Raw genomic sequence first — 115,343 nt, 5'->3', positions numbered from 1 at the left:
CAGTTTCCCCGGCTTTGTCGCTGATGTGCATGGGCTGCAACATGAAGATGACGGCAGTGGTCGTTGTTACACCGTCGACTGCATCAAAGGTTAAGGAACGTTATGCAAGCTGTCATGAACCCGAAGTATCCAGGGCTCAGTGTGCGCGTCGCCGATGAAGGCTTCGACGCTTATGTATGGGGCAATGACTTCAGTTTCGAGGTCAGTGCCTATGGTGTGCCGCAGATGGACAAGCGCGTCGATCAGTGGCCGCTGGAGCGCATCCTGCCGTACCGCAAGTGCTACGGCATCGACCCGGAAGAATTCGCCAGCTTTCGCAACGCGCCCGACAGCGCGATCTTCATGGCCTATCTGGATGATCGCGCCGTCGGGCACGTCGTGGTCAGTACCAACTGGAACGGCTTCGCCCACGTTGACGAGCTGGCGGTGGCGCTGCCTGCACGGCGTCACGGCGTCGCCAGGGCGCTGTTGGATGTGGCGCAGTTCTGGGCACGCAAGAAAAACCTGCCGGGCATGATGCTTGAAACCCAGAACAACAACCTTGGTGCCTGTCGCCTGTATGAGCGTAGCGGGTATGTCATGGGGGGCATCGATCAACTGCGCTATCGCGGGATCGACCCGCAAACCCGTGAAGTGGCGATTTTCTGGTATCGGCTGTTCAAGACTGAAGTCAGCTCGATCTGAGGCGGCGTCTACGCGGGTTTCATGTCGTTGGACAGCAGGTTTTCGGCCTTCTCGGTTACGATCTCCAGCAATGCGCTCAGGGCCGGTGACGGGGCTGCGCCGTGCAGGGTCAGTGCATACAGGTTGACACTGATCGGTGGTGAAATCGGGCACACATCCAGCCCCGCGTCCCGTGCACCGAAGGCGGTGAACGGATCGACCACCGCCAGGCCTTCGCCTGCCTCGACCATGCTGCGCATCATCTGGTACGTCTGCACCCGCGTTTGCACCACCGGCAGCGGGCGCAGGGCTTGCAGTTTGGCGTCCAGCAGGCGGCTCAACGGGTCCTGGCCCTCCAGGCCAATCATCGACTGCCCCGCCAGATCCTGCAGCGCGATGTACTTCTGCCTGGGTTTGAGCCAGCCATGGGGGGCGAGCAATTGCAGTTTGCCCTGGGCCAGTACGCTGCCTTGAATGTGCGGGTGCTCCGGATCGTGCAGGCTCAGGCCCACATCGGTTTCATGCAGCAACAGGCTGCGCACGATTTCCCGGGTCGGCTGGCTCGACAGGTTGCACGGCGTGTCCTGGAAGCGTCGGCGCAGCAGGGCGATGCTCTGTGGCAACAACTGGTTTGCCAGCGGCGGGGTGCACAGCACACGCAAGGTCGGCGCGTGATGGTGTTTCAAGCGGCTGGCCAGGCGCTGCAGCGGCTCAAGCGCGTCGTAGAGGGGCGCGATCTGCGTCTGCAACTCCAGGGTTTCACGGGTGGCTTGCAGGCGCCCGCGGACACTGGCAAACAGCATGAAGCCCAGTTGCAGCTCGGCATCCCTGAGGGTGGCGTCTACCTCGCCCACGGGCAGTTGCAGCCACTCGGCGGCCGTGCCGAGGTGCCCGGTCTGCAAGATGGCCTGAATCACTTCGATATGACGTAAACGCATGGCCGGAGTCTATGTGCAGCGCGTTGGGGATTCAATGGCGCAGGCCTTTGTGCGCAAAAAAGACTGCGAGCGTCGCCCCGGTCTATGGCGTTGCGCCACGACCCTACTAGAATGCGGTGTCTGATCAGCAACGACCAATGCCGGTGACCCGGTACTTACAACAAAAACAGGTCTGGTCTCAAATGCCTCTACCCTCGACGCTCTTCGGGGTAACGGCCAAGCAACTCCTGGTCCTGGTGACCGTGGGGTGCATGGCGGCTTACTTCTTCAATAATCACGCCGAATACGCACCGGAGGACCTCGCACTTGAAGCGTTTATTCGCTCCCAGGAACAGGTCGGCGAGCAGGTGGGCGCCGTGCTGGGTATCACGTTGATCAGGCAGGTGCAGGCCTATCCCGCTTACGACCGGCCGGGCTACACGCGCTCGATGTATGCGGTTGAGGGGGAGAGGGGGCAGGTGGTGGTAACGCTCAAGCAAGGTGAGCAGGGCATTGAGGTGACGCAAATCCATAGCCCGTAGCTTCCCCGGCCCAGTCGCCTGGACCGGGCAGGAGGTCAGGGCCTAGTCTTATGAGGCGAGGGTGGTCTTCGATTCGCGTACGAGGATGGTGCCCGACTGAACCAATCGGAACTCATCACCCTCCAGCTTCTCCATCCGGTCGCCAATGGCCAGCTTGTAGGTGGTGGTAGGCGCCGAGCCAGCCAGGTCGCCGTGCGCCGGGTTGGATTCCTGGAACTCATGCACCGAATACACGCGGCCTTCCGCGTCTCTGGCATGAAACTGTCCGACTAGTACTGCTGCCATCTGTTTAGAACCTCTGGAGATAAACACTCGATTTGCGGTTCTGTAGACCGTCAGGGAGCGGGGTAGTTTACCTATAAGAAAAAAATACTATTCGTTTAACGTTTCAGATATTTCCCACACATGGGATTGCGCATCAACGTGTGCGGCATTCTCAAAACCCGCTGGTGCACGCGCGATGAAATCTTTATAACTACAGGCTCCTTTAGTCAGACGTCGGGAAACCTCAATGAGCAAGGTCTACACGATTGCCGTCCTGGTTGGCAGCTTGAGAAAAGACTCGATCAACCGCAAAGTCGCCTTGGCACTGGCCGAGCTGGCGCCGGCCAACCTGAAGCTGAACATTGTTGAAATTGGCGATTTGCCGCTCTACAACGAGGACATAGACGGGCCAGGCGCGCCGCAAGCCTACAGCACTTTCCGTCAACAGGTGAGTTCATCCGACGCGGTGTTGTTCGTGACGCCCGAATACAACCGTTCCGTGCCGGCGCCGTTGAAGAATGCCATCGATGTCGGGTCCCGTCCGTATGGGCAGAGTGCCTGGAGCGGCAAGCCCGGCGCGATCATCAGCGTATCGCCAGGCGCCATTGGTGGCTTTGGTGCCAACCATCACCTGCGCCAGTCCCTGGTGTTTCTTGATGTGTGGTGCATGCAACAGCCTGAAGCCTACCTGGGCGGAGCGGGCAGCGTGTTCGATGAGGCCGGCAAGCTGTCGGAAAAAACCCGGCCGTTCCTGCAGGCGTTTATCGATGCCTTCGGCAAATGGGTCGAAAAACAACAGGGCTGAATCGGACCATGAGTCCGGGTGCGGGAGGGGTTTGCCCCTCCCGCCGTTGGATCAGCGCAGCCAGTTGGTGCGCGCCAGCTCGATCACTTCATCGCCACGCCCGCTCATTACCGCCTTGAGCATATACAGGCTGAACCCCTTGGCCTGTTCGAGTTTGATCGTCGGCGGCATCACCAACTCCTGGGTGGCCGTCACTACATCCACCAGCACCGGGCCGTTGTGGGCCAGCGCTTGGCGCAGGGCCGGCTCCAGGTCTTCGGATTGCTCCACGCGAATCCCCAGGATTCCCATGGCATTGGACATGGCCGCGAAATCCGGGTTTTTCAGCTCGGTGCCCGTGTCCAGGTAGCCTGCGGCCTTCATCTCCATGGCGACGAAACCCAGTGATGCGTTATTGAACACGATCACTTTGACGGGCAGGTTCAATTGCGCCAGCGAAATGAAGTCCCCCATCAACATGGTGAAACCGCCGTCACCCGACATCGAGATGACCTGCCGACCCGGGAACGCCGCCTGCGCGCCGATGGCCTGGGGCATGGCGTTGGCCATGGAGCCGTGGTTGAACGAGCCGATCAGGCGGCGCTTGCCGTTCATCTTCAGGTAGCGCGCGGCCCATACGGTCGGTGAACCGACATCGGCGGTGAAAATCGCATCATCATCGGCCAGCTCGCTGAGCAGGCGTGCTACGTATTGAGGGTGGATCGGTCGATCCGCCTTGGACGGTTGCGCCAGGTCATCCAGGCCCTGGCGCGCTTTCTCGTAATGCTTGAGGGAGGTTTCGAGGAAGCTGCGATCGGTCTTGCGGGTCAGGCGCGGCAACAGCGCGCCGATGGTTTCACTGACATCGGCGGCGATGCCCAGGTCCAGGGTCGCGCGTCGGCCCAGGGCCTGGGGGTCACGGTCAACCTGGATAATTCTGGCGTCGGTCGGATAGAACTGACGGTAAGGAAAGTCGGTGCCGAGCATGATCAGCGTGTCGCAGTCGAGCATCGCGTGGTAGCCGGAGCTGAAACCGATCAGGCCGGTCATGCCCACATCGAATGGGTTATCCCATTCCACATGCTCCTTGCCGCGAAGCGCATGCACCACCGGCGCGCCGAGGGCGTCGGCCAACGCCACTACCTGGTCATGGGCACCGGCGCAACCGCTGCCGCACAGCAGTGTGACTTTCTCGCTGCTCTGGAGCATATCGCTCAAGCGCTGCAAGTCGGCCTCGGCCGGCAATGTGCGCGGTGCATGCAGCGCCGGCCATGGCTTGAGCTTGTCTTCTACCTCCAGCAACGACACGTCTCCCGGAATCACCACCACCGCCACGCCTCGATTGAGAATCGCCGAACGCATGGCGCGATGCAGCACCTGGGGCATCTGCTCGGGGTTGCTCACCAGCTCGATAAAATGGCTGCATTCCTTGAACAGTTCCTGGGGATGGGTTTCCTGAAAATAATTCAGGCCGATCTCCGAGGACGGAATCTGCGCAGCAATCGCCAGTACCGGCACATGGTTGCGATGGCAGTCGAACAGACCATTGATCAAATGCAGGTTGCCCGGCCCGCAACTGCCGGCACACACGGTCAGCTCACCGGTGGCGGCGGCCTCGGCGCCGGCGGCGAACGCGGCCACTTCTTCGTGGCGCACATGCATCCACTCGATGCTGTCCATGCTGCGCAGGGCGTCGGTGAGCCCATTGAGACTATCGCCGGTCAGGCCCCAGATGCGCTTGATGCCCGCCTGTTCAAGGGTGGTCGCCAGCTGCTGGGCCAGGTTGATTTTCGCCATGAAGCACTCCAATCGTCAGTGAGGTTGAAAAACTGCTGATCAGTAGGGGACAGTTCAATCACGGCGAATGCTCCGCGTTTAATGTGAAGATTGCGTCATGCTGGCGCGGTACTGCCGCGTACGCCGCGCGGTAAACCACTGATCACACACCAGCGCCAGCCACGGAGCGGCCTTGGCGTTGGGCAGGCGCCCGCGGCTCAGGCGGCGCATCTGGTCGCGCACCAGGGCGAGGGTGGCGAGGGCGGCCAAGGGTTTGCGTTTCCAGTCGATGGGTTTGAGCTGCGGGTTGAGGTCGCGGCCCTCGCGCCAGTGTTTGATCAGTTGCGGCTCCAGGGTCAGGGCGGTGGCGATGCCGGCCATGGCAATGCCGCTGTCGAGCACGTGTTGCACGACGGGCAGGCGGCGGATACCGCCGGTCACCATCAACGGCATCCTGGCGATCGTGGCCAGTTCCTTGGCGAACTCCAGGAAGTACGCCTCACGGGCCAGGGTACGGCCGTCCCGTGCTTCGCCCTGCATGGCCGGCGCTTCGTAGCTGCCGCCGGACAATTCCAGCAGGTCGATGGGCAGTGGGTTGAGCAGTTCGACCACGGCACGTGCGTCGGCGGCATCGAAACCGCCGCGTTGGAAGTCGGCGGAGTTGAGTTTTACCGCCACGCAAAAGGATGGGCTGACGCTGGCGCGCACGGCGTGGATCACCTCGAGCAGCAGGCGTGCGCGGTTTTCCAGTGAACCGCCCCAGCGGTCGGTGCGATGGTTGCTCAAGGGTGAGAGAAACTGGCTCAACAAATAGCCGTGGGCACCGTGGATCTGTACCCCGGTGAACCCGGCTTTCTCGGCCAGGCGGGCGCTGGTGGCGAAGCGTTGGATCACGTCCTGGATGTCGTCTTCGGTCATGGCCCTGGGCTTGGCGAACATTCTGGAAAAGCTGCCCAGGTCCAGCGCGATGGCAGACGGCGCCAGTGCCTGTTGGCCCAGGTTGGCCATGGTCTGGCGCCCCGGATGGCTGAGCTGCACCCAGAAGTGCACGCCCTTGGCCCGCACTACATCGGCCCATTCGCGGAAGCTGTCCAGGTGTTGCTCGTTTTCCAGCGCAACGCCACCGGGGCCGGTCATGGCACGGCGGTCGATCATAACGTTGCCGGTGAGCAGCAGGCCGGGTTCACCCTCGGCCCAGGTCTTGTACAACTGCTTCAATTCGCGGGAGGGTGCCTGATTCAGATCAGCCATGTTTTCTTCCATCGCCGCCTTGGCGATGCGGTTGGAAATAACCTGGCCGTTGGGCAGTTGCAAAGCTTCAAAAGGTGACATGCGTTGACTCCTGAGCGGGGGAGGCCTCAGGCTAAGCTTAAAGTTAACTTTAATGTCAAGCGGACGTTTCGATGAATATCGGTGAACTGGCAAAACAGAGCGGGTTGGCGGCGTCACGCATCCGCTTTTATGAGGCTGAGGGGTTGATCAGTCAGGTCGGACGCCAGGCCAATGGTTATCGGCGCTATGCCCCTGAGGCGCTGCAGACGCTGCAATTGATCCAGAGCGCGCAGCAGGCCGGCTTTACCTTGCAGGAACTCAAAGCGTTGATGCCCGCGCCGGGGGAGCACAAGCGTGATGAGTTGATCGAGGCATTGGAGCGCAAGGTGGCTCAGATCGAGGTGATGCAGGCGCAGTTGGCTCACAACAAGGCGCAATTATTGGGCGTGATCGAGGCGGTACGGGCGCAGCCGGAAGGCGTGCCTTGCTCCATGGGGCAGAAGCAGGTGCTGGCCTCGATCAAGCTGCCATCCTTGTAGGAGCGAGCTTGCTCGCGAAAAACTCACAGGCACCGCGTTCATTCAGGACGCACGCGTTATCGTTGAGGTTTTTCGCGAGCAAGCTCGCTCCTACAGTTGAGACTCAGCGGCGGCGGAACAGCGGTAGTGGCTCGTCCGTTGCCGCTTGGTACGTCACCGAAAAGTCCTTGAGGCTTTCCAGCGCTTCGTACGGGTCTTTGTCGGCGCGCAAGGCGAAGGCATCGAACCCGCAACGGCGCAGGTAGAACAACTGGTCGCGCAGCACATCGCCAATCGCGCGCAATTCGCCTTTGTACCCATAACGTTCACGCAACAGGCGTGCGTTTGAGTAGTTGCGCCCGTCGGTGAAGGCCGGGAAGTTCAGGGCGATGACCTGGAAATGCTCGACGTCTTCACCGATTTCTTCGGCTTCTTCATCGGCATCCAGCCACACGCCCAGGCCGCCGTCGCGGGCCTTGAGGGCGTGGCCGTGTTCGCGCCACAGCGCCAACGGTACGATCAGGTCGTCGCAGTTGGAGATGCCGTCGAAGCTCGCGTCCTTGGGCAGCAGGTGCCAGGTTTCGTCGAGGACTTCGTTGTTCTTAATGATTCGCTGCATAGACGCGCTCCTTGAACAGGTCAATGCCGATGCGCTGGTAGGTGTCGATGAAACGCTCATCTTCGGTGCGCTGTTCGATGTAGACGTCGATCAGCTTGCCGATCACCTCGGGCATGGCTTCCTGGGCGAAGGATGGGCCGAGGATCTTGCCCAGGCTCGCATCGCGGCTGGCGCTGCCACCCAGGGACACTTGGTAGAATTCTTCGCCTTTCTTGTCCACGCCCAGGATGCCGATGTGTCCGACGTGGTGGTGACCACAGGCGTTCATGCAACCGGAAATGTTCAGGTCCAGCTCGCCGATGTCGAACAAGTAGTCCAGGTCGTCGAAACGGCGCTGGATCGATTCGGCAATCGGGATCGACTTGGCGTTGGCCAGGGAGCAGAAGTCGCCGCCCGGGCAGCAGATGATATCGGTCAGCAGGCCGATGTTCGGCGTGGCAAAACCGCCTTCGCGCAGCTCGCCCCACAGGGTGAACAATTGGCTCTGCTCGACGTCGGCAAGAATGATGTTCTGCTCGTGAGAGGTGCGCAGTTGGCCGAAGCTGTAGCGCTCGGCCAGGTCGGCGACGGCGTCCAGTTGCTTGTCGGTGATGTCACCTGGCGCAACCCCGGTGGGCTTGAGCGACAGGGTAACCGCCACATAGCCCGGCTTCTTGTGCGCCAGGGTGTTGCGCGTACGCCAGCGGGCAAAGCCCGGATGCTGTTGGTCGAGTGCGGCCAGCTCGGCGTCCTGGTTGGCCAAAGCCTTATACTCAGGGTCGACGAAATGCTTGGCGACGCGGTGTACTTCGGCTTCGGTCAGGGTGGTCTGGCCGCCGCGCAGGTGTTCCATCTCGGCATCGACCTTTTGCGCGAAAACCTCAGGGGTCAGCGCCTTGACCAGGATCTTAATCCGGGCCTTGTATTTGTTGTCACGACGACCATAGCGGTTGTAGACCCGCAGGATGGCATCGAGGTAGCTCAACAGGTCCTGCCACGGCAGGAACTCGTTGATGAACGCACCGACCACCGGCGTACGGCCCAGGCCACCGCCGACCAGTACTCGGAAACCCAGCTCGCCGGCAGCGTTGTGCACCGGCTCCAGGCCGATATCGTGCACTTCGATGGCGGCGCGGTCCGAGGTCGAGCCATTGATGGCGATCTTGAACTTGCGCGGCAGGTAGGCGAACTCAGGGTGGAAGGTAGTCCACTGGCGCACGATTTCGCACCACGGCCGTGGATCGATCAACTCGTCGGCAGCGACGCCGGCAAATTGGTCGGTGGTCACGTTGCGCAGGCAGTTACCGCTGGTCTGAATGGCGTGCATTTGCACAGTGGCCAGTTCAGCCAGGATGTCCGGCACGTCTTCCAGGGCCGGCCAGTTGAACTGCACGTTCTGCCGGGTGCTGATGTGGGCATAGCCTTTGTCGAAGTCGCGGGCGATCTTGGCCATCATTCGCGTCTGGCGCGAGGTCAGCTGGCCATAAGGCACGGCCACCCGCAGCATCGGCGCAAAGCGCTGAACATAAAGGCCATTTTGCAGGCGCAGAGGGCGGAACTCTTCTTCGCTCAGTTCACCTGCTAAGTAGCGTCGGGTCTGATCACGGAACTGCTTGACGCGGTCCTCGATGATGCGCTGATCGTATTCGTCGTATACGTACATATAGGTCCTGTTCTCGGCAAATCTGCGCGCACGGCCGCGCACTCCCAACGGAGCCGGCGCACGATACCAGTTTGCGTATATGCGCAAAAGTGATGTTTGGGTATATGTAAATAACCAAACTGACTAATGAGAACCGTTATCACGATACCCACATTTGTCATGCGGGCAATCATGATCTTTACTGTCGTTGAGCCGTGATGCAATCACCTATAAAACCCACAAGAGGCGATGCGATGAGCAATTCCACCAAAGTGCGTAAACCTGACAGTACCGTGGATGCGTGGGCGATTTTGTTCCTGATCATCCTGGTGGTCGGAACCGCCGTGTTCTGGGTCAGCCACCAGTGAACAGGGGGCGTTGACCGCGCTGCACGTGGCCGCTGCATCACACCCCGGCGAAGTGCAGCACCAGCTTGACGATACCGAACAAGGTCAAGGCAAATACCAGCGTGAACAGAATGCCCAGCCCTACAAAATGGCTGGGCTTGCCGTGGGTGAAATCGCGGGCGCGGTTCTTGCCGCTCTGCACACCGAACGCCGCCGCGACCACGCTGTGCAGCATCTGCCAGAAGGTGGGTGGTTTGTTATCGATGGGATCGTCCATATCGCCCTCGTCAGTCAGGTTGTCCTACAGAGCATAGACAATCCCTTGGCTATCTCACGCCAGGACCTCCAGTCCGAGGAACAACTCTCGGTCCAACGGGGCTTTGATCTCGGCTTTATCCAGATTGACCACTGCGCGGTTGTCGGCACGCGCCTGTTCGATCAGTTCGCGGCGCGTAAACCGGCGCTCTGCCTTGGTTTTCAGATGGCCGAAAGTGGGTTCCAGAGGCGATGTGTCGATGGCCGGGTAATGGAAGTGGGCGTACCACAGGTCGGCGTCTTCGAGCGGCATTGCGGCGCGGATTTTGTCCGTGTCGCGGATCGCGTACTCAGTGAGATAGTCACCGGCCAGCAGTCGAAAGCGCTCGCGTCGCAGGTTGATATCGACAAAACCGTGTTTCCACAAATAGGCGACATTGGCAGCTTTCGGGCGCTGCAATTTATACCCTGCGGCGCACGCCTCGCGGGCTTGTAGCATGGCGGCATTGGCTTGCGCCAGATAAGCATCGCGCAGGGTGACAGCCTCTGCGTTGGCGGCGTGGTCACGCAGGAGTTCCTCTGCAAGCGTTTCAAACTTCGCGGCATGCTGGCTCAGCATCACATCCCAGTCGTAGGGGTCGAGGCTCTCGCGTCGGCCGGGCTCCTGAAGCTTGCGTTGTTGGAAGCGAATGCTTGAATCGATACCTGCCCGCTCGTCCCTGACGATTTTTGCCTGCGCTTTGATCGCCTTTAACGTGCGGCTCGCAGGTGCGGCGGGCCTGGGGGCCGGCAGCGCTTGCTCGACGACGTTCCAGACGCCTTCATTGACGTGTTCATGGTAAGTGGCGACGGTTTGCCCGGTGAGCGGGTCCTTGATGTCGATGAAGTTGCCCTCTACACCGGGCTCACTCGGGCGCAAGTCACCCACCAGTGTCTCCCTGTTACGGGTCTTGATAACCCTTCGACTGGTGGGTCTCTGCCGCACCGCCCGGTTGGGGGGTTGCCTGGGGGCAAAGCCTTCTTCAGACAGGATCAACTGGGCCAGTTGCGCTTCCACTGCCGTGCGGGCCACGCCGAACTGTTCCAGAAAGGGGGCCCGATACGGCTCTCGCACAAGCCGGGAACTCATTTCAGCTAACGAGTTGACGGCATTTTCCAGTCGACCGTACTGCTGGAGTGCACCCTTGAGTACGTCAATTTGTTCGGTCGGTGAGTAACCACTTGTGGCTTGTATTTCGGTGTGAGTGAGGATGGCGGTAGTCGCTTGGCGATCGGTGAGTACTGTGAGGAAAGGCCGCTCCTGCGGGTTGCCGGTGTCAAGAGAGCGATCGACTATCAACTCGACAAACGCTAACAGGATATGCTGTTCAATGATGGCCGAAGAAATCGTGTTGCCGGACGTGATTTTGCCCGTGAGTTGATCTCTCAATACCGGACTGGCCTGTTGCAGTATGGCTTCAACTTTTTCGGCGATTGTGAACATTTCCTTGAGCGCTTCCAGTCGCTGCGTCGCACCGCTGATGAACGCCTCGTAGGCGCCTGTGATGTGGTCGGGCAGTTCTCTGTCGACCCGCAGCAGTAGTTCAGCGAGGCTTTCGCCGCGAGCGGTTTCCAGCGTGTTTTTGATTTTTTGGTGCAGGCACGAATAAGAAAACAACAAGTGACTGTGAATGTTCTCGGTCGCGATATCTCGTAGCGACTTGTATTGAGTCTGCGTTCTGTCCAGTTCCAGCAGCTCTTTGGCCATGCTCAAGGACTTTTCCTGCGTGGAAATATACGCTTGCGTGTTTTCCTGGTAGTTGTCGAATGCGATGCGCCAAGCGGTGGTGGCGCTTGCCGTCGAATTCTGCCTTTGCTGATGACGGTCGGCGATTCTTGGGCGCAGTGCGGGAAGTAATGTGGGGCTGCCAAGCCTTTGCCAGTCTTCTCTCAAGGCTTGCTTGTGGATTGTCAGTTGATCCTGGGCTTTTTTCACGGCGTCGTTGAACTGTTGCGCGTGTGGCGCCAATGCATTCGCTTCAATATTGAGGGCTGCCAATCCTGAGTTCAGCGCCTCCAATTGTTCGTTGCGTTTTCTTTGCCATTGACTCAACCGCTCTCTGGGCATACCGCCTTCCAGCCTGGCGTGTCGATCCAGCCGCCAATGCCCTCGGCCGTCGCTGATCAGTTTGAAGCCGGGGTGTTGCGGATGCTGTGGGTGCACCAGGTACACCTCGCCGAAACCGGGCACCACGCTGACCTGGAACAACAGGCCGCCGACGCTGGCGTGCCAGAGATTGCCGATACGGTAGAGCCCCATGAGCGGGCCGCTTGCCTGAGCCGTTGGCAGTGACTCGGGCCAGGGCACCTGTATGTCGAGCAACGCCTTGAGCAACTTCGCGCTTGCCTGGGGGCTGGCCAGCGAACGGGTGAAGTCCAGGGTGGTGTGGCCCGTTGCCGGCGGTTCGCCTGGCATCGCCACTGCGCCATGGCGAACCACCGCAGCGCCTGACGGCAGGGGCAGGCCGGCAGGCCGACGCCAGCGCGCCAGGTGCCGGGCGCGGTCTTCTGCGATGGGTTCCGGCAGCGCCTGTCGAGGCCTGCCGGCGGGTGTGGCGGCATGCAGCAGCACCATTGCGGTATTGAGCAACAGGTCGATCAACGCCAGTTCGCGGGTCGTTGGGTCGTCGCTGTCCAAACCTGCCAGGTCCTGCTCCAGGCTGGCGACCAGCACCATGAACCAACCCACCAACATGGCGGGGCCCTGCACCAGCGGCAACAGCAATGTATTGAACAGCAGCCACGCGCCTTCCATCACGATGGCCCAGCGGCTCTCGCCGTTGGAAACCGACTCGCGATCAGCCAGGTCGACCAGTGCGCGTGCGGTGCTGCCGTACAGGTGGTTCAACAACTGGCCGTTGACCTGTGATTGAAGCCACTCTCCAGCGCCTTCATCGACCGCCAGGCTTGCGGGCACAGGTTGCCGGGGAGGGCTGAACTCATCCCCGGGCAGGAAGCGAATGATGTGCGGTTCTCTGAAACCGCCGTTGGCGTAGATGGGGCGAGCCCTGTCGCTCAGCCAGGTCAGCACGCTGTCTTGCAGCTCGCCCGGTGCGGCCAGTGCGTCCAGCAGCGCCGGACGTGTCGGGTATTCATGCAGGCAGTCGATATACAGCGGCCGATACAGCAGGTGCGGGCCCGCACTGGCGCCTTTGGTTTCGATAATAAAGACGTTGTTGACTTCATCGGGCTGGGCACCGCTCTTGCGGCATAAGGCCAAGGGGCGCAGGACGATCTCCTGTCCATCGACGAGCCGGTCCGAGGGCATCTCGCCCATCAATGCCTTCACATAGCGATAACCCGTCACGGTGACGCCGTGCTGCTGTCGGATCTTGTATTCCAGCGCCTGCATCGGCAGCTTGACCTTGAGTTCGCGGGTAAACAGCGTTTCCCGGCGCCGCGCGTCGGCGCTGTCGGACAGCAGCAGGTCTTTGATGGTGTGTGGATAGGTACTGCCTATGTCGACACGCTGGATCAACCCGGTACTGCCCAACAGGTAATCTTCGTCGAGCCAGGTCGGCAGCGCCTCGGCGCCTTTGGCTGAGATCTTCAGGGTGCCCTTGGGTTTGCCGGCCAGGTTCTTCAGCGCCAGTTGCGTCAGCGACATTTGCACATGGTCGATAATGCCGGCGCCTCCTGGATAGCCGGCCGCCACGGCGAAGTCCAGTACCACCTCGTCGGGGTCGAAGTCGCCATGATCGGTTTGCATCTGCTTGCGCAATGCAGCGCGGCTGAAGCTGTGGATGTTTTCAATGCCCTCGTTGAACGAGCGCCCCTGGTTTTGTCGCAGCACCCTTGCCATGTCCTGTTGGTGCCGATGGTAGGCAAAACGGTCGTCGGCGCTGGCTTGCGTGAGCCATTCGGGCAATTGGTCGATTATCTTCTGCAGCAACGGGGCGGCAGGTGTCTTGACCTGGGTAAAGAGAACCGCCGGGTCCGTGAGCGTGTCCAGGCGCCGCTCAAGGGTTTTTTCGTCCTGGCCCTGGAACGTCAGGGTGGCGAGGTCTTCCAACTGCTGATTGAGGATCAGGCCGGCCTGTTGTTCGAACACGTTGCCATCAGGTTCGTTGCGTTTCCAGGTGAGCTGGTCGAACTGGAACTGGCGCTGCATCCTGGCGCCCCAGGCGTCACTGAAGTCATCGATTGAGGCAAACGCCTCGATCACGCCGTCCACGCTTTGCAGCAGAACGTTTTGATCACGTATCAACAGCAGGTCCGGGCTCAGCAGGCGGGTTTCTTCTGCGCCTTTGGACAGTGTGCTTTCAATGAAATAGACATGGGTGGTGGGTGTGGCGTGGGGCAGGCGTTCAACGCGCACCGGCCAGGTGGCGACGGCGGTCAGCATGTCCTGTTGGTCTTTGTTCAGGCTTGATTGACCGGCCGCTGCGGCAGTCATCTGGCCGTTGAGAAACTCGCTCAGCCATTGCCAGCGACTGCGGCCGTGGCTGTCGATGGCGCTCCAGTAATCAGCCAGGTCATGCTGAAAATGCAGGTAGAGCGAAGCTCGCACTTGGTCGATGATGCCTGCGATGACCTGCATGTCGATGAGGGGCAGCGCTGCCGGCTTGAGGATTGCCGGTGGCAGTTGCGTCAAGTAGTACGGCAGCTCGCGTTTTGAGCGCCAGTCAAGCAGCTGCGGGTCCAGTACCTGCGCGATAGCGACCTCCATCAGCGGTCGGTAGGTATAAGTGCCGGAGGGGGTTGGACTGGCCAGCTTGACCCTGAGCAAGTCCAGCTCCAGGGAGGGGTAGCGCTCCAGAATGCGGCTGCGCAGCGCATTGAAGACCACTGAGTACAAGGCCGGGCGTGTGGCGAAACGTTGATGGACTGCCTGGGCAGGTAATTGGCTCAGAGGCGTGGGGGTGTTTGGAGGGGGCATGGCAAAGTCCTTTCCTGTCCTGAGGTCGATGATGGAGACACCATTAGGAAATCGACTTTCGCCATTGCCGGTGCGGTATTCGGATACCGCGAGCAGGGCCGATGTTGCGACCGCTCGCGTGCGGTGCCGACCATATATGCACCACCTGGCACCTTGAGCCCCGTGATGTTCTGTCATTCCATTTCAAAGGAGTGACACCATGCCGGATTCATCCCCTGGTTCCGCCGTTGCCAAGCCGCTCGCAGCGACGCAGAGCATTCACGGCGACTTTCTCGAAAAGGCCGTGCCCCAATGGCTGGTCGAGGCAACACCTGCGCGCCGGTCGGCGCTTAAAGACACCTTCGCGGCAGTGCCGCAGTGGTACACGGACGCCACGCCCGCACAGCGCAACAGCGTCAACGCCAGCGTCATAGCCAGCGCTATCGCCCAGGTCCAATTGGACACCACCATGGCGACGTTCAAGGACGTCGACGCATTCGCCAGGCCTTTGCTGCTCAAGGCGTTGAAAGACCAGTACCAGGTGCAGGCCGATGTCGACAAGACCTTCCTGTGCCTGCGCAAGCCACTGGAGATCAGTGTCGCTGAAGTGGAGCTCACCTCGTTCGAGGTCCTGAAACTGTCGATGCTGCAGGCGGCTCAACACAATTTCGAGGCCTGGGAATGCAAACCTGGCGCTTACCACAAGAACTCAACGTTTGTGCTGGAGACCGCCACGCCTGGCACCTTTGAGCCGGCCACCGTGAGCCTGACGGTCAGCCAATTCATGACCCTGTGCCGCAGCCTTGATATCGGCGCGCAGTATCAGACTTACCTGAAGTCGTTCTTCGCACCGGTCGACACGCGCCCTCAACCGCCTCTTGAGCAACACTTCATCGCCAGCCAGAAAGCGGCCATGAAGGCCGCCGCTGAAAGCGCCGTGGTCAATGGAGATATCGAGCCTGCGGATTACACCATGATCCTGTCGGTGATCAACGGTAACGTTTACCCCACGCTCGGCAATAAGCGGGTCTGGCTTCTCGACATGAGCCTGATGAAAAAAAGGCTGACGGGCTGCGTCTATTTTTCAATCGGTGACCGCTACAGCGACGAGTTGATCCTCTACGTCCCCAATCACCCGGATCACCCACTCAAACGCTATACCTCCCGACAACAAATGCGCGACGAGTGCAAACGCCAGTTCACTGACCGTGCGGGCATGGCGGCCGATGACCCCGCGCCAACGGCATACCAGAAGTTCTTCAGCCAGTTCCTGCCCTATGATCAGAGGCCCTACTATTTCAGCCAGTTCACGCAAAAGTCTGCCGATTCTCCCAGTGGCCCGTTGACCTCGCCTTGGCGATCGGTCGTGGAGTTCGTGTTCGGGCTATCGCCGATCACCCGTATCAGAGAGCTGCCCCCTGAAAAGCCGGCGAAGATGGAGTCGGTAAGCGACCCTTACCTGGCGCCCGGTAACTTGATGCCTTACCGCGGTACAGGCACCTTTTCCGGGCTGCTCGACCTTTGGCCCTTCCTGTACGAAAAGCACCGTGACAAGGTCCTGGCCGACGCCCGTGCCCATGCAGTGCCCACCGCTGACGTGGATGCAAAGGCGCGCGAGGCCAAGCTGGCGCACCTGTTCGAAATCGGCATGCTGGCGCTCAACGCAGTCTCCATGTTCGTGCCCGTGTTGGGTGAAGTCATGCTGGCAGTGATGGCTGAGCAATTGCTCTCGGAGACCATCGAAGGTGTGGCCGACTGGGCCGAGGGTGATAAACGGGCGGCCAAGGCGCATCTGGTGGATGTGGCGGAAAATCTCGCCCAGATCGCCGTCATGGCCGGTGTGGGAGTGGCGGTGAGCAAATTCCGGGCTGTCAAGGCTGAACCGGTCATCGAAAACCTCAGTCCCGTGACCCTGCCCAATGGTGAGATGCGCCTGTGGAAGCCGGATTTGACCGGCTATGAAAGCCCCGTGACGCTGGAGGCGGCGTCAGGGCCCAACGCGATGGGCCAATACACGCTCAATGGCAAGACCTATGTTCGCCAGGACGGTCAGGCTTATGAGCAGGTTTTCGATGAGTCGATCAAGCAGTGGCGGATCAAGCACCCAACCAACTCCGAGGTGTACCAGCCGGTTCTGCAAAGCAACGCCCGGGGCGCTTGGCGTCATACCCTTGAGCGACCTGCCGAGTGGGATCGCCTGACGCTGTTGCGGCGCATGGGCCATGAAACCGAAGCGTTTTCCGATGCTGAGTTGCTCAAGGTCGCGGATGTCAGCGGGGTGAGCGACAGTGCTCTGCGTAAGATGCACACGGACCTCGCGGCTCCGCCGCCGGAACTGCTGGACGCCATGCGTCTGTTCAAGGCCGACGCAGGCAGTTCGCAGGTGATCGCGCAGTTGCGGGGCAGCCAACCGATCGACGACCATTATTTATTTGCACTGCCTCTGGTCACCGAGATGCCACGTTGGCTGAGGACTCAGGTACTGGAGGTATTCGAAGGGCCTGAACTCGTTGGCAACTCGGTGAAATACGGTTCTGGTCGCTTGGCGCGTGGAGCGGTTGCGCAGGCGCCGATCCAGATCACCCGCGCCGATGTACTGGGCGGGAAACTGCCCTCGGTGATTCTGGCCGCGCTGGATGAGGCTCAGGTGACCCGTCTGCTGGGCGGCGAAGGTGCTCGCGTACGTGATCTGCGGCCACAGGAGTTCAGCAAGCAAATCGCCGAGTATGCCCAGGCACGCAAACCGGATATTTTTGACAGTATTTACGCGGGAACCGAGCCGCCGGGCAGCCAGGTCAAACTGCTGCAACGTATCTGTCCCGGGCTCAGCGAAGCTGCCGCCGAGGACACCCTGGCTCACGCTTCCGCGCTTGACCTCAAACGTCTGGAAGCGACGCGCCGGGCGCCTTTGGCCATGCTCGAAGAGGCGCGCTGGTACGCGCTTCAAGGGCGACAGACGCGGGCGTATGCCGGTTTACGCAGCGAAACCATGGCCTCGGCGGACAGCCGTCGGCTGGCATTGCACACCCTCGAGAAACTGCCCGGTTGGCCGGACACCTTGCGCCTGGAAGTACGCGAAGACACTGACAGTGGCGTGTTACTGGACAGCATCGGCAGTGATACGGCCCGAAACAAGAAGTACCTGGTGAAAAAAGGCCCGCGCTTCCAGGCGCTCAATGAGCGTGGGGAAGAACTCAACAGCCTGCCCACCCAGGGCGATAACTTTTATGCCTCGCTCATGCATGCCATGCCCGATGAGGTGCGTCAGGGGCTGGGCGTGCCGGATGTGAGTCAAAACGCGCTGCTGCGCGACAAGATCATCGAGTCCGCAGACCTTTATCGTAACCAGACAGTACGGCTGCTCGAGCCGCAGCGCAAAGGGTTCAAACCACCCGTACGGGTCAAGGACAAGTTGCTGGGCTATTACGCCAGCGGACGAGGTGCGGGCCTGGGCCCGAGCCTTGAGTCACGCGTGCAAGCGCTGTATGGCTTGAGCGATGAGCCGGCCGCGGACTATATCCGCCGCCTGCGAGCGCAGGGCAAGGACAACAGGACAATCTTCAACTATCTGCAAACCCGTGAGCGTGAATACACCACGCTGGTGTCGACACTCGACGGGTGGGTCGGTACCCAGGGCGGCACGGCTGCCGGCACTGCCCTCTTCAATGAAAAAGCCCGCTTGGCACATCAGTTGAAGGAGGCCTGGCGGATGGAGCCGTTGGCAGGAAAGGTGGCTGGCGCCGATCGCTTGCAGCTCTATATCGAAGAGCATCTGCCGCCCTTGACGACCGATTTTTCCCATATTCGTGATTTGACGGTACTCGGAAGGACGATGAACGATGCTGCGATTGACGCTTTCCTGGTGCGTTTTCCTGAAGTGCAGACGCTGTCGATTGGCGATACGTCCCAATTTTGGGGGGCGTTCTCCCAGACGCCCCGATTGTCGCTGACGACACTGCCCCCGGCGGTCTCCAGGATGACCGGTCTCAAAAGCTTGACGTTCGGCTCGGGAGCGGAGCACCTGGCGCCGGAGTTTCTCTCGAGGCTCAATACCCTGACTTCGCTGGAGGCGTTGCATATCGATTATCGCGGCTTCTCCATGGATGCACTCAAACCCCTTGACGTGTCCGCGTTGACGCAGTTGCGCCGGCTGAAAATTGACGCACCTATAGGCCTTTCCCACTGGCCGACCAATGTCGAGAACCTGCCTCATCTGGAGCGTCTCGATTTGAGCCGTACCGCAATTAGCGCGCTGCCTGACACGCTGTATAGCGGGCATGAGCGACTGTGGGCGGGGCTGTCGATGGACTGGTCGAAGTTCACCCGCGAAACCTTCCGACCGGCCTTTGAGTATGCCAGCGCTTATCGCGAGCTCGGGCACCTGGTCGATTTGCACCAGATGGTCAGTGGCTATGCCAAGGGAGAGTTGGCCTCCCTGAGTGGCAATAGGGTTTTGGCTGACGCACTGAATGAAAAAATAATGGCCGCCGCGCAGACCCCAGAGGCACGGGTGGCCCTGATTGACGGCATAAGCGATCAGTACGCCAGCCTTTTTGAGTCGTTCTACTACCCGCCTGTCAACACTGTGCGGCAGTTGAGGTTACGGTCCAGGCCATGGCAGGTGGGACCCAGTGCTCATGTGGTGACCGAGCTTGAAGCCAATTGGTGGGAGGCGGTGGGTGAGCGATATGGCATAGCGGGCAAGGCGTCAGTACTCGAATTACCAGGACCGGTGTATCCAGTGATGAGCTCTGGGGGGCAAGTGAGCAGCGTTGAGCTGCCCCAGTTACCGGCAGCCAGTTTTGCTCATGTACGCACGTTACGCATGGGCTGGGTGGGGGAAACGCCCGAGCAGACGCGCGCGTTCATCGGTACATTCAGCGGTGTGCAATCCCTCGAACTCAACGGGGTTGGCTTGACTGAAATACCCATTGGTGCTGGCGATCTTCCCGGCTTGACCCGGCTCGACCTGGCTAATAACAGCCTCGCGATGCCTGCACTGCAGGCACAACTCAGTGATCTGGGCAGCCTGGAACTGCTGGATTTGAGCCGTAGCAACACGCCGCTCGAAGGGATCGATGTGAGCGCGTTGAGGCAGCTCAAGGCGCTGAATATGCGCGGTTCAAGCTTGCAGACCTGGCCGATTGGCGCAGAGAGTCTGCCGCAATTGGCTTGGCTGGACCTGCGGGACAATGGGCTGGTGACCTTGCCGCCTCAGGTGTTGGCCAACGAAACGATTCTGATGAAAACCAACCTGTCGGGTAACCCCTTCAGTACCTCGGGTGAGGCTGCGCTGGCGGCTGCGCGCCAGCGGGTCGAGAGCGCCCAGGGTTTACCGGCGGGCGCACTGGCAGGTTTTGAAGCGCAAAATATACCGCAGGTATTTCCCCCGCGGGAAACGGCCATGACGATGGCCCGTTATCTGTTGCCATTGCCCGAGCCGATTGCAGTGGCCGAAGGGGCTGAAGGGTTTGTCCCACGACTGCAGCAGATCAGCCCATCGGTAAGTGAACAAAGCGCGCAGCAATGGATCGAGAAACTGCGCGAGGGAGGCATGAGTGACTCACAGATCGATAGCCTGTTGACTGCCTGGCACGAGGAATACACGTCTGTGACGCGCCAGTTGAACGGCTGGCTGTATAAATGCGAATTGCCCGATACCGATCTCGCAGACTTCAGCCAGGTGGCTGACCAGCGTCGACGGATCGCGCTCAATATTGTTGAGTGCTGGCAAACCGGTGTTTCAGCCGAGGACGGTTATGCGCTGAGCCTGCACGGCCTGCAAGCCCGTGACCTGCCCGAACTCACGGTGCAGTTCAATAATGTGCATACGCTGAATTTAACCGGTGTGCAGTGCACCGTGTCGGGCGCCGAAGGTTTTCTGCATAGTTTTCCCGCGTTGCGCAAACTGATGCTCAGTGGTAATAGCCTTGGCGCCGTTCCTGAAGCGGTGGCGCGCATGACTCAGCTCGAGGAGCTGGAACTGGCTTCCAATGCCATCAGCGATCCTCAGCCTTTGTATCGCCAATTGGGGGGCGATCACTTGCGCCGGTTGGACCTGTCCAGAAATGACCTGCGTGAGTTCAGCACCCAGGCCTTCACTCGGCTTGAGCACCTGGACCTTAGCTACAATAGCCTTGCAAACTGGCCAGGCGGCGCATTGAACACGCCGAGTCTGCGCACGCTGAACCTGTGCGGCAACGACCTGGAAACATTTCCCGAGGAATTGCTCGATGGCAGCCACGACGTACTGGTACAGGGCACCGACCTGTCCGAAAACGAGTCCCTTTCACGTGAAAGTTTCGAACTGCTAAGGGGGTATGGCACAGGGGCTGTGATGGGGTGGAGCAGGAGCGAGATCGACGGATCGATTGCAGGGTTCGATGAGGACGGCCTGGGTTCTCGCAGTGAGGATGACGAAGGCGATGCTTACGAACCGCTGGAAGTCATTCTTGATCCAGTCGGGGATACGGGGGAGACGGTATTGGCGTCGTGGCTGGAGCACTCGCCGCAGGACCTGGCCGTCTCCAGGCGGCAGTTGTGGCAGCAATTGGTCGATGAACCGGGGCATGAGCGGTTTTTCCATCTGCTCGAACGACTGCGCGATACCGATGAGTACCGGTATGTGGCGGCTGACCTGACCCGGCGGGTATGGACTGTGATTGACGCGGCTGCCGGCGATGCGCAGATGCGAGAGCTGTTGTTCGTGGCCTCTGAAACCCACGGCACCTGTATCGACGGACGCATTCTCACGTTCAGCTCAATGGAAGTGCTGGTGTTCGAATCGGATGTGCTGAGCGGGGTTGCGACGCTCGATTTGCAGACAAGGGGCCAACGTCTGCTGCAACTGTCCCGGCAATTGTTCCGGCTGGACCAGGTCGATGGATTGGCCGAGACCAATGCCGTAGGGCGGGACCGAGCCGAAGTGAGGCTGCAATACCGGATCGGCATGACGCGTGGCTGGCCCGACGGGCTTGAGCTGCCGGGTCAACCCAAGCATATGGCATTTGGTCGACCGATCAGCGGGCAGTTGGTGATCGATACCCGTGCCCGGGTGCTTGCGGCCGAAGCGTCGGATGCGTTCTATGAAAGCCTGGTTGCCCGCGACTATTGGGCCAAATACCTGGAGGAACGCTACCCCGATGAGTTTCAGACCCTGAGCAACGAAGCTGCCGCACGCCATGAGGGTGTGGAGGACGAATATGTTGGCAGGCTGCCGGGTACCGACCTCCAGGCGCGCTACGACGCGGCAATCACCCAGCTGGAGGTTGAGCGAAGTAGCGCACGGGTGCAGCGGCTGCTGGATTTGTCGCGCAGGGAGGTCGAGGCGTTGCAGGCGGCAGGCCCGGCGTTACCACAGTCAGGCCCGGCGTCGCCACAGCCGGGTCCGTCGTCACGGCAGTGACGAGCCGGGCAGGCCGTCAGTTGTCATAGCCCAGGTTCGGCGCCAGCCAGCGCTCCGTCACGCTGAGGTCCTGGCCTTTGCGTGCGGTGTAGCTGGCAACCTGATCCTTGTCGACCTTGCCCACCGCAAAGTACTGCGCCTGCGGGTGGGCAAAGTACCAGCCGCTGACCGCCGCCGCCGGGAACATCGCGTAGTGCTCGGTGAGGAATACGCCGCTGCGGCCGGCCTGCATTTCACGGGCCTCAGGGTCGAGCAGTTGGAACAACTGGGCTTTTTCAGTGTGATCCGGGCACGCCGGGTAGCCGGGGGCAGGGCGGATGCCGCTGTACTGCTCCTTGATCAGCGCGTCGTTGTCCAGTTGCTCGTCCCTGGCGTAGCCCCAATAATGCTTGCGCACTTGCTGGTGCAGCCATTCGGCGCAGGCTTCGGCGAGGCGGTCGGCGAGGGCCTTGACCATGATCGAGTTGTAGTCGTCGCCGGCGTCCTGGTAGGCCTTGGCCACTTCCTCGGCGCCGATGCCGGCGGTGGTGATAAAGCCACCGATGTAGTCGGTCACGCCACTGTCTTTAGGCGCGACGAAGTCGGCCAGGGAGAAGTTCGGCTTGCCGTCGGTCTTGATGATCTGCTGGCGCAGGTGATGCAATTTGGCAATCGGCTGGCCGTCGTCACCGTAGACTTCCAGATCATCGTCCTGCACCTGGTTGGTCGGCCAGAAGCCGAACACCGCGCGGGCGCTGATGAGTTTTTCATCGATCAGCTTCCTGAGCATTTCCCGGGCGTCGGCGTACAGCGCGGTGGCGGCTTCACCCACCACTTCGTCGTCAAGAATGCGCGGGAATTTGCCGGCCAGGTCCCAGGAGATGAAGAACGGTGTCCAGTCGATGTACTCGGCCAGGACATTGAGGTCGATATTGTCCAGCACTTTGGCGCCGGTAAAGGTCGGCACCACCGGGGTGTAGCTGCTCCAGTCGAACTGCGGCTTCTTGGCGATGGCCGCCGGGTAGCTCAGGCGCTCGGTGCGGGCGCTGCGGTTGGAGGTGCGCTCGCGCACGTCGATGTATTCCAGGCGGGTCTTCTCGACGAAACCGGCCTTCAGTTCCTTGGACAGCAACTGGGTGGCCACGCCCACGGCACGGGAGGCATCGGTGACGTAGATCACCGCGTCATTGCTGTACTTGGGCTCGATCTTCACCGCCGTATGCGCCTTGGAGGTGGTGGCGCCACCGATCATCAGCGGCAGGTGGAAGTCCTGGCGCTGCATCTCACGGGCCACGTGCACCATCTCATCCAGGGACGGCGTGATCAGGCCGGACAGGCCGATAATGTCGCACTTCTGCTCTTTGGCAACCTGCAGGATCTTCTCCGCCGGCACCATCACGCCGAGGTCGACGATGTCATAGCCGTTGCACCCGAGTACCACGCCGACGATGTTCTTGCCGATGTCATGCACGTCGCCCTTGACCGTGGCCATCAGGATCTTGCCCTTGGCTTCCGGCTTGTCGCCTTTCTCCAGCTCGATGAACGGGATCAGGTGCGCCACGGCCTGTTTCATCACCCGGGCCGATTTCACCACTTGTGGCAGGAACATCTTGCCGGCGCCGAACAGGTCGCCAACGATGTTCATGCCCGACATCAGCGGGCCTTCGATCACTTCGATCGGGCGCGCGAACGACAGGCGCGACTCTTCGGTGTCTTCGACGATATGGGTGGTGATGCCCTTGACCAGCGCATGTTCCAGGCGCTTGTTGACGTCCCAGCCGCGCCACTCTTCGGTCTCGGCTTCCTTGACACTGCCGTCGCCCTTGTACTTGTCGGCAATCGCCAACAGGGCGTCGGTGCCGTCCGGGGTGCGGTTGAGCACCACGTCTTCCACCGCGTCGCGCAACTCGGCCGGGATCTGGTCGTAGATCTCCAACTGGCCGGCGTTGACGATGCCCATGGTCAGGCCGTTGCGGATCGCATACAGCAGGAACACCGAGTGGATCGCCTCGCGCACCGGGTTGTTGCCCCGGAACGAGAACGACACGTTGGACACGCCACCGGAGGTCAGCGCATACGGCAGCTCGTCACGGATATAGGCACAGGCGTTGATGAAATCGACGGCATAGTTGTTGTGCTCCTCGATGCCGGTGGCGACGGCGAAGATATTCGGGTCGAAGATGATGTCTTCCGGCGGGAAGCCGACTTCATTGACCAGGATGTCGTAGGAGCGCTTGCAGATTTCTTTCTTGCGCGCCTCGGTGTCGGCCTGGCCGGCTTCGTCGAACGCCATCACCACCACGGCGGCGCCATAGCGCTTGCACAGTTTGGCGTGGTGAATGAACTGCTCGACGCCTTCCTTCATGCTGATGGAGTTGACGATGCCCTTGCCCTGGATGCACTTGAGGCCGGCTTCGATCACTTCCCACTTGGAGGAGTCGATCATGATCGGCACGCGGGAGATGTCCGGCTCGCCGGCAATCAGATTGAGGAAGGTCACCATGGCCTTCTTCGAATCGAGCATGCCCTCGTCCATGTTGATGTCGATCACCTGGGCGCCGGCTTCCACCTGCTGCAGGGCGACTTCGAGGGCTTCGGTGTAGTTGTCTTCACGGATCAGGCGCGCGAACTTGGCTGAGCCGGTGATGTTGGTGCGCTCGCCGACGTTGACGAACAGCGAACTGCGATCAATGGTGAAAGGCTCCAGGCCGGACAGGCGGCAGGCCTTGGGAATGTCCGGGATCGGCCGTGGTGCGTAACCGGCCACGGCCTTGGCGATGGCTTCGATATGGCCCGGCGTGGTGCCGCAGCAGCCGCCGACGATGTTGAGGAAGCCGCTCTGGGCGAATTCTTCGATGACCTTGGCGGTTTCCGAGGGCAGTTCGTCGTACTCGCCGAATTCATTGGGCAGGCCGGCGTTCGGGTGGGCGGACACGTGGGTGTTGGCTTTGTTCGACAGCTCTTCCAGGTAGGGGCGCAGTTCGCTGGCACCGAGGGCGCAGTTCAAGCCGACCGAGATCGGCTTGGCGTGGGCCACGGAGTTCCAGAACGCTTCGGTGGTCTGGCCCGACAGGGTACGGCCGGAGGCATCGGTGATGGTGCCGGAAATCATGATCGGCAGTTCGACGCCCAGTTCCTCGAACACGCCTTGCACGGCGAAGATCGCGGCCTTGGCGTTAAGCGTATCGAAGATGGTTTCGATCAGGATCAGGTCCGCGCCGCCTTCGATCAGGCCCTTGGTGGCTTCGGTGTAGTTTTCCACCAGTTCATCGAAGGTCACGTTGCGATAGCCAGGGTTGTTCACGTCGGGTGACAGTGAGCAGGTGCGGCTGGTGGGGCCGAGTACGCCAGCGACGAAGCGCGGCTTGGCCGGGTTCTCGGCGGTCTTGGCGTCGGCGATCTTGCGGGCCAGGCGTGCGCCTTCAACGTTCAGTTCGTAGGCCAGTTCTTCCATGCCGTAGTCGGCCATGGAAATGCGGGTGGCGTTGAAGGTGTTGGTTTCGAGGATGTCCGCACCGGCATCCAGGTAGGCCTTTTCGATCCCGCCGATCACATCCGGGCGGGTGAGCACCAGCAGGTCGTTATTACCCTTGACGTCGCTCGGCCAGTCGGCGAAGCGTTTGCCACGGTAGTCCTGTTCCTCGAGCTTATAGCTCTGGATCATCGTGCCCATGCCACCGTCCAGGATCAGGATACGTTCCTTGAGGGCGTGGTGAAGGGCTTGCAGACGAACGCTACGATCGGACATGGGACTACTCTGGTCAGGCATTTCGGGGGGCGTGAATGATAACAAACCTGTGCCGGATTTAAGCAAGATGGGTTCTGCATGAATATCGCTCATGTTGCAGGCAGTCATGGCTAGGTAGAATCATCGCCACTTTCACTGCACGCCTTGAATCGGGACCGGATACATGTCACTTCGTTTAATTGTCAGCGCCGTTCTGGCTTTGATGGCCAGTACCGTGCAGGCAGAGGCTGTGCCGGTAAATCACCCCGCTTCGACGATTTCCTATACCCGCGACATCCAACCGATCTTCACCGAGAAGTGCGTGGCGTGCCATGCCTGCTACGACTCCGCCTGCCAGCTCAACCTGGGCAGTGCCGAGGGTGCGACGCGGGGCGCGAGCAAGATGCCGGTGTATGACGGCGAGCGCAGCACCGCCACGCCGACCACGCGCTTGTTTTATGACGCGTTCGGCAAACAGGCCTGGCAGCAGAAGGGCTTCTATTCAGTGCTGGATGCCCAGGGCAGCCAGGCCGCCTTGATGGCGCGCCTGCTGGAGCTGGGCCATAACGCGCCGCTGCAACCCAATGCCAAGCTTCCCGACGAGATTGTGCTGGGCTTGAACCGCGCCAATATGTGCGCGACCCCGGGTGAGTTCAGTGCCTACGCCGGTAGTCACCCCAGGGAAGGCATGCCGCTGGCGGTCACCGGCCTGACCGACCAGCAATACCAGACGCTGCAACGCTGGCTGGCCTCCGGTGCGCCGATCGACGAGCAAGGCCTGGCCCCCAGTGCCAGGGAAGCCCTGCAGGTACAGCAGTGGGAAAACCTGTTCAACCAGCCGGGCGCTCGTGAGAGCCTGGTGGCACGCTGGTTGTTCGAGCATTTGTTCCTCGCCCACCTCTATTTCGAAAACGGTGAACCGGGGCATTATTTCCAGTGGGTTCGCTCACGCACGCCGAGCGGCCAGCCCATCGACCTGATCGCCACGCGGCGCCCCAACGACGACCCCGGCACCCAGGTGTACTACCGACTGTGGCCGGTGCAGGGCGTGATCGTGCATAAAACTCATATTACTTACCCGTTCAGCGCCGCGAAAATGGCGCGTATCAAGGCGCTGTTCTACGCCGGTGACTGGCAAGTGACAGCCCTTCCGGGCTATGGCCCCGGCAGCCGTGCCAACCCGTTCGCCACCTTCGAAGCGATCCCGGCCAAGGCCCGCTACCAGTTCATGCTGGATAATGCCGAGTACTTCGTGCGCACGTTCATCCGCGGGCCGGTGTGTCGTGGGCAGATCGCGACCGACGTAATTCGCGACAACTTCTGGACCCTGTTCCAGGACCCGGACCACGACCTGTACATCACCGACGCCCGCTATCGCGGCCAGGCCACGCCGCTGTTGGCCATGCCCGGGCAGAACGATGACGTGGGCAGCGTGCTGAACCTGTGGTTGGCTTATCGCGACAAGCGCAATCAATACGAAGCCCTGCGCCGTGACAACTATGCGGACCTGCCGGCGCCAGGCTGGTCGACCCTATGGGCGGGCAATGACAACGCCTTGCTGAGCATCTTTCGCCATTTCGACAGCGCCTCGGTGAACAAGGGCCTGATCGGCGCAGTGCCGCAGACAATGTGGCTGTTCGACTATCCGCTGCTGGAGCGCACCTATTACCAGTTGGCGGTGAATTTCGACGTGTTCGGCAATGTGTCGCACCAGGCCCAGACACGCTTGTACTTTGACCTGATCCGCAACGGCGCCGAGCAGAACTTCTTGCGCCTGATGCCGGCCGATACCCGCGAGGATTTCCTCGATGACTGGTACCAGAACAGCGGCAAGCTCAAGCTGTGGCTGGACTACGAAGCCATCGATGACGACAAGCCAAGCGGCTTGCACCTCAACGAAACCGATCCGAAACGCGACTTCGCCAACCAATTGTTGGCCCGCTACGGCAACCTCAATGCCAGCCCGGACCCGATCAACCGCTGCGCCGGCGCCTTTTGCTCGCGTGACGGTATCGCATCGGCCCTGCAGGACGCGGAGCAGGCGCTGAGCCGCCTGACATCGCGCCCGGCGGCGGGTCTCAAGGTTATCGAGCAACTGCCTGAAGCCACCATGCTGCGCATTGAAACGCCCAGCGGCGAACGGGTGTTCTACAGCATGCTGCGCAACCGGGCTCACAGTAACGTAGCGTTTCTGTTGGGCGAGGCCTACCGCTATCAACCGGGGCTGGACACTGTGACTATCTACCCGGGCGTATTGAGCAGTTACCCGAACTTCATGTTCAACATTCCCACCCAGCAAGTGCCGGAGTTTGTGGCGCAGATGGAGCAGGCCAAGAGCGCCAAACGCTTCGAGAAAATTGTCGATCGCTGGGGCGTGCGCCGCAGCCATCCGCAGTTCTGGAACTACTTCCACGACCTGTCACGGTACATCCACGAAACCACGCCCGAGGAAGAGGGCGTATTGGACATGAACCGGTATGAGAACCTGTAGCTACGTTTATTGATACGGTCGGCTAATCGGTTGTGGCTGGCGCGGCGCTGGATCACTGGCCGATGTATTTCCAGTAGTGTTTGCCGTAGTCCATCAGCAACTCTGTCCCGGCAGGAATTTTCTTCGAGGCGACGAGAAAAATCATATAGTTGCCGACCCTCACGGACCTTACGTTTTCGATCCCCTGGCTTACAGCATTAGGCACGCGGGTCGCGTTGATCAGGCTCAGCACATTGCTGTTGCCGTGGCCGCTGAGGGTCGCACCCTGGGTGGCCGTCTCGAATAAAAAAGTGCTGACGGCTGTCGCTCCCTCTTTACCTTTCGCCACTATTTCTTCATTCAGCGAGTGCCGGTTGACATGCAGTTTGCCGGTATAGGGCCCAATGACCTCAAAGGGTTCAATGTCCACCCTGGCGACTACCGAGAGGCCTCGTTCCGGGCCGTAGGGTAACTTCGCCACCTGCAGGGTACGGTCGAGCCTGTCATGATGCCGGCCTTCTTCGGTGACCCATTGCTGGATACTCTTGGTCACCGCATTGCGCACTTTCATACGGCGCGGGGCAGGCAAGCTGTTGAACAGGTTGTGGTCGGCAACGATTTCGATGTTTTCAACCGGCCCTTCCAGACGACTCGTCAAGCTGAGTTCGACGTTGTTGGGGTCCTGGAGAATCGCAGCATTGTTGTTGATCTGATGACCGTAGGACGGGGCAACTGATGTCGAGGGGAGTTGGCCGGCTATTTCCGGGTCTTCGGTACGCGGGCGCTTCGGACTGCCTGGCCCGTCGATAAGTAGCGAACCTTTGCGCGCGATCAACGGCCCTGACGGCGTGTTGGGCCAGAGCTGCAGTAGGTTTTTACCAGCCCTGGTCAGGCTGCCGTTCTCTTTGACATAGATACTCCATTGCACTGGGTTGAGGTCATGCTGTTCGACAAACGTCGTCATCAAAGGCTTCAGGTCCCTGGAGTTTCGAAGGTTGTTCCAGTCGTTCAAGTGTTTGTAGGTCAGCAGGTTGAACGACTCGTTTTTGGCGTTTTTGGCGAAGACTTTTCCATGAGCGCTATAGACACCCTGCAGGTTTATGTACTCGCCAAAGAGTCTGGGGTCCAGGTTGCGTTGGGCACAGAACCCTGAAAGGGTCAGTGCATTACGTTCTGTTTGCGACAGCGCGCGCCAGCTTTCTGTGTCGGTGTAGCTCACCTCCGTGCGAGCATGGGTTGCACGGTCGAGGACCTTGCGCCCAAGGGGTGTCAAGTGGTCTGAAGCGTGAACGAATTGTCGAAATACAGAGGGGTCCAGCTTGTGTTTTCTTTCGAATGCACGCATCGCGCGATTCAGCGTGTTTTCACTTTCTTCGGACCATTTGGTCAGCACTGATGGTGGGATGATGCTGTCCTTGTCTGGCGCCCCGCCTTGCAATCTGACCGAGTACCAGTGCCCAGATTTCACCGACGTCAGATTGACAGGCAGGGTCAGGTTGTTGCGCCGGTTTACCAGGGCCACCGAAAAACTGTTCTGCGTGCCTTCTGCAATCTCCTCCAGGTAACCGTAGCCCTGCTCTCTGATCTGGTATACCGCAATGCGGCCTTTGTGATCGACGTTGCAGATGAACTTCTGGTTGTATTCTGGTCGGAAAAACACACCGCGGATGTCTGGCTTGAGGCCACTGATCAAGTGTGGCTTGACCGCGTATTGTTTGATCAGCGGGTTATTGTTGCTGATGACTGTCACAGGCTCGCGAAAGCGTGGGCCGAATACGCTATTGGAGTCAGCGTTGATCAGCCGGTAGTCGGGGGCGTCAACGGTGCCGACGTTGCGCATGGGGATGTTCGCAAAACCATCCACTGTAAACAATTGATCACCGACCTGACGCGGCGTCCATACCGCCGGGTCGACTGAAACCATATGGCGGGCCGCAACCGCTCCGTCACGCAACTGCGCAATGCCCAGGCGAGCATGCCGCAGCGCAATGCTGCCCAGGCTGATGAGGCCGAAGCGTCCCAGTTTGAGTATCGCGGATACTGCCGCCAGAGGGTTGAGTTCCTGAAAAATGGAAATGACCAGCTTTTTGGTCAAACTGGACAGATGAGGTAAAGCGAGACGGATACCCGACTGGCCGGCGTGGACCACCCACCGCGTGCACCCTGCAATGTATTTGCCGACAGGCACACCAAAGGACACGATGTCGGTGAAAAGACCAAGGCTTCCAGACTCGATTCGCTGTGGATCGCCGGAGCTCAGCTCATCAATTGATCCCCAGAACGGCACAAACATTTTTCCCCAAAACGAAATGTCTTCCACAAAGTCGCGGCTGATATCCATCTCTCTGGTGGCTTTGCGGGTTTGCTCGAGCAATGTTTGTTCATCGCAGAAGAACAGTTCGCGCGCGATCATGCTCGCCAGCGCCTCGGCACGCGTCGAGTGCAGCGTGTTGGGGGCAAACGACTGCACCTGTGCCGGCTGGCCGGATGCGCTCGGCGGCTGTGTGGGTGGGGCGGTGATGACGCCGGGCAGAGGCTGGCCGAGTTGCTCGATGATCAAGGTAGCGGTCTGGTCGAGGGCAGGTCTTGCGGCGTGGCGATAAGCATTCCAGTCAAAGGGTACTTCGGTGCCTTTCCTGAAGCTGCCTCGGCCCGGTCGGGTGCTGGAACCCACCCGTTCAACTTTGATTTCTCCGCCTGTCAGCAGGTTTTTGATGTCATCACGCAGGCGAACGGCGCCGATGCCGGGGAACATTTCGATGTACTTGGGAGGGCCGGGAAGCTGCGGGCATTCCATGCGGATGATAAACCCGGCGCGCCCGCGTACGGCATCGGTGTTGCGTTTGTTTTCGTGTTCAAGCTGCGTGTCATGCAAGGGCTCTCTCAGGGTATAGATCGTTACTTCATCGCAGTCGATGTTGCCTTGCCACAAGGGTAAATACTGCGCAAGCAACCCCTTGATCAGGGTTTTGTAAGCTGCACGGGGGGTTTCCAGGTACTCACCAAATGCCCGATCAAACTCGACATCCGAGGCGAAACGAAAGCGGCTGGGCGGCTTGAGTACAAGGTTCTGCACGGCGGTCTTCATTTCGCTTTCGTGTTGCTCCAGCGCGTGCAGTGCCTTTTCGATGTCGCCGCGCGAATAGCCTGAGCGGCTCACGGGAAGTACGCCGTTTTCCACTGCCCAGGTCAGCGTCGGTGTGACTTTGGCGGCCGCCACCAGCGCCTGCTGCCTCGGGCTGTCAGCATGCACGCGTAAAAGCTCGGCCGGCAGGTTGAGCAATTGCTCGAACGTCAGGTGCCGAGACGATCCGGGAGCAATGGCCTCGGCCAGGATAAAACCGCTTTTGAAGTTGACCCACGCACTGGAGGTGCCATAGGGCAAATCGTCAGGAACGTCCTCAACCCACACTTCGCTGGCAACGTTTGCCTTGGCCACACACATGGCGAGACGCGCGGCGTGCGGGCTCAGCGCCAGTGTGCGTTGGTAGTCCTTGATTAATGATTGACGAATCCGCCGGTAGTCGACCGCAGGAGGTATGAACGCTTTGAGTTCATTATCGTTGTAGGAGTGGGGATCGGGCGTGATCGTCAACCAGAGCGCCCGCAATAGAAGCTTTACCTTGACCTCGCTCGGGCACTCTTCGCCGTCTTCGGCGCCATACCAGTCCAGCGCCGTGGCGATACGTTGGCCCAGCGCCAAATTCCTTGGCCGACTGAGAATCCACTCCAGCAGCACAGTGGGCCGGCTGTCGAGGTCGGTTTGCTGTGCAGGCGTGAGCAGTTTGGGCATTACCCGGGCGAACAGCGCCTGTTGCGCCTCACTCTCTATTTGCCGTATGACGCTCAGGATGCTCTTGTCATCTTCGGGGTCCAGCAAGTGCTCCAGGTCACTGACATGCCCATCATGCCCCAGGGCATACAGCGCCCGATGTTCTCGCAGGTTATTTTCAACGGCCTTCCAGTGCGCCTCGGTGGTGGGTGTGAAGGGGGTGATCGAGTAATACGCAAGGACCAGATCCACCCGTACGGTGCCATCGCTTTTGATCCCGTTCCCGACGGTTTGGTGGATCGCCAGCAACACATCAATCTGGTTGGCGAAATACAGCGGGGCGTGACGTAGCACCACCGGCTTGCCGCCGATGTCGAACACTTCGGGCAGCGAGGGAATGGGCGACCTGCTCGAACTCAGCAGTTGGGATAGAAAGTCGTAAGGGAAGTCACCGAGTGGAGAGTTGTTGGTTTTCGGTGTTTGATTCACAAACGCCAGGAAATCTTCATCGGCCTCAAGGAGGCCGAGAACGCGAAAGGCGTCTTTGCATTCGCGGCCTAATTCGGAGTCCACCGGGGGCCGATAATAGGCGGTGGACGCCGTTGCGCCGGGAACGTCGAACATCAGTTTTGTTACGAAATCGAGTAGATGATCAATGTCCGATGGCCGCCTCGGTGCGGTTCTGGACAGAAGTTGGGAGAGGGTACGGTTCATTAAAACCTCGTGAGGTGTTCAGGAACGCTGATGTAGGGGACAGGGAGAGCGTCGCGCGCCATGAATCCCTTCAAAGCGCTGGATGTGAGAGTTGACGCGCCCCCGGAATCAACGGTTTCCCAGGGAAAAAGGAGTGATGCGGTGAACAATCCCGCTGGGCCTGCCGGAGTGACCTGCTGTACGGGCAAGGGGGGGACGGTCTCAGGGCTTTATGTACTTCCAGTAATCTTTCCCATAGTCCATCAGCAACTCCGTCCCGGCAGGAATATCCCTCCACGCGAGCAGGAACACCATGTACTTTCCTACATGCAAGGAACCCACGTTCTCGATACCGACGTTGGGGATGCCCGGTACATTGACCGCGTTAACCAGGCTAAGGATATTGCTGTTGCCGTGACCGCTGATAAACGCGCCGTTGGTGTTTGTCCTGAATAGATAAGTACCGACGGCCTCTTTACTTTTTTCCATTATCTCGGCATCCATCGACACCTTATTCAAGTGCAACTTGCCGGTGTAGGGGCCGAGGACGTCGAAGCGTTTGATATCGGTCCTGGCGACCACCGACAGACCCCGTTCCGGGCCCTCACCGAGCTTCTTGACCTCAAGCAATCGATCCAGCGTGCGATGGTGACTGCCTTCCCTGGCGATCCAGTCGCGAATGCTTTTGGTTGCAGCGCTCTTGACCTCCATATGTTGGTGGCCCATGAACTCATCAAAAAAATGATTGGCATCGGTGATCTTGATTTTCTCAGGTGCGCCTTCGAGCTCCCGGGTCAGGCTGTGCCGGACATCGTTCGGGTCCTGAAGGATCGGCGCGTTATTGTTGATTCTGTGATCGTAGGAAGCGGTGATAGACGTGGATCGGCGCCGTAAGGGGGGCGTATCGTTTTCCAGGCGCGGCCGCTTCGAACCGCCCGGCCGGGGCTCGGGCGGGGCTGGGCGTTTCCTGGCGATCTGCTCGTCGACGATGTCTCCTGAGCCGAAAACCCGCATTTCTCTTCCCGCACGGGTCAGGCTGCCGTTGTCGTTGACATAGGTGCGCCAGATCAACGGGTTGAGATCGTTTGCTTCAACAAAGGTGGCCATGGAAGAGCTTGAATTATTGGAGTTGTAGAGGGTGTGCCACGCTTGCAGATGGGTGTGGTTCACCGGGGTGAACTGCCCGCCGCTGGCATGCCGGGCGAGTACCTTTCCGGCTGCCCGATAGCTGCCATCCAGGTTTACATACTCTGCAAAGGCCCTCGGGTCCAGGTTGTGGTCGGCGGCGAATCCCTCCAGGGTGAGCGTGTTGCGGTTTTTCTGGGAGGTCGTGCGCCAACTCTCCAGATGATCAAAGGTGACATCCGTGCGCGCGGTGCCTGCTCGGTCCAGCATCGTGCGCCCACGACTCGTCAGGTTGTCGCCGGTATGTACAAACTGCCTGAATGCGTCGGGGTGCAGGTTGTAGGTCCTCACAAAGTCATCCATGGTTTTTTTCAGGGCATTTTCACTGGTTTGCGTCCATTTCGTCAGGATCAGGGGCGTGACGAAGTCGGGCTTTTCCGGAGCGCCACCCCTGACTTTGATCTGGCTCGAATACCAGTGTCCCGGCTCCACGGACGATAGCGTGATCGACAAGTCCCGGTTTTTCCTGGGGTTGACCAGCACCACGGAAAAACTGTTGTCGGCGCCAGCGGCGGTCTCCTGGATAAAACCGTAGGAGTTGTCCCGCACCTGATACACCGAGATCGTGCCTCTGTCATCGATATTGCAGATGAACCGTTGGTTGTACTCCGCACGGAAAAAGATCCCGCGGGAATCGGGCTTGAGCCCGGCAATCCAGTGAGGGTCCACGGCGTACTTGCGGATCAGCGGGCTTGTGTTGCTGATAACCGTGACCGGCTCGCGAAAGCGTGGCCCGAAAACACGGTTGGAGCCGGCGTCAATCAGCCGATAGTCCGGTGCTTCCAGGCTGCCGACATTGCGCATGGGGATGTTGGGGAAACCGTCCACCGTAAACAAGCGGTCGCCGGCCTGGCCCGGTGACCAGATGCGCGGGTCGACGGAGATCATGTGGCGGGCTGCGACACTCCCGTCGCGCAACTGCGCGAGCCCCTTGCTGGCCTGGCGCAGGGCTGCCGTGCCGAGTTTGATCAGGGCGAATCGCCCCAGCTTCAATACCGCGGCCACGGCAGCCAGGGGGTTGAGTTCCTGCAACGTGGCGGTGATCAGCTTTCTGGTCAGTGCGGTGAAGTGCGGCAACGCAAGGCGGATGCCGGCCTTGCCTGCCTGGACCACTACGCGCGTGCAGCCGGCAATGTACTTGCCGATGGGCACACCGAACGACACGATATCGGTAAAAAGGCCGAGCCCACCTGACTCGATACGTTGAGGATCGCCTGAGGCCAGGTCGTCGATGGAGCCCCAGAACGGCACGAACATTTTTCCCCAGTAAGAAATGTCTTCAAGAAAGTCACGGCCGATATCCATGGTCCGTGAGGCTTTACGTGTTTTCTCCAGCAGGGTCTTTTCATCGCAAAAGAACAACTCACGCGCGATCATCTCAGCCAGTGCCTCAATCCTGGGGGATTGGCGGAAATTGGCGGCCCGTGACAGGGGTTGTGCAGGGGGCAGCGGCGGTGGGGCTTGTGACACTTGCTCATCCTGGGATGCGATGAGCGCCGGCATCACCTGCCCGACTTGCTCGACGATCAGGGTGGCTGTCTGGTCGGGCTCAGGCTTCACGGCGTCTTTATAAGCTTTCCAGTCGAATGGCAGTTCGGTACCTTTTCTGAAGCTGCCTCGACTTGAGCGGGTGGCCCTGCCAACACGTTCGACTTTTACCTCGCCGCCCACCAACAGCGTTTTGAGGTCTTCGCGCACGCGAACAATGCCGGCGTTCGGAAATACCTCGATGTAGCGCAGGGTGTACGGATGGTCAGCCCTCGCCAGACGCAGGATAAACCCCGAGCGCCCGCGAACGGCGTCAGTGTTGTGCTTGTTTTCATGCTCGACCTGGACGTCATGCAGCGGTTGGCGTAACGAATACACCGTGATCTCGTCACGGTCGCTATTGCCCGGCCATAACGGCGCAAACTGCGCCAGCAAGCCTGTTATCAGGGTTTTGTAGGCCGCTCTTGGGGTTCGCAGGTAGTCATTGAAAGCCTGGTCATACTCAGTGTCCGAGTTGAAACGAAAACGACTGGGTGGTTGCAGTACGAGGTTTTGCGTCGCCGTCACCGTCTCGCTTTCATGCTGCTCCAGGGCAGCCAATGCATGTTCGATATATTTGCTGGAGTGGCCGTTCCGGCTTACGGGCAGCAGGCCAGTGTTTACTGCCCAACTGAGCGTCGGTTGGATTTTTGCCGCAACCACCAGCGTTTGTTGTGCTGGTTCGTCGGCATACACACGAAGGAACTCACCTGGCAGATTGAGCAGTTGCTCGAACGTCATATGCCTTGATGAGCCCGGGGCGACCGACTCGGCCAGGATAAATCCGCTTTTGAAGTTGACCCATGCGCTGGAGGTGCCGTAAGGCAATTCATCTGGAATGCCCTCGACCCATACTTCACTGGGAATATTGGCCTTGAGCACGCAGACGGCCAGGCGCGCCGTCGAGGCATTGAGGCGTAATGAGCGCTCATACTCCTTGTTCAGCGACTGACGAATGAACCCATAGTTGATCGCCGGGGGGATGAACGCTTTGAGTTCGTTGTCGTTGAGTGAATGGGCGTCTGGCGTGATCGTCAGCCAGAGTGCGCGCCAGAGCAGTTTGACCATGACGGCTTGCAGGCACGCTTGGCCATCGCTGGCGCCATACCAGTCCAGGGCCACGGCGATGGATTGGCCCAATGCCAGGTTTTCGGGGGTATTGAGGATCTGTTCCAGGAGTACGGTGGGGGTGGTGTCGAGTGCTGCTTGTTGCGCAGGGGTCAACCGCTGGGGGACGACTTGTGCGAACAACGACTGGGCCTTGTCGCGCTCGAGGTCGCGCACGACTTGTTTGATGATTCTGTCATCCTCAGGTCCTAGCAAGTGTTCCAGGTCGCTGACATGGCCATCGTGACCTAGTTGGCAAAGCGCCCGATATTCCTGCAGGTAATATTGCACAGCTTTCCACTGGGCCAGGGTTGCTGGGGCGGCGGGTATGATTGCGTAATAGGCCAATACCAGATCAAGGCGCACTGAGCCGTCGCTTTTGACGCCGTTGCCGACTTTGCGGTAGACGTCCAGCAGGATGTCTATCTGGTTGGCCCAGTAGAGCGGCGCTTTGCGCAACACAACCGGATGACCGCCAATGTCGAACACCTCCGCCGGGTCAGGGATAGGTGATTTCGACGTACTGAGCAGGTCGGACAGAAAGTCGTAAGGGAAATCGCCGAGCGGAGAGTGGTTGGGCGAGGGTTTTGCACTGAGGAACGCCTTGAAGTCGTCATCTTCTTCCAGGATTTTAAGCACGCGAACAGCGGCTTTGCATTCACGGCCCAGTGCCGAGTCTGCTGGAGGGCAGTAGTAAGACTTCAGCGCGTTCTCAAGGGTCGGGCCCTGGATCAGGCTCGCCAGATGGTCCAGCAGGTGATCGAGGTCCGACAGGCGCGCAGGTGGGCTCTTGGACATGAGTCGGGAAAGTGTGGGCTTCATTAAAACCTCGCGAGTGAGCAATTAAGATCGCGATGTCATGCTAGAGAGATGTGCATTCTCGCAAGTGCTACATAGATAGGTATTGCTGAAGGACTCAGCAGGACGCGGCCCCCGGGATGCTTTTCCGACAAAAACACTCGGACTTTGTACCTGCGTAATAATTTGGCGTAAACTGCCGGCAAGCCTGTGAGGAGTTTCCATGACTGCCATAACCATTACCGACGCCGCCCACGATTACCTGGCTGACCTGCTGTCCAAGCAGAACACCCCGGGTATCGGTATCCGCGTCTTTATTACCCAGCCTGGTACCCAGTACGCCGAGACGTGCATTGCCTACTGCAAGCCTGGGGAAGAGAAGCCTGAAGACACCGCATTGGGGCTCAAGAGCTTCACCGCGTACATCGATGCCTTCAGTGAAGCCTTCCTTGACGATGCCGTGGTCGACTACGCCACTGATCGTATGGGTGGCCAATTGACCATCAAGGCGCCCAATGCCAAGGTGCCGAACGTCAACGCTGACAGCCCGGTCAATGAGCGTATCAACTACTACCTGCAAACCGAGATCAACCCGGGGCTGGCCAGCCACGGCGGCCAGGTGAGCCTGATCGATGTGGTGGATGACGGTATCGCCGTATTGAAGTTCGGCGGCGGTTGCCAAGGCTGCGGCCAGGCGGACGTGACCCTGCGTGAAGGCATCGAGCGCACCCTGCTCGAGCGCATTCCCGAGCTCAAGGGTGTACGTGACGTGACCGACCATACGCAGAAAGAAAACGCCTACTACTGAGTAAGGTGTTCACTGCGACGAAAAAACGGCGCCCCGTGAGCGCCGTTTTTTTATGCTTAAAAAAGGATTAAGTGTGGGAGGGGGCTTGCCCAATATTGTAGGAGCGAGCTTGCTCGCGAAAAACTCACAGGCGCCGCGTTGATTCAGAAAGCCCGCGTTATCGTTGACGTTTTTCGCGAGCAAGCTCGCTCCTACAGCTTTATTGGATTTATTGATTTAAATCAGCGGATTGATTGGGTTTTGTGAAGTAGAAACTCAAGGTCGGTACAGGTGCGCATGCCCCGCCCGATACAGTGACGACTCGCTGAACGTGTCACTGGCCAGCACTCGACCCACCACAATCAACGCGGTACGCCGAAACCCCTTGGCCGCGACTTTTTCGGCGATATCCGCCAACGTTCCCACCACCCAATCCTGATCCGGCCAGGTCGCGCGGTGCACCACGGCGATCGGGCAATCGGCGCCATAGTGCGGCAGCAGCTCCGCGACGATCTTCTCCAGGTGGTTGACCCCCAGGTGAATCGCCATGGTCGTGCCGTGGCGGGCCAGGCTGTCGAAGTCCTCGCCGGCGGGCATGCTGGTTTTATCGGCATAGCGGGTCAGGATCACGCTCTGGGCGATGTCCGGCAGGGTCAGCTCGGTTTCCAGCAGCGCCGCGCAGGCCGCCACTGCGGTGACGCCGGGAATGATCTGGAAGGGGACGCCCAGCTCACGCAAATGGCGAATCTGCTCGCCAATCGCCCCATACAGGCTCGGGTCGCCGGAGTGCACGCGTGCCACATCCTGGCCTTGCGCATGGGCAGCCTTGATCAAGTCGATGATCTGTTCCAGGTGCAGCTCGGCGCTGTTGACCACCTGGTGTGCCTGATGACCTTCGAGCACCGCCGCAGGTACCAGTGAGCCGGCGTAGATGATCACCGGGCAGCTGCGGATCAGCCGCTGGCCCTTGACGGTAATCAGTTCCGGGTCGCCGGGGCCTGCGCCGATGAAGTAGACGGTCATGGGGAATTCCTGTTGTAAAACGGGCGAGCATGAAGATTGCTCATGATCGAGAGCGGCAATTATCGGGATTTTAACCGGCGCAGGCTAATGCAAAGGTAGCCTGGGCGGTTTTCCTGCGGGTAATCAGCAGGCGGGCCGGGCCGTGGGCGAGTTGCTCGGCCAGGGCCAGCGCGGCGCTTTCGGCGATGCCGTAACAGCCGGTATGGCTGAACGCGACGGCTGATTTGTGGCTCAGCCGATGTTCATAGCCAGCCAGCTCTTCGGCGCTGAAACACTGCAAGGGCAGGTTCAGCAACCGGGCCAGGGCCAACAACCCTGGCTCAGCCTGTTTGCGATCAATGCTCGCCAGCGCGGTAATGCGTTGGCGTTCAATGCCGCCCTCGGCGAGGGCGCTATCAAGGAGCTCCAGCAGGGTGCGCACGTCACAACCGCGCTGGCAACCCAGGCCGACGACGAGGGTCATGCCGCGTAGTGTTCATCGCGGTTACGGCGAAACAGCCAGGCACTGATCAAGCCAAGGGCCAGCCAGAACGCCACATTGGTCAACTGCGATGCGATCTTGAACTGGGCTTCGAGGGCCTCCGGGGCCAGCATGGCGTGGACTTCCGGCTGCGGAGCGCCGATCACGTGAGGCACGGTAAGGATCGCCACACCCAGCACCTTGAGCACCCAGCCGCGACCGAACACCAGCAAGGCAATACCGGCAGCGGTAGACGCAGCGGTGCCGATCCACCAGATCTGTCGTTGCGCCAGATCAGCGGCGGCGGTGCCCGGCAGCTCGGGCGGCAGGCCCAGGGTCGGCGCGAGTACGAAGGTGGCATAACCGGCCAGGCCCCACAGCAGCCCTTGAGCTGTGCGGGTGGGTGCGCGCAGGGTGTACAGGCCGGCCAGCATCAGCGCAAACCCGACCGCTACTACCAGGTTGCCACCGGTGGTCGACAGCACGCGCTGCCAGCCATCTTCCGGTTCCCAGGCTTCGGCGTCGTGGGTGTGGGCAGCAGCCCCTGCGGCATGTTCATGGGGCACTTCGGCCACGGCTGGAGCCTTTTCAAAGGTCTCCGCCTGCAAAATCAACGGCGCGACCCACAGGCTTTGCAGCAGGGTCAGCAGCAGGGCGGCCAACAAGCCGGTGAAGCCTGCGGTTTGGGCAATACGCTTGATCATGTCGACAGGTCTCAGTGGCACGGGAACGCGGCGCTGTGGCGGGTATCGTGGGCCGCGTTGTGCACGGCCTCGATATGGGAGAAGCCGGCGAAATACACCAGGCACGCGCCGAGGATCGACGCACCGATAGCGGCGGTCAGGCGTTGGCTCAAGGTGGCAGTGCCGCTGGCTGCGGGCGAAGTGCTGCTGATGATCGACATGGCGCGTCCCTTTCAGGTGTCAGGGTGAAACGAGCGCATGCAAACCCCACGCGCCAGGCACGCAGGGTTTCGAACAGCGCCCGCCCACCGCGGGTTTGTTATCTGATTTTTTCGGGCCGGTCTCCGGGCTTGCGAGGGGCGCTCTTGAACAAAGAGTGGGCCTTATCAAGCATCTCCTTCCCATGCATCCGCACAGTGGATTTGACGCTTCGCTCGCTTACCGTTGCGGGGGCAGCACCGGACTTGCCATGGGTCTATGGCGCACCGGTTTCCCGTTTCACCCTGTGAAGGGCACCCGAAACAAGATGAGTAGGAGAGCATGGGCCGGGGACGGTAGTCAAATGCCGCGAGCCCCTGTAGCCTTGCACCCTCGAGGTTCTTCGGCTGCGGTCGAAGCTAAGAAGGGAACGCGGTTCAAGCCGCGGCTGCCCCCGCAACTGTGAAGGGTTCAGTTGACTGCCACGCCACTGCCGAGACGGCGGGAAGGCGCAGTCAGCATGGGTCGCAAGACCTGCACGCCCCAAGCCAGGAGACCTGCCTCGTCACTGATTTTTCAATTCAACCGGGCGGGGTGATCCGGTGACGAAATCCGCTGCTGCGCGTCGCCGCAGGGCCTGTCGTCCCGTATGCCCGCCCCAAAGGGCATCCGATGAAAACACTGGCCAAACTCCCCGTCACCATCGTTACCGGCTTTCTCGGCTCGGGCAAAACCACCTTGCTGCGCCATATGCTCGACAACGCCCAGGGCCGTCGCATTGCCGTGATCGTCAACGAGTTCGGCGAGCTGGGCATTGACGGTGAAATCCTCAAGCAGTGCTCCATCGGATGCACCGAAGAAGAAGCCAACGGCCGCGTCTACGAGCTGGCCAACGGCTGCCTGTGCTGCACCGTGCAGGAAGAGTTCTTCCCGGTGATGCGTGAGCTGGTCGCCCGTCGCGCCGACCTTGACCACATTCTCATCGAAACCTCGGGCCTGGCCCTGCCAAAACCGCTGGTACAGGCTTTCCAGTGGCCGGAAATCCGCAGCGCCTGCACCGTCGACGCGGTGATCACCGTGGTCGACAGCCCGGCCGTGGCCGCCGGCACCTTCGCCGCGTTCCCCGACCAGGTCGATGCCCAGCGCAAGCTCGACCCGAACCTGGACCACGAGTCGCCGTTGCACGAGCTGTTCGCCGACCAATTGGCCAGTGCCGACCTGGTGATCCTCAACAAAGCCGACCTGATCAGCGCCGAAGACCTGGCCCGCGTGCGCCTGGAAGTGGCTGAAGAGCTGCCGCCGGCGGTGAAGATCATCGAAGCCAGCAGCGGTCGCGTGCCGTTGGACGTGCTGATTGGCCTGGGCGCCGGCTCCGAGGAGCACATCGACGCGCGCCACAGCCATCATGATCAGCACCACGACGGTGAGGACGACCACGATCACGATGCCTTCGACTCCATTTCCATCGACCTGCCGCAAGCCGATGAAGCCCTGTTGCTCGACGCCTTGACCCAATTGGTGGTGCAGCACGGCATCCTGCGCGTCAAAGGTTTCGCCGCGATCCCGAACAAGCCGATGCGCCTGCTGATCCAGGGCGTGGGCACGCGCTTCGACAAGCACTTCGACCGTGCCTGGGGCCAGGAAGAAGCACGCACCACGCGCCTGGTGCTGATCGGCCAGGAACTGGATGCTGCCGGCCTTGAAGCGCAACTGCGCGCCGCCCTCAGCGTTTAACCATGCACCTGCTCAGGACCCAACCCGGTGGCTTCGTCGCGGACGACAATATCGCCGACCTTGGCCAAACCCCCGCCGAGCTGGTGATCCTGTGCAGCGGCGATTCCAGCCTGGCGCTGCTCGCCGAAGCGGCGCAGCAACTGCCCGAGGATTACCCCAGCCTGCGCCTGGCCAACCCGATGCAGGTGCAGAACCACGCCTCGGTCGACCTGTACGTCGATGAGGTGTTGCGCCACGCCAAGGTCATCCTGATTTCCCTGCACGGCGGCATCGGTTATTGGCGCTACGGCATCGAGCGCCTGGTGGAACTGGCCGGGCGCGGCGTCACGCTGATCCTGGTGCCGGGGGATGATCGTCCGGACCCGGAACTCAGCGGCCTGAGCACCGTCGCCGCCGAACAGCGCGAGCGTCTGTGGCACTTTCTGCGCCAGGGTGGTCTGGGCAATGCGCTGGACTTTTATCGCTGCCTGGCCAGTGCCCATCTGGGCCGCGACTACGCCTGGGCCGAACCGCAAACCTTGCCGCGTACGGCGATCTATCACCCGCACACCGCCAATGCCCGCCTCAATGACTGGCAGGCGCAGTGGCACGCCGACTTTCCCGTGGCTGCGGTGCTGTTCTACCGCTCGCACTTGCAGGCGGCCAATACCGGGTTTATCGATGTGTTCTGCCAGCGCTTGCAGGCCGCGGGCCTGAACCCGTTGCCCATCGCAGTGGCCAGTTTGAAAGAGCCCGGTTGCCTCACGGTGGTCGAGGACCTGTTGGACGACATGCAAGCCGCAGTGATACTCAACACCACAGGCTTTGCCCAATCCAGCCCGGAAGCACCGCACCTGCGCCCGTTTCGGCGCAATATCCCGGTGATCCAGGCGATCTGCGCCCAGGATAACCAACCCGGCTGGGAGGCCAGCGCACAGGGGCTCGGCCCCCGCGACCTGGCGATGCACATTGCCTTGCCGGAGCTGGACGGGCGCATCATCAGCCGGCCGATCAGCTTCAAGGACCTGGCCTGGCGCAGTGAGCGCAGCCAGTCGGACGTGGTGTGCTACCGCGCCGCGCCCGAGCGCATGGATTTTGTCGCCGAACTGGCGCGCCGCTGGGTCGAGCTGGCGCGGCTGCCGAATGCGCACAAGCGTGTGGCGCTGATCCTGGCCAATTATCCAACCCGCGACGGCCGTATCGGCAATGGCGTGGGCCTGGATACGCCGGCGGCAGCGCTGAACATCCTGCGCGCGTTGCAAGCCGAAGGGTACCCGGTGCCGTCCACCTTGCCGGACAGCGGCACCGCTTTGATCCACGCCTTGCTGGGCGGCGTCACCAACGACCTGGACAGCCTCGACCTGCGCCCGTGCCATCAAAGCCTGGCCCTGGACGACTATGACGCAATGTTCCAGCGCCTGCCCGAGGCCAATCGTCAAGCCGTACTCGCGCGCTGGGGCGCACCGCATCAGGACCCGATGTGCCGCGACGGCCGTCTGATGATCGCCGGCCTGCGCCTGGACCAGACCTTCGTCGGCATTCAACCGGCGCGGGGTTATCAGGTTGATCAGAGCGCGGTGTATCACGACCCTGACCTGGTCCCGCCCCACGGCTATCTGGCGTTCTACTTCTGGCTGCGCCAGACCTACGGCGCCCACGCGCTGATTCATGTGGGCAAGCACGGCAACCTCGAATGGCTGCCGGGCAAGGGCGTGGGCCTGTCGGAAAACTGCTGGCCGGACGTGCTGCTCGGCCCGCTGCCGAATATCTACCCGTTTATCGTCAATGACCCGGGCGAGGGCGCCCAGGCCAAGCGGCGCACCCAGGCGGTGATCATCGACCACCTGATGCCGCCCCTGACCCGCGCCGAAACCTACGGCCCGCTACGCGACCTGGAATTGCTGGCCGACGAATATTACGAAGCGCAGTTGCTCGACCCGCGACGCGCGTTGGAATTGCAGAAAGACATCCTCAAGCTGGTGCGCGAAACCCGTATCGACCAGGAACTTGAGCTGGACGGCGAGGCCGATGCCGACATCTGGTTACCGCGCCTGGACACCTACTTGTGTGATCTGAAGGAATCACAGATCCGCGACGGCCTGCATATCTTTGGCGAGTCGCCGGCGGGGCGCTTGCGTATCGATACCTTGCTGGCCTTGCTGCGCATTCCCCGTGGCGATGGCCGTGGCGCGCAATCGAGCTTGTTGCGCGTATTGGCCAAGGCGTTCGAGCTGGGTTTCGATCCGCTGGACTGCGCACTCGCAGAACCGTGGACCGGGCGTCAGCCCGAGGTGTTGCGCAAGCTCGACGCACAGCTGTGGCGCACCGCCGGCGACACCCGCGAGCGCCTGGAGCTCTACGCGACGCGCCTGATCGAGCAGGCGCTGGAGGGGCCGCTGGAACAGTTGGAAGAAGCCGGCTGGGAAGAGGTGAAGGCGGTGGTCGAGAGCCTGCGCATTGTTGTGGCGCCGCGCCTGGATGCCTGCGGCCCGGCAGAAATGCGCGGCCTGCTGGACGCCCTGGGCGGTCGCTTTGTGCCCGCCGGCGCCAGTGGCGCGCCGAGTCGCGGCCGCCTGGATGTGTTGCCCACGGGGCGTAATTTCTTCACCGTGGATGTGCGCAACTTGCCGACCACCACGGCCTGGCGCATCGGTTTCCAGTCGGCCAGTCTGTTGCTTGAACGGCACCTGCAGGACCACGGCGACCATCTGCGCCAGCTGGGCCTGTCGGTGTGGGGCACTGCCACCATGCGCACCGGTGGCGACGATATCGCCCAGGCCATGGCGCTGATGGGCGTGCGCCCGGTATGGGCCACCGGCAGCCAGCGCGTGGACGACTTCGAGATTCTGCCGATCAGCCTCTTGGATCGTCCGCGTGTCGACGTGACGCTGCGCGTCTCCGGCTTCTTTCGCGATGCGTTCGCCAATCTGATCCGCCTGTTCGATGCGGCGGTGCAAGCGGTGGCGGCCCTCGACGAGCCGGATGACATGAATCCGCTGGCCGCCAAGGTGCGCAGCGAGCGCCAAGCCCTGCGTGAGTCGGGCCTGGACGCAGAGTCCGCAGCGAAACAGGCCGGTTGGCGCATTTTCGGCGCCAAGCCAGGCGCCTATGGCGCGGGCGTGCAGGGCGCAATTGACGGTCGTCTGTGGCAGAGCCGCGAGGACCTGGCCGAGGTCTACCTCAACTGGGGTGGCTACGCCTATGGCGGCGCCGACGAAGGCACCGCCGCCCGTGGGCAATTCGCCCAGCGCTTGAGCCAGGTGCAGGCGGTGTTGCAGAACCAGGACAATCGCGAACACGATGTGCTCGACTCCAACGATTACTACCAATTCCAGGGCGGCATGCTCGCCGCCGTGGAAACCCTGAGCGGCGACAAGGCCGCCAGCTATCATGGCGATCACAGCCAGCCGGACCTGCCGAAAATCCGCACCTTGAAGGAAGAGCTCAATCGGGTGGTGCGCTCCCGTGCGGCCAACCCGAAGTGGATCGAAGGCGTGAAGCGTCACGGCTATAAAGGCGCGTTTGAAATGGCCGCGACCGTGGACAACCTGTTCGCCTTCGACGCCACCACCGCATTGATCGATGATCACCAATACGCGTTGCTCGCCGACGCCTACCTGCTCGACCCTGACACCCGCGCGTTTGTGCAGCAGCACAACCCCGACGCCCTGCGCGACATGACCGAGCGCATGCTCGAAGCCCAGCAGCGCGGCATGTGGCAAGAGCCGGGCGCCTACCGCGAAGCGTTGGAAAACCTGTTGCTGGATATGGAAGAAGACAGCTGATGACCGATATTGCGCATTTCCCGCTGGCCGCCGTGGTCGGTGCCGATGAGCTGAAACTGGCGCTGTGCCTGAACGCGATCGATCCCCGGATCGGCGGTGTGCTGATCGAAGGCCCGCGCGGCATGGCCAAATCCACCCTGGCCCGTGGCCTGGCGGACCTCCTCGCCAGCGGGCAGTTTGTCACCTTGCCCCTGGGCGCGACCGAGGAGCGCCTGGTCGGCACCCTGGACCTGGACGCCGCGCTCGGCGAGGGCCGTGCACAATTTTCCCCCGGCGTGCTGGCCAAAGCCGATGGTGGCGTGTTGTACGTTGATGAAGTCAACCTGCTGCCTGATCATTTGGTCGATCTGTTGCTCGATGTGGCCGCCAGCGGCACCAACCTGATCGAACGTGACGGCATCTCCCATCGGCATGCGGCGCGTTTTGTGCTGATCGGCACGATGAACCCGGAAGAGGGGGAGTTGCGCCCGCAGTTGCTCGACCGCTTTGGCTTCAACGTGGCCTTGAGCGGGCAAACGGTGCCGGCCGAGCGCGGGCAGATCATCCGTCGTCGCCTGGATTTCGACAGTGACCCCGTCGCGTTCTGTGAACAGTGGGCCGAGCCGCAAGCCGCATTGCGCGAGCGCTGCATTCAGGCGCGCGCACGCCTGGACAGTATCGAGCTGGATGACCAGGCCCTGGCGCAGATCACCCAGCGCTGCTTTGCCGCAGGCGTGGACGGGATGCGCGCCGACCTCGTGTGGCTGCGCGGTGCCAGGGCCCATGCCGCCTGGCGCGGGGCCGACGCTATCACTGAGCAAGATATAGACGCGGTCGCGGAATTTGCCTTGCGTCATCGACGCCAGGAGCAGGCACCTGCGGCCAGTCCGCCCAACCCGGCCCAAGCCCCGCAACCCTCTGACTCCTCGCAGGGCCAGGGCCAATGGGGCGATATGCCCGCGCCAGCGCTGCCCACCGGCCCGCGCCGCGATGTGCCCGCCTGGCCAAAAAAGCCCTAGGCATTCGCCCTCGACCTGACGCGGGGGCGGATGCGCGGCCCCAGGCGGGGCAATTGGAAAACGGCAGGCAAGGCAAGGCGCGCAGTGCGCGACAGGGCCTGGTCAATTGGCCGGGCACCTTGCTCGGTGGCCGGCCGCAGCGCCGTGAAGATCTACGCTGGCATCTGCGCAGCCGCTCGGCGCATGAACTCTGGCTGGTGATTGTCGACGCCTCGGCTTCCACCCGGCGGCACCGGGCCTTGAGCGATGCCAAAGGCCTGCTGGCGCAAGTGTTTGATGACGCCTACCGGCAACGTACGCGCCTGGCCTTGCTGACGGCCAGCGGGCAATCGCCGCAGTGGCAGGTGCAGGGCTTGAAAGCGGCAAAAAGTTTGGCGCACTGGCTTGAACAACTGGGCGCCGGTGGCGGTACGCCGCTGCTGGCAGCCTTGACCGAGGCGGGGCATTGGCTGGTGGCGCGACGTAAGCGTTACCCGGCAGAGCAGCAGCGTTTGCTGGTGATTACCGATGGGCGGCTCAAGGTGATTGAAGGGTTGCCACCGCTGGCGTGCCCTGGATTGCTGATGGATATCGAGCGCGGGCCGATCCGGTTGGGACGGGCGCGAGAGCTGGCTATCGGGTTGCAGCTGGATTATCGGCATATCGATGATGTGTAGTGCCTGGCCAGCCGCCATCGGGGGCAAGCCCCCTCCCACAGTTGGAATGCATTCCCCTGTGAGAGAGGGCTTGCTCACGATAGCGGCCTTCAATCCACCAGCCCGGCCCACACTCTTCCCCTGTGCGAGGGGGCTTGCCCCCGATGGCGGCCTTCAATACACCACAGATTGATCAGCCTGCCCCCGGTACATTCGGCCAAAGATCGGCGACTAAAAACAGCCGCTCAGCTTCTTCCCAATCGTCACCGCTCTGCACCAGCCGCACCAGCAACTGCGCGGGCGCCATCGGGTCCAGGTCTGCCAGCCAGCCGGCGATCTGCTCCTCACGCCATACCTCATCCGTCCGGTAATGCGCCGGCGCCAGCCATGCATGGCGAGGCAGGGGTTGCCAGCGGCCGGCGGGGCGGGTGTTCACAAAGTCCGGCCAATCGCGCTGATGCAACCAGCGCCCACGCAAATGCTGCGGGTGGGCGCCCAGCGGTGGCTCGGCCTGGCCCGGCCACGGGTAAAGCAGGTACCCGCCCAGCCACAGGTGCGCATCGAACTGCTGGATATCCAGCGCCGCCAGCGCTTCGCGGCTCTCCGGGCGTGCCGAGATCGGTAATTGATGCTGGGCCAGGTGCGCCAGCTTGCGGTCCAGCCGGTCATGGCAGCCGGGGCCGAGCCATTGTGCGGTGTCCTGGCCGTTGCCGTCCTGTGGGCCAAGATAGAGTTTGATCGCCAATTCCAGGTGATGCACGCCATCGCGGTCGCGCAGCAGCATGTCCAGCTCGCCAAGAGTGTGTCCGGCGCGGCGGATCGGCAGGTTGGCCGCCAGCAGCTCCACGCCGGGCGCATGCTGCACGGCGAACTGCCACAGGCGCTCATAGTAGAGGCCCAGGCGCCGGGTGCGCGACAGGCTCAGCCACTGCTGTAACGCGCGGCTGTCCTGATCGAGCGCACGTAACCAGGCGTCGAGCACGTGCGGCGCCTGTACCCAGTCACTGCCCGCCAGCGGATGGCGTTGCGGCCACGGCGTCTGTGCGAGCATGGGGGGCGCGAGCATCACCCACGCCAGGTCGCGCACCTCGGGGTGTCGCAGTTGGCGGGGCAGGGCGTGCAGGTCAGGGAGCAGAGTCATGGTGCGAGCATAGCCTCTTAAGTCGCGTGCAGGTGCCTGAGGGCCGCCTGAGAACCATTGTCATCACAGCCGGGCGGCGACAAAGGATTTTGCCTGACGCGGCCTTTCGCCCATAATCCTTTCTTTTTGCCACACCCCTACGCCCGCAGGAGCCCCATGGAGCAATTTCGCAATATCGGCATTATCGGTCGCCTGGGCAGTACCCAGGTGCTGGACACCGTCCGCCGACTGAAAAAATTCCTGCTGGAACGCCACCTGCATGTGATCCTCGAAGACACCATCGGCGAAATCCTTCCGGGCCACGGCCTGCAGACCTCGTCGCGCAAAATGCTCGGCGAAGTGTGCGACATGGTCATCGTGGTCGGCGGCGATGGCAGCCTGCTCGGCGCGGCCCGTGCCCTGGCGCGGCATAACGTGCCGGTGCTGGGGATCAACCGTGGCAGCCTGGGGTTTCTCACCGATATTCGCCCCGACGAGCTGGAAGTCGAAGTGGCCAAGGTGCTCGACGGCCACTACCTGGTGGAAAACCGCTTCCTGCTGCAGGCCGAAGTGCGTCGCCACGGCGAAGCCATCGGCCAGGGCGACGCCCTCAATGACGTGGTGCTGCATCCCGGTAAATCCACGCGGATGATCGAGTTCGAGCTGTATATCGACGGCCAGTTCGTGTGCAGCCAGAAGGCCGACGGCCTGATCGTCGCCACGCCCACCGGCTCCACCGCCTACGCGCTCTCGGCCGGCGGCCCGATCATGCATCCCAAGCTCGATGCCATTGTGATCGTGCCGATGTATCCCCATATGTTGTCGAGTCGGCCGATTGTGGTCGATGGCAACAGTGAGCTGAAGATCGTGGTGTCCAAAGACATGCAAATCTATCCGCAAGTCTCCTGCGACGGGCAGAACCATTTCACCTGCGCCCCCGGTGACACCATCACCGTGAGCAAGAAGGCACAGAAGTTGCGGTTGATCCATCCGCTGGACCACAACTACTACGAAGTGTGCCGCACCAAGCTGGGCTGGGGCAGCCGCTTGGGGGGTGGAGGCGACTGATGCTCGATCCCGCGCGCAGCTACGACCTGATTGGTGACGTGCACGGTTGCGCCCATACGCTGGAGCACTTGCTCGACCGGATGGGTTACCACAAGCAGGGCGGCACCTGGCGTCATCCGTCGCGCATGGCGGTGTTTCTCGGCGATATCATCGACCGTGGGCCACGCATCCGCGAAGCGCTGCACATCGTCCACGACATGACCGAGGCCGGCCAGGCGCTGTGCATCATGGGTAACCATGAGTTCAATGCGCTGGGTTGGACCACGCCGGCACCGCCGGGCAGCGGCAAGCAGTTCGTGCGCGAGCACAACCCACGTCATGCGCGGTTGATCCAGGAGACACTGACCCAGTTCGAACAGCACCCGGCCGACTGGCACGACTTCCTCGGCTGGTTCTACGACATGCCGCTGTTTGTCGACGCCGGGCGTTTCCGTGTGGTGCATGCGTGCTGGGACGAGGGCTTTATCCAGCCGCTGCGCGCGACCTTCCCGGATGGCTGCATCGATCAGCATTTCCTGCAGGCCGCCGCCGTACCGGGCAGTTTTGCCTGCAACGCGTTCGATCGCCTGCTGCGCGGCACCGACATGCGCCTGCCCCACGGACTCACGTTGACCGGTGGCGATGGCCTGACGCGCTCGTTCTTTCGCACCAAGTTCTGGGAAGACGACCCGAAAACCTACGGCGACATCGTGTTCCAGCCCGACGCCTTGCCCGAGCCCGTGGCGCGCACGCCGTTGTCCTCCACTGAAAAGAATTCCCTGCTGCGCTATGGCGTCGACGAGCCGCTGTTGTTCGTCGGTCATTACTGGCGCAGCGGCAATCCGGCGCCGATTCGCCCGAACCTGGCCTGCCTGGACTACAGCGCGGTGCTGTACGGCAAGCTGGTGGCGTATCGCCTGGACCAGGAAACCCGACTGGATCCGCATAAATTCGTCTGGGTCGACGTTGAGCGACCTGAGGTTATCCAATGAGTACCGTGGCTGTATTGCGCCTGCCCCTGAGCGTCGACCTGGGCGGTTTCGTCAAATTGCTGCAACGCATGCAGGTGCCCCATCGCGTCAGCGAGGAAGCGGGCGAGCAAGTGCTGTGGGTGCCCGAGAGCATCAGTGACGACGTGCGCGTGTTGTACCAGCGCTTCCCCGCCGGCGACCCGGACCTGCAACTGGATATTCCCGAGCAGGCGCCGGTTGCGCGCCCCGGCTTTATCCAGCAGGTCCGGCATAGTCCCGTCACGACACTGGTGCTGCTGGCAAGCCTGATCGTTGGCGCGGTGACGCTGCTCGGCGAAAACCTGCAAACCATGGCCTGGCTGACGTTCCTGCCGTTCCGGGTGCTGGGCGAGTACATCCAGTTCACGCCGTTGGCCGACAGCCTGGCGTCCGGGCAGTGGTGGCGGTTGGTCACGCCGATGCTGATTCACTTCGGCATCCTGCACCTGGCCATGAACGGCATGTGGTACTGGGAACTGGGCCGACGCATTGAAGCGCGCCAGGGCGGCATCAACCTGCTGGGCCTGACCCTGTTGTTCAGCCTGGTCTCCAATTACGCGCAGTACGCTTACGGCGGTCCGGGCCTGTTTGGCGGGTTGTCCGGCGTGTTGTACGGCCTGCTCGGGCATTGCTGGATCTTTCAGTTACTCGCGCCCAACCCGGCGTATCGTCTGCCCCGTGGGGTGCTGGTGATGATGCTGGTGTGGCTGGTGCTCTGCCTGTCGGGGCTGGTCTCGATGATCGGCTTCGGTGAAATCGCCAACGCGGCCCATGTGGGCGGCCTGGTTATCGGTTGCCTGACCGGTTTGCTGGGCGGGCTGTACAACCGCCGCAAATCGTCTATTTGATAAGGAAGAGCCTTATGTCCTCTTTTGCTGAAATGATCGAAAACATCACCCCGGACATCTACGAGAGCCTCAAGCTCGCCGTGGAAATCGGCAAGTGGTCGGATGGGCGCAAGCTCACCGCCGAACAGCGCGAGCTGTCGTTGCAGGCGATGATCGCCTGGGAACTGCAGAACCTGCCCGAAGACCAGCGCACCGGCTACATGGGCCCGCAGGAATGCGCGTCGAAATCGGCACCGGTGCCGAACATCCTGTTCAAGTCGGATGCGATCCATTGATTGAAATCGGTCGCGGTGCAGTCAGCAAAATGTCGGCGAAACTCGGTGAGCCGACCGTTCAATACGCGTTTCGTCTTGGCGACACCGAGGTTGCGGTCAACCCGTTGATCGGTACCCATATTCGCCTGGAATACCTGGGTGCCATTCATTGCAGCCATTGCGGCCGCAAGACCAAGAACAGCTTCAGCCAGGGTTATTGCTACCCGTGCATGACCAAGCTGGCCCAGTGTGACCTGTGCATCATGAGCCCCGAGCGCTGCCATTACGACGCCGGCACCTGCCGCGATCCGGGCTGGGGTGAAACATTCTGCATGACCGACCACGTGGTGTACCTGGCCAACTCGTCGGGGATCAAGGTCGGCATCACCCGCGCCACGCAGTTGCCGACCCGCTGGCTCGACCAGGGCGCCAGCCAGGCGCTGCCGATCATGCGCGTGGCCACGCGCCAGCAGTCGGGCTTTGTCGAAGATCTGTTTCGCAGCCAGGTAGCCGACAAGACCAACTGGCGCGCGCTGCTCAAGGGCGATGCGCAGTCCGTCGACCTCAAGCAGGTGCGCGATGAACTGTTCGCCACCTGCGCCGAAGGCTTGCTGGGTTTGCAGGAACGCTTTGGCCTGCAGGCCATCCAAACCATTGCCGACGTCGAGCCGATCGAGATCCGCTACCCGGTGGAGCAGTATCCGGCCAAGATCGTCAGCTTCAACCTGGACAAGAATCCGATTGCCGAAGGCACGCTGCTGGGAGTCAAGGGCCAATACCTGATCTTCGACACCGGCGTGATCAATATTCGTAAATACACGGCCTACCAGCTCGCCGTGCATCAGTAGAAGGATGCCACCCATGCGCACCGAACAACCGAAGATGATTTACCTGAAGGACTATCAGGCGCCGGACTACCTGATCGACGAGACGCACCTGACCTTCGAGTTGTTCGAGGACCACAGCCTGGTCCACGCGCAACTGGTGATGCGCCGCAATCCCGAGCGTGGCGCCGGTTTGCCGCCGTTGGTGCTGGATGGCCAGCAATTGGAGCTGTTGAGTGTCAACCTGGCCGACCAGCCGCTGACGGCCGCCGACTACCAGTTGACCGACAGCCACCTGACCGTGCAGCCCACGCGTGAAACCTTCACCCTCGACACCACGGTCAAGATTCACCCGGAAACCAACACCGCCCTGGAAGGCCTGTACAAGTCCAGCGGCATGTTCTGCACCCAGTGCGAGGCCGAGGGTTTTCGCAAGATCACTTACTACCTCGATCGCCCCGACGTGATGAGTGTGTTCACCACCACGGTGATCGCCGAGCAGCACCGCTATCCGGTGCTGCTGTCCAACGGCAACCCGATTGCCAGCGGCCCCGGCGAAGACGGTCGGCACTGGGCGACCTGGGAAGACCCGTTCAAGAAACCCGCCTACCTGTTTGCCCTGGTGGCCGGTGACCTGTGGTGTGTCGAAGACAGCTTCACCACCATGACCGACCGCGAGGTCGCGCTGCGCATCTACGTCGAGCCGGAAAACATCGACAAGTGCCAGCACGCCATAACCAGCCTGAAAAAATCCATGCGCTGGGATGAACAAACCTACGGCCGCGAGTATGACCTCGACATCTTCATGATCGTGGCGGTGAACGACTTCAACATGGGCGCCATGGAGAACAAGGGCCTCAATATCTTCAACTCCAGCGCCGTGCTGGCCCGCGCCGAAACCGCCACCGACGCCGCGCACCAGCGCGTCGAGGCCATTGTTGCCCATGAATACTTCCACAACTGGTCGGGCAACCGCGTGACCTGCCGCGACTGGTTCCAGTTGTCGCTCAAGGAAGGTTTCACCGTGTTCCGCGACTCGGGCTTTTCCGCCGACATGAACTCGGCCACGGTCAAGCGCATCCAGGACGTGGCGTACCTGCGTACCCACCAGTTCGCCGAAGACGCCGGGCCGATGGCCCACGCGGTGCGCCCGGACAGCTTTATCGAAATCTCCAACTTCTACACCCTGACCGTGTACGAAAAGGGCTCGGAAGTGGTCGGCATGATCCACACCTTGCTTGGCGCCGAGGGCTTTCGCAAAGGCAGCGACCTGTACTTCGAGCGCCATGACGGCCAGGCCGTGACCTGCGACGACTTCATCAAGGCCATGGAAGATGCCAATGGCGTCGACCTCAGCCAGTTCAAGCGCTGGTACAGCCAGGCCGGTACGCCGCGTTTGGCGGTGAGCGAGTCCTACGATGCGGCAGCCAGGACCTACAGCCTGACGTTCCGCCAGAGCTGCCCGCCGACCCCGGACAAGGTGGAAAAACTGCCCTTCGTGATCCCGGTCGAGCTGGGCCTGCTGGACGGGCAGGGCGGCGCTATCCCCTTGCGCCTGGCCGATGAACCGACGGCTGGCGCTACCTCACGAGTGATCTCGGTGACGCAAGCCGAGCAGACGTTCACCTTCGTCGATATCGCTGAAAAGCCGTTGCCTTCTCTGCTGCGCGGTTTCTCTGCGCCGGTGAAACTGAGCTTCGCCTACACCCGCGACCAACTGATGTTCCTGATGCAGCACGACAGCGACGGTTTCAACCGCTGGGATGCCGGCCAGCAACTGTCAGTGCAGGTGTTGCAGGAGCTGATCGGCCAGCATCAGGCCGGGCAACCGCTCAAGCTCGATCAACGCCTGATCGACGCGCTGCGCACCGTGTTGAGCGACGAAAGCCTGGACCAGGCCATGGTCGCCGAAATGCTCTCGTTGCCGAGCGAAGCCTACCTGAGCGAAATCAGCGAAGTGGCGGATGTGGATGCGATTCACGCTGCCCGTGAGTACGCCCGCAAGCAACTGGCCGAGAACCTGTTCGAAGGCTTGTGGCTGCGCTACCAGGCCAACCGTGAGCTGTCCCGGCAAACGCCGTACGTGGCCGAGGCCGAGCACTTTGCCCGGCGTGCCCTGCAGAACATTGCGTTGTCGTACCTGATGCTCAGTGGCAAGCCCGAAGTATTGACGGCCACCCTGGATCAGTTCGACACCAGCGATAACATGACCGAGCGCCTGACGGCCCTGGCCGTGCTGGTGAACTCGCCGTTCGAAGCGGAAAAAGCCCAGGCCCTGGCGGTGTTTGCCGAGAACTTCAAGGACAACCCGCTGGTCATGGACCAATGGTTCAGTGTGCAGGCCGGCAGCACCCTGCCGGGCGGGCTGGCACGGGTCAAGGCGCTGATGGAGCACCCGGCGTTCACGATCAAGAACCCGAACAAGGTACGCGCCCTCATCGGCGCATTTGCCGGGCAGAACCTGATCAACTTCCATGCGGCGGATGGTTCGGGCTACCGTTTCCTGGCGGACCTGGTGATCCAGCTCAATACGCTGAACCCACAGATTGCTTCGCGCCAATTGGCGCCCCTGACGCGCTGGCGTAAATACGACGCCGCCCGGCAAGCGCTGATGAAAGCGGAGCTGGAACGCATTCGTGGCTCGGGCGAGTTGTCCAGCGATGTGTTCGAGGTGGTCAGCAAGAGCCTTGCCTGACCTGGCTATCTTCCTGAAGATGGGTGCCGATGTGGGAGGGGGCTTGCTCCCGATGGCGGCCTCTGGGCTGGCCGGGATGTTGGAATGGGTTGAGTACATATCCGTTTCTGCGGTAACGGCTGCTAATGGTTCCGCTTTTACAGCGGCTCACTTTTGAAAAGCGCAAAAGTAAGCAAAACGCTCTTGCCCCACCACTCGGCACCTCGCTAATGCTCGGTGTGCCCGAACGAAGGCTTGAATCCGTGGGCCGCCGCAATGGGCCATCCATGGCCCAGTGCGGCTAACCCGGCGTCCTGCCGGGTTACCCGCGGATTCAAGCCTGCGTTCGGCCAGCGTGGTTTAACGGGGCGCCTAAGATCAAGAGCGACTCGCTTCGCATCGTGGTTGCCGTTGAGCGCTACAGAGTTGTGTAGATACCTATGCCCGATAGCGGTGGGTCAGTGGGCTTATTCAGTGACTGATACGCTGCCATCGGGGGCAAGCCCTAATGCCAGTCAGTTAAGCGTAGACGGCCCTCTGTAGGAGCGAGCTTGCTCGCGAAAAACTCACAGGCACCGCGTTCATTCAGGAAGCACGCGTTATCGTCGACGTTTTTCGCGAGCAAGAGCTAGGCGCCCCCCTCGCTCCTACAAGAAGCCAGGGCGAGCCCCCTTCCACATTGATCGGAACGGGATGCCGCTTATTGGGCAAGCGGCGTCAACACCTCGGCCTTGTCATCCAGCACCATCACCACCAGTAGCCTGGCGGGCCGGGTCTGGCTGGCGTTGCTCGATTCGAAGTGCCGCGAGCCGGCGGGCTCGTAGAACGAGTCACCGGCCTTGTAGGTAATGGCTTTCTCATCGTTGACCCGTGAGGTGATTTCGCCTTCCAGCACATACGCCACGGCGGTGCCGGTGTGGCTGTGGGGCACGGTGGCCTGGCCGGGAGCGTAGTTCACGGTAAGCATGATGGTTTTCTTGCCGGGCACGTTGGCCAGGGCGTGCTCCTGCAGCACCTTGAGCGTTTCCTGGTGGTACACCGGTTCGTGAGCGTAAGCGTTGAGCGAGGCCAGTATCGCAGCGGTGGCGAGCAGTCGTTTCATGGGGATTTCCACGTAGTTCGAGACCCGTTCACCCTACGCTGGCGGTCTTGTTCGACCAATGACCAATCCTGCGCAAAACCACCTAGCCAATCTGCCGCAGAATGTCGCGGACCTTGTCCAGCGCCGGGTCGATATCAAGGGTTTCGATGGCGCCGAAGCCGAGAATCAGCCCGGCGCGTGGCGCCGTTTCGTGAAAAAACACCTCCAGGGGGTACAGCCCCACTTGGGCCTTGCGCGCCAGTTGCATCAGCAACGGGATATCCACCGGCACCTTGCACAGCGCGGCCAGATGAAACCCGGCCACCGTCGGCACCGCCTCGAACCAGGGCGACAGGTCACCTGCCAGGCGCTGCAGAATCCGTTCGCGGCGTCCCGCATACACGCTGTGACAGCGGCGAATATGTTTGAGCAGATAGCCTTCGCTGATGAACTTGGCCAGCGCCCACTGCGGCAGGGTAGAGCTGTGCTGGTCGGTCAATTGCTTGGCCTTGAGTACCGCGCCATGGATCGCCGGCGGCAGCACCGCATAGCCCAGGCGCAACTCGGGCAGCAGGGTTTTGGAAAAGGTCCCGACGTAGGTCACCACGCCTCGCGTGTCCATGCTTTGCAGGGAGTCGGTGGGACGGCCTTCGTAGCGGAACTCACTGTCGTAGTCGTCTTCGATGATGATGGCGCCGAGCGCGATGGCGCGGTCGAGCAGGGCCTCGCGCCGCGCCAGGCTCATGGGCATGCCGAGGGGGAACTGGTGCGAAGGCGTCACATAGATCAGGCGGGTGCCGTCGGGGATCTGGTCGACCTGTATGCCCTGCGCATCGACCGGCACGCTGGCGACCCTGGCCCCCATCGCCACGAACAACTGGCGCGCCGGGCTGTAGCCGGGGTCTTCCATGGCGACGATGCTGCCTGGCTCCAGTACCACGCGGGCGATGAGGTCCAGCGCCTGTTGCGCGCCATTGGTCACCACGATGTCGCCGGCGCGACCTTTCACCCCGCGGGAAAAGGCGATATGCCCGGCGATGGCTTCGCGCAGCGCCGGCAAGCCTTCCGGTTGGCTGTAGAAACCACTGTTCTGGGCGATACGCCGCAGCGCATCCAGCGTGCAGCGCCGCCATTCTTCCTGGGGAAACTGATTGCGCGTGGTTGCGCCGCCGATAAATTCGTAGCGCAGGACTTCGTCGTGGGCGGGATGATGCATGGGCGAGGGCAGTGCGGCCCATCTGCCCAGGTGGGCGGCGCAGGCCAGGTCGGTGGCGGTCTGCACGCGGTCAGGCTGAGGCGCCCACGCGTTGACGAAGGTGCCCCGGCCAATCCTGCCGATCAGCAGGCCTTCGTACGTCAAGGTGGCGTAGGTGTCCGACACGGTTTTGCGCGAGACCCCCAGTTGCTCGGCGAGCAGCCGGCTGGGCGGCAACTGCGCGCCGGCTGAAAGGCGCCCGCCGGTGATGGCTTCGCGCAGTTGCTGGTAAAGCTGGGCAGCCAGGTCCTTGCGGCCATTGATGACGAGGTGCAGTTCCATGTTTCATCCCGGGACAGATCGATCTGCGCCAAGGTTACGCGCAAATCGATCTGAAGAAACCAGGCGGGGTCAGGACAGGAAACCACCGTCCACATTCAGCGACACCCCGGTGGTGTAGCTGGACGCATCGCTGGCCAGGAACAACACGGCGCCGGCCATTTCGCTGGGGTCGGCCACGCGCTTGAGCGGGATCTGCGCCAGGGCCATCTTCAGGATCGCGTCGTTCTTGACCAGCGCCGAGGCGAACTTGGTGTCGGTCAGGCCCGGCAGCAATGCGTTGCAACGGATGCCGAACGCGGCGCATTCCTTGGCGAACACCTTGGTCATGTTGATCACGGCGGCCTTGGTCACCGAATAGATGCCCTGGAATACACCTGGGGAAATGCCGTTGATCGAAGCCACGTTGATGATGCTGCCGCCGCCGTTGTCGCGCATCAGCTTGCCGGCTTCCACCGACATGAAGAAGTAGCCGCGGATGTTCACGTCGACGGTCTTCTGGAACGCACCGAGGTCGGTGTCCAGCACGTTGCAGAACTGGGGGTTGGTCGCGGCGTTGTTGACCAGGATGTCGAGGCGGCCGAACTGTTCGCGGATGCCGGCGAACACCTGGGTGATCTGTTCCATTTCACCGATGTGGCAGGCAATCGCAGTGGCCTTGCCGCCGTCGGCGATGATCGCGTCGGCAACGTGCTGGCAACCCTCCAGTTTGCGGCTCGAGACAATCACGTGGGCGCCTTGCTGGGCCAGCAACTTGGCGATGGCCTCGCCGATGCCACGGCTGGCGCCGGAAACGAAAGCAATCTTGCCGTCGAGGTCGAACAGGTGGGTCTTGGACATGAGCGGTTCCTTGTGATTGTTATCAGAGGGCGGATTTGCCGATGACTGCCAGGCTCATCTGCTCCAGCAGCTTGTTCATGTGGATGAACTGGGCAAAGCGTTTGTCCTGGGTCTGGCCGTGGAAGAAACGGTAATAGATCTGCTGCACGATGCCGGCCAGGCGAAACAGGCCGTAGGTGTAGTAGAAGTCAAAATTATCGATGCGGATGCCCGAACGTTCGGCGTAGTAGTCGACGAACTGGCGTCGGGTGAGCATGCCGGGCGCATTGCTCGGCTGGCGCCGCATCAACTGTACGGGCGCAGGGTCGGCGGCTTCGATCCAGTAGGCGAGGGTGTTGCCCAGGTCCATCAACGGGTCGCCGAGGGTGGTCAGTTCCCAGTCCAGCACACCGATGATCTGCATCGGGTTGTGCGGGTCGAGGATCACGTTGTCGAAGCGATAGTCGTTGTGCACGATGCTGGAGGTCGGGTGGTCGCCCGGCATCTTGTCGTTGAGCCAGGCGCGCACGGCTTCCCAGCGCGGGGCATCGGGGGTCAGGGCTTTTTCGTAGCGCTCGCTCCAGCCACGGATCTGACGCTCCACATAGCCGTGCGGCTTACCCAGGTCGGCCAGGCCGCAGGCGCTGTAGTCGACCTGATGCAGTTCGACGAACTTGTCGATAAAGCTTTTGCACAGGGCTTCAGTGCGCGTTGGGTCCAGGCCCAGCTCGGCGGGCAGGTCCGAGCGCAGGATGATGCCGTTGACGCGCTCCATCACATAGAACTCGGCACCGATCACCGACTCATCGGTGCAATGCACGTAGGCCTTGGGGCAGTAGGGAAAGCCGTCTTTGAGCTGATTGAGAATGCGGTATTCGCGGCCCATGTCATGGGCGGATTTGGCCTTGTGTCCGAACGGCGGGCGACGCAATACAAATTCCTGGTCCGGGTATTCCAGCAGATACGTGAGGTTAGAGGCGCCGCCGGGGAACTGGCTGATCTTGACGGTGCCGTGCAGGCCGGGAATATGCGCCTTGAGGTAGGGATCAATCAGGCTGGCATCAAGCTCTTCGCCGGGGCGAATCTGGGTTGATTGGTCGTTAAGCGCCATGCTTATCCCTTCTGCTTATTTTAAAGGCCTTGGACTATTGGCTAATCTAATGCGCGTCGACATGCATCGACAAGGTTGAGGCGGCTTAATAGGCTAGCGTGTTGAAGCAGGATCAGCGTGCCTGATGGGTCATTTATTGGGCGTCGGCAAGGCTACCGGCGTAAGCACCGGGCGGCCGGCAAAGTATTCCACCAGGTTGTCCGCGACCCGTTGCACGGTATCGTGGGCGGCTTCCGGCGACAGGCCGGCCACATGGGAGGTCAGCACCGTGTTGCTCAGGTGCTTGAGGGCGTCGGGCACCTTGGGTTCGTCATCGAATACGTCCAGCGCGGCGCCGCCGATGCGCCGCTGTTGCAGGGCCGCTACCAGGTCGGCGGTAACCACCACGCTGCCTCGGCCGATGTTGACCAAAAAGCCGTTCGGCCCCAAGGCGTCGAGGGCGTGCCGATCAATCAGGTGGCGAGTGCTGGCGCCGCCGGGCGTGGCCAGGATCAGAAAATCCGAGGTGCGCGCCAGCTCCACGGCGGTTGAGCAGTAGGTGTAATCCACGTCATCGCGAGGTTGGCGGTTGTGGTAACTCACCTCCATGCCAAAGCCCAGCGCCGCGCGCTTGGCGATCTCCAGGCCGACGGCGCCCAGCCCGAGAATGCCCAACTGCTTGCCGCCCAGGGAAGGGCGCATTACCTTCGGCCATTCGTCGCGGCGCACGGCGGCGTCAGTCTGGGTGATACCGCGCACCAGCGACAGCAGCAACGCCATGGCGTGGTCGGCCACCGACGGTGCATTCACCCCGGCACCATTGGTCACCACAATCCCACGGTTGGCCGCTGCCTGCAGGTCCACATGCTCGTAGCCGGCGCCGATCACGCAGATGATTTCCAACAGCGGCAGCGCGGCGATTTCTTCGGCATACAGCCCCAGTGGCCCACGGGTCAATACCGCCTTGATCTGCCCGCCGTGGAGCTTGATTGCCTGCGCGCGTTCAGCGGGCGTCGGCGCCAGGATCACATGGAAATCGTTGCTCTCGATGATTTGCAGGTATTCATTGATGGTTTCAACCAGGACCAGAACGGTGGTGGGCATGGGCAGCTCTCCGGTGAGTTCGATGCCCGGATTATGCTGCATTTTCGCTGCATGAAATGCCGCAGGCCTGAGAAAGCGCCACTGATTTTGCGAAAAGTACCAGCGTCTCGGCGAGTACGAGACGCTGTTTACGCGCGCTGATTATTTGGCGGACGTGGTTTTTCGTACCTTGCTCTGTTCTGCCGCTACGATGTCCATGTAATCGTAGGTAGGAAAGAACTCCGTCCTGAACGGCCCCCATGCAGAGCGCTCGATCGCAAGATTCACTTCGCGCAGGCGTGAGGCGGGGAAGCGTAGAACGATGACGTGACCGATTCCCATGGCAATGTTCCAACTGACAATTTCTACCCCTTCAGGAGGAAACACCTTGAAGAGTTCCTGCTCCGTGAGTTTGGCTCTTATTTCGTTCAAGTTGCGAGATTGATCATGCTTGAGAAAGACGGTCAACATGACGGCATTGTCAGCACTGACGGCGACAGGTTTTCCAGGGGCGGAAGCTTGTGCATGAACGCCGGTTGAAACAAGGGTAAATAGCAGTAAAGCATAAGCGAATAAAGGTTTTAATATTGTTTTCATTGGGTGAGGCCTTTTATGAGTGTTGTTTTTAGTCGTGAAGTTGACGGTTCAAGGCTGGCGTGTTGGCGTGGTTTTTATTGAGCCTGTATAAGGCGCATGCACAACATATATTCGAACCAGTGGGTTGGAATCGATCATGTCGCGCGGCACTTCGCGGGAATAAGTGAATTCTTGCGTATTCAATGTCTCAAGTTTCCGGACGATGGTTCTTGTTGTCCCTTTGTCGGGTATCAGGATATGGCTTTTTTTGTCACCGGTTACCATGAAGTAACCGCCGCCGCCGTTCTCGTACTTGGACAGCCCGGTATCGCTGTAGAAAAATTCATAGCGGTTGCGGTCGGGGTCCCACAGTGATATGCCGACCACGCCTGGGTACTTGTCCTTTACGTCAATGTCCGGCGCGCCCTCTACATATACTTTTGTCGTCAGCCAGCGGGGGGACGTCGCCAGGGCGCTGGCGTCGGAGTTTTCGGCTGTTGACTGTGCCTGGCTGGTAAGTGGGGAGATTATTCCAACGAAAAGTAACAGGGTGAACAGTAGGTTGTATTTTTTCATAGAGTCGCTCCTGGCGAATTCAGTGTTCGCTTTTGTTGTCATGGTTTCAGAAAGACGGCTTGTTCGTGCTGGGTTGGAATATAGGCTTGACAGGATGAGCGCTCAATACCTGGGCAAATCCTTGTAACAAAAGCGGCGGTTAATAAATTAATAGAAAGTGCGGTGATAAACTCTATGTAGGAATTGTCTTACTTGGGCTGGTTAGTTAAATACTAGTGGGTGCCTGTCAGTGGGTTTAAATCGCAGAACAACGAGCGACTGGGCTGATTTAAATAAATCGAGTTGTGTCAGTGTGCTCATTTTCATCGCGCGTCATGCCCGGCGGGCGGAATCGACGAATGAGGCGCTCGGCTCAGCCTGGCAGGTAATGGCATAAGCGCGAGATCAACGAACAAAAATCGCTCTCAAGCCCCTGCACTGAGTTGCCGTTCCTCAGCTAAGTCTTTGCTTATTCTCAATAATCCCGGACAATCGCGCCCCTGTTGAGGTCGGGGCGCTGCCTGTCAGGTTTTTCTGACTCGTCCCGGCCGTGTGAATGCGGAGATCCGACCGGATGAATGATCAGGCCAATAGCGTCAACGATCGCTATGCAACGACACCTGCAACGCTCACAAGCTGGAGCCGCCAGGACACCACCTGGATGCTTGGGCTGTTCGGCACCGCCATCGGCGCCGGCACTTTGTTCTTGCCGATCAACGCGGGCCTGGGGGGCTTCTGGCCGTTGGTGATCCTCGCGCTGCTGGCCTTCCCGATGACGTTCTTTGCCCACCGTGGGCTGACGCGTTTCGTTTTGTCCGGCCGCGAAGGTTCCGACATCACCGATGTGGTCGAAGAGCATTTCGGGCTCAAGGCCGGTGCCCTGATTACGTTGCTGTACTTCTTCGCGATCTTTCCGATCCTGCTGATCTACAGCGTGGCCCTGACCAATACCGTCAGCAGTTTCATGGAACATCAACTGCACATCATGCCGCCGCCGCGAGCTGTCCTGGCGTTTGTGCTGATCCTGGGCCTGCTGGCGGTGGTGCGTTGCGGTGAACAGGTGATCGTCAAGGCCATGAGCCTGATGGTGTACCCGTTTATCGTGGCCTTGCTGTTCCTCGCCGTCTACCTGGTGCCGCATTGGAATGGCGGCATCCTCAGCATCGCCAGTGAGGTTCCGGCGCCGTCGGCCTTGCTCAACACCTTGTGGCTGGCGATTCCGGTGATGGTGTTTTCGTTCAACCATTCGCCAATCATCTCGGCCTTTGCGGTGGACCAGAAGCGTCAGTACGGCGCACATGCCGACGAGCGCAGTTCAAAGATCCTGTGCCGCGCGCACCTGTTGATGGTGGCAATGGTGCTGTTCTTCGTGTTCAGCTGCGTGCTGACCCTGTCCCCGGCGCAGTTGGCCGAGGCGAAGGCGCAGAACCTGTCGATCCTGTCGTACCTAGCCAACCATTTCGATAACCCGACCATTGCCTTCGCCGCGCCGTTGATTGCGTTCGTGGCGATTGCCAAGTCGTTCCTGGGCCACTACATCGGTGCCAGCGAGGGCCTCAAGGGCCTGGTGCTCAAAACCGGCCGCCGCCCGGCCGCCAGGTCGCTGGACCGCATGACCGCCGCCTTCATGCTGGTGGTGTGCTGGATCGTCGCCACGCTGAACCCGAGCATTCTGCGCATGATCGAGACCCTGGGTGGGCCGGTGATTGCGTCGATTCTGTTCCTGATGCCGATGTACGCGATCCGCAAGGTGCCGGCCATGGCCAAGTACCGAGGGCAGGCATCGAATGTGTTTGTCACCGCCGTCGGCCTGGTGGCGATTACGGCGTTGGTATATTCGCTGGTTGTCTAAGTGCTGACACTCGCTTCAAAATCGGCAGAGATCCAAATGTGGGAGGGGGCTTGCCCCCGATAGCTGCGTATCAGTCACTTGTGAGTTGACTGAACCACTGCTATCGGGGGCAAGCCCCCTCCCACATGTGTTTTGTGGTGCTGCTGATACTTTATTCCAGGCGTAAAAAACCGCGTAACCTGCGATACGCGGCGTTTGTTTACCCGGTACAGGATTACCGTGTTGGTATATTCGCTGGTTGTCTAAGTGCTGACACACGCTTCAAAATCGGTAGAGATCCCAATGTGGGAGGGGGCTTGCCCCCGATAGCGGAATATCAGTCACTTGTGAGTTGTCTGAACCACTGCTATCGGGGGCAAGCCCCCTCCCACATGTGTTTTGTGGTGTTGCTGATACTTTATTCCAGGCATAAAAAACGCCGCGTATCTTGCGATACGCGGCGTTAGCTACATCAACACACCGTTAAGCTTGAATCACCGGGATGTTGGCGCTTGCCGCGATCTTGCGGAACTCGGCAATCTGGTCGAAGTTCAGGTAGCGGTAGACGTCACTGGCCATAGTGTCCAGTTTCGCTGCGTAGCCCATGTACTCTTCCACAGTCGGCAGGCGACCCAGGGTAGAAGCCACTGCCGCCAGCTCGGCCGAAGCCAGGTAGACGTTGGCGCCGTCACCCAGACGGTTCGGGAAGTTACGAGTCGACGTCGACACTACAGTCGAGTTCGGCTCTACGCGTGCCTGGTTACCCATGCACAGCGAGCAGCCCGGCATTTCCATGCGTGCGCCAGCCTTGCCGTAGATGCCGTAGTAGCCTTCTTCGGTCAGTTGGTGAGCGTCCATCTTGGTCGGCGGCGACAGCCACAGACGGGTTGGCAGCTGGCCCTTGACCTGTTCCAGCAGCTTGCCGGCAGCGCGGAAGTGACCGATGTTGGTCATGCACGAACCGATAAACACTTCGTCGATCTTCTCACCGGCAACGCTGGACAGCAGACGGGCATCGTCCGGGTCGTTCGGCGCGCAGAGGATCGGCTCGTTGATTTCGGCCAGGTCGATCTCGATCACTTCGGCGTATTCGGCGTCGGCATCGGCTTCCATCAGCTCCGGATTGGCCACCCAGGCTTCCATCGCTTGGGCGCGACGTTCCAGGGTACGCGCATCACCGTAGCCTTCACCGATCATCCAGCGCAGCAGGGTGATGTTGGAGTTCAGGTACTCGGTGACGGAGTCCTTGGACAGCTTGATGGTGCAACCGGCAGCCGAACGTTCGGCCGAGGCGTCGGACAGCTCGAAAGCCTGCTCCAGCGTCAGGTCGTTCAGGCCTTCGATTTCCAGGATGCGGCCGGAGAAGGCGTTTTTCTTGCCTTTCTTCTCTACGGTCAGCAGGCCAGCCTGGATCGCGTAGTAAGGAATGGCGTGCACCAGGTCACGCAGGGTGATGCCAGGCTTCATCTTGCCTTTGAAACGCACCAGGATCGATTCCGGCATGTCCAGTGGCATCACGCCAGTGGCTGCGGCAAACGCCACCAGGCCGGAACCGGCCGGGAAGGAGATGCCCATCGGGAAGCGGGTGTGGGAGTCACCACCGGTACCCACGGTGTCCGGCAGCAGCATGCGGTTCAGCCAGCTGTGGATGATGCCGTCGCCTGGACGCAGCGATACACCGCCACGGGTCATGATGAAGTCAGGCAGGGTGTGGTGGGTGGTCACGTCGATCGGCTTGGGATAGGCCGCGGTGTGGCAGAACGACTGCATCACCAGGTCGGTCGAGAAGCCCAGGCACGCCAGGTCTTTGAGTTCATCACGGGTCATTGGACCGGTGGTGTCCTGGGAGCCGACGGTGGTCATCTTCGGTTCGCAGTACGTACCTGGACGAACGCCTTTGCCTTCCGGCAGGCCGCATGCCTTGCCGACCATTTTCTGTGCCAGGGTGAAGCCTTTGCCGGTGTCGACAGGCGCTTCAGGCAACTTGAACAGGTCGGTAGGGCCCAGGCCCAGTTCGGCACGGGCCTTGTCGGTCAGGCCGCGACCGATGATCAGCGGAATACGGCCGCCGGCGCGCACTTCGTCCAACAGCACCGGGGTCTTCATTTCGAAGGTGGTGATCACTTCGTCGGTGCCGTGCTTGCAGACTTTGCCAGCATGGGGGTACAGGTCGATCACGTCGCCCATGTTCATGTTGCTGACGTCGAACTCGATCGGCAGTGCGCCCGCATCTTCCATGGTGTTGTAGAAGATCGGTGCGATCTTGCTGCCGAAGCAGAAGCCGCCGGCGCGCTTGTTCGGCACGTAAGGTACGTCGTCGCCGAAGAACCACAGCACCGAGTTGGTGGCCGATTTACGCGACGAACCGGTACCGACCACGTCACCGACGTAGGCGATCGGGAAGCCCTGGCCGCGCATCTCTTCGATCTGCTTCATCGGGCCGGTCTTGCCTTGCTCGTCCGGCACGATGCCTTCGCGGGCCATTTTCAGCATGGCCAGGGCGTGCAGCGGGATATCAGGGCGGGACCAGGCGTCCGGGGCAGGGGACAGGTCGTCGGTGTTGGTTTCGCCGGTGACCTTGAACACGCGCAGGCTGATCTTGTCGGCCAGGGTAGGGCGGTTGCGGAACCACTCGCCGTCAGCCCAGGACTGGATCACGCCCTTGGCGTGTTCGTTGCCGTTGCGGGCTTTTTCCGCGACGTCGTGGAAGGCGTCGAACATCAGCAGGGTGTGCTTGAGCTGGGCGGCCGCGACAGGCGCCAGGGTGGCGTCGTCCAGCAGCTCGACCAGCGTCACGATGTTGTAGCCGCCCTGCATGGTGCCAAGCAGTTCAACCGCGCGCTTTTTGTCGATCAGGGGGGAGGTGGCTTCGCCTTTGGCCAGGGCGGACAGGAAGCCGGCCTTGACGTAGGCCGCTTCATCAACGCCTGGTGGAATACGGTTGGTGATCAGGTCAACGAGGAATTCTTCTTCGCCAGCCGGAGGATTTTTCAGCAGCTCGACCAGGCCTGCGGTTTGTTCGGCGTTAAGCGGCTGGGGAACGATACCCAGGGCGGCACGCTCTTCGATATGTTTGCGGTAGGCTTCAAGCACAGTTATTACCCTCATCAGTGGTCCCACGGGACGCTCATCCAGGAATGACCGGCACGCGTGCGCTCGGGGGCTTTTTGGCGCATCCAGCTCACCGTAATGCAGCATGATCGGCGCCTTGATGCGCGGCACGTCCCTGGCTTCGGGCTGGCGTCCATAGAACGACACGGCCGCGCCCAGCTCCGGGTAGGCCACTGCCGCTGCGTTGGTCACGCCGCCGCCATAACAGAAGCCGGTGATGCCGACTTTGCCGGTGCTGCTGTCGTGGTGCATCAGCCACTCGATGGCGGCGAAGAAGTCGTTCATCAGCTTGGTCGGGTCGACGGTCTGCTGCAGGGCCACGCCTTTTTCATCGTTACCGGGGTAGCCGCCCACCGAGGTCAGGCCATCCGGCGCCAGGGCGATAAAGCCGGCCTTGGCCAGGCGCCGTGCGACGTCTTCGATATAGGGGTTCAGACCACGGTTTTCATGCACCACCACCACCGCAGGTAACTTGCCGACGGCCTTGGCCGGCCGCACCAGGTAGCCGCGTACGGTGCCGTTACCCTTGGGTGACGGGTAGGTGATGTAGTCGGCGACGATGTCGGGATCGGTGAATTTCACCTGTTCGGCCAGCGCATAGTTGGGGCTCAGGGCTGCGAGCAGGGCCGAGGCGGTCAGGCCACCCAGGGTAAACAGTGCGGCGCGGTCGAGAAATTCGCGGCGGTTAAGCGTGCCGTGGGCGTAGCCGTCGTAGAGTTCCAGCAGCTCGGGCGCAAAGTCTTTGGCGGTGAGACGCGTCATCGGTGCAGTCCTCGATTGGCAATAGGGTGGGGGACGACACTTCTGTTTAGCAGGCCTTGGGCCGTCGCGCTAGCGTGCGAACCTTTTGGCTCCGGCCACGCAACCGATCACCGCCAACGTGACCACCAGCATCCCCAGGCTCACCTGCTCATGCAACAGGCCCGCCGCCAGGGCCAGGCCGAAGAACGGTTGCAGCAGCTGCAACTGGCCGACTGCGGCAATGCCTCCCTGGGCCAGGCCGCGATACCAGAACACAAAGCCGATCAACATGCTGAACATGGCCACGTAACCCAGGCTCAGCCAAGCCGGCAGGCTGATGCCGGTGAACGAGGCGGGTGCCAGCAGCAGGCTCAACGGCGCGACGATGGGCAGCGCCGCCACCAGGGCCCAGCAAATCACCTGCCAGCCGCCGAGGCTACGTGACAGCGTGGCGCCTTCGGCATAGCCCAGGCCGCAGACCAGCACCGCCAACAGCATCAGCACATCCCCGGCGGGCGCGGCGCTCAGGCCCTGGGCGAAGGCGTAACCCACCACCAGCGCACTGCCCAGCAGCGAAAACAACCAGAACACCCGCCCTGGCCGCTCACCGCCGCGCAGTACAGCGAAAAGGGCCGTTGCCAGTGGCAGCAGGCCGATAAACACAATGGAGTGCGCCGAGGTCACGTATTGCAGCGCGAGCGCGGTCAGCAACGGAAACCCGATCACCACGCCGAGCGCGACGATGGCCAAGGGCGCCCATTGTTGGCGGGTGGGGCGTTTTTCCTTGAACCTCCGCAGCAGGCACATCCCCAGGATGGCCGCGAGTGTCGCGCGGATCATGGTCAAGAACACCGGGTCGAACTCCATCACCGCCAGGCGTGTGGCCGGTAACGAGCCGCTGAAAATCACCACGCCGATAAAACCGTTGATCCAGCCCTGGGTGCGGGTGTCCAGGGTGTCGAACAGGGAGGTGCGTTGCATGGCGATGTCCAAAAAAGGAAAGTTGCGTAAGCGCCATCCTAGGGACGAAGATTGGAGCAATCAAAAAATTGTCATGGATACAGCGACTATGCCGCGTGCTCGCTATAAATCCTTGGTCGATACGTTCGCCGAGGCCATTCGTTCAGGGAAGATGCCACCCGGCACACGCCTGCCCACCCACCGTCAACTCGCCGCCGACCATGGGCTGGCGCTGGCGACGGCGAGCCGGGTGTACAGCGAGTTGGAGGCGATGGGACTGGTCAGTGGTGAGACCGGGCGTGGCACCTTCGTGCGCGAGATAGCGTTGCCGCCGGGGCAGGGCAGCGGGCAGATGCCTGTGGCGACCGGCATGCTCGACCTGAATTTCAACTACCCGTCATTGCCCGGCCAGGCAGACTTGCTGCGCAACGCGCTGCGCCAACTGGCGTTGTCCGGCGACCTTGAAGCGCTGTTGCGTTATCAACCCCATGCCGGCCGCCTGCATGAGCGTGCGGTGGTCGCGCGGCACCTAGTGGATCGCGGACTGGCAGCGCAGGCAGAGCAGGTATTGCTCGTCAGCGGGGCCCAGCACGGCCTGGCAGTGACGATGATGGCGCTGCTCAAACCCGGCGACGTGATTGCCGTCGACGCGTTGACCTATTCGGGTTTGAAAGTGCTGGCCGAAACCCTGCACCTGGAAATCGTCGCAATCCCGGCCGGCGCCACCGGCCCGGACCTGGATCACCTGCAGGCCCTGTGCCGCAAGCGCCCGGTGCGCGCGGTCTACAGCATGCCGACCGTGCATAACCCGCTGGGCTGGGTGATGAGCCTGGCGCAGCGCGAGCGCCTGGTGGCGATCGCCCGACAGCATCAACTGATGATCATCGAGGACGCCGCCTACGCGTTTCTCGCTGAACACGCACCGCCGCCGCTGGCGACGCTGGCGCCTGAGCGCACGGTGTACGTGGGTGGGTTTTCCAAGAGTGTCGCCACTGGCTTGCGCGTGGGTTTTGTCGCGGCGCCCCTGGCGTGGGTCAAACGCCTGGAGCGCAGCCTGATGGCAACCACCTGGAACGTACCGGGAGTGATGAGCGCGATCGCCGTGGCCTGGATCGAAGATGGCACCGTCGCGCGGCTGGAGGCGCAAAAACGCGAAGATGCCCAGGCCCGGCAACGCCTGGCGGCGCAGGTGCTCACGGGGTTGACCTGCATCAGCCATCCTTCGTCGTATTTCCTGTGGCTTCCGCTGACCGAAGACACCCGCGCCGACCAAGTAGCCATGAGCTTGCAGCGCGAGGGCATCTGCGTATCCACCGCCGAACCGTTTGCCGTCTCCGCCCATGTACCCCATGCGCTGCGCCTGGCCCTGGGGTCGGTGTCGATGACAGCGTTACGCCAGGCATTGATGACCGTGCGCAAGGTGGTGCAATGGTGATCCGTGGCTGATTTGCGGTTATGTTGGTGCCCAGCATCCCACCCGCGAGGCATAACATGGATTTCGACTGGCACAGTGGCGTCATCACCCGCGATACACCCGTAACCCCGAGCTACAGGAATACCCAAAACGTGCGCCGTTTCATGCTTGAACACTGCGGCCCGGCATTCAAGTTCAACCGTCCATTCATGGCCTGGATACGCAACGGCGCGCCCAAGACACTGGGCGATGTGGTGGACGAGTGGCAGCGTCGCACTGCTTGAGGCTACAGCCAAAGTGTTGACGCCACTGCAGGAGCGAGCTTGCTCGCGAAAAACGTCAATGATACCGCGTGCTTCCTGAATCAACGCGGCGCCTGTGCGTTTTTCGCGAGCAAGCTCGCTCCTACACAAAGCAGCCGCGCCCACCCGTAACCACGATGCGCAGCGAGTCGCTTTTGATCTTGATCTCAGGCGCCCCGTTAAACCACGCTGGCCGAACGCAGGCTTGAATCCGTGGGCAACCCGGCAGGACGCCGGGTTAGCCGCCCCGCGCCATGGATGGCGCGTGGCGGCGGCCCACGGATTCAAGCCGGAGTGAGGGCACACCGAGCATGAGCGAGGTGCCGAGTGGTGGGGCAAGAGCGTTTTGCTTACTTTTGCGCTTTTCAAAAGTGAGCCGCTGTAAAAGCGGAACCCTAAGCGGCCGTGACCTACATAATGGATATGTACTCGGTCTGATCCAAGATACTGGCCAGCCCTGAGGCCGCCATCGGGGGCAAGCCCCCTCCCACATTTGGGCCTCGGACATGACAAATCGGCCTACAGCGGCGGTGTCCGCGGCGGAATTACCCGTTTGTTACCAGTGGCCTCAAACGCCGCCGCAAAGCGCAACAGCGCCGAATCATCATAGGCCCGCCCGGCAAACGTCAGCCCGACCGGCATGCCAATGTCCGCCATCACCCCCATCGGGACGGTGACCGTAGGCACGCCGAGATGGCGAATGGCAAGGTTGCCATTGGCCACCCACACGCCATTGCTCCAGGCGATATCGGCAGAAGCTTCGTTGACATCCGCATCAGCGGGCCCAACATCAGCCACAGTCGGAAACAGCACCGCGTCGAGGCGCAGCGTGTCCATCCAGTCCTCCAGGTCCAGGCGACGGGTTTGCTCAAGACCGCGCAAGCCGTCAGGCAATGTGTCGATCTCGTTCCACGGCGTGATACCGCGCTGGGCCATGCGCACGTATTCGTCCATGCCGGCGGCCAGGTCGTCTTCGCGGTTGGGCAGGGTGCCGGGGTCGTGGGGGAAGATTTTCGGGCCATCGACATCCGCCAGGCGGTTCAGGGCCGGATCGCCGTTGGCGCGCAGGAAATCATCAAAGGCCCAGGCCGACAGTTCCCACAACTCATCGTGCAGAAACTGCCGGGGCACCAAGCCACGGGTGAACACCGTCGGCGCGCCGGGGCGGTCGCCTTCGCAATTGGACACCAAGGGGAAATCCACCTCGATGATTTCCGCGCCGGCGGCTTCCAGAGCCTGGCGCGCGGCCTGCCACAGCTCGATCACCGAGGCGCGGGTGTGGATTTTCTGCCCGGTCGGCCCGCCGATCCCCGGTTTTTCGCTGGTGCCGGCCTCGGGGTCGGCGTTGATGTACATGCGCGGCACACCGAAGCGTTTGCCGGCGAGGGCCGCGCTGCCCTCTGCGAGTTCGGCATACGATGCCGGGCGTACCGAGCTGACGCTGGGAATCGGCACCCAGGGTTGCAGGCGCCACAGGTCGCCACGGGTGTCCGGGTCGTCGGCGACCACCACGTCGAGCACTTCCAGCAGGTCCGCCATGGTGCGCGCATAGGGCACCACCACGTCCATGGTCGGGGTCAGCGGCCAGTTGCCGCGCACCGAAATCACCCCACGCGAAGGCGTGTACGCACACAAGCCGTTGTTGGAGGCCGGGCCGCGACCGCTCGACCAGGTTTCTTCGGCCAGGCCGAATGCGGCGAAGCTTGCCGCTGTCGCCGTGCCGGCGCCATTGGACGAACCCGAGGCGAACGGTGCAGTGAGGTAGGCAGCGTTGTACGGGCTTTCGGCACGGCCATAGACACCGCGCTGCATGCCGCCGTTGGCCATGGGCGGCATATTGGTCTTGCCCAGGCAGATGGCGCCGCCGGCGCGCAGGCGTTCAATGGTGAAGGCATCGCGCTGGGCGATCAGCTTGGCGAATGCCGGGCTGCCGGACGCGGCGGTGAGGCCCTTGACCAGGTAACTGTCCTTGGCGGTATAGGGAATGCCATCCAGCGGCCCCAGGGTCTGGCCGTGCGCCCGGCGTGCATCGGACGCTTGGGCTTCCTTCAAGGCGTCGGGATTGCGCACCACCAAAGCATTCAGCGCGGTAGCGGTCTGCGGGCCGTCATAGGCTTCGATCCGCGCCAGGTAGGCGCGCACCAGTTCAACGGCAGTGGTGTGGCCGGATTCAAGCGCAGCGCGCAATTGGGCAATGGAGACTTCGGTAACTTGCATCAGGTTTTTTTCGCCGCCTTCGAATGGAGGTATGACGGCAGTCTACGTACAGATATTTGCCAGTGCCAGCTTACTGCTAAGGTAAGCGGCCTGATCATCCACATTGCACTTCAAGGAGGAGAACATGCCTAAACCCTACATCGCCCTGGCCGCTTTGCTCGGCTTTTCGTTGTATACCGTGGCGACGATGCTGACGGCCGAGCAATCGCTCATTGCGTTCGGCCAGGAACTGATGTCGCGGCCGGACACCGCGCAAGTGGTGATTGACCTGTACCTGATGGCGATCCTGGCGTGTGTGTGGATGTACCGGGACGCGCGCGGGCGAGGGCGCTCCGTGGCGTCGTTGATCCCCTATTTCCTGTTGACGGCGGTGTTCGTGTCGGTGGGGCCGTTGTTGTATATCGTCGTCAATGGGTTTACGCGACGCACCTAGACGACACGTACCAATGTGGGAGGGGGCTTGCCCCCGATAGCGATGTGTCAGTCGGCATCTACTTGACTGAAACACCGCCATCGGGGGCAAGCCCCCTCCCACAGAGTCAGACGCCTTTGGTCGAAGGCAAAAAGATCGTCAGGATGCCCGCCAGCGGCAGGAACGAGCAGATTTTGTAGACGTATTCGATGCCATGGTGATCCGCGAGCAAGCCCAGCAACGCCGCGCCAATCCCGCTGAAACCGAACATCAGGCCGAAGAATATCCCTGCGATCATGCCGACATTGCCCGGCACCAGTTCCTGGGCGAACACCACGATGGCCGAGAACGCCGAGGCGATGATAAAGCCGATGACCACGCTGAGTACGGCGGTCCAGAACAGGTCGACATAGGGTAGGGCGAGGGTGAACGGCGCGGCGCCGAGAATCGAGAACCAGATGACTTTCTTGCGGCCGATCCGGTCGCCGATCGGTCCGCCGGCGAAGGTGCCCACGGCCACCGCGCCGAGGAACAGGAACAGGTACATCTGGGAGCTGGCGACCGACAGCTGGAATTTTTCGATCAGGTAGAACGTGAAGTAGCTGGTCAGGCTGGTCATGTACCAATATTTGGAGAACACCAGCAGCGCCAGTACCACCAGGGCAAAGGTCACGCGGCCTTTGGACAAACCGTGGGTCGCCTGGCCGCCTTGCTTGAGCTTGAACAGGTTGAGGTGGTGACGGTACCAGCGGCTCAAGCCGTACAGCACCCCGATTGCGAACACCGCGAACAGGCCGAACCAGGCGATATGGGACTGGCCGTAAGGAATGATGATGGCCGCCGCCAGCAACGGGCCGAAGGCGCTGCCGGTGTTGCCGCCGACCTGGAAGGTCGATTGCGCCAAACCGTAGCGGCCGCCGGAGGCCAGGCGTGCCACGCGGGACGTTTCCGGATGAAACGTCGACGAGCCGACTCCCACCAACGCCGCCGCCAGCAGAATCGCGGGGAAGCTGCCGACGAATGCCAGCATCAGGATGCCGATCAAGGTGCAGACCATGCCCGCCGGCAACAGCCAGGGCTTGGGGTGACGGTCGGTGTGGTAGCCGATCCACGGTTGCAGCAGGGAGGCGGTCAGTTGGAAGGTCAGGGTGATCAGGCCGACCTGGGTAAACGTCAGGCCATAGTTGGCCTTGAGCATCGGGTAGATCGACGGCAGCACGGCCTGAATCAAGTCATTGATCAGGTGCGCCAGGGCGCAGGCGCCGAGCACGCGCATGACCAGCGGGCTTATCTGGGGCGTGGTGGTTGCAGCGGCGGGTGTCGCAGTGAGGGTCGACATTCAGGCATTCCATACAAGGCAGCTAACAAGGGCAGACAGTACGTGAGCCGACGGCCCATTTCTAATTGTTTCGGGCGCTATGCTAGAGTCGGCAAAAATGCCTGTCTCGCGAAATTCGGGCAGAAAACCTCGCAAAAAGGGCGAAATCATCAAATCCCTCGACAAATTCCTTCAGGAGATCGATGAAGGCGATTGGGCCGTCATCAGCTCGGCCACTGATTATCCGCAAAACTGGGTGATTCCCGAACACAGTCATAACAAGCATCAGTTGCTCTACGCCATCGAGGGCGTGATGGTGGTGAATTCGGCGCTGAACCAGTGGACGGTGCCCCCCAACCGTGGCTTCTGGATACCCTGCGGGCATGTGCATGCGCTGCGCTGCGTGGGCACGCTGAAAATGCGCAGCGTCTTCGTGCGCCCGGACAGCTTTCCCAACCTGCCGACCGAGCCGAAGGCGGTGACGGTGTCGCCGTTGCTGGGTGAATTGATCAAGGCCTCGGTCAGCTTGAAACCGCCCTATGCCGAGAACTCGCGTGACGCCAGGATCATGCGCCTGATGCTCGATGAGCTGGCGATCCTGCCCGCACTGCCCTTATCCCTGCCGCAGCCCGCCGACCCGCGTATCAACCGCATCTGCCTGACCTTGCAGCAAGACCCAAGTGATGCGTCCACGGTCGCTGACTGGAGCGCGCGTTTGGACCTGGATCAAACCACCATCCAGCGCCTGTTCCGTCGCGAAACCGGCATGACCTTCGGCCAGTGGCGCCAACAGGCACGCTTGCTGTTGGCGCTGGAGCGCATCGCGGTGGGCGAGAAGATTATCGATGTGGCCCTGAAGCTTGGGTATGACAGCCCGAGCGCCTTTACCAGCATGTTCAAGAAACAGTTTGGCAAGACGCCGAGTCATTTCTTCAAGTAGCGCTGTTGGCAACACGAGGATGCAGCGAGCGATGCTGGACGGGCAGGGCGGCGGTCACTGATCGGCCGGGGCCAGGTTAGCGTAGAAGATGCAGCCGATCAGTCGGGCGAACAGGCTCAGGGTTTCCGGCAGGTTGGGATCGTCGAACAGCATGGCGCGTGAATCGAGCGCGCACAGCGCACCGAACAGGCGCCCGTCGGGCAGGAAAATCGGCGCGCCGGCATAGCTTTCGATGGCGTATTTCTTGACCACCGGGCGTGTGGCAAAGCGCCCGTCGACGCTGATCTGCGGCACGAACAGGGTTTGGGGATTGATGCAGAATTCACTGCACAGGGTGGTTTCCAGGTCGAGTACGTCGTCGACGTGGATGCCCATCTGCAGAGGGTCATAAGCCGAGCACACCACCCACTCCAGGTCGGTGAATTTGGCGATGCCGGCAAAGCGCATACCGGTCAGGCGGGTGACCAGCTTGAGAATATTGGTGCTCGCTTCGATTTCGGCGATGGCCGCGCGTTCGTCGGCGCTCAGGAGCGATTGTGCATAGGTGACGCTTGGAACCATGTGATCACTCCAATGTGCGTGGCCGCAGGCCGCGACCACGCACAGTCAGGTCTTAATTAATCCGTGGGTGCTGCTGCACCAGGTTTTCCCGCTTGGCCTGAAGGGCTGCAATTTCGGCATCGATGTCCTCGATCTTCTGCTCGATATTGTCATGATGCTCTTGCAGCAATTCCTTGGCCTCTTCCATATCCGACGCCGCCGGAGCCGCGCCGCGCAGGGGTTTATTGGCGGTTTCCTTCATGGTCAGGCCGGTAACCAGGCCTACCACGGCGAATACCATCAAGTAATAAGCCGGCATGTACAGGTCGTTGGTGCTTTCCACCAGCCACGCCACCGCGGTGGGCGTGACGCCGGCAATCAGTACCGAGACGTTGAACGCACTGGCCAATGCACTGTAGCGCAGATGTGTAGGAAACATAGCTGGCAGCGTGGAGGCCATTACGCCGATAAAGAAGTTCAGCACGATCGCCAGGATCAGCAGGCCGCTGAAGATCAGCCCGGTCTTGCCGCTGGTAATCAGCATGAACGCCGGAATCGACAGGCACAGCAGGCCGATGCTGCCGGCGATGATGAAGGGTTTGCGGCCGATCTTGTCGCTGACAAAACCGATGAACGGTTGTACGAACAGCATGCCGACCATGATCGCAATGATGATCAACACGCCGCTGTTTTCGGCGTAATGCAGGTTGTGCGACAGGTAGCTGGGCATGTACGTGAGCAGCATGTAGTAGGTCACGTTGGTAGCCGCAACGATACCGATGCAGGTCAGCAGGCTGCGCCAGTGCTTGGTGGCGATCTCTTTGAACGACACCTTGGGGCCATGGCTGAGGCCCTCGCGGTCACCCTGTTCGAGCTTGTCGACATGTTGCTGGAACGCCGGGGTCTCTTCCAGGGCGTGACGCAGGTACAGGCCGATGATGCCCAGCGGCAGGGCCAGGAAGAACGGCAGGCGCCAGCCCCAGGCCTCGAATTCGGCTTCACCGAGCACTGTGGAAATCAATACCACCACGCCCGCGCCCAGCACGAAGCCGGCAATCGAGCCGAAGTCCAACCAACTGCCCAGGAAGCCGCGTTTGCGGTCCGGGGCGTATTCGGCAACGAAAATCGACGCGCCGGTGTATTCGCCGCCCACCGAGAAGCCCTGGGCCATTTTGCACAGCAGCAACAGGATCGGCGCCCAGATACCAATGGACGCATAACCGGGAATCAGTCCGATGGCGAAGGTGCTCAGGGACATGATCACGATGGTGGCGGCAAGGACCTTCTGCCGCCCGTATTTGTCACCCAGGGCGCCAAAGAACAGACCGCCCAGTGGACGGATCAGGAAGGGCACGGAGAAAGTGGCCAGTGCAGCGATCATTTGTACGCTGGGGGACGCGTCCGGGAAGAACACCTTGCCCAGCACATAGGCGACAAAACCATAGACGCCAAAGTCGAACCATTCCATGGCGTTGCCCAATGCGGCGGCGGTGATCGCCTTGCGCATCTTGTTGTCGTCGACGATGGTGATGTCGTTCAATCCGATCGGACTGACGCGTTTCTTACGTAATTTCATGCGGGCCACTCTAGAAGCTGAACGGGGAGGTGCCATCGCTGCGATGGCACCGCTCTGTCACTTCAGATACAAGCGGACACGAAATAATTCACCCATCGGCAGATTTTTTCTCACGGCCGGCGCGGCAAGCCTCAGCAACGCCGTGAAAATGTGCGCGCTGACGGGTGAATCGAGCGTCGCACAGCACCTGGCAAAGCCACCAATTTGACGTCAGAAAAATCAGCCCGCCGTCCGTAAGCAATTAATCGCCAGCCCTGAAATATTCTCGCTACAATCCGCCGCTTTGCCACCCGGCCCGGGCTGTCAAACCGCGAGATACCCCATGCTGACCGGTAGCTACACCACCTCCCTTGTCGTGATTTCCCTGTGCGTCGCCATCCTGGCGTCCTATACCGCGCTGGACCTGGCGGGGCGGATCGCGACCGCCAAGGGACGTACGGTTTATCTATGGATCACCGGCGGTGCCGTCGCGATGGGCGTCGGGGTGTGGTCGATGCACTTTATCGGCATGCTGGCCCTGCGCCTGCCGTTCGAAATGGGCTTCGACCTGGACATTACCGCGCTGTCGTTGCTGATTGCCGTGTTATCCAGCGGTTTTGCCTTATGGCTGGTCAGCCAGCCACGCCTGCCGGCCTGGCAACTGGCATTCGGCGCGTTGGTCATGGGCGCAGGCATCGCCAGCATGCACTACACCGGCATGGCCGCGATGCGCATGACGCCGGGCATCGATTACGACCCGGCGTTGTTCGGCGCCTCGTTGTTGATCGCGGTGGTGGCTTCCGGCGCGGCGCTGTGGATCGCCTTCAACCTGCGCCGCAATACGCCCTATGTGCGCCTGGCGCGCGGCGGCGCGGCGGTGGTGATGGGCGTGGCCATCGTCGGCATGCATTACACCGGCATGGCCGCCGCGCGTTTTGCCGACGACAGCTTCTGCGCCGCCGCACAGACCGGCTTGAGCGGCAAGGGCCTGGATAACCTGGTCCTGGTGACCTCATTGGCGGTGCTGGTCATCGCCCTGTTGACCTCGCTGCTCGACGCGCGGCTGCAAGCGCGCACCGCCGTGCTGGCTGACTCCCTGACCCTGGCCAACCAGGAGCTGACCCACCTGGCCCTGCACGACATGCTCACCGGCCTGCCCAATCGCACGCTGCTGTCAGACCGGATTCAACAAGGTATCCAGGCGGTGAAGGAGCAGGGCGGTTGCTTTGCGCTGATGTTTATCGACCTGGACGGCTTCAAGCCGGTCAACGACGCCTTTGGTCACCACATGGGCGACCAGTTGCTGCGCGAAGTCGGCCTGCGCCTGCGCGAGGACCTGCGCAGCCAGGACACGTTGGCGCGCATCGGCGGTGACGAGTTTGTATTAATGGTGCACCTGACCCAGCCGGACGATGCCATGGGCCTGGCCGAACGCCAGGTCAGCCTGGTCAATCGCGCCTTCACGGTCGCCGAACACGAGCTGAAAATCTCCGCCAGCATCGGCATCGCCCTGTTCCCGGGCAACGGGACCAACCCCCAGGAGCTGTTGATGAATGCCGATGCGGCGATGTACCACGCCAAGGGCATGGGCAAGAACGGCTACCGGTTCTTCGATGTGTCAATGAACACCAACGCGCGCAAACAGCTGCAGTTATTGCAGGACCTGCGCAACGCCCTCGACGACGCGCAATTTCGTTTGCACTACCAGCCCAAGTTCGACGCGCTCAGCGGGGTTGCGGTGGGGGCAGAGGCGCTACTGCGCTGGCAGCATCCACAGCACGGCGTGTTGCTGCCGGCCACGTTCATTGAGCTGGCGGAAAAAACCGGGCTGATCATTCCCATCGGCGAGTGGGTACTCAATGAAGCCTGTCGCCAGATGAGCCTGTGGTACGCCCAGGGTTATGAAAGTTGGCGCATTGCGGTGAACCTGTCGGCGCTGCAGTTCTGCCACCCCGGGCTGGTCGCCAGCGTGGCCGCGGCTCTGGAGCGGCACCAACTGCCGGCCAACCGCCTGACCCTGGAGATCACCGAAACCACCGCCATGAGCGATGCCGACGCGAGCATGACCGTATTGCAGCAGCTCTCGGACATGGGCGTCGACCTGTCCATCGATGACTTCGGCACCGGCTATTCCAGCCTGATGTACCTCAAGCGCCTGCCGGCCAATGAACTGAAGATCGACCGGGGTTTCGTGCGCGACCTGGAGCACGACAGCGACGACGCCGCCATCGTCTCAGCCATCGTTGCGCTGGGCCAGGCCCTGGGTTTGCGGATCGTCGCCGAAGGCGTGGAGACCGAGGCGCAGCAGCGCTTCCTGACCCGCCTGGGCTGTAACTCGCTGCAAGGCTATCTGCTGGGCCATCCACTGCCGGCCGACGGGTTCATGGCCGATATCCAGCGCACCCGGGAAGCGCCGGCGCCAGACGCATGACGGCGATGCTCGCGGCGGCGACCTGCTGACCCTCAAAACGAGCGCACAATCCGCCCCAACGTCTCCATCGCCTTCTCCGACACGTCGGTCCACGGGCTGCCGTAGTTCAAGCGGATGCAGTTGCGAAAGCGCCGGGTCGCCGAAAAGATCGGGCCCGGTGCGATGCTGATGCCTTGCGCCAGGGCCATCTGGAACAGCTTCAATGAATCGGTTTGCTCCGGCAGTTCCAGCCACAGGAAATACCCTCCGGCCGGTTGGCTGACGCGGGTCTGCGCCGGGAAGTAACGGGCGATGGCGGCGAGCATCGCGCTTTGCTGTTCTTCCAGGGCGTAGCGCAGTTTGCGCAGGTGCCGGTCGTAGCCGCCGTGTTGCAGGTAGTCGGCAATCGCGGCCTGGGCCGGCATCGACGGGCACAGCGATGTCATCAGTTTCAGGCGCTCGACCTTCTGCGCGAAGCGACCCGCCGCCACCCAGCCTACGCGGTACCCTGGCGCCAGGCTCTTGGCAAAGGAGCCGCAGTGCATCACCAGGCCCTCGGTGTCGAAGGCCTTGGCCGGTTTCGGCGCGTGCTGCCCGTAATACAGCTCGGCATACACATCGTCTTCGATCAGCGGCACCTGATGACTGCGCAGCAACTCCACCAGCGCCTGTTTTTTTTCTTCCGGCACCGTCGCGCCCATCGGGTTCTGGAAGCTGGTCATGGTCCAGCAGGCCTTGATCGGGTAACGCGAAAGGCTTTGCGCCAGGGCGTTGAGGTCGATGCCGTCGCGCGGGTGCACGGGGATTTCCACGGCCTTGAGTTTCAAGCGCTCGAGCACTTGCAGGCAGGCATAAAACGCCGGGGCTTCGATCGCCACCAGGTCGCCGGGCTCGGTCACCGCTTGCAGGCACAGGTTCAGCGCTTCGAGGGCGCCATTGGTGATCAGCAGTTCTTCCATGGGCAGCATCAGGCCGCCGACCATGTAGCGCAGCGCAATCTGACGGCGCAGTTGCGGGTTGCCGGGGGACATGTCGGTGACCACCAGGCGTGGGTCCATCGCGCGGCTGGCACTGGCCAGGGAGCGGGCCAGGCGCGGCAGCGGGAACAGCATGGGGCTGGGGAAGGCCGAGCCGAAGGGCACGGTGTTCGGGTCCTTGATCGAGTCGAGTACCGAAAACACCAGCTCACTCACATCGACTTCGGTGGACTCGTGCACTTGCTCGCTCACCACCGGCTCGGAAAACGGGCTGGGCGCGTGGGTATTGACGAAGTAGCCGGAGCGCGGCCGCGCGCGGATCAGGCCGCGCCGCTCCAGCAGGTAGTAGGCCTGGAAGACCGTGGACGGGCTGACGCCGTAGGTCTGGCTGGCGTAGCGCACCGACGGCACGCGCTGGCCGGGGCCGAGGACGCCGGAGCGGATCAGTTCTGCGATGTCATCGGCGAATTTTTCGTAGCGTTTCATGGGTGCCTTGAACAGTGTGTGCGCTGGGCAAATGTGGGAGGGGGCAAGCCCCCTCCCACATTGGATCTCTCTACATTGGAACTCTATGCATTCAGGGGATTATCAGCGGTTCAGTGGCGCGACAAAGCGGCTGTCGGCAGCGCTGTAAATCCACGGTTCATCCACATCCGTCACCTTGAAGCGCAGCGTCTGTGAACTGCTCGCCGGTGTGTCCGCCAGCAGCGTCACCGAGACCGGTACATCCACGATTTCCCCCGGCGCCAAGCCGATCCGGGTCTTGCCCTGCAACTGGAAGCCCTCGGCGTCCACCAGCTCCAGGCGATAGTCCTGGTGCTGCTGAGTCTTGTTGATGACCTTGAGGCTGTAGATGTTTTCGATCAAGCCCTGGCTGTTCTCGCGGAACAGGCCGCGGTCCTTGGTCACGTCCAGCGACACCATCGGCCGTTCGACCAAAGCCAACGCCAACGCGGCGAGCATGACCAGCAGCACGGCACTGTAGCCGATCAGGCGCGGCCTTAGCAGCCGGGTCTTGCCACCTTGCAATTGATGTTCGCTGGTATAGCTCACCAGGCCACGGGCATAGCCCATTTTGTCCATGATCGAATCGCAGGCGTCGATGCACGCCGCGCAACCGATGCATGCCATTTGCAGGCCATCGCGGATATCGATGCCGGTGGGGCACACCTGCACGCACAGCTGGCAATCGATGCAATCGCCGAGGCCGACATCCGCCGATTTGACTTCGCGTTTACGCGGTCCACGGCGTTCGCCACGGGCGGCGTCATAGGCAATGGCCAGGGTGTCCTTATCGAACATCACGCTCTGGAAGCGCGCGTACGGGCACATGTGCATGCACACCGCTTCGCGCAGCCACCCGGCGTTGAGGTAGGTGGCCGCGGTAAAGAACAGCATCCAGAACAGACTGACGCCGCCCAGTTGCCAGGTCAGCAGTTGCGCAGCCAACGGACGGATGGGCGTGAAATAGCCGACAAAGGTCAGCCCGGTCAGCACGCTGATGCCCAGCCACAGCGTGTGTTTGGCCGAACGCCGTGCCAGCTTGTCCAGGCTCCAGGGCGCCGCGTGCAGCTTGATGCGTTGGTTGCGCTCGCCTTCGGTGATCTTTTCGCACCACATGAACAGCCAGGTGAACACGCTTTGCGGGCAGGTGTAGCCACACCACACACGGCCGGCAAACACGGTGATCGCAAACAGGCCAAAGGCGCAGATGATCAACAGTGCCGACAGCAAAATGAAGTCCTGGGGCCAGAACGTTGCGCCGAAAATATGGAATTTGCTCTCGGCCAGATCCCATAGCACCGCCTGGCGTGCGCCCCAGTTCAGCCACACGGTGCCGAAAAAGGCCAGGAACAACAACGCGCCACCGCTCATGCGCAAGGTGCGGTAGAGGCCGGTGAAGCTGCGGGTATGGATCAGGTTGTCGCGGGATGCGGCCTTCACCTTCTTTGGGTGAATGGGCACAAAAGTTTCCACGGTGGGGATTCGTTCGCTCATCAGCCTCCATCAGGCGGATGAACTATGGGCGGCGCGCTGTTTGCGTAACAGACTCAGGTTGGCGGTTAAAAAGCGGATCAGATGGCAAGCCGCGCCTTGATGCGAGACCCTGTAGGAGCGAGCTTGCTCGCGAAAAACCCACAGGCACCGCGGTCTTGCAGGAAGCACGCGTAATCGTTGAGGTTTTTCGCGAGCAAGCTCGCTCCTACAGAGGCATCGATTAAATGACCGAACCCGGTTCGTCGGCCTTCACATGCTGGCGTCCGTCATGGGCACCCGCGACGGTGAGTGCATCGGCCTCGGCTTCGGTGATGTAGATGCGTTCAGCCGCCAGTTCCACGTACGACATGGATTTTTCGCTATCGGTCACGATATTGACGCGGGTCGCAGGCACGCTTTGTTCCTGGCCATTGTCATTCAGCGTGAAATAACACAGATGGTTGTCGATACGGATAGGCATACCGGTCTCCTTTTCATGGGCTCTGATCATTTAGGAGCCAATGAGCATTGAGGGTTCCACGCAACTGACTGACGGTCGCCGCTGTCCATCTTCTATCAATAATCACAAAAAGGATGGCATTGATGGACGCTTGGCTACATGAAGCATGGCTAACCCTGCAGGCTGAGTTTGCCGATATCGGCGACGCCCGGCAGGTCACCCAGATTACCGTGCGCCTGCTGATGGCCGCGATCCTCGGCGGAATCCTGGGGTTTGAACGCGAGAGCAAGGGCAAGGCCGCCGGCGTGCGCACCCACATGCTGGTGGCGCTGGGGGCTGCACTGTTTGTGATGGTGCCGCAGATGTCCGGCAATCAGGCCGATGCCATGAGCCGGGTGGTGCAGGGCGTGATTGCCGGGATCGGCTTCCTCGGGGCCGGCACTATTATCAAGGGCAAGGATGAGGACGCCGGCCACGTCAAAGGCCTGACCACCGCCGCCGGGCTGTGGATGACCGCTGCGATTGGGGTCTCGGCCGGTTTGGGTCGGGAATCGACAGCGGTCCTGAGTACGTTGCTGGCCTTGGTGGTGTTCAGCGTGATGCCGAAAATCGTCAAGCGTTTCGAGAAGGACTGACGATAACCGGCGGCATGGTGGTTGGCGGCTCCTGCACCGGTGGCGGCTCGTTCTCCGGCGGTTCCTGTTCCGGAATCGGTGCAGGCTCGGTGGGTGGCAGGGTCGGGTTGTCGATATTCGGGTCGGGCGTCTCTGCCGGGATCGGGATAGTCATGGGTGTGGCCTCCTTTGTGCTTTGCTCTATCGGTGGACAGCCACGGGAGGGAATTGATTCCCCGCCCGGTGGCGACATATCCGCCTGAACTTTTGCCCGCACCCCGGGCTCGGACCTAATACGGGCCTGCTCAGGGAGTGCGCCGCCATGTTACGAATTCGGATCAAGCACAGAGCGTCCACTGGGCGTAAGGGGAATATGCTCGATGACTGCTGAAACACTGGTTCCAGAACATTCCTTATTGCCGTTGTCCCAGGCACTGCTGTTACCCAGAATCGCCATTGAAAGCACCATGCCGGTGATTGACGGCGGCGAATTTGCCGTCAAGGCGGTGGTGGGCCAGCAGGTCAATGTCACCAGTAAAGTGTTCGCCGATGGTCATGACAAGCTGGCGGTGTTGGTGCGCTGGCGCCCGCTGGGGCAGGAAAACTGGCACAGCGTGGTCATGAATGATGTGGGCAACAACGGCTGGGAAGGTGCGTTTACCGTCACCACCCAGGGGCCCCATGAATTCTGCATTGAAGCCTGGATCGATACCTTCGCCAGCTTCTGCTATGAACTGCGTAAAAAGCATGAAGCCGGAGTGCCGGTCAGCCTGGAGCTGCAGGAAGGCCGCAGCCTGGTATTGCAGGCCGCCGAGCGCAGTGACAACGAACTGCGCGATCGCTTGATGCTGCTGCACCACGAACTCTCCGGCCTGCTGGAAACCGAGCAGGTCGCGCAGTTCCTGCACGAAGACAGTGCACACCTGATGACCCAGGCCGACCACCGTGCCTATTTGAGCATCAGCACGGTGTACCCGATCGACGTGGAGCGCGAGCGTGCCCAGTTCGCCAGCTGGTACGAGCTGTTTCCCCGCTCGATTACCGATGATCCGGCCCGTCATGGCACCTTCAACGATGTGCATTCACGCCTGTCGATGATCCACGACATGGGGTTTGACGTGCTGTATTTCCCGCCTATCCATCCCATCGGCCGCAGCCATCGCAAGGGCAAGAACAACTCCCTGACCGCCGGTCCCGACGATCCCGGCAGCCCTTACGCCATTGGCAGCGAGGAGGGCGGACACGAAGCGATTCACCCGCAACTGGGTAGCCGCGAGGATTTCCGCCGCCTGGTCAAGGCCGCCGCCGACCACGGCCTGGAAATCGCCCTGGATTTCGCCATCCAGTGCTCCCAAGACCACCCGTGGCTCAAAGAGCATCCGGGCTGGTTCAACTGGCGCCCGGACGGCACGATCAAATACGCGGAAAATCCACCGAAAAAGTACCAGGACATCGTCAACGTCGACTTCTATGCGGCGGACGCCATCCCCGGCCTGTGGACCGAACTGCGTGACATCGTGGTGGGCTGGGTGGAAGAGGGCGTGAAGACCTTTCGCGTGGACAACCCGCACACCAAGCCGCTGCCGTTCTGGCAATGGTTGATCAGCGACGTGCGCAGCAAATACCCGGAAGTGATCTTCCTCGCCGAAGCCTTTACCACCCCGGCCATGATGGCGCGCCTGGGCAAGGTCGGTTATTCCCAGAGTTACACCTATTTCACCTGGCGCAATACCAAGGCCGAACTGAGTGAGTATTTCACCCAGTTGAACCAGTCGCCATGGCGCGAGTGCTACCGCCCGAACTTCTTCGTCAATACGCCGGACATCAACCCAGGCTTTCTGCATGAGTGCGGCCGGGCGGGCTTTCTGATCCGCGCCGCGCTGGCCACCATGGGCTCGGGCTTGTGGGGCATGTACTCCGGGTTTGAACTGTGCGAGTCCGCACCGGTGCCGGGCAAGGAGGAATACCTGGACTCGGAGAAATACGAGATCCGCCCGCGCGACTTCACCGCACCCGGCAACATCATTGCCGAGATCGCCCAGCTCAACCGCATCCGCCGCCAGAACCCGGCGTTGCAGACGCACCTGGGGCTCAAGCTCTACAACGCCTGGAACGACAACATCCTGTACTTCGGTAAGCGCAGCGAGGACGGCAGCAATTTCTTGCTGGTGGCCGTCAACCTCGATCCGCACAACGCTCAGGAAGCGCACTTCGAGCTGCCGCTGTGGGAGATGGGCCTGCCGGACGATGCCCAGACCCAGGGTGAAGACTTGATGAACGGCCATCGCTGGACCTGGTATGGCAAGACTCAATGGACCCGACTGGACCCGCAAATGCCGTTCGGAATCTGGCGCATCACTGCTCAATAGACGAGTGGAGAACAGAGTGTGGGAGGGGGCTTGCCCCCGATTGCGGTGTATCAGTCACCGAATCACCAACTGAGCCACCGTCATCGGGGGCAAGCCCCCTCCCACATTGATGGCATTTGCGTCTGCAGCATTTCAGGAGTTTCAAATGGCGAAGAAACCCAACGCAGCCACCTTCATCAAAGACCCGCTCTGGTACAAGGACGCGGTGATCTATCAGGTGCACGTCAAATCCTATTTCGACTCCAATAACGATGGCATTGGTGACTTTCCCGGGTTGATCGCCAAGCTCGACTACATTGCCGACCTTGGCGTCAACACCATTTGGCTGCTGCCGTTCTACCCCTCGCCGCGCCGCGATGACGGCTACGACATCGCCGAATACCGTGGCGTGCACAGCGACTACGGGACCATGGCCGACGCCAAACGCTTTATCGCCGAGGCCCATAAACGCGGGCTGCGGGTGATTACCGAACTGGTGATCAACCACACCTCCGACCAGCACCCCTGGTTCCAGCGGGCGCGCAAGGCCAAGCCGGGCTCGGCGGCGCGGGACTTCTACGTCTGGTCCGATGACGAGCAGAAATACGACGGCACGCGGATCATTTTCCTCGACACCGAGAAGTCCAACTGGACCTGGGACCCGGTGGCCGGCCAGTACTTCTGGCACCGTTTCTATTCGCACCAGCCGGACCTCAACTTCGACAACCCGCAGGTCATGAAAGCGGTGCTGTCGGTGATGCGCTACTGGCTCGACCTGGGCATCGACGGCCTGCGCCTCGACGCGATTCCCTACCTGATCGAGCGTGACGGCACCAACAACGAGAACCTGCCCGAGACCCACGGGGTGCTCAAGCAGATCCGCGCCGAAATAGACGCCAATTACCCTGATCGCATGCTGCTGGCCGAGGCCAACCAATGGCCCGAGGACACGCAACTCTACTTCGGTGACCGCAAGGGCGACGACGGCGATGAATGCCATATGGCCTTCCACTTCCCGTTGATGCCGCGCATGTATATGGCGCTGGCCCAGGAAGATCGTTTCCCCATCACCGACATCCTGCGCCAGACCCCGGAGATTCCGGCCAATTGCCAGTGGGCGATCTTCCTGCGCAATCATGATGAATTGACCCTGGAAATGGTCACCGACAAAGAGCGCGACTACCTGTGGAACTACTACGCCGCAGATCGCCGCGCGCGTATCAACCTGGGCATTCGCCGACGCCTGGCACCCCTGGTGGAGCGTGACCGGCGCCGCGTGGAACTGCTCAACAGCCTGTTGCTGTCGATGCCCGGCACGCCGACCCTCTACTACGGCGACGAAATCGGCATGGGCGACAACATTTACCTGGGCGACCGCGATGGCGTACGTACGCCAATGCAATGGTCCATCGACCGCAATGGCGGCTTTTCCCGCGCCGACCCGGCCAGCCTGGTATTGCCGCCGATCATGGACGCGCAGTACGGCTACCAGTCGGTCAACGTCGAAACCCAGGCCCAGGACCCGCATTCATTGCTGAACTGGACGCGGCGCATGCTGGCGGTGCGCAAGCAGTCCAAGGCGTTCGGTCGCGGCAGCCTGAAAATGCTCTCGCCGAGCAACCGCCGCATCCTGGCGTATACCCGTGAATACACTGGGGAGGACGGCCGCAGCGAAATCATCCTGTGCGTGGCCAACGTCTCGCGCAGCGCCCAGGCCGCGGAACTGGACCTGTCCGCGTTCGCCGGGATGGTGCCGGTGGAGATGCTGGGCGGTAACGCCTTCCCGCCCATCGGCCAGCTGAATTTCCTGCTGACCCTGGCGCCCTATGGCTTTTATTGGTTCGTGCTGGCGGCGGAAAACCAGATGCCCAGCTGGCATGTGGAACCGGCCCAGAGCATTCCCGACTTCACGACATTGGTGTTGAAAAAACGTATGGAAGAGTTGCTCGAAGAACCCGGTCGCACCACCCTGGAACAGACCTCGTTGCCGGCCTGGCTGCCCAAGCGCCGCTGGTTCGCCGGCAAGGACGCCACCATCGACAGCGTGCATATTGCCTATGGCGTGCGCTTCGGCGATGCGCAGCATCCGGTGCTGCTCAGCGAAATCGACGTCACCAGCGCGGGGCAGACCAGCCGCTATCAATTGCCGTTCGGTTTCCTCGGCGAAGACCAGCTCACCAGCGCCTTGCCGCAGCAACTGGCATTGGCGCGGGTACGCCGCAGCCGCCAGGTGGGGCTGGTCACCGACGCGTTCAGCCTCGAACATTTTATTCGCAGTCTGATTCAAGGCATGCAGGCCGCTACCGTGCTCAATTGCAGCGAGGGTGACCTGCGCTTCGAGGCGACCCCGCACCTGGCCGCCTTGCAACTGACGGACGAATCAGCGGTGCGCTACCTGTCTGCCGAGCAGTCCAACAGTTCGGTGGTGGTCGGCGAGAGCCTGGTGCTCAAGTTGATCCGCAAAGTCAGTGCCGGGGTCCACCCGGAACTGGAGATGAGCGCCTACCTGACCGAAGCCGCCTACCCGAACATTTCGCCGCTGATGGGCTCGATGAGCCGGCGCGACGCACAGGGCGAGGACAGCCTGCTGATGATTGCCCAGGGCTATCTGAGCAACCAGGGCGATGCCTGGAGCTGGACCCAGAACAACCTCGAGCGGGCCATTCGCGACGAGTTGGCCGAAGCGATGTCCGAACAGGAGCAGCACTACAACGCCCTCGGCGAGCTGGCGGACTTCGCCGGCCTGCTCGGTCAGCGCCTGGGTGAAATGCACGTGGTGTTGGGCGCGCCCACCCAGAACAAGGACTTCAAGCCCGAAGTCACCTCGGCCAGGGACACCCAGGCCTGGTCCAAGGACGTAGGCGCGCAGATCGAACGTGCCTTGCACTTGCTCAAACTAAATCAAAGCCAGTTGAACCCCGCCGATCAGGCGCTGGTCAGTGAATTACTGGCGCAGAAAAAAGCCATCGGCAGCCACGTCCAGGCATTGGCGAAGGCCACGCTGGGCGGATTGCGGATTCGCGTCCACGGTGACTTGCACCTGGGCCAGGTATTGGTCGTCAAGGGCGACGCCTATTTGATCGACTTTGAAGGCGAGCCGGCGCGACCGCTGCATGAACGGCGAGGCAAACACAGCCCGTACAAGGATGTCAGCGGGGTGTTGCGCTCCTTTGATTACGCAGCGGCGATGGCCCTGAATGTGCAGGGGGTTGATCATTCGCCGGAGGCGGACGCCGCGCGTCGGCGTGTGACCGAGCGTTACCTGAGTGAAGCCCGTCAGGCATTTACCCAGGCTTATCAGGCAGCGACGGCTACACTGGCGCATGACTGGCAGGATGCCAATGGCCAGGACGCCGCGCTGACCTTGTTCAGCCTGGAGAAGGCCGCGTACGAAGTGGCCTACGAAGCGGAAAATCGCCCGAGCTGGTTGCCGGTGCCCTTGCAAGGGTTGCACGGTTTGCTCAGCGGGCTTACACCTGAATCGAAAACTGCACGCGGTGGGGAGACGTCATGAGTTTTACGCATAAAGAACCGCTGCAGCCCAAGTTGACTGCAATGCCGGCATCCAGGGACGTCGAAGCGCTGGTGCGCGCCGAGCACCCTGATCCATTCTCGATCCTTGGGCCGCACGATGATGAGCAGGGCGGGCAGTTTATCCGTGCGTTCCTGCCTGAAGCCCTGAGTGTCCAGGTCCTGGCGCGTGACGGCGGTGAGCCGATCGGCAGCCTCGACGCGACCCAGGTGCCGGGGCTGTTCGTCGGGCACTTCGGCACGCGCCAGGATTACCTGCTGAAGATCCAGTGGGCCGGCGGCGAGCAGATCACCGAAGACCCGTACAGCTTCAGCCAACTGCTGCTCGGTGAAATGGACCTGTACCTGTTTGCCGAAGGCAACCACCGTGACCTGGGCAATTGCCTGGGCGCCCAGGTCACCACGGTGGACGGCGTGCAGGGCGTACGGTTTGCCGTGTGGGCACCGAATGCCCGACGCGTTTCGGTGGTCGGCGATTTCAACGTCTGGGACGGTCGCCGTCACCCGATGCGCCTGCGCCATCCTTCGGGCGTGTGGGAAATCTTCGTCCCGCGCCTGCAACCGGGCGCGGCCTACAAATATGAAATTCTTGGCGCCCACGGCATCCTGCCGCTCAAGGCCGACCCCATGGCCCTGGCCACCCAACTGCCGCCGGATACCGCCTCGAAAGTCGCTGCGCCGTTGCAAGTGCAGTGGCAGGACCATGAGTGGATGCAGGCGCGTGGCGACAAACAGAAACCCACCGCGCCGCTGTCGATCTATGAGTTGCACGTCGGGTCCTGGCAGTGCGAGCTGGACGAAGCGGGCGAAGTGTCACGCCAATACGGCTGGCGCGAACTGGCCGAGCGGCTGATCCCCTATGTGGAGCAATTGGGCTTCACGCACATCGAACTGATGCCGATCATGGAGCATCCGTTCGGCGGTTCCTGGGGTTATCAGGCCTTGTCCCAGTTCGCGCCGAGCGCACGCTTCGGCTCGCCGGAAGATTTCGCCTACTTCGTCGACGCCTGCCACCGGGCTGATATTGGCGTGATCCTCGACTGGGTGCCGGCGCATTTTCCTACCGACACCCACGGCCTGGCGCAATTCGACGGCACTGCGCTGTACGAATACGCCAACCCGCTGGAGGGTTTCCACCAGGATTGGGACACGCTGATCTATAACCTGGGCCGCACCGAGGTGCACGGTTTCATGCTGGCGTCGGCGTTGCACTGGCTCAAGCATTTCCATATCGACGGCCTGCGCGTGGATGCGGTGGCCTCGATGCTGTATCGCGACTATTCGCGCAAGGCCGGTGAGTGGGTGCCCAACCGCCACGGCGGCCGGGAGAACCTGGAAGCCATCGATTTCCTGCGCCATCTGAACGACGTGGTCGCGCTGGAAGCGCCGGGTGCGCTGGTGATTGCCGAGGAATCCACTGCATGGCCAGGCGTGAGTCAAAGCACCCAGCAAGGGGGCCTGGGCTTCAACTACAAATGGAACATGGGCTGGATGCACGACTCGCTGCATTACATCCAGCAAGACCCGGTCTACCGCGCCCATCATCACAACGAACTGAGTTTCGGCCTGGTGTATGCCTGGTCCGAGCGCTTTATCCTGCCGATTTCCCATGATGAGGTGGTGCACGGCAAGCACTCGCTGATCGACAAGATGCCCGGCGACCGCTGGCAGAAATTCGCCAACCTGCGCGCCTACTTGAGTTTCATGTGGATGCATCCGGGCAAGAAGCTCTTGTTCATGGGCTGCGAATTCGGCCAGTGGCGCGAGTGGAATCACGACCAGCAACTGGACTGGTACCTGCTGCAATACCCGGAACACCGTGGCGTGCAAAAACTGGTGGGCGACCTGAACCGCCTGTATCGCGAGGAACCGGCGCTGCACGAGCAGGACGACGCGCCCCAGGGCTTCCAGTGGCTGATCGGTGACGACGCCATCAACAGCGTCTACGCCTGGCTGCGCTGGAGTAAAGACGGCAAGCCGGTGCTGGTGGTCGCCAACTTCACGCCGGTGCCGCGTGAGGCCTACGCCGTCGGCGTGCCGTTTGCCGGGCGCTGGAGCGAAGTGATCAACAGTGACGCCGATATGTACGCCGGGTCCAACTACGGTAATGGCGGTGCGGTGCAGACCGTGGATGAACCTCGCCATGGTCAGCCGGTGTCGCTGTCGTTGAACCTGCCGCCCCTGGGCGTGCTGATTCTGCGGCCACAAGAGTCATAGGTATCCAAACAAGGCTGCGGCGCCAAACGTAACCACGATGCGAAGCGAGGCGCTGTTGATCTTAGGCGCCCCGTTAAACCACGCTGGCCGAACGCAGGCTTGAATCCGTTGGCAACCCGGCATGACGCCGAGTTAGCCGCACTGGGCAAGGGATGACCCATTGCGGCGGCCCGGAGGACGCCATCGGGGGCAAGCCCCCTCCCACATGTGGACCGGAGTCGACACAAAATACCGGTCGGCTCTAAGGCCGCCGCGCTTTTGATCTTGATCTCAGGCGCCCCGTTAAACCACGCTGGCCGAACGGAGGTTTGAATCCGTGGGCAACCCGGCAGGACGCCGGGTTAGCCGCACTGGGCCATGGATGGCCCATTGCGGCGGCCCACGGATTCAAGCCTCCGTTCGGGCACACCGAGCATTAGCGAGGTGCCGAGTGGTGGGGCAAGAGCGTTTTGCTTACTTTTGCGCTTTTCAAAAGTGAGCCGCTGTAAAAGCGGAACCCATTGCAGCCGTTACCGCAGAAAACGGATATGTACTCGGTCCAATCCAACATCCTGGTCGGCCCTGAGGCCGCCATCGGGGGCAAGCCCTCTCCCACATTTGGATTGCAGAGCATCCGCTCAGAAGGGTTAAACGCTCTAGCACGCAGGATCCTGTTGTCCGGGCTACTGGCAGGGTGCCACAATGGCGCCTCTGTCGGAGCAGCCAAACAGGCGAATCGCATGCATAGCCTTGGGCATGGGCAAGACCCGGACCACGTCATCGAAGAACAGGTGCGAACCGACCGTTTGCATCAGCTGTTTCGCCAGTCATTCTCGGCCATCTTTGGCGCCTGCCTGGCCGCCATCATGCTCTGCTGGCTGTGCTGGGAGCGTTTCGATCACCAGGTCATGGTGGTCTGGCTGGTGCTGCTGGCGGGTTCCTCACTGGTGCGCCTGCAGCTGTTCCTTGAATGGTTCCGCTGCCCCAACAGCGAACGCACGCCCGCGCGCTGGGAGCGTCGTTACTGGCTGACACTGATGCTGTCGGCGGGGATCTGGGGCGGCGGGGCGCTGGCGGTGATGCCCGTCGATGACCGCCTGTCCCAAGTGCTGGTCATGCTGTTTGCCGTGGGCATGTCGGTCAGCGCAGTGTCGTGCTATTCGGCTTATCGCTCCATGTCGCTGGGGTCCATGGGCCTGGTGCTGCTGCCGTGTACCCTGTGGCTTTTGTTCCAGCCGTCGCCGATGCAGGTGGGCGTGGCGCTGGCGGTGTTGGTGTTTTCCTCCTTTGTAGTGGGCGCCACGCGCAAGCTCTCCGATGCCCTGGAAAAAGCCTTTCGCCTGACCCGCCAGATGGAACGTGCGCACACCCTTTCAACCCACGCCGCCCAGACCGATGAACTGACCGGGTTGATGAACCGTCGTGCCTTCTTCGAGCGTGCCCAGGCGCTGTACGCCCAATGCCATCGCGAGCAGCAGCCGTTGTGCGCGCTGATGTTGGACATGGATCACTTCAAAAGCATCAATGACACCTACGGTCATCAGACCGGCGATCAGGTGTTGCGCCAGATTGGCGGCGTGATCAGCGCCTCGTTTCGCCAGGTCGATGTGTCCGGTCGTCTGGGGGGCGAAGAATTCGCAATATTGCTGCCCAATACGTCTCTGGAGACCGCGCGCAGCATTGCAGAGCAACTGGTCCAGGCCATTGGCGACCTGCGCGCCGACCCGGTGCAGGGGCTGAGTGCCAGCCTGGGCCTTGCATCGACCCACGCCGAGCCGCTGGACCTGAATGGCTTGATGGACAGCGCCGACAAGGCGCTGTACCGGGCCAAGGCGCTGGGGCGTAATCAGGTCGCCGTGGCGGGCTGATCCTTGGCCATGGCCCTGGCTAACGCCCGCGCGACCTGTTCGGCGGAGTAGGGTTTGGCGAGGAACTCAAAGCCCTCGTACCCATTGTCCGCCAGTTCTTCGCTGTAGCCCGACACGAGCACCACCGGCAGGTCCGCACGGCGCTGACGCAGCAGCCTGGCCATGGCGACACCGGTCATCCCCGGCATCACCACATCCGAAAAAATCGCGTCGAAAGCCTCCGCGTCTTTGCCGGCAAGTGTCAGCGCCTGTTCGGCATTGGTCGCCCAGGTGGTCTGGTAACCCAGGTCCTTGAGGATCTGGCAGGCGAAACGTCCTACCTCAAGGTTGTCTTCGACGATCAGCACATGCCATTGGGTAACGTCCTGCGGTGGTAGCAGCGCTGGATGCTCGGCCTGCGGTGGTGCGACTTCGCCCTCCACCTGGGGCAGGTACAGGGTGAACACCGTACCCAGCCCGAAGGTACTGGCCACATCGATATTGCCGCCCGATTGCTTGGCAAAGCCGAAGACTTGCGACAAACCCAGCCCGGTGCCCTTGCCCACGGCCTTGGTGGTAAAAAACGGTTCGAAAATGCGTTCGAAAGTCTCGCTGGAAATACCGCTGCCGGTGTCGGCCAGGGAAATGCACAGGTGAGGCAGGCGCGACCCGGCGTCACCGCGAATACGCGGCAGTGGCTGCTGCCCGATGACCTTGATGGTCAGGGTGCCCTGGCCGTTCATCGCGTCGCGGGCATTGAGCGCAATGTTGATCAAGGCGGTTTCGAACTGGCTCGGATCGATGCGTGCAAAGCAGGGCTGATCGGGCAATTGCACCTGCACTTGAATGCGTGCGCCGGTAACGCTTTCGAGCATCTCGCCGATGTTGCGCACCCGTTGGCTGACGTCGAACACCTGCGGGTTCAGCGGCTGGCGGCGGGCAAAGGCGAGCAGTTGGCTGGTGAGCTTGCTGGCGCGCTCGACGGTATCGGACACCGCCCACATGTAGCGTTGCCGGCGTTCTTCCGACAGCCCCGGCTGGCGCAGGAAATCCACGGAGGAGCGGATGATCGTCAGCAGGTTGTTGAAGTCATGGGCGACGCCGCCGGTAAGCTGGCCGATGGCCTCAAGCTTTTGTGACTGGCGCAGCGCGGCTTCGGCCTGGGCGAGGGCGCGGGTGCGTTCTTCCACGCGCTGCTCGAGGGTCGCATTGAGTTCGGTATAGGCCGCCAGCCCCGCACGCACCGCGGCATCGGCGCGTACGCGTTCGATATGTGCCCAGGAACGTTCGGTGACTTCGCCCAGGAGGGCCAGGTCATAGGGCGACCAGTAGCGGGGTTGTCTGTCGTGCACGGCCATCAATGCGGTGAGGCGGCCGTCCTTGATCAGGGGCATGCAGAGGGTCGCCGTCACGCCGAGCGCCTGGAAATTCGCGGCTTCATGGGCCGGCAATTCGAGCACGTTATTGCGGATCACCAAGGGCTCGCCGGCCCGCAGGCAGGTCATCGCGCGTTCACCGAACGCGGCCAGGCTGTAACGGCCGACGATGCTCGGCGAGCCTTGCGCCGACCAGTCGCCGCGAATGGTAAAACCGTCCTGATCGTCTTCCATGTCGGCGTAGGCACAAATCGACACTTGCAGGTGTTTGGCCAACAAGCGGGTGGTCGAATTCATGATGGCTTCAGCGTCGGTTGCAGTGGCGACGCTGCTGCCGATAGCCTCCAGCACCGCCAGGCGCCGGGCGAGAAACACCGTGGCAGTGGTTTCCGTGACGGTATCGAGCAACCCGACCACCCGACCCTGGGCATCCCGAATCGGGCTGTAGCAAAAGGTGAAATACGCTTGTTCAGGGGCCTCGCCACGCTGGATCAACAGCGGAAAGTCTTCGATATAGGTGGCCTGACCGGCGAACGCGGTGTCGGCGATAGGGCTGATGTCATCCCAGACTTCGTGCCACACGTCGCTGAACGGACGGCCCAGGGCATCGGGCTTGTTACCCAGGATCGGCACGAAGGCGTCGTTGTAGAGGGTGATCAGCTGCGGCCCCCAGACGATGGCCTGGGGGAAGCTGGAGGCGAAGCACAGCGCAACGGTGGTCTTCAACACGTCCGGCCAGTGTTCAAGCGGCCCCAGGGGCGAATGGGTCCAATCATGCCGACGAACCCGCTCTGCCATTTCGCTGCTGCCTTGCAGCCAATTCATCATTGGGTTCACACCTTTTTCGCTACGCGTAGTTAAGCCTTGAAGAGGTCAGACTGCCTAGCTACAGACCGGTATGACCGCAATCAGTTCAGCACGTTACTCTCCCGGATAGCACTTTGATTTTATTGCTCATTTGGCGGCTCGGCCGCAGGCTTTATTGTGTGCCGAACAGCCCCGTCCAATAGATGCCCGCATCGCTTTTCGGGTCCATCGCGTAGGCCGCGCCCAAATCGCGAAATTGCGGGTTCATCAGGTTGGCGCAATGGCCGGGGCTGGCGAGCCAACCGTCGATTACCTTGCGCGGCGTATCGAGACCGGCGGCGATGTTTTCGCCGATATTTTTCCCGACATAGCCGGCCAGCTCGGCGCGGTCGCCGGGGGTACGGCCATCGTGGTCGAGATGATCGAAAAAGTTGCCGTTGGCCATGTTGCGCGTATGGCTGTTGGCGGCGTTGGCCAGGTCGTCGTTCCACGACAGCGGCGTGGTCGCCGTGAACGCCTGGGTGCCGCACTCGCGCGGCTGGGCGCGGGCGGCGTTGATCAGGTCGAGCAGCTTGCGGCCTTCGGTCTGCCAGTCGCCCAGGCCACTGGTCAGCAGCGGACGCGCCAGTACGATGCGCCAGTCCTGGCCGTTGTTGCTCACGCCGATATCGACGAATTGCGGGTCGAGCACCACGCGACAGAAGCTCTCACGCACCGCCTTCATGGCGGCCTCGGCGTCCCTGGGCCCGGACAGGCTGATGGCCTGCACGTTGACCATCGGGTACGCGGCCCGCGCCAGCGACTGCTGCAAATCGCCGACATTGGAGGCCGGCAGCACCAGCCGTGTGTCACTGGCCAGCGGCGGCAACTCCTGGGAACCCTGGTCGTTGCAGCGCTGCACCTGGCTGCGGTACTGGTTGATCTGTTGCACCAACTGACTTTCTTCATTCGCCATCGCGCTGGCGCAGAACACCGTACTGGCGGCCAGCGTCGTAAGACCCATCATCAATGACAGAACGCGCATGGACGTTACCCTTGAGCTTGAAAGTGCCCATGATGCGCGATCCAGGGGCATGCATGCACCCGTTGGTCCGAACTTTTTTCACTCAATTGTTGAGTGGCGGCTGTCGAGCACTCCGGCGACACGGCGCGCAACAGGTACAATTGCCGCTGCCTCGACGTGAAACCCCAGGAATTTGCATGTTCAGCCTTACCCGCTACACCACGCCCTGTCCCGAACCGGTCAACAGCCAGATCCTGCAGATGGTGGTCGACAACCTCACCGACATCAGCAGCGTGGCCCTGGCGCCCAGTAACCTGCTCTATAACATCTACCAGTACGCCATCGGTTTTGAGGTGCACCTGTATCTCGAGGCGCTGGACGGCTCGAAGGGCATCAGCGTTGAGCTGGTCGTGGCGATGCAGGACGAGACCGTCGTCGGCTTCTGCCTGTACCTGCCGGTGAAGGACGACCCTCAAGCCTGTGGCGTGGCCTTTATGGCCGTGCACGCCGGTTTCAGGCGCCAGGGCGTGGCCCGGGCCATGCTCGATGACGTGTTGGCGCGCTATCCCCATGCGGAACTGGCGTGTTCGGTCGAGAAGGTCCCCGCATTCGAAGCCATGGGCTTCAAGGTGCGCGGCGTGCGCGGCACGCAAGTGCTGATGAATACGCGGGACTACGGGACCGATGGGCTGATGGGGGTGCTGGACGTGGCTGCCATCTACAGCTCGCTGGAAGTGCGGCAGATCCATACCTACCTGCTGCAAAAGCACGGTAAGCGCGCCATGGTCGATGCGGAAAAGCAGCGTGATCGGCATTTGGATCAACTAACGCGCAAGGTACGGATGTTTGTGAGCGAGCGTTTGGCAAGAGGTTCGAACACTGAAGATTAAACTGTGGGAGGGGGCTAGCCCCCGATAGCGGTGTGTCAGTTGCAGATGCATTCACTGGCACTCCCTCATCCGGGCATAGGTATCTACACAACGCAGCCGCGCCCACCCGTAACCACAATGCGAAGCGAGTCGCTCTTGATCTTGATCTGCTTTTGATCTCAGGCGCCCCGTTAAACCACGCTGGCCGAACGCAGGCTTGAATTCGTGGGTAACCCGGCAGGACGCCGGGTTAGCCGCACTGGGCCATGGATGGCCCATTGCGGCGGCCCACGGATTCAAGCCTGCGTTCGGGCACACCGAGCCTAGGCGAGGTGCCGAGTGGTGGGGCAAGAGCGTTTTGCTTACTTTTGCGCTTTTCAAAAGTGAGACGCCGTCAGGGCGGAACCCTAAGCAGCCGTTACCGCAGAAACGGATATGTACCCGGTCCAATCCAACATCCTGGTCGGCCCAGAGGCCGCCATCGGGGGCAAGCCCCCTCCCACAGTTGATCTGGTTTATCAGACAGACCTCATCCTGCTATCTACCAAAAGTAACTTAAGAATGGTAACTTACTAAAGGTAGATTAAGCCCAAAAGGACGCCATGCCATGCACGCACTGATCGTTGTTGCCCATCACGACCCGCAATCCCTCACCCGCAGCGTGGCCGAGCAGGTCGGCGCGGGTTTGAGCGCTTGCGGCCACACCTTTGAAATCGCCGACCTCGCAGCGGAAGGTTTCGACCCACGCTACACCGCCGCTGACCACCGGGTACACCGCAGCGGGGCAATGCCGCCGGCGGATGTGCGGGCCGAACAGGCACGCATCGACCGCGCCGACGCGTTGGTGCTGGCGTTCCCGATCTATTGGTGGTCCATGCCGGCGTTGCTCAAGGGCTGGATCGACCGCGTCTTCGTCAACGGCTGGGCGATCGAGTACGGCCCGGACATCCCCATGACCAAGAAACTGCGGCACTTGCAGGTGCATCTGCTGGCCTTGGGCGCTGCGGATGCAAGCGCCTTTGACCGGCACGGCTATGCCAAGGCCATGCGCACGCAGATCGATTACGGGATCTTTGACTATTGCGGCGCGCAGGTGCTGACCTCGGAGCTGCTGCTGGACTCGGAAACCGACAGTGCCCAGGCGCATTTGCACAAGGCCAGGATGGTCGGGCAGGGGCTGTTTGAGCGTGAGACAGTCGCCGGGTGATTCAAGCGTCGCGAAACAGGTCGTGGGCGTCCAGCAAGCGGTAGGCAATCTCGGGCTGCTTCTCCATGCCGCGACGAATCGCTGCCGGGATCGATTGCCGGGTCTTGCGACACAGGCCGGGCAGTTCGTCGATGACGATCTGGATCCCGCGCATGCTCTTGACCTCGGTATGGCCCGGCGCGATATGCAGGCGGATGCCCAATTGTTCGTACATACGCTGCTGCATATGCTCCAGGTCCTGCAGGCTCTTGAGGTTTTCCAGGCGCTCGAGCAGGCGTTTTTCTTCCTGGCGTGTCAGGTTGAGAATGCGCAGGTCGGCGCCGGGCGCCTCCAGCAAGCGTTCGCGCTCGCAGACGCAGGCGCCGGGCGGGCAGGGTTGGCGAATGGTCATGTGCGTGCCCTCCCGTAACCTGCGCGGTGGCCTTAGTAGCTGAGCGTCACGCCGAGGCTGCCCAGGGCCTTCCAGTACCCAGGATAGGTCTTGGCCACGCAGTCCGGATCTTGAATGTGAATGCCCGAGACTTTCAGCCCGGCCAGGGCAAAGCACATGGCGATGCGGTGGTCGGCATGGGTGTCGATCGATGCGTTGCACGATGTGCCGGCCAGGGCCGGGTCGGCGGCCACCAGCAGATCGTCGCCCTCGATGGTCGCCAGGCCCGCACGGATTGCGTTGAGGCCGTCATGCAGCGCCTGCACGCGGTCACATTCCTTGACGCGCAGGTTGGCCAGTTCAGTAAAGCGCACCGGGGTGTTGTTGAAGGCGGCGAGCACCGCCAGGGTCGGGATGGCGTCCTGCATCTGCGAGCCCACCACCGTAGCCGGCATGTTCGGGAACTGGGCGATCACTGCCTGGGCCTTGGCGTCCGGCTGGGTGAAATCCTCGGCGGCGACGCCGATGTCGATACGGCCGCCGGTCAATACTTCTGCGGCCCACAAGTAGGTGGCTGCGGAGGCGTCGGGTTCGATCAGGTAATCGTGGGCGGTGTAGCCGGTCGCGGCCACGCGCCAGGTGCTGTCGTCGACGGCTTCAACCTGAGCGCCGAAGGCACGCATGCAATCGAGGGTCAGGTCCACATAGCCACGGGCACCGATGTCCTTGCCGGTCAATGCGACTTCAATCGGCGCTTCGCCGCAGGCTGCGAGCATCAGCAGCGCCGATACATATTGGCTGGACAGCCCGCCATCGATCTCGAAGCGCTTGGCCTGGACCTTGCCCACGCCGTGCACGGTCACCGGTGGGCAGCCGGTCGGGCTGTCGACCCGGATGCCGTTCTGGCAGAGGGTGGCGAGCAGTGGCCCGATCGGGCGCTTTTGCATGTAGTCGTCGCCGTCCAGTACCACGGTGCCTTCCACGGTGGCGACAGCGGCGGTGAGAAAGCGCATGGCGGTGCCGGCATTGCCGAGGAACAGCGGTTGCGCCGGCCATTGCAGTTTGCCCTGGCCGGTAACCACGAAGGTGGTGTCGTCCGGCTCATCGATGATCACGCCCATCTGCCGCAGGGCTACCGACATGTGGCGGGTGTCGTCGCTCTTCAGGGCGCCGCTCAAGCGGCTGGTGCCGTTGGCCAGGGCCGCCAGCAACAGGGCGCGGTTGGTAATGGATTTGGAGCCGGGGGGCGCGACCTTGCCATTGAGAGGAAAGTTGGGCGGTGTAACGGTCACGGTTTTCTGCGAACTCAAGGGACAAGGCTCCTGATCAAGGCGAGGTGGCATGGAGTGGCCGACGGGGCGGACCCGAATAATCGGCCAAAGGTGCGGTGCTTGTCGAGATTTAGCGCTGGCTCAGCCAGTAATCGTGCAGCGCTCGGGCGGCCGGTTCGATTTCGCCGACCTGGTGCTGATGAGCCTGCACATCCAGGTCCGCCGGCAACTCGAAATTATCCTGCTCGGCGCACCAGGAGATTTTTTCGAACTGAACGGCCAGTTCGGCGGGCAGCGCTGGCCAGTTGCCAATGGCGGCGCCACGGATGTAGCCAAAGCACCATTCTTCCGCAAGGGTCACAGACTGGCCGTGGTGCTCTTTTTCATCGAACAGGGCCTTGAACTCACTGGAGTCGCCGGCCAGTTGCGCCGCCAGCGTGTTGAAGTGGCGTACACACAGGTCCAGGAACTGCCCGGCCTCTGCGGGGCTTTCCCAGTCCGGGTTCTGCCCGCCCCAGATTGCCGGGAACCATTCGGCGACCTCCACCTGCGTCGGGCTGGAGACCAAGGCCGTGAAATAACCGTCGAGTTCAGCCAGGTTCAGCACCGAATGGTCGTCGCCGTACTTGAGCAGGGTCTCTTCGATCAGGTCGAAATCGGCGGGGGTGAGGGGCTGGGCGTGCATGGGGCATATCCTTCAAACGTCGAACGCCGCAGTGGGGCGGCTTAAAGCGCCAAGGATGGCGCCTGGCAAGGTTTTTTGCCAGTCCCGCTTTTGGCCGATGCGCCGTTGCCTGGCCTTGTTATAGTTCAGGCCTTATCACTCGCCAGTCAGGGATCACTGCCATGTCCGAATACCAAGCTTTCGTCGTCGAACTCAACGGCAACGTTGCCCATGTGCAGATCAACCGCCCGGAAAAGATCAACGCGATGAACGCGGCGTTCTGGAGCGAAATCATCGATATCTTCCAATGGGTCGAAGACACCGATGCCGTGCGCGCGGTGGTGCTCAGCGGTGCTGGCAAGCACTTTTCCTCCGGTATCGACCTGATGATGCTCGCTTCGGTAGCCAACGAGCTCGGCAAGGATGTGGGCCGTAACGCGCGCGTGCTGCGGCGCAAGATCCTCGAACTGCAAGCCTCGTTCAATGCGGTCGACAACTGCCGCAAGCCGGTGCTGGCAGCGATCCACGGCTATTGCATCGGCGGCGCCATCGACCTGATCAGCGCCTGTGACATGCGCTACGCCGCCGAGGATGCGCTGTTCTCGATCAAGGAAGTCGACATCGGCATGGCCGCCGACGTCGGCACCTTGCAACGCCTGCCGCGCATCGTCGGCGACGGCATGTTGCGCGAACTGGCCTACACCGGTCGTCAGTTCGGCGCCGAAGAAGCGCGCAGCATCGGCCTGGTCAATCGCGTGTATGCCGACTCGACCAGCCTGTTGGCGGGCGTCATGGCCATCGCCCATGAAATCGCCGCCAAGTCGCCGATTGCCATCACCGGCACCAAGGCGATGATCAGCTATATGCGCGACCACAGCATCAATGACGGCCTGGAATACGTTGCCACCTGGAACTCGGCTATGTTGCAATCCAACGACCTGCGCGTGGCCATCGCGGCCCATATGAGCAAACAGACACCCGAATTCGTGGATTGATTGATATGACCCCAGGCTGGATTACCACAACGCTGCTGGACAACGACGCCGCCGGCGGCTGGGCCGTGGCCCGCAGCCGCGATGGCTTTTTGCACGATGCCAACGGGCCGCTGTTCCCCCGCGAATGGCTCAAGCGCCAGGACCTGTCGGTCTTTGCCGAACACGGCATCGGGCATCTCGATGGCGAGCCGGTGTACCTGCTGGAAATCAACGGTACTGCTGAGGTGCCGGGCTGCAGCTGGCAAGGCCTGCGCGGCTTTATGCTGCAAGGCGATCACACGCTGTACAAAGTGCTGGGTTATGCCGCACAGATCGGCACCTGGGCGCGCGAGCATCGCTTCTGCGGCAGTTGCGGCCAGGCCATGGTCCAGGTGCCACGGGAACGGGCGATGTACTGCCAAGCCTGCGACCTGCGCAGCTATCCGCGGATTTCGCCGAGCATGATCGTGCTGGTGACCCGTGGCGATGAAATCCTGCTGGCGCGCTCGCCACGCTTTGTCACCGGGGTCTACAGCACCCTGGCCGGCTTTGCCGAGCCGGGTGAGTCGGCTGAAGACTGCCTGATCCGTGAGGTGCGCGAGGAAGTGCAGGTCGAGGTGAAGAACCTGCAGTATATGGGCAGCCAGTGCTGGCCGTTCCCGCATTCGATGATGCTGGGCTTTCATGCCGAGTATGCCGGTGGCGACATCGTGCCCCAGGCCGACGAAATCGAAGATGCGCAGTGGTTCAATATCCACGACCTGCCGCCGTTGCCGGCGTCACGCTCGATTGCGCGTTACCTGATCGACCTCTATGTGGCGCGCCGCCTAGGCCACGCTGAACCAGTGCTGCCAGGCTAGGCGCACGGTCAGGCCGAGCACCACGGTGATGAACACCGGGCGAATGAACTTGGCGCCGCCGCTGATGGCGCTGCGAGCGCCAAAGAATGCGCCGCCCATCACCGAGATGCCCATCGCCAGGCCGACGATCCAGTCCACCGAACCGTTGATGATGAACACCGTCAATGCCGCCGCGTTGCTGACGAAGTTCATGCTGCGCGCCACGCCGCTGGCCTTCACCAGGTCGATCGGGTGCAGCAGCATCGTGCTCACGGTCCAGAACGCGCCGGTGCCTGGCCCGGCCACGCCGTCGTAGAACCCCAGGCCGAAGCCCTGGGTGGCCTGCCATTTCTTCTTGATGGGTGCCTCGGCGTCCAGCGGCGCCTTGGGCGTGCCGCCGAACAGCAGGTACACCCCGCAGGCAAACACGATCACCGGCAGCATCTTGTTCAGGGTTTCGGCGGGCAAATAGTGCGCGACCACGGCGCCGGTCAGCGCACCGATCAGCGTACCGACGATGGCATGCACCCATTGGCGCGGGTGGAACAGCTTGCGGCGGTAGAAGGTAAAGCTGGCGGTGGCCGAGCCAAAGGTGGAACTGAGCTTGTTGGTGCCCAGCACCAGGTGCGGTGGCATGCCGGCGGTAAGCAGGGCAGGGGTGGTGAGCAGGCCGCCGCCGCCGGCGATGGCGTCGATGAAACCGGCAACAAAGGCCACGACGGCGAGAATGGCGAGGGTGGTCAGGTCAACGCTGAGTTCGAAGGGCATGGGCAGGGCTTATTGTTGGCGGGGCTGCTGGGAAGGCCGCCATCTTACCCCCCGGATGTGCGCAAAACCAAATGTGGGAGGGGGCTTGCCCCCGATGGCGGCCTGAGGGCCGACCAGGATGTTGGATTGGACCGGGTACATATCCATTATTTAGGTAACGGCTGCTTAGGGTTCCGCCCTTACGGCGGCTCACTTTTGAAAAGCGCAAAAGTAAGCAAAACGCTCTTGCCCCACCACTCGGCACCTCGCCTAGGCTCGGTGTGCCCTCTCTCCGGCTTGAATCCGTGGGCCGCCGCAATGGGCCATCCCTGGCCCAGTGCGGCTAACCCGGCGTCCTGCCGGGTTACCCACGGATTCAAGCCTGCGTTCGGCCAGCGTGGTTTAACGGGGCGCCTAAGATCAAAAGCAGATCAAGATCAAGAGCGACTCGCTTCGCATCGTGGTTACGGTTGGGCGCTACAGAGTTGTGTAGATACCTATGGCCATCGGGGGCAAGCCCCCTCCCACATTTTGATCCTGGGTGCTGGGTTATTTATGGGTACCCAGCCATTCCAGCGCCGTGCGCCAGATGCAGATGCCCAGAAAGTACGCCGACATCAGCGACCACAGCCCGAACGTCCACGGGTTGGTGTTCGGATAATCCACCACCATCAGGAAACTGCACAGCAACCAGATCGTGGTCACCGCGATATTGATCGGCATGAAGCGCTTGACCCGGAACGGGTGCAGGAACTTCATCGGCGTCACGGTCAGCAGCGCCAGGCCGATCACGGTCAGCAGGGTGACCCATGCGTCCGGCTGGATGATGTACACGCACAGGGCCACCACGTTCCACGCCGCCGGGAAGCCGACGAAATAGTTGTCCTTGCTCTTCATGTTCACGTTGCAGAAACAGAACAGCGACGACACTAGGATCACCGACACCGCAAACAGGTGGGTAAATTCCGGCAGGTCGATATAGCGGTAGATAAACAGTGCCGGGATGAACACGTAGGTGAGGTAATCGATCACCAGGTCCAGTACCGAGCCGTCAAAGCTGGGCAGCACCGTGCTGACGTTGACCCGTCGCGCCAGGGAGCCGTCGAGGCCATCGACCACCAGGGCCAGGCCTAGCCACAGCAGGCAGGCCTTGGGTGAGTTTTCCAGCAGCGCCAGGGTGGCCAGGAATGCCAATACCACGCCCGTGGCGGTGAAGCCGTGGGCACCCCAGGCTTTGATTCTGGCTACATGCAGGGTCGATATCACGGGCGGTTCTCCAAAGGATCAAACGGGGCAGCCGACAGCGTAACGCCGTCGAGTCTGGCCGGGGAATGCAGGTATCGACCGGGAAGGCGGGGATAAGGTTCACCACCCGGCGTATGGCTTAGCGTAGCAAGCGCAGCAAGTTTCGGCATCAGCCCTGGCGAAACACCAGGGCCTTCAAGCCACTTTGAGGGTCGATATCCGGGAATTCCGGCGGGTTTTCCAGGCGTTCTACAAAGCGCAGGCCCGCTGCCTCGCGGCTGACGCCGTCGATCAGGAAGTCTTCGCCGAACGCCGGATCGTTCATGCACGCCAGCACCGTGCCGTGGGGCGTGAGCAAGTCCGGCAGGCGACGCAGCACGCGCTGGTAGTCCTTGGTCAGCAGGAAGCTGCCTTTCTGGAAGGACGGCGGGTCGATGATCACCAGGTCATAGGGGCCGCTGTGGGTGACCTTGGCCCAGGACTTGAACAGGTCGTGGCCCAGAAAGGTCACCTTGCTCAAGTCGTGACCATTGAGGCGATGGTTGTCGCGCCCACGGCTCAGGGCGCCACGGGCCATGTCCAGGTTCACCACATGCTCGGCGCCGCCTTCGACAGCGGCCACGGAAAACCCGCAGGTGTAGGCAAACAGGTTAAGCACGCGCTGGCCTTTGGCCTGCTCGCGCACCCAGTTGCGGCCGTAGCGCATGTCGAGGAACAGGCCGCTGTTCTGCTTTTTACCCAAGTCGATCAGGTAGCGCAGGCCGCCTTCGGTAATGGTCAGCTCGTCGAGGGCGTCACCGACCAGCCACTCGGTGGTGCTTTGCGGCAGATAGCGGTGTTGCAGCGCTACGGTATGGGCGCCGCAACCGGCCCAGTCGATCTGCAACAACAGCTGCTTCAAGGCCTGCAGATGCTCGGTCTCCTTGAACAGCGCCACCAGCACCACGCCTTGCAGCCAGTCCACCGTCAGTTGCTCAAGGCCCGGCCAGCAGCGGCCACGGCCGTGGAACAGGCGGCGGGTTTCAGCGGGCGGGGTGGCCAGGGCAGTGAGCAGATGGGCGTGCAGGGTAGCGAGTGCGTCTGGGGTCATCGGTGAGCGTCAGTCGTTGAGCGGGCGGCATTTTAAACACAATTGTGCGTCAGAGCGTGGCGATCAGGGCTGGACCAAAGGTTTCGCGCAGAAAAACCGGGGCAATGTAGCGCTCGTAATGGGCTTCGGACAGCAGGAAAAACTCGCGGTCAATCGCATCGCGCAAGTCGGTGAGGGGACGCTCGCGAAACTCCGGCAGCAACGCCAGGCCATAGGCGTCCAGGTTCGACATGACCCGCGCACCCCGGGCAATCAGCTGGTACGCCCAGCAATACGGCGACTGCTGCGGCATGAAGCGAATCTTGCGATCTTCCAGTTGCTGGCGCAGGCGCTGCGGGTCGAAGACTTCCAGCTTGCTGCTCATCACCTGCACCAGCAACTGCTCCAGGCGCAGCCACACCGCGTGCTTTTCCTCGGTGCTATAGCCGTTCCACTGGATCACTTCATGGTGATAACGCTTGCAGCCCCGGCAGACCAGGTCACCGTAGACGGTGGAACACAGGCCTACGCAGGGCGTTTTGATGGTTTGATTGGGCATAAAGGCAATTTGCAAAGTTATGGAACACCGCGTTCCCAATGTGGGAGGGAGCAAGCCCCCTTCCACATTTTGGAGCTGTGCTGTTAATCAATCCCAGCTCAGCGCGCCACCGGTCTGGTACTCGATCACGCGGGTTTCGAAGAAGTTTTTCTCTTTCTTCAAGTCCATAATCTCGCTCATCCACGGGAACGGGTTGGTCGTCCCTGGGTACTCTTCTTTAAGACCGATCTGCGACAAACGACGGTTAGCGATGAACTTGAGGTAATCCTCCATCATCGCCGCGTTCATACCGAGAACACCGCGAGGCATGGTATCCCGCGCATATTCAATCTCCAGCTGCGTGCCCTGCAGAATCATCTGGGTCGCTTCTTCCTTCATCTCGGCATCCCACAAATGCGGGTTTTCGATTTTGATCTGGTTGATCACATCGATCCCGAAGTTCAGGTGCATCGACTCATCGCGCAGGATGTACTGGAACTGCTCGGCCACGCCGGTCATTTTGTTGCGGCGGCCCATGGACAGGATCTGGGTGAAGCCGCAGTAGAAGAAGATGCCTTCCAGGACGCAGTAGTAGGCGACCAGGTTGCGCAGCAGCTCTTTGTCGGTGTCGACGGTGCCGGTTTCGAACTTCGGATCGGAGATCGAGCGTGTGTACTTCAGGCCCCAGGCGGCTTTTTTAGCGACCGATGGGATCTCGTGGTACATGTTGAAGATCTCGCCTTCATCCATGGCCAACGATTCGATGCAGTATTGGTAGGCGTGGGTATGGATCGCTTCTTCGAAGGCCTGGCGCAGGATGTACTGGCGGCACTCGGGATTGGTGATCAGGCGGTACACGGCCAGCACCAGGTTGTTGGCGACCAGGGAGTCGGCGGTGGAGAAGAAGCCGAGGTTGCGCATGACGATGCGACGTTCGTCGTCGGTCAGGCCTTCGGGGTTTTTCCACAGGGCGATGTCGGCGGTCATGTTGACCTCTTGCGGCATCCAGTGGTTGGCGCAGCCGTCGAGGTATTTCTGCCAGGCCCAGTCGTACTTGAAGGGCACGAGTTGGTTGAGGTCGGCGCGGCAGTTGATCATGCGCTTTTCGTCAACGGCGACGCGGGCGGAGGCGCCTTCGAGTTCGGCGAGGCCTTCGGCGACGTCGAGTTTGTCCAGTTCGGCCTTGGCGCGTGCGATGGCGGCCGAATCACTGGCGGTGACGGCGCGGGCTTCGATGGCGGCGGCGGCGCCGGCTCCGTCGAGGCGGTCCATGTTGGCTTCGGTGGCGTGGCCGGCGTTGGCGCCTCTGACTACCGCTGCAACGCTGTCTTCGTTGTCGACTTCATCCCAACTCAGCATTGAAATACTCCTTCCAGATCTGTTCTGACGGTGTGTGGACCCGTCCAAAAAATAGGCGGTTTGCAGGCTTCAGGCATTGAAATACTGCGCAGAGTGTGGTCGGAAAATACCGATACTGCACACTATGTAGTGGTCTGTTCTGTTTGTGGGCACACTATATGGTGTGTAACAGGGGAGGTCAACGCGCAAGAAGATCGTCTTAGTTTTTAAACGTTGCGTTGAAAAGATCGTGGTATAGCGACGCAACATTAAATAGAATGAATCTCATTTGAGACTCAGTCGCGCCGCGCAGGTCGCTTGCCATGAATGATGCTGTTGTACCGACCCATGCCCCCGAACCGACCGTGTCGAGCCTGTACCGCGACCATCACAGCTGGCTGGAAAGCTGGCTGCGCCGGCGTTTGGGCAATGCCTGGGACGCCGCGGACCTGAGCCAGGATACCTTCCTGCGCGTGCTTGCCAGCGCGCAGCCGATCGAGCAGATGCAGGAGCCGCGCGCCTATCTGGTGACCGTCGGCAAACGCCTGCTGGTGAATTTCCATCAGCGGCGCAGCCTCGAACAGGCTTATCTGAATGCCTTGGCCAGCCTGCCGCAGGCCTGCGTGCCTTCGCCGGAACAACGCTGGCTGTTGCTGGAAACCTTGCACGCCCTGGACGACCTGCTTGAGGGGTTACCAGTGCGGGTGCGCCGCGCTTTTCTGTGGAGCCAGCTGGAAGGCCTGGGCTATCGGGAGATCGCCGCACGCCTCAATGTGTGTGAACGCACGGTAAAACGCTACATGGCCCAGGCCTATGAACACTGCCTGCTGGTGAACCTGTGAACCGCGACGTTGCCCGCGCCGCCGCCCAGTGGCTGGCGCTGCTGGAGTCAGGCGCGGCCACCGAGCGCGACCACGTCGCGTTGCAGCGCTGGCGTGACAGCCATCCCCAGCACGAACAGACCTGGCAAAGCGCGCAGGCCCTGCGCCAGCGTTTCAGCGACTTGCCGCAGGCCCTGGCGATGGCCAGCCTTGATCGCCCGCAACCCGGACGGCGTGCCGTGCTCAAGCGCGCGCTGGGCATAGCGGCACTGCTGCCGACGGCCTGGCTGCTCAGCAGGCAATTGCCCATCCAGACCTGGCGCGCCGATCTGCACACGGCCACGGGGGAGCGCACGCGCATGGCATTGGCTGACGGCGCCAGCGTGCAACTCAATACCGCGACGGCGGTGGACGTGGACCCGGCGCAGCGACGCATCACCCTGGTCGAGGGTGAGCTGGCGTTGAATGTACCCGCAGCGACGGCGGTGAGGGTACAGACGCGTTACGGCGAGCTGACGGTCAGCCAGGCTGAAGTGTGTGTTCGGCAACTGGACGCCGGTTGCCTGGTGTCTGTGCTCAAGGGCTCCGTGCGGGTACGCGACCTGGACGGGCGCACGGCAACCTTGCAAGGGGGTCAGCAAGCGCCGTTGAAAAGCACCGGGCTCGGCGCCTGGGTCGCGTTCGATGCGCTGCAACTGGGCTGGCGCGACGGTGTACTGACCGCGCAGAACCAGGCGCTGGGGGATTTCCTGCGGGAATTGGCGCGTTATCGCCCGGGCGTGCTGCGCTGGGACCCGCGCCTGGAACAGTTGCGGGTCACCGGCAGTTTTCGTTTGGACGATACCGATCGCATCCTCGACCTGCTGGCCTCCAGCTTGGGGTTGCACGTACAGGCGCGGACCCGCTATTGGGTCACGCTGTCCTGAAGTGCTGGGATGGGCAATGCTTTATATATCCATATCGAATAAATAAAGAGTTATATATTCCTTTTATTATTTTTCTCGATGGCGCATTTTGAGGGCCTGCGCATTCGTGCGGATTGACCCAACAGCCAAAAGGAAAGCCGACATGACCATCAAAGCGATCAACGTGCGCAACCAGTTCAAGGGCACCATCAAGGAAATTCTGCTGGGGGAAGTGGTGTCGGAAATCGACGTGCAGACTGCGTCCGGCATCGTCACTTCGGTCATCACCACCCGTTCGGTGCGCGACCTGGAGCTGAAAGTGGGCAGTGAAGTGATTGCCTTCGTGAAATCCACCGAAGTGTCGATTGCCAAACTCTGAGACACGCATGAGAACGGGGCCGCCGCGCTGCCCCGGTCCCTCGTCACTTACAGCTGGCGCAGGGCGCGCTCCATGCGTTGCAAGCCTTCTTCCAGCATCGCCCGTGGGCAGCCGAAGTTCAGGCGCACGAACTGTTGGCTGTCATCGCCAAACTCGATCCCGGCACTCAACCCAACCTTGGCCTGTTCAAGGAAAAACTGTTGCGGATCTTCCAGGCCCAGGGCGCTGCAATCGAGCCAGGCCAGGAATGTACCTTCCGGCGCGTGCATGACCACGCCGGGCAGGCGGGTTTGCACGGCGTCGAGCAGGTAGTCACGGTTGCCTTGCAGGTAGTGCACCAGCGCTTCGAGCCAGTCGCCGCATGCGCTGTAGGCGGCGCGGGTAGCTTCCAGGCCGAGGGGGCTGACGCTGTCGACCATGCCGCAGCGAGCCTGGTTGAAACGCTCGCGAATCGCGGCATTCTGGATCACCGCAAAACAGGTCTTCAGGCCGGCGACGTTATAGGCCTTGCTGGCCGACATCAGCGTAATGGTGCGTTGCGCGATCTCGGGGCTGAGGCTGGCGGTGGGAATATGGCGACGGCCGTCAAAGCACAGCTCGGCGTGGATTTCATCGGAAATGATCAGCGCGCCGTTTTCCATGCACGCCTGTGCAATCGCCAGCAGCTCGTCGCGGGGGAAGACCTTGCCGATCGGGTTGTGCGGGTTGCTCAGCAGCAGCGCACCGGCACCGCTCAAGGCATCGCGCATGGCCGCCAGCGGCGTGCGGTATCGGCCATCAATCAGCTCGAACGGCACTTCGATGCGCGGCAGGTTCCAGTGGCCGGGTGCGAGGCGAATCGGCCGATAGTTGGGGGTTTGCAGCACCACCGGCTGGCCCGGCTGGACGAACGCGTGCAGCGCCATATTGAAACCCGGCTCGACGCCGGGCAGGAACAACAGCTCATCCGGTTCAACACGCCAGGCGTACTTGGCCCACAGGTCGGCGATGATCGCCTCGCGCACGTCCGGGCCGGCGACACTGTAGCCGAGCACCTGCTGGTCGAGGCGCGCATGCAGGGCCTCGAGCACGGCGGGCGGGGCGGCGATGTCCATGTCGGCGATCCACATCGGCAACACGTCTTGCGGGTAGCGGTTCCACTTGGTGCTGCCGGTGCCGAGGCGTGGGTGGATCGTGTCGAAATCAAAGCTCATGGGGTGCTCGTATCAGGGGGGGTATAAAGAGTGGCGCTGATTCTAGCGCCATTCGTTTTATAGGCCAGCGCTGAATATTTCGGGCTACCGTTCCATCACCGACAAGCTCTGTCATAAAAACGCCATTGCGCTGGGGATCGAATCAGGGAAGGGCTATTTTGGTGCATCTCAATCACTCGAGTAGTCACGGATGAAATACCAAGCCTTCAACCGCACCTTGATTGCCACTGTCCTGGTGTTGACGGTCAGTGGTGTGCAGGCCGCTTCCCAGGCCCCGGTGGCCGGGGAAAATGGCATGGTGGTCACCGCCCAGCATTTGGCAACGCAGGTGGGCGTGGATGTGCTCAAGGCCGGTGGCAATGCGGTGGATGCGGCCGTTGCGGTCGGTTACGCCCTGGCCGTGGTGTACCCGGCGGCGGGCAACTTGGGCGGCGGCGGGTTCATGACCGTGCAACTGGCGGACGGGCGCAAGACGTTCCTCGACTTCCGCGAAAAAGCCCCTTTGGCGGCAACGGCCAATATGTACCTGGATAAAGACGGCAACGTCATCGAGGGCCTGAGCGCCAAGGGTCACCTGGCTGTCGGCGTGCCTGGCACTGTTTCCGGCATGGAGCTGGCCCTGAACAAATACGGCACGCTCAAGCGCGCCCAGGTGATTGCGCCGGCGATCAAGCTGGCAGAAAACGGTTTTGCCCTGGAGCAGGGCGACATCGACCTGCTGCACACCGCCACCGCAGAGTTTGAAAAAGATCAGGACCTGCGCGCGATCTTCCTGCACAACGGGCAACCGCTGCAGGTCGGCCAGACGCTGGTGCAGAAGGACCTGGCCAGGACCCTCAAGGAAGTGTCCGCCAAGGGCAGCGATGGCTTCTATAAAGGTTGGGTCGCCAAGGCCCTGGTCGACTCCAGCCAGGCCGGCAAGGGGCTGATCACCCAGGCTGACCTGGACCGATACAAAACCCGCGAACTGGCGCCCATCGAGTGCGACTACCGTGGCTACCACGTGGTCTCGGCGCCGCCGCCCAGCTCCGGTGGCGTGGTGATCTGCCAGATCATGAATATCCTCGAAGGCTACCCGATGGCGGATCTGGGCTATCACTCGGCCCAGGGCCTGCACTATCAGATCGAAGCGATGCGCCACGCGTATGTGGACCGCAACAGCTACCTCGGCGACCCGGACTTCGTGAAGAACCCGATCGCGCATCTGCTGGATAAAAACTACGCGGCGAAACTGCGCGACGCGATCGAGCCGCACAAGGCCGGGGATTCCCAGGCGATCAAGCCGGGGGTATCGCCCCATGAAGGCAATAACACCACCCACTACTCCATCGTCGACACCTGGGGCAACGCGGTTTCCGTCACCTACACCCTCAATGACTGGTTTGGCGCGGGCGTGATGGCAAGCAAGACCGGGGTGATCCTCAATGATGAAATGGACGACTTCACCGTCAAGGTCGGCGTGCCGAACATGTACGGGCTGGTCCAGGGTGAAGCCAATGCCATTGCGCCAGGCAAGGCGCCATTGTCGTCAATGAGCCCGACCATCGTGACCAAGGATGGCAAGGCGGTCATGGTGGTGGGGACGCCGGGCGGCAGCCGCATCATCACCGCCACCTTGCTGACCATCCTGAATGTCATCGACTACAAGATGAACATCCAGGAGGCCGTGGACGCGCCGCGTTTCCACCAGCAGTGGATTCCGCCAGCTACCAACCTGGAAACCTTTGCGGTCAGCCCGGATACCCGCAAGCTCCTCGAAAGCTGGTGCCATACGTTCGCCGGGCCGCAGGATGCCAATCACGTGGCCGCCATCCTGGTGGGCGCTCCGGCCCTGGATGCCAAGCCGGTGGGCAACAACCGCTTCTATGGCGCGAATGACCCGCGTCGCAATACCGGGCTGTCGTTGGGGTACTGACACCCGACTCGCTCGCGCATGGAACATCTGCGGCCTTTCCGGGCTCTACCCCAGGAGCCCCGAAAGGACCCCAGCCATGAAAGCGCTGAAAATCGCCACCTTCAACATCAACGGTATTCGTGCCCGCCTGCCTAACCTGCTGGACTGGCTGGCGCGCGAGCAGCCGGACATCGTTTGCCTGCAGGAACTCAAGGCGCCGGAGAGCCTGTTTCCCTATGCCGATTTCGAGGCGGCCGGCTACGGCGCGATTTGCCTGGGCCAGGCCTCGTGGAACGGGGTGGCGATCCTGGCCAGGGACGTGCAACCACTGGAAAGCCGGCGCGGCCTGCCCGGTGACGACGGCGATGATCAAAGCCGCTATATCGAAGCGGCCGTGCATGGCGTGTTGGTTGGTTGCCTGTACCTGCCTAACGGCAACCCGCAACCGGGGCCGAAATTCGATTACAAACTGGCCTGGTTCGAACGCCTGATCGACTACGCCCGGGCGTTGCAGGCCAGTGAACATCCGGTGCTGCTGGCCGGGGATTTCAATGTGGTGCCCACTGACCTGGACATCTACAACCCGCGCTCCTGGCTCAAGGATGCATTGTTGCAACCCGAGAGTCGGGCCTGCTATCAACGCCTGCTGGAACAGGGCTGGACGGATTCAGTGCGGCATTTGTACCCCGAAGAACGGGTGTATACGTTCTGGGACTATTTTCGCCAGCACTGGCAGAAGAATTCAGGCCTGCGCATCGACCATCTGTTGCTCAACCCCGCGCTCAAGCCCTATCTCAAGAATGCCGGCGTCGATGCCTGGGTGCGCAACGAGGCGCATGCCAGCGACCATGCGCCGACCTGGATCGAGCTCGGTACGCGTAAGAAGCGTTAATCGCTCGTTGCAGACGCGAGCAAGCGTTCGACGGCCGCAAACGCCGCCACCCGGCGCGCTTGCCAGTCTCCCCTGATCACCGCCACCGGCTGATGGTGCGCGTGCATCCAGTCCAGGCTGGCCTGGAAGAACGCCCGGCGGTCCGCCAGTTGCGGTTGGCAGCGCTGGCCGTCGGCGCTCCATTCCACGTCTTCCGGGGACAGCAGCAGATGCAGGTCGTAGTGACGGGCCAGCAGTTCGCTGTCGAGCCAGCCTGGGTAATCGCCAAACAGCGTCTGGCTCCAGAGCCGGTTGGTCAGCAGGTGGGTGTCGAGGATCAGCAGCGCCGGGCGCCGGGCGCGCGCCGCATCCTCCCAGGCCAACTGGCCCCGGGCGATCGCCGGGATATCCGCCAGGCAGGTATCGCGTTGATGCTCGTCGATGAAATGGCGCACGTATTCACCCACCATCAGCCCGCCGAAGTGCGCATGCAGCTCTGCGGCCAGCCAGCTCTTGCCGCTCGATTCCGGGCCTGCCAGCACCACCACTTTCATACGTGCAACGCCGGGTCGGCGCGCCATTCACGCCAGCCTTGCACGGCAATCACGGTAAACAGCGCATACAGCGTGGCGGTGAGGTAGAGGCCTTTGTAGAGGAATAACCCGACGAAAATCACATCCAGCACGATCCACAACGGCCAGCACTGCACGCGTTTTTGCGCCATCCACAACTGCGCCACCAGGCTGAAACCGGTCAGCGCCGCGTCGAGCCAGGGCTGGGCGGCGTCGGTCCAGTGAGCCATTGCGGCGCCGAGCAACAGACTACCGACAGCGCCCACGGCCAGGCCGGTCATGACCGCCGGCATGCCCAGGCGAGTCACCTGGCGTCCCTGCCTGACCGCGCCTGCGCGGGTCCATTGCCACCAGCCATAGAGCTGAAGGACGGCATACACCACTTGCAGCAACATGTCGGAGTAGAGTTTTACGTCGTAGAACACCCAGGTATAGAGCAGCACCATTACCAGGCCGATGGGCCAGCACCAGGGGTTCTGCTTGACCGTCAGCCAGACGGCGATCACCCCCAGTGCGGCGGCGAACAGTTCAAGCCCGGACATGGCGGTTCCTTGGGGAGTGGGAGAGGGCGGTGATTGTACCCAGAGGTGGACGATCCTCAAAACACAGCAGGTAAATGTGCGAGGGGGCATGCCCCCGATGGTTTGAGGTGGTCAACTTTTTCCGGACACCTCAATCGGTGTTTTCAGGCTGTTTGCCGCTCGTACTGATTGGGCGGCAAATAGTCTAACGATGAATGCATTCGTCGTTCATTG

The 115,343-nt window shown here is 61.5% G+C and carries 84 protein-coding genes, 1 pseudogene and 2 riboswitches (1 of these 87 running past the window's edge); of the genes and pseudogenes, 38 read left to right on the top strand and 47 right to left on the bottom strand.

The window, feature by feature from the left end:
- Nucleotides 1-94, top strand: partial view of an Orn/Lys/Arg family decarboxylase gene (locus J1G34_RS13485; protein ID WP_065895373.1) — the 3' end only. 2,162 nt of this gene lie to the left of the window's left edge; only the last 94 of its 2,256 coding nucleotides appear in the window; its start codon lies off the left edge, out of view; it ends in the stop codon at nucleotides 92-94.
- Between the two features lie 8 nt (nucleotides 95-102).
- Nucleotides 103-684, top strand: coding sequence for a GNAT family N-acetyltransferase (locus J1G34_RS13480; protein WP_222994183.1), 582 nt, complete (start codon nucleotides 103-105; stop codon nucleotides 682-684).
- An 8-nt stretch (nucleotides 685-692) separates the two neighbouring features.
- Here the strand turns inward: J1G34_RS13480 and J1G34_RS13475 are convergent, their stop codons facing one another.
- Nucleotides 693-1,601 (bottom strand): LysR substrate-binding domain-containing protein, encoded by a 909-nt coding sequence (locus tag J1G34_RS13475; RefSeq protein ID WP_065895374.1) that lies wholly within the window; start codon nucleotides 1,599-1,601, stop codon nucleotides 693-695.
- A 182-nt stretch (nucleotides 1,602-1,783) separates the two neighbouring features.
- Here J1G34_RS13475 and J1G34_RS13470 point away from each other — a divergent pair, with 182 nt between their 5' ends.
- Complete coding sequence (locus J1G34_RS13470) at nucleotides 1,784-2,122, top strand: hypothetical protein (RefSeq protein WP_065895440.1); 339 nt, start codon at nucleotides 1,784-1,786, stop codon at nucleotides 2,120-2,122.
- A 48-nt stretch (nucleotides 2,123-2,170) separates the two neighbouring features.
- Here the strand turns inward: J1G34_RS13470 and J1G34_RS13465 are convergent, their stop codons facing one another.
- A complete protein-coding gene (locus J1G34_RS13465) occupies nucleotides 2,171-2,407 on the bottom strand; it encodes a hypothetical protein (protein WP_065885254.1) in 237 nt (78 codons plus the stop codon).
- A 226-nt stretch (nucleotides 2,408-2,633) separates the two neighbouring features.
- Between J1G34_RS13465 and J1G34_RS13460 the strand changes: the two genes are divergently transcribed.
- Nucleotides 2,634-3,191, top strand: coding sequence for an NADPH-dependent FMN reductase (locus J1G34_RS13460; RefSeq protein WP_065885255.1), 558 nt, complete (start codon nucleotides 2,634-2,636; stop codon nucleotides 3,189-3,191).
- Nucleotides 3,192-3,242: 51 nt separating this feature from the next.
- Here the strand turns inward: J1G34_RS13460 and poxB are convergent, their stop codons facing one another.
- Both poxB and J1G34_RS13450 read right to left on the bottom strand, forming a co-directional pair.
- Nucleotides 3,243-4,967 carry a ubiquinone-dependent pyruvate dehydrogenase gene (poxB, locus tag J1G34_RS13455; protein ID WP_122561687.1) on the bottom strand — a complete coding sequence of 575 codons (1,725 nt, stop codon included), beginning with the start codon at nucleotides 4,965-4,967 and terminating at the stop codon, nucleotides 3,243-3,245.
- A gap of 78 nt (nucleotides 4,968-5,045) precedes the next feature.
- Entirely contained in the window at nucleotides 5,046-6,278 is a 1,233-nt protein-coding gene (locus J1G34_RS13450) for an NADH:flavin oxidoreductase/NADH oxidase family protein (RefSeq protein WP_065897048.1), read from the bottom strand.
- Nucleotides 6,279-6,349: 71 nt separating this feature from the next.
- Here J1G34_RS13450 and J1G34_RS13445 point away from each other — a divergent pair, with 71 nt between their 5' ends.
- Nucleotides 6,350-6,757, top strand: coding sequence for a MerR family transcriptional regulator (locus J1G34_RS13445; RefSeq protein WP_065895377.1), 408 nt, complete (start codon nucleotides 6,350-6,352; stop codon nucleotides 6,755-6,757).
- A 103-nt stretch (nucleotides 6,758-6,860) separates the two neighbouring features.
- Here the strand turns inward: J1G34_RS13445 and J1G34_RS13440 are convergent, their stop codons facing one another.
- The 4 genes from J1G34_RS13440 to J1G34_RS13425 all read right to left on the bottom strand — a co-directional run bounded on the left by J1G34_RS13440 (nucleotide 6,861) and on the right by J1G34_RS13425 (nucleotide 14,496).
- Nucleotides 6,861-7,355, bottom strand: coding sequence for a DUF934 domain-containing protein (locus tag J1G34_RS13440; RefSeq protein WP_065885257.1), 495 nt, complete (start codon nucleotides 7,353-7,355; stop codon nucleotides 6,861-6,863).
- The gene (locus J1G34_RS13435) at nucleotides 7,339-8,997 is read right to left on the bottom strand and encodes a nitrite/sulfite reductase (protein ID WP_057011146.1); all 1,659 of its coding nucleotides are present in this window, start codon (nucleotides 8,995-8,997) and stop codon (nucleotides 7,339-7,341) included. The genes J1G34_RS13440 and J1G34_RS13435 overlap by 17 nt, the downstream gene beginning before the upstream one ends.
- Before the next feature lie 384 nt (nucleotides 8,998-9,381).
- Nucleotides 9,382-9,600 carry a DUF2970 domain-containing protein gene (locus J1G34_RS13430; protein ID WP_065885258.1) on the bottom strand — a complete coding sequence of 73 codons (219 nt, stop codon included), beginning with the start codon at nucleotides 9,598-9,600 and terminating at the stop codon, nucleotides 9,382-9,384.
- 54 nt (nucleotides 9,601-9,654) lie between these two features.
- The gene (locus J1G34_RS13425; RefSeq protein WP_065895378.1) at nucleotides 9,655-14,496 is read right to left on the bottom strand and encodes a hypothetical protein; all 4,842 of its coding nucleotides are present in this window, start codon (nucleotides 14,494-14,496) and stop codon (nucleotides 9,655-9,657) included.
- Nucleotides 14,497-14,695: 199 nt separating this feature from the next.
- On the opposite strand from J1G34_RS13425, the gene J1G34_RS13420 reads away from it, so the two are divergent.
- Nucleotides 14,696-21,880, top strand: a complete 7,185-nt coding sequence (locus tag J1G34_RS13420; RefSeq protein ID WP_222994182.1) for an NEL-type E3 ubiquitin ligase domain-containing protein — start codon at nucleotides 14,696-14,698, stop codon at nucleotides 21,878-21,880.
- 16 nt (nucleotides 21,881-21,896) lie between these two features.
- On the opposite strand, the gene metH is transcribed toward J1G34_RS13420, so the two are convergent.
- Nucleotides 21,897-25,607: a methionine synthase gene (gene metH / locus J1G34_RS13415; RefSeq protein WP_065898339.1), complete on the bottom strand. Its 3,711-nt coding sequence runs from the start codon at nucleotides 25,605-25,607 to the stop codon at nucleotides 21,897-21,899.
- A gap of 163 nt (nucleotides 25,608-25,770) precedes the next feature.
- Between metH and J1G34_RS13410 the strand changes: the two genes are divergently transcribed.
- A complete protein-coding gene (locus J1G34_RS13410) occupies nucleotides 25,771-28,077 on the top strand; it encodes a fatty acid cis/trans isomerase (protein WP_065895381.1) in 2,307 nt (768 codons plus the stop codon).
- A gap of 52 nt (nucleotides 28,078-28,129) precedes the next feature.
- On the opposite strand, the gene J1G34_RS13405 is transcribed toward J1G34_RS13410, so the two are convergent.
- On the bottom strand, nucleotides 28,130-32,542 hold the full coding sequence (locus J1G34_RS13405; protein ID WP_222994181.1) for an SET domain-containing protein: 4,413 nt from the start codon (nucleotides 32,540-32,542) through the stop codon (nucleotides 28,130-28,132).
- Between the two features lie 201 nt (nucleotides 32,543-32,743).
- The gene (locus J1G34_RS13400; protein WP_222994180.1) at nucleotides 32,744-37,162 is read right to left on the bottom strand and encodes an SET domain-containing protein-lysine N-methyltransferase; all 4,419 of its coding nucleotides are present in this window, start codon (nucleotides 37,160-37,162) and stop codon (nucleotides 32,744-32,746) included.
- A 199-nt stretch (nucleotides 37,163-37,361) separates the two neighbouring features.
- On the opposite strand from J1G34_RS13400, the gene nfuA reads away from it, so the two are divergent.
- Entirely contained in the window at nucleotides 37,362-37,946 is a 585-nt protein-coding gene (nfuA, locus tag J1G34_RS13395; RefSeq protein ID WP_003190728.1) for a Fe-S biogenesis protein NfuA, read from the top strand.
- Between the two features lie 255 nt (nucleotides 37,947-38,201).
- On the opposite strand, the gene cobM is transcribed toward nfuA, so the two are convergent.
- From cobM to J1G34_RS13375, 4 genes are all read right to left on the bottom strand, one after another.
- Nucleotides 38,202-38,948, bottom strand: coding sequence for a precorrin-4 C(11)-methyltransferase (gene cobM, locus J1G34_RS13390; protein WP_222994179.1), 747 nt, complete (start codon nucleotides 38,946-38,948; stop codon nucleotides 38,202-38,204).
- A gap of 70 nt (nucleotides 38,949-39,018) precedes the next feature.
- Nucleotides 39,019-39,411: a cobalamin biosynthesis protein gene (locus J1G34_RS13385; RefSeq protein WP_122482965.1), complete on the bottom strand. Its 393-nt coding sequence runs from the start codon at nucleotides 39,409-39,411 to the stop codon at nucleotides 39,019-39,021.
- Nucleotides 39,408-40,112, bottom strand: a complete 705-nt coding sequence (locus J1G34_RS13380; protein ID WP_222994178.1) for a CbtA family protein — start codon at nucleotides 40,110-40,112, stop codon at nucleotides 39,408-39,410. Before J1G34_RS13380 ends, J1G34_RS13385 begins: the two co-directional genes overlap by 4 nt.
- Nucleotides 40,113-40,123: 11 nt before the next feature.
- Entirely contained in the window at nucleotides 40,124-40,312 is a 189-nt protein-coding gene (locus tag J1G34_RS13375; RefSeq protein ID WP_065885267.1) for a CbtB domain-containing protein, read from the bottom strand.
- Between the two features lie 97 nt (nucleotides 40,313-40,409).
- A riboswitch (cobalamin riboswitch) is annotated at nucleotides 40,410-40,626 on the bottom strand.
- Between the two features lie 42 nt (nucleotides 40,627-40,668).
- Nucleotides 40,669-40,868, top strand: a riboswitch (cobalamin riboswitch).
- A gap of 93 nt (nucleotides 40,869-40,961) precedes the next feature.
- Between J1G34_RS13375 and cobW the strand changes: the two genes are divergently transcribed.
- The 4 genes from cobW to J1G34_RS13355 are packed head-to-tail and all read left to right on the top strand — an operon-like array spanning nucleotide 40,962 to nucleotide 47,441.
- Nucleotides 40,962-42,023: a cobalamin biosynthesis protein CobW gene (gene cobW, locus J1G34_RS13370; RefSeq protein ID WP_065895386.1), complete on the top strand. Its 1,062-nt coding sequence runs from the start codon at nucleotides 40,962-40,964 to the stop codon at nucleotides 42,021-42,023.
- A gap of 2 nt (nucleotides 42,024-42,025) precedes the next feature.
- On the top strand, nucleotides 42,026-45,787 hold the full coding sequence (gene cobN, locus J1G34_RS13365) for a cobaltochelatase subunit CobN (RefSeq protein ID WP_222994177.1): 3,762 nt from the start codon (nucleotides 42,026-42,028) through the stop codon (nucleotides 45,785-45,787).
- Nucleotides 45,787-46,785, top strand: a complete 999-nt coding sequence (locus J1G34_RS13360) for an ATP-binding protein (RefSeq protein ID WP_122682573.1) — start codon at nucleotides 45,787-45,789, stop codon at nucleotides 46,783-46,785. The genes cobN and J1G34_RS13360 overlap by 1 nt, the downstream gene beginning before the upstream one ends.
- 53 nt (nucleotides 46,786-46,838) lie before the next feature.
- Entirely contained in the window at nucleotides 46,839-47,441 is a 603-nt protein-coding gene (locus tag J1G34_RS13355) for a vWA domain-containing protein (protein ID WP_122482970.1), read from the top strand.
- A 172-nt stretch (nucleotides 47,442-47,613) separates the two neighbouring features.
- Here J1G34_RS13355 and J1G34_RS13350 read toward each other — a convergent pair whose 3' ends face one another.
- Nucleotides 47,614-48,561, bottom strand: coding sequence for a DUF1853 family protein (locus tag J1G34_RS13350; protein WP_222994176.1), 948 nt, complete (start codon nucleotides 48,559-48,561; stop codon nucleotides 47,614-47,616).
- A gap of 156 nt (nucleotides 48,562-48,717) precedes the next feature.
- On the opposite strand from J1G34_RS13350, the gene J1G34_RS13345 reads away from it, so the two are divergent.
- The 6 genes from J1G34_RS13345 to pepN are packed head-to-tail and all read left to right on the top strand — an operon-like array spanning nucleotide 48,718 to nucleotide 55,218.
- Entirely contained in the window at nucleotides 48,718-49,608 is an 891-nt protein-coding gene (locus J1G34_RS13345) for an NAD(+) kinase (protein ID WP_057725186.1), read from the top strand.
- Complete coding sequence (locus J1G34_RS13340) at nucleotides 49,605-50,579, top strand: metallophosphoesterase (RefSeq protein ID WP_163001615.1); 975 nt, start codon at nucleotides 49,605-49,607, stop codon at nucleotides 50,577-50,579. The genes J1G34_RS13345 and J1G34_RS13340 overlap by 4 nt, the downstream gene beginning before the upstream one ends.
- Entirely contained in the window at nucleotides 50,576-51,445 is an 870-nt protein-coding gene (locus J1G34_RS13335; RefSeq protein ID WP_065895392.1) for a rhomboid family intramembrane serine protease, read from the top strand. The genes J1G34_RS13340 and J1G34_RS13335 overlap by 4 nt, the downstream gene beginning before the upstream one ends.
- Before the next feature lie 14 nt (nucleotides 51,446-51,459).
- The gene (locus tag J1G34_RS13330; protein ID WP_065895393.1) at nucleotides 51,460-51,720 is read left to right on the top strand and encodes a YeaC family protein; all 261 of its coding nucleotides are present in this window, start codon (nucleotides 51,460-51,462) and stop codon (nucleotides 51,718-51,720) included.
- Nucleotides 51,717-52,547: a DUF2797 domain-containing protein gene (locus tag J1G34_RS13325; protein ID WP_222994186.1), complete on the top strand. Its 831-nt coding sequence runs from the start codon at nucleotides 51,717-51,719 to the stop codon at nucleotides 52,545-52,547. Before J1G34_RS13330 ends, J1G34_RS13325 begins: the two co-directional genes overlap by 4 nt.
- A gap of 13 nt (nucleotides 52,548-52,560) precedes the next feature.
- Complete coding sequence (pepN, locus tag J1G34_RS13320; RefSeq protein ID WP_222994175.1) at nucleotides 52,561-55,218, top strand: aminopeptidase N; 2,658 nt, start codon at nucleotides 52,561-52,563, stop codon at nucleotides 55,216-55,218.
- A gap of 679 nt (nucleotides 55,219-55,897) precedes the next feature.
- On the opposite strand, the gene J1G34_RS13315 is transcribed toward pepN, so the two are convergent.
- The 7 genes from J1G34_RS13315 to J1G34_RS13285 all read right to left on the bottom strand — a co-directional run bounded on the left by J1G34_RS13315 (nucleotide 55,898) and on the right by J1G34_RS13285 (nucleotide 61,956).
- Nucleotides 55,898-56,299 (bottom strand): cupin domain-containing protein, encoded by a 402-nt coding sequence (locus J1G34_RS13315; RefSeq protein WP_065937455.1) that lies wholly within the window; start codon nucleotides 56,297-56,299, stop codon nucleotides 55,898-55,900.
- 82 nt (nucleotides 56,300-56,381) lie between these two features.
- Nucleotides 56,382-57,815, bottom strand: a complete 1,434-nt coding sequence (gene pdxR, locus J1G34_RS13310) for a MocR-like pyridoxine biosynthesis transcription factor PdxR (RefSeq protein WP_065898327.1) — start codon at nucleotides 57,813-57,815, stop codon at nucleotides 56,382-56,384.
- A 69-nt stretch (nucleotides 57,816-57,884) separates the two neighbouring features.
- Nucleotides 57,885-58,652, bottom strand: a complete 768-nt coding sequence (locus tag J1G34_RS13305; protein WP_065885280.1) for an SDR family oxidoreductase — start codon at nucleotides 58,650-58,652, stop codon at nucleotides 57,885-57,887.
- A gap of 22 nt (nucleotides 58,653-58,674) precedes the next feature.
- Entirely contained in the window at nucleotides 58,675-59,742 is a 1,068-nt protein-coding gene (locus J1G34_RS13300; RefSeq protein ID WP_065895398.1) for a phosphotransferase family protein, read from the bottom strand.
- 129 nt (nucleotides 59,743-59,871) lie between these two features.
- Nucleotides 59,872-60,825: a 2-hydroxyacid dehydrogenase gene (locus tag J1G34_RS13295; RefSeq protein ID WP_065895441.1), complete on the bottom strand. Its 954-nt coding sequence runs from the start codon at nucleotides 60,823-60,825 to the stop codon at nucleotides 59,872-59,874.
- Nucleotides 60,826-60,966: 141 nt separating this feature from the next.
- Entirely contained in the window at nucleotides 60,967-61,401 is a 435-nt protein-coding gene (locus tag J1G34_RS13290) for a hypothetical protein (protein ID WP_065937458.1), read from the bottom strand.
- 48 nt (nucleotides 61,402-61,449) lie between these two features.
- Complete coding sequence (locus J1G34_RS13285; protein WP_065937459.1) at nucleotides 61,450-61,956, bottom strand: DUF4822 domain-containing protein; 507 nt, start codon at nucleotides 61,954-61,956, stop codon at nucleotides 61,450-61,452.
- 553 nt (nucleotides 61,957-62,509) lie between these two features.
- Between J1G34_RS13285 and J1G34_RS13280 the strand changes: the two genes are divergently transcribed.
- A complete protein-coding gene (locus tag J1G34_RS13280) occupies nucleotides 62,510-63,787 on the top strand; it encodes a serine/threonine transporter (RefSeq protein WP_222994174.1) in 1,278 nt (425 codons plus the stop codon).
- Between the two features lie 462 nt (nucleotides 63,788-64,249).
- Here J1G34_RS13280 and acnB read toward each other — a convergent pair whose 3' ends face one another.
- From acnB to J1G34_RS13265, 3 genes and pseudogenes are all read right to left on the bottom strand, one after another.
- Nucleotides 64,250-66,859 (bottom strand): bifunctional aconitate hydratase 2/2-methylisocitrate dehydratase, encoded by a 2,610-nt coding sequence (acnB, locus tag J1G34_RS13275; protein WP_065885284.1) that lies wholly within the window; start codon nucleotides 66,857-66,859, stop codon nucleotides 64,250-64,252.
- 81 nt (nucleotides 66,860-66,940) lie between these two features.
- Nucleotides 66,941-67,639 (bottom strand): annotated as a pseudogene (locus J1G34_RS13270) (dienelactone hydrolase family protein); the annotation flags it as partial.
- Between the two features lie 69 nt (nucleotides 67,640-67,708).
- Nucleotides 67,709-68,599, bottom strand: a complete 891-nt coding sequence (locus J1G34_RS13265) for a DMT family transporter (RefSeq protein ID WP_065898320.1) — start codon at nucleotides 68,597-68,599, stop codon at nucleotides 67,709-67,711.
- An 88-nt stretch (nucleotides 68,600-68,687) separates the two neighbouring features.
- On the opposite strand from J1G34_RS13265, the gene J1G34_RS13260 reads away from it, so the two are divergent.
- Both J1G34_RS13260 and J1G34_RS13255 read left to right on the top strand, forming a co-directional pair.
- Nucleotides 68,688-70,013 carry an aminotransferase-like domain-containing protein gene (locus J1G34_RS13260; RefSeq protein WP_122560429.1) on the top strand — a complete coding sequence of 442 codons (1,326 nt, stop codon included), beginning with the start codon at nucleotides 68,688-68,690 and terminating at the stop codon, nucleotides 70,011-70,013.
- A 56-nt stretch (nucleotides 70,014-70,069) separates the two neighbouring features.
- Nucleotides 70,070-70,276, top strand: a complete 207-nt coding sequence (locus J1G34_RS13255; RefSeq protein WP_065895416.1) for a DUF6434 domain-containing protein — start codon at nucleotides 70,070-70,072, stop codon at nucleotides 70,274-70,276.
- A gap of 537 nt (nucleotides 70,277-70,813) precedes the next feature.
- Here J1G34_RS13255 and J1G34_RS13250 read toward each other — a convergent pair.
- The gene (locus J1G34_RS13250) at nucleotides 70,814-72,514 is read right to left on the bottom strand and encodes an amidase (protein ID WP_222994185.1); all 1,701 of its coding nucleotides are present in this window, start codon (nucleotides 72,512-72,514) and stop codon (nucleotides 70,814-70,816) included.
- Between the two features lie 121 nt (nucleotides 72,515-72,635).
- On the opposite strand from J1G34_RS13250, the gene J1G34_RS13245 reads away from it, so the two are divergent.
- Nucleotides 72,636-72,944: a DUF2834 domain-containing protein gene (locus tag J1G34_RS13245; RefSeq protein ID WP_065898317.1), complete on the top strand. Its 309-nt coding sequence runs from the start codon at nucleotides 72,636-72,638 to the stop codon at nucleotides 72,942-72,944.
- 106 nt (nucleotides 72,945-73,050) lie between these two features.
- On the opposite strand, the gene J1G34_RS13240 is transcribed toward J1G34_RS13245, so the two are convergent.
- Complete coding sequence (locus tag J1G34_RS13240; protein ID WP_065885307.1) at nucleotides 73,051-74,262, bottom strand: MFS transporter; 1,212 nt, start codon at nucleotides 74,260-74,262, stop codon at nucleotides 73,051-73,053.
- A gap of 97 nt (nucleotides 74,263-74,359) precedes the next feature.
- On the opposite strand from J1G34_RS13240, the gene J1G34_RS13235 reads away from it, so the two are divergent.
- Nucleotides 74,360-75,181 (top strand): AraC family transcriptional regulator, encoded by an 822-nt coding sequence (locus J1G34_RS13235; protein WP_130139150.1) that lies wholly within the window; start codon nucleotides 74,360-74,362, stop codon nucleotides 75,179-75,181.
- A gap of 54 nt (nucleotides 75,182-75,235) precedes the next feature.
- On the opposite strand, the gene J1G34_RS13230 is transcribed toward J1G34_RS13235, so the two are convergent.
- Both J1G34_RS13230 and proP read right to left on the bottom strand, forming a co-directional pair.
- Nucleotides 75,236-75,742: a GAF domain-containing protein gene (locus tag J1G34_RS13230; RefSeq protein WP_122685996.1), complete on the bottom strand. Its 507-nt coding sequence runs from the start codon at nucleotides 75,740-75,742 to the stop codon at nucleotides 75,236-75,238.
- Between the two features lie 52 nt (nucleotides 75,743-75,794).
- Nucleotides 75,795-77,297 carry a glycine betaine/L-proline transporter ProP gene (proP, locus tag J1G34_RS13225; protein ID WP_065885310.1) on the bottom strand — a complete coding sequence of 501 codons (1,503 nt, stop codon included), beginning with the start codon at nucleotides 77,295-77,297 and terminating at the stop codon, nucleotides 75,795-75,797.
- A gap of 322 nt (nucleotides 77,298-77,619) precedes the next feature.
- Between proP and J1G34_RS13220 the strand changes: the two genes are divergently transcribed.
- Nucleotides 77,620-79,707 (top strand): putative bifunctional diguanylate cyclase/phosphodiesterase, encoded by a 2,088-nt coding sequence (locus J1G34_RS13220; RefSeq protein ID WP_065936240.1) that lies wholly within the window; start codon nucleotides 77,620-77,622, stop codon nucleotides 79,705-79,707.
- 32 nt (nucleotides 79,708-79,739) lie between these two features.
- Here the strand turns inward: J1G34_RS13220 and mapR are convergent, their stop codons facing one another.
- The 3 genes from mapR to J1G34_RS13205 all read right to left on the bottom strand — a co-directional run bounded on the left by mapR (nucleotide 79,740) and on the right by J1G34_RS13205 (nucleotide 83,121).
- Nucleotides 79,740-81,149: a GntR family transcriptional regulator MpaR gene (mapR, locus tag J1G34_RS13215; protein ID WP_065898313.1), complete on the bottom strand. Its 1,410-nt coding sequence runs from the start codon at nucleotides 81,147-81,149 to the stop codon at nucleotides 79,740-79,742.
- A 102-nt stretch (nucleotides 81,150-81,251) separates the two neighbouring features.
- Nucleotides 81,252-82,661, bottom strand: a complete 1,410-nt coding sequence (gene ccoG, locus J1G34_RS13210) for a cytochrome c oxidase accessory protein CcoG (RefSeq protein WP_222994173.1) — start codon at nucleotides 82,659-82,661, stop codon at nucleotides 81,252-81,254.
- 220 nt (nucleotides 82,662-82,881) lie between these two features.
- The gene (locus tag J1G34_RS13205; RefSeq protein WP_065885315.1) at nucleotides 82,882-83,121 is read right to left on the bottom strand and encodes a DUF3203 family protein; all 240 of its coding nucleotides are present in this window, start codon (nucleotides 83,119-83,121) and stop codon (nucleotides 82,882-82,884) included.
- Between the two features lie 122 nt (nucleotides 83,122-83,243).
- Here J1G34_RS13205 and J1G34_RS13200 point away from each other — a divergent pair, with 122 nt between their 5' ends.
- Nucleotides 83,244-83,735, top strand: coding sequence for an MgtC/SapB family protein (locus tag J1G34_RS13200; RefSeq protein ID WP_065885316.1), 492 nt, complete (start codon nucleotides 83,244-83,246; stop codon nucleotides 83,733-83,735).
- Here J1G34_RS13200 and J1G34_RS13195 read toward each other — a convergent pair.
- Entirely contained in the window at nucleotides 83,713-83,889 is a 177-nt protein-coding gene (locus J1G34_RS13195; RefSeq protein ID WP_163001629.1) for a hypothetical protein, read from the bottom strand. The genes J1G34_RS13200 and J1G34_RS13195 overlap by 23 nt on opposite strands.
- 205 nt (nucleotides 83,890-84,094) lie before the next feature.
- On the opposite strand from J1G34_RS13195, the gene J1G34_RS13190 reads away from it, so the two are divergent.
- From J1G34_RS13190 to J1G34_RS13175, 4 genes are all read left to right on the top strand, one after another.
- The gene (locus tag J1G34_RS13190; protein WP_222994172.1) at nucleotides 84,095-86,083 is read left to right on the top strand and encodes an alpha-1,4-glucan--maltose-1-phosphate maltosyltransferase; all 1,989 of its coding nucleotides are present in this window, start codon (nucleotides 84,095-84,097) and stop codon (nucleotides 86,081-86,083) included.
- A gap of 145 nt (nucleotides 86,084-86,228) precedes the next feature.
- Entirely contained in the window at nucleotides 86,229-89,576 is a 3,348-nt protein-coding gene (treS, locus tag J1G34_RS13185; protein ID WP_222994171.1) for a maltose alpha-D-glucosyltransferase, read from the top strand.
- Nucleotides 89,573-91,810, top strand: a complete 2,238-nt coding sequence (glgB, locus tag J1G34_RS13180; RefSeq protein WP_222994170.1) for a 1,4-alpha-glucan branching protein GlgB — start codon at nucleotides 89,573-89,575, stop codon at nucleotides 91,808-91,810. The genes treS and glgB overlap by 4 nt, the downstream gene beginning before the upstream one ends.
- A gap of 719 nt (nucleotides 91,811-92,529) precedes the next feature.
- Nucleotides 92,530-93,657 (top strand): GGDEF domain-containing protein, encoded by a 1,128-nt coding sequence (locus J1G34_RS13175; protein ID WP_122463949.1) that lies wholly within the window; start codon nucleotides 92,530-92,532, stop codon nucleotides 93,655-93,657.
- Here the strand turns inward: J1G34_RS13175 and J1G34_RS13170 are convergent.
- Together J1G34_RS13170 and J1G34_RS13165 are read right to left on the bottom strand one after the other, a co-directional pair.
- Entirely contained in the window at nucleotides 93,636-95,840 is a 2,205-nt protein-coding gene (locus tag J1G34_RS13170; RefSeq protein WP_222994169.1) for a GAF domain-containing protein, read from the bottom strand. The genes J1G34_RS13175 and J1G34_RS13170 overlap by 22 nt on opposite strands.
- 151 nt (nucleotides 95,841-95,991) lie before the next feature.
- Entirely contained in the window at nucleotides 95,992-96,843 is an 852-nt protein-coding gene (locus J1G34_RS13165) for a CAP domain-containing protein (RefSeq protein ID WP_065895432.1), read from the bottom strand.
- A 176-nt stretch (nucleotides 96,844-97,019) separates the two neighbouring features.
- Between J1G34_RS13165 and J1G34_RS13160 the strand changes: the two genes are divergently transcribed.
- Together J1G34_RS13160 and J1G34_RS13155 are read left to right on the top strand one after the other, a co-directional pair.
- The gene (locus J1G34_RS13160; protein WP_222994168.1) at nucleotides 97,020-97,712 is read left to right on the top strand and encodes a GNAT family N-acetyltransferase; all 693 of its coding nucleotides are present in this window, start codon (nucleotides 97,020-97,022) and stop codon (nucleotides 97,710-97,712) included.
- Between the two features lie 586 nt (nucleotides 97,713-98,298).
- Complete coding sequence (locus tag J1G34_RS13155; protein WP_222994167.1) at nucleotides 98,299-98,898, top strand: NAD(P)H-dependent oxidoreductase; 600 nt, start codon at nucleotides 98,299-98,301, stop codon at nucleotides 98,896-98,898.
- A gap of 1 nt (nucleotide 98,899) precedes the next feature.
- Here the strand turns inward: J1G34_RS13155 and J1G34_RS13150 are convergent, their stop codons facing one another.
- The 3 genes from J1G34_RS13150 to J1G34_RS13140 all read right to left on the bottom strand — a co-directional run bounded on the left by J1G34_RS13150 (nucleotide 98,900) and on the right by J1G34_RS13140 (nucleotide 101,224).
- Nucleotides 98,900-99,289 carry a hypothetical protein gene (locus J1G34_RS13150; protein WP_065895435.1) on the bottom strand — a complete coding sequence of 130 codons (390 nt, stop codon included), beginning with the start codon at nucleotides 99,287-99,289 and terminating at the stop codon, nucleotides 98,900-98,902.
- A 32-nt stretch (nucleotides 99,290-99,321) separates the two neighbouring features.
- Nucleotides 99,322-100,578 (bottom strand): 3-phosphoshikimate 1-carboxyvinyltransferase, encoded by a 1,257-nt coding sequence (locus J1G34_RS13145; protein WP_222994166.1) that lies wholly within the window; start codon nucleotides 100,576-100,578, stop codon nucleotides 99,322-99,324.
- Between the two features lie 91 nt (nucleotides 100,579-100,669).
- Nucleotides 100,670-101,224 carry a UPF0149 family protein gene (locus J1G34_RS13140; protein WP_222994165.1) on the bottom strand — a complete coding sequence of 185 codons (555 nt, stop codon included), beginning with the start codon at nucleotides 101,222-101,224 and terminating at the stop codon, nucleotides 100,670-100,672.
- A 161-nt stretch (nucleotides 101,225-101,385) separates the two neighbouring features.
- Here J1G34_RS13140 and J1G34_RS13135 point away from each other — a divergent pair, with 161 nt between their 5' ends.
- Nucleotides 101,386-102,198 (top strand): crotonase/enoyl-CoA hydratase family protein, encoded by an 813-nt coding sequence (locus J1G34_RS13135; RefSeq protein ID WP_065895438.1) that lies wholly within the window; start codon nucleotides 101,386-101,388, stop codon nucleotides 102,196-102,198.
- 5 nt (nucleotides 102,199-102,203) lie between these two features.
- Nucleotides 102,204-103,037: an NAD(+) diphosphatase gene (gene nudC, locus J1G34_RS13130; RefSeq protein ID WP_065898302.1), complete on the top strand. Its 834-nt coding sequence runs from the start codon at nucleotides 102,204-102,206 to the stop codon at nucleotides 103,035-103,037.
- Here the strand turns inward: nudC and J1G34_RS13125 are convergent.
- The 5 genes from J1G34_RS13125 to J1G34_RS13105 all read right to left on the bottom strand — a co-directional run bounded on the left by J1G34_RS13125 (nucleotide 103,005) and on the right by J1G34_RS13105 (nucleotide 107,974).
- Nucleotides 103,005-103,784 (bottom strand): TSUP family transporter, encoded by a 780-nt coding sequence (locus J1G34_RS13125; RefSeq protein WP_065884472.1) that lies wholly within the window; start codon nucleotides 103,782-103,784, stop codon nucleotides 103,005-103,007. The genes nudC and J1G34_RS13125 overlap by 33 nt on opposite strands.
- Nucleotides 103,785-104,312: 528 nt before the next feature.
- A complete protein-coding gene (gene pcsA / locus J1G34_RS13120) occupies nucleotides 104,313-105,029 on the bottom strand; it encodes a phosphatidylcholine synthase (RefSeq protein ID WP_065892588.1) in 717 nt (238 codons plus the stop codon).
- 148 nt (nucleotides 105,030-105,177) lie between these two features.
- Entirely contained in the window at nucleotides 105,178-106,098 is a 921-nt protein-coding gene (locus tag J1G34_RS13115) for a class I SAM-dependent methyltransferase (protein ID WP_065936230.1), read from the bottom strand.
- A gap of 49 nt (nucleotides 106,099-106,147) precedes the next feature.
- Nucleotides 106,148-106,636, bottom strand: coding sequence for a DUF1289 domain-containing protein (locus J1G34_RS13110; protein ID WP_222994164.1), 489 nt, complete (start codon nucleotides 106,634-106,636; stop codon nucleotides 106,148-106,150).
- A gap of 87 nt (nucleotides 106,637-106,723) precedes the next feature.
- Nucleotides 106,724-107,974, bottom strand: coding sequence for a ribonucleotide-diphosphate reductase subunit beta (locus J1G34_RS13105; RefSeq protein WP_130138868.1), 1,251 nt, complete (start codon nucleotides 107,972-107,974; stop codon nucleotides 106,724-106,726).
- A gap of 302 nt (nucleotides 107,975-108,276) precedes the next feature.
- Between J1G34_RS13105 and J1G34_RS13100 the strand changes: the two genes are divergently transcribed.
- The 3 genes from J1G34_RS13100 (at nucleotide 108,277) to J1G34_RS13090 (ending at nucleotide 110,058) form a co-directional block, all read left to right on the top strand.
- Entirely contained in the window at nucleotides 108,277-108,795 is a 519-nt protein-coding gene (locus J1G34_RS13100) for a sigma-70 family RNA polymerase sigma factor (protein WP_222994163.1), read from the top strand.
- Nucleotides 108,792-109,700, top strand: coding sequence for a FecR domain-containing protein (locus J1G34_RS13095; protein ID WP_222994162.1), 909 nt, complete (start codon nucleotides 108,792-108,794; stop codon nucleotides 109,698-109,700). Before J1G34_RS13100 ends, J1G34_RS13095 begins: the two co-directional genes overlap by 4 nt.
- A gap of 142 nt (nucleotides 109,701-109,842) precedes the next feature.
- Entirely contained in the window at nucleotides 109,843-110,058 is a 216-nt protein-coding gene (locus J1G34_RS13090; RefSeq protein WP_057725249.1) for a TOBE domain-containing protein, read from the top strand.
- A 47-nt stretch (nucleotides 110,059-110,105) separates the two neighbouring features.
- On the opposite strand, the gene J1G34_RS13085 is transcribed toward J1G34_RS13090, so the two are convergent.
- Complete coding sequence (locus J1G34_RS13085; RefSeq protein ID WP_222994161.1) at nucleotides 110,106-111,251, bottom strand: MalY/PatB family protein; 1,146 nt, start codon at nucleotides 111,249-111,251, stop codon at nucleotides 110,106-110,108.
- Between the two features lie 190 nt (nucleotides 111,252-111,441).
- On the opposite strand from J1G34_RS13085, the gene ggt reads away from it, so the two are divergent.
- Both ggt and xth read left to right on the top strand, forming a co-directional pair.
- A complete protein-coding gene (gene ggt, locus J1G34_RS13080; protein WP_222994160.1) occupies nucleotides 111,442-113,166 on the top strand; it encodes a gamma-glutamyltransferase in 1,725 nt (574 codons plus the stop codon).
- Nucleotides 113,167-113,242: 76 nt separating this feature from the next.
- Nucleotides 113,243-114,037: an exodeoxyribonuclease III gene (xth, locus tag J1G34_RS13075; RefSeq protein WP_222994159.1), complete on the top strand. Its 795-nt coding sequence runs from the start codon at nucleotides 113,243-113,245 to the stop codon at nucleotides 114,035-114,037.
- Here the strand turns inward: xth and J1G34_RS13070 are convergent.
- Together J1G34_RS13070 and pnuC are read right to left on the bottom strand one after the other, a co-directional pair.
- Nucleotides 114,034-114,570, bottom strand: coding sequence for an AAA family ATPase (locus J1G34_RS13070; protein WP_065896925.1), 537 nt, complete (start codon nucleotides 114,568-114,570; stop codon nucleotides 114,034-114,036). The two genes, xth and J1G34_RS13070, sit on opposite strands and share 4 nt — an antisense overlap.
- Complete coding sequence (pnuC, locus tag J1G34_RS13065; RefSeq protein WP_222994158.1) at nucleotides 114,567-115,130, bottom strand: nicotinamide riboside transporter PnuC; 564 nt, start codon at nucleotides 115,128-115,130, stop codon at nucleotides 114,567-114,569. The genes J1G34_RS13070 and pnuC overlap by 4 nt, the downstream gene beginning before the upstream one ends.
- Nucleotides 115,131-115,343: the final 213 nt, after the last annotated feature.

Origin of the sequence: Pseudomonas sp. Wu6 (assembly GCF_019891515.1) — a bacterium.
Lineage (GTDB): Bacteria > Pseudomonadota > Gammaproteobacteria > Pseudomonadales > Pseudomonadaceae > Aquipseudomonas > Aquipseudomonas orientalis_A.
Note: the sequence above shows the minus strand (reverse complement) of the source record. Positions and strands in the feature narration are given on the sequence as shown.

What these genes read in the sequence shown, in the direction of transcription:
- J1G34_RS13280 (WP_222994174.1), top strand. Translation starts at nt 62,510, where the DNA reads ATGAATGATCAGGCCAATAGCGTCAACGATCGCTATGCAACGACACCT.
- J1G34_RS13255 (WP_065895416.1), top strand. Translation starts at nt 70,070, where the DNA reads ATGGATTTCGACTGGCACAGTGGCGTCATCACCCGCGATACACCCGTA.
- J1G34_RS13465 (WP_065885254.1), bottom strand. Translation starts at nt 2,407, where the DNA reads ATGGCAGCAGTACTAGTCGGACAGTTTCATGCCAGAGACGCGGAAGGC.
- J1G34_RS13085 (WP_222994161.1), bottom strand. Translation starts at nt 111,251, where the DNA reads ATGAGCTTTGATTTCGACACGATCCACCCACGCCTCGGCACCGGCAGC.
- J1G34_RS13435 (WP_057011146.1), bottom strand. Translation starts at nt 8,997, where the DNA reads ATGTACGTATACGACGAATACGATCAGCGCATCATCGAGGACCGCGTC.
- J1G34_RS13195 (WP_163001629.1), bottom strand. Translation starts at nt 83,889, where the DNA reads ATGACTATCCCGATCCCGGCAGAGACGCCCGACCCGAATATCGACAAC.
- J1G34_RS13190 (WP_222994172.1), top strand. Translation starts at nt 84,095, where the DNA reads ATGACTGCTGAAACACTGGTTCCAGAACATTCCTTATTGCCGTTGTCC.
- J1G34_RS13400 (WP_222994180.1), bottom strand. Translation starts at nt 37,162, where the DNA reads ATGAAGCCCACACTTTCCCGACTCATGTCCAAGAGCCCACCTGCGCGC.
- J1G34_RS13450 (WP_065897048.1), bottom strand. Translation starts at nt 6,278, where the DNA reads ATGTCACCTTTTGAAGCTTTGCAACTGCCCAACGGCCAGGTTATTTCC.
- J1G34_RS13330 (WP_065895393.1), top strand. Translation starts at nt 51,460, where the DNA reads ATGTCCTCTTTTGCTGAAATGATCGAAAACATCACCCCGGACATCTAC.
- J1G34_RS13115 (WP_065936230.1), bottom strand. Translation starts at nt 106,098, where the DNA reads ATGACCCCAGACGCACTCGCTACCCTGCACGCCCATCTGCTCACTGCC.
- J1G34_RS13440 (WP_065885257.1), bottom strand. Translation starts at nt 7,355, where the DNA reads ATGCAGCGAATCATTAAGAACAACGAAGTCCTCGACGAAACCTGGCAC.
- pdxR (WP_065898327.1), bottom strand. Translation starts at nt 57,815, where the DNA reads ATGGAACTGCACCTCGTCATCAATGGCCGCAAGGACCTGGCTGCCCAG.
- J1G34_RS13315 (WP_065937455.1), bottom strand. Translation starts at nt 56,299, where the DNA reads ATGAAACGACTGCTCGCCACCGCTGCGATACTGGCCTCGCTCAACGCT.
- J1G34_RS13425 (WP_065895378.1), bottom strand. Translation starts at nt 14,496, where the DNA reads ATGCCCCCTCCAAACACCCCCACGCCTCTGAGCCAATTACCTGCCCAG.
- J1G34_RS13300 (WP_065895398.1), bottom strand. Translation starts at nt 59,742, where the DNA reads ATGGCGCTTAACGACCAATCAACCCAGATTCGCCCCGGCGAAGAGCTT.
- J1G34_RS13105 (WP_130138868.1), bottom strand. Translation starts at nt 107,974, where the DNA reads ATGCTGAGTTGGGATGAAGTCGACAACGAAGACAGCGTTGCAGCGGTA.
- J1G34_RS13420 (WP_222994182.1), top strand. Translation starts at nt 14,696, where the DNA reads ATGCCGGATTCATCCCCTGGTTCCGCCGTTGCCAAGCCGCTCGCAGCG.
- cobM (WP_222994179.1), bottom strand. Translation starts at nt 38,948, where the DNA reads ATGACCGTCTACTTCATCGGCGCAGGCCCCGGCGACCCGGAACTGATT.
- J1G34_RS13350 (WP_222994176.1), bottom strand. Translation starts at nt 48,561, where the DNA reads ATGACTCTGCTCCCTGACCTGCACGCCCTGCCCCGCCAACTGCGACAC.
- J1G34_RS13205 (WP_065885315.1), bottom strand. Translation starts at nt 83,121, where the DNA reads ATGCCTATCCGTATCGACAACCATCTGTGTTATTTCACGCTGAATGAC.
- J1G34_RS13150 (WP_065895435.1), bottom strand. Translation starts at nt 99,289, where the DNA reads ATGACCATTCGCCAACCCTGCCCGCCCGGCGCCTGCGTCTGCGAGCGC.
- J1G34_RS13410 (WP_065895381.1), top strand. Translation starts at nt 25,771, where the DNA reads ATGTCACTTCGTTTAATTGTCAGCGCCGTTCTGGCTTTGATGGCCAGT.
- J1G34_RS13240 (WP_065885307.1), bottom strand. Translation starts at nt 74,262, where the DNA reads ATGTCGACCCTCACTGCGACACCCGCCGCTGCAACCACCACGCCCCAG.
- pepN (WP_222994175.1), top strand. Translation starts at nt 52,561, where the DNA reads ATGCGCACCGAACAACCGAAGATGATTTACCTGAAGGACTATCAGGCG.
- mapR (WP_065898313.1), bottom strand. Translation starts at nt 81,149, where the DNA reads ATGAAACGCTACGAAAAATTCGCCGATGACATCGCAGAACTGATCCGC.
- J1G34_RS13125 (WP_065884472.1), bottom strand. Translation starts at nt 103,784, where the DNA reads ATGCCCTTCGAACTCAGCGTTGACCTGACCACCCTCGCCATTCTCGCC.
- J1G34_RS13305 (WP_065885280.1), bottom strand. Translation starts at nt 58,652, where the DNA reads ATGTCCAAGACCCACCTGTTCGACCTCGACGGCAAGATTGCTTTCGTT.
- J1G34_RS13335 (WP_065895392.1), top strand. Translation starts at nt 50,576, where the DNA reads ATGAGTACCGTGGCTGTATTGCGCCTGCCCCTGAGCGTCGACCTGGGC.
- J1G34_RS13285 (WP_065937459.1), bottom strand. Translation starts at nt 61,956, where the DNA reads ATGAAAAAATACAACCTACTGTTCACCCTGTTACTTTTCGTTGGAATA.
- pnuC (WP_222994158.1), bottom strand. Translation starts at nt 115,130, where the DNA reads ATGTCCGGGCTTGAACTGTTCGCCGCCGCACTGGGGGTGATCGCCGTC.
- cobW (WP_065895386.1), top strand. Translation starts at nt 40,962, where the DNA reads ATGAAAACACTGGCCAAACTCCCCGTCACCATCGTTACCGGCTTTCTC.
- J1G34_RS13155 (WP_222994167.1), top strand. Translation starts at nt 98,299, where the DNA reads ATGCACGCACTGATCGTTGTTGCCCATCACGACCCGCAATCCCTCACC.
- J1G34_RS13430 (WP_065885258.1), bottom strand. Translation starts at nt 9,600, where the DNA reads ATGGACGATCCCATCGATAACAAACCACCCACCTTCTGGCAGATGCTG.
- J1G34_RS13470 (WP_065895440.1), top strand. Translation starts at nt 1,784, where the DNA reads ATGCCTCTACCCTCGACGCTCTTCGGGGTAACGGCCAAGCAACTCCTG.
- J1G34_RS13480 (WP_222994183.1), top strand. Translation starts at nt 103, where the DNA reads ATGCAAGCTGTCATGAACCCGAAGTATCCAGGGCTCAGTGTGCGCGTC.
- J1G34_RS13445 (WP_065895377.1), top strand. Translation starts at nt 6,350, where the DNA reads ATGAATATCGGTGAACTGGCAAAACAGAGCGGGTTGGCGGCGTCACGC.
- xth (WP_222994159.1), top strand. Translation starts at nt 113,243, where the DNA reads ATGAAAGCGCTGAAAATCGCCACCTTCAACATCAACGGTATTCGTGCC.
- J1G34_RS13200 (WP_065885316.1), top strand. Translation starts at nt 83,244, where the DNA reads ATGGACGCTTGGCTACATGAAGCATGGCTAACCCTGCAGGCTGAGTTT.
- J1G34_RS13295 (WP_065895441.1), bottom strand. Translation starts at nt 60,825, where the DNA reads ATGCCCACCACCGTTCTGGTCCTGGTTGAAACCATCAATGAATACCTG.
- nfuA (WP_003190728.1), top strand. Translation starts at nt 37,362, where the DNA reads ATGACTGCCATAACCATTACCGACGCCGCCCACGATTACCTGGCTGAC.
- J1G34_RS13140 (WP_222994165.1), bottom strand. Translation starts at nt 101,224, where the DNA reads ATGCACGCCCAGCCCCTCACCCCCGCCGATTTCGACCTGATCGAAGAG.
- J1G34_RS13360 (WP_122682573.1), top strand. Translation starts at nt 45,787, where the DNA reads ATGACCGATATTGCGCATTTCCCGCTGGCCGCCGTGGTCGGTGCCGAT.
- J1G34_RS13235 (WP_130139150.1), top strand. Translation starts at nt 74,360, where the DNA reads ATGCCTGTCTCGCGAAATTCGGGCAGAAAACCTCGCAAAAAGGGCGAA.
- glgB (WP_222994170.1), top strand. Translation starts at nt 89,573, where the DNA reads ATGAGTTTTACGCATAAAGAACCGCTGCAGCCCAAGTTGACTGCAATG.
- J1G34_RS13475 (WP_065895374.1), bottom strand. Translation starts at nt 1,601, where the DNA reads ATGCGTTTACGTCATATCGAAGTGATTCAGGCCATCTTGCAGACCGGG.
- J1G34_RS13110 (WP_222994164.1), bottom strand. Translation starts at nt 106,636, where the DNA reads ATGCCCAATCAAACCATCAAAACGCCCTGCGTAGGCCTGTGTTCCACC.
- nudC (WP_065898302.1), top strand. Translation starts at nt 102,204, where the DNA reads ATGACCCCAGGCTGGATTACCACAACGCTGCTGGACAACGACGCCGCC.
- metH (WP_065898339.1), bottom strand. Translation starts at nt 25,607, where the DNA reads ATGTCCGATCGTAGCGTTCGTCTGCAAGCCCTTCACCACGCCCTCAAG.
- J1G34_RS13380 (WP_222994178.1), bottom strand. Translation starts at nt 40,112, where the DNA reads ATGATCAAGCGTATTGCCCAAACCGCAGGCTTCACCGGCTTGTTGGCC.
- J1G34_RS13175 (WP_122463949.1), top strand. Translation starts at nt 92,530, where the DNA reads ATGCATAGCCTTGGGCATGGGCAAGACCCGGACCACGTCATCGAAGAA.
- J1G34_RS13135 (WP_065895438.1), top strand. Translation starts at nt 101,386, where the DNA reads ATGTCCGAATACCAAGCTTTCGTCGTCGAACTCAACGGCAACGTTGCC.
- J1G34_RS13160 (WP_222994168.1), top strand. Translation starts at nt 97,020, where the DNA reads ATGTTCAGCCTTACCCGCTACACCACGCCCTGTCCCGAACCGGTCAAC.
- J1G34_RS13245 (WP_065898317.1), top strand. Translation starts at nt 72,636, where the DNA reads ATGCCTAAACCCTACATCGCCCTGGCCGCTTTGCTCGGCTTTTCGTTG.
- poxB (WP_122561687.1), bottom strand. Translation starts at nt 4,967, where the DNA reads ATGGCGAAAATCAACCTGGCCCAGCAGCTGGCGACCACCCTTGAACAG.
- J1G34_RS13260 (WP_122560429.1), top strand. Translation starts at nt 68,688, where the DNA reads ATGCCGCGTGCTCGCTATAAATCCTTGGTCGATACGTTCGCCGAGGCC.
- ccoG (WP_222994173.1), bottom strand. Translation starts at nt 82,661, where the DNA reads ATGAGCGAACGAATCCCCACCGTGGAAACTTTTGTGCCCATTCACCCA.
- J1G34_RS13385 (WP_122482965.1), bottom strand. Translation starts at nt 39,411, where the DNA reads ATGACCCTCGTCGTCGGCCTGGGTTGCCAGCGCGGTTGTGACGTGCGC.
- J1G34_RS13165 (WP_065895432.1), bottom strand. Translation starts at nt 96,843, where the DNA reads ATGCGCGTTCTGTCATTGATGATGGGTCTTACGACGCTGGCCGCCAGT.
- ggt (WP_222994160.1), top strand. Translation starts at nt 111,442, where the DNA reads ATGAAATACCAAGCCTTCAACCGCACCTTGATTGCCACTGTCCTGGTG.
- J1G34_RS13460 (WP_065885255.1), top strand. Translation starts at nt 2,634, where the DNA reads ATGAGCAAGGTCTACACGATTGCCGTCCTGGTTGGCAGCTTGAGAAAA.
- J1G34_RS13265 (WP_065898320.1), bottom strand. Translation starts at nt 68,599, where the DNA reads ATGCAACGCACCTCCCTGTTCGACACCCTGGACACCCGCACCCAGGGC.
- J1G34_RS13090 (WP_057725249.1), top strand. Translation starts at nt 109,843, where the DNA reads ATGACCATCAAAGCGATCAACGTGCGCAACCAGTTCAAGGGCACCATC.
- proP (WP_065885310.1), bottom strand. Translation starts at nt 77,297, where the DNA reads ATGAAATTACGTAAGAAACGCGTCAGTCCGATCGGATTGAACGACATC.
- treS (WP_222994171.1), top strand. Translation starts at nt 86,229, where the DNA reads ATGGCGAAGAAACCCAACGCAGCCACCTTCATCAAAGACCCGCTCTGG.
- J1G34_RS13290 (WP_065937458.1), bottom strand. Translation starts at nt 61,401, where the DNA reads ATGAAAACAATATTAAAACCTTTATTCGCTTATGCTTTACTGCTATTT.
- J1G34_RS13405 (WP_222994181.1), bottom strand. Translation starts at nt 32,542, where the DNA reads ATGAACCGTACCCTCTCCCAACTTCTGTCCAGAACCGCACCGAGGCGG.
- J1G34_RS13345 (WP_057725186.1), top strand. Translation starts at nt 48,718, where the DNA reads ATGGAGCAATTTCGCAATATCGGCATTATCGGTCGCCTGGGCAGTACC.
- J1G34_RS13170 (WP_222994169.1), bottom strand. Translation starts at nt 95,840, where the DNA reads ATGATGAATTGGCTGCAAGGCAGCAGCGAAATGGCAGAGCGGGTTCGT.
- J1G34_RS13100 (WP_222994163.1), top strand. Translation starts at nt 108,277, where the DNA reads ATGAATGATGCTGTTGTACCGACCCATGCCCCCGAACCGACCGTGTCG.
- J1G34_RS13070 (WP_065896925.1), bottom strand. Translation starts at nt 114,570, where the DNA reads ATGAAAGTGGTGGTGCTGGCAGGCCCGGAATCGAGCGGCAAGAGCTGG.
- J1G34_RS13375 (WP_065885267.1), bottom strand. Translation starts at nt 40,312, where the DNA reads ATGTCGATCATCAGCAGCACTTCGCCCGCAGCCAGCGGCACTGCCACC.
- J1G34_RS13230 (WP_122685996.1), bottom strand. Translation starts at nt 75,742, where the DNA reads ATGGTTCCAAGCGTCACCTATGCACAATCGCTCCTGAGCGCCGACGAA.
- cobN (WP_222994177.1), top strand. Translation starts at nt 42,026, where the DNA reads ATGCACCTGCTCAGGACCCAACCCGGTGGCTTCGTCGCGGACGACAAT.
- J1G34_RS13220 (WP_065936240.1), top strand. Translation starts at nt 77,620, where the DNA reads ATGCTGACCGGTAGCTACACCACCTCCCTTGTCGTGATTTCCCTGTGC.